General features: G+C 69.0%; 110 protein-coding genes, 2 tRNA genes and 2 pseudogenes (2 of these 114 only partly in view). 62 read left to right on the top strand and 52 right to left on the bottom strand.

The features are described 5' to 3' along the window. From H4F99_RS04975 to H4F99_RS04985, 3 genes are all read right to left on the bottom strand, one after another. Positions 1-107, bottom strand: partial view of an RcnB family protein gene (locus H4F99_RS04975; RefSeq protein WP_182668627.1) — the 5' end (the start) only. 256 nt of this gene lie to the left of the window's left edge; the window shows 107 of its 363 coding nt (coding positions 1-107); its start codon is at positions 105-107; the stop codon falls past the left edge of the window. A gap of 91 nt (positions 108-198) precedes the next feature. After that, positions 199-2,748 (bottom strand): mechanosensitive ion channel family protein, encoded by a 2,550-nt coding sequence (locus tag H4F99_RS04980; protein WP_182668628.1) that lies wholly within the window; start codon positions 2,746-2,748, stop codon positions 199-201. Between the two features lie 94 nt (positions 2,749-2,842). Beyond that, complete coding sequence (locus tag H4F99_RS04985; RefSeq protein WP_182668629.1) at positions 2,843-3,607, bottom strand: hypothetical protein; 765 nt, start codon at positions 3,605-3,607, stop codon at positions 2,843-2,845. Between the two features lie 133 nt (positions 3,608-3,740). On the opposite strand from H4F99_RS04985, the gene H4F99_RS04990 reads away from it, so the two are divergent. From H4F99_RS04990 to H4F99_RS05010, 5 genes are all read left to right on the top strand, one after another. After that, complete coding sequence (locus tag H4F99_RS04990; protein ID WP_182668630.1) at positions 3,741-4,550, top strand: hypothetical protein; 810 nt, start codon at positions 3,741-3,743, stop codon at positions 4,548-4,550. A gap of 37 nt (positions 4,551-4,587) precedes the next feature. Next, a complete protein-coding gene (locus H4F99_RS04995) occupies positions 4,588-5,013 on the top strand; it encodes a hypothetical protein (protein ID WP_182668631.1) in 426 nt (141 codons plus the stop codon). A 42-nt stretch (positions 5,014-5,055) separates the two neighbouring features. Further along, positions 5,056-5,469: a sugar transporter gene (locus H4F99_RS05000; protein ID WP_182668632.1), complete on the top strand. Its 414-nt coding sequence runs from the start codon at positions 5,056-5,058 to the stop codon at positions 5,467-5,469. 92 nt (positions 5,470-5,561) lie between these two features. Then, the gene (locus tag H4F99_RS05005) at positions 5,562-6,116 is read left to right on the top strand and encodes a lipocalin family protein (protein WP_182668633.1); all 555 of its coding nucleotides are present in this window, start codon (positions 5,562-5,564) and stop codon (positions 6,114-6,116) included. A 50-nt stretch (positions 6,117-6,166) separates the two neighbouring features. Continuing rightward, positions 6,167-6,943 carry a helix-turn-helix domain-containing protein gene (locus tag H4F99_RS05010; RefSeq protein WP_182668634.1) on the top strand — a complete coding sequence of 259 codons (777 nt, stop codon included), beginning with the start codon at positions 6,167-6,169 and terminating at the stop codon, positions 6,941-6,943. A 4-nt stretch (positions 6,944-6,947) separates the two neighbouring features. Here H4F99_RS05010 and H4F99_RS05015 read toward each other — a convergent pair whose 3' ends face one another. The 11 genes from H4F99_RS05015 to H4F99_RS05065 all read right to left on the bottom strand — a co-directional run bounded on the left by H4F99_RS05015 (position 6,948) and on the right by H4F99_RS05065 (position 17,352). Then, the gene (locus H4F99_RS05015) at positions 6,948-7,679 is read right to left on the bottom strand and encodes a sulfite exporter TauE/SafE family protein (protein WP_182668635.1); all 732 of its coding nucleotides are present in this window, start codon (positions 7,677-7,679) and stop codon (positions 6,948-6,950) included. 3 nt (positions 7,680-7,682) lie between these two features. Further along, the gene (ccoS, locus tag H4F99_RS05020) at positions 7,683-7,859 is read right to left on the bottom strand and encodes a cbb3-type cytochrome oxidase assembly protein CcoS (RefSeq protein ID WP_182668636.1); all 177 of its coding nucleotides are present in this window, start codon (positions 7,857-7,859) and stop codon (positions 7,683-7,685) included. Then, complete coding sequence (locus H4F99_RS05025) at positions 7,856-10,318, bottom strand: heavy metal translocating P-type ATPase metal-binding domain-containing protein (RefSeq protein ID WP_182668637.1); 2,463 nt, start codon at positions 10,316-10,318, stop codon at positions 7,856-7,858. Before H4F99_RS05025 ends, ccoS begins: the two co-directional genes overlap by 4 nt. A gap of 6 nt (positions 10,319-10,324) precedes the next feature. Next, positions 10,325-10,915 carry a FixH family protein gene (locus tag H4F99_RS05030; RefSeq protein ID WP_182668638.1) on the bottom strand — a complete coding sequence of 197 codons (591 nt, stop codon included), beginning with the start codon at positions 10,913-10,915 and terminating at the stop codon, positions 10,325-10,327. Further along, a complete protein-coding gene (locus H4F99_RS05035; RefSeq protein WP_182668639.1) occupies positions 10,912-12,447 on the bottom strand; it encodes a 4Fe-4S dicluster domain-containing protein in 1,536 nt (511 codons plus the stop codon). The genes H4F99_RS05030 and H4F99_RS05035 overlap by 4 nt, the downstream gene beginning before the upstream one ends. Positions 12,448-12,470: 23 nt before the next feature. After that, a complete protein-coding gene (locus H4F99_RS05040; protein WP_182668640.1) occupies positions 12,471-12,767 on the bottom strand; it encodes a hypothetical protein in 297 nt (98 codons plus the stop codon). 3 nt (positions 12,768-12,770) lie between these two features. Next, the gene (gene ccoP, locus H4F99_RS05045) at positions 12,771-13,697 is read right to left on the bottom strand and encodes a cytochrome-c oxidase, cbb3-type subunit III (protein ID WP_182668641.1); all 927 of its coding nucleotides are present in this window, start codon (positions 13,695-13,697) and stop codon (positions 12,771-12,773) included. After that, positions 13,697-13,852 (bottom strand): CcoQ/FixQ family Cbb3-type cytochrome c oxidase assembly chaperone, encoded by a 156-nt coding sequence (locus H4F99_RS05050; RefSeq protein WP_182668642.1) that lies wholly within the window; start codon positions 13,850-13,852, stop codon positions 13,697-13,699. Before H4F99_RS05050 ends, ccoP begins: the two co-directional genes overlap by 1 nt. Then, entirely contained in the window at positions 13,852-14,469 is a 618-nt protein-coding gene (gene ccoO, locus H4F99_RS05055; RefSeq protein ID WP_182668643.1) for a cytochrome-c oxidase, cbb3-type subunit II, read from the bottom strand. The genes H4F99_RS05050 and ccoO overlap by 1 nt, the downstream gene beginning before the upstream one ends. Positions 14,470-14,479: 10 nt before the next feature. After that, on the bottom strand, positions 14,480-15,919 hold the full coding sequence (ccoN, locus tag H4F99_RS05060) for a cytochrome-c oxidase, cbb3-type subunit I (protein ID WP_182668644.1): 1,440 nt from the start codon (positions 15,917-15,919) through the stop codon (positions 14,480-14,482). 218 nt (positions 15,920-16,137) lie between these two features. After that, positions 16,138-17,352: a PQQ-dependent sugar dehydrogenase gene (locus H4F99_RS05065; RefSeq protein WP_182668645.1), complete on the bottom strand. Its 1,215-nt coding sequence runs from the start codon at positions 17,350-17,352 to the stop codon at positions 16,138-16,140. 357 nt (positions 17,353-17,709) lie between these two features. Between H4F99_RS05065 and H4F99_RS05070 the strand changes: the two genes are divergently transcribed. The 5 genes from H4F99_RS05070 (at position 17,710) to H4F99_RS05090 (ending at position 20,560) form a co-directional block, all read left to right on the top strand. Beyond that, entirely contained in the window at positions 17,710-18,033 is a 324-nt protein-coding gene (locus H4F99_RS05070) for an EF-hand domain-containing protein (protein WP_182668646.1), read from the top strand. A 193-nt stretch (positions 18,034-18,226) separates the two neighbouring features. Further along, positions 18,227-18,946, top strand: a complete 720-nt coding sequence (locus H4F99_RS05075) for an HAD family hydrolase (RefSeq protein ID WP_182668647.1) — start codon at positions 18,227-18,229, stop codon at positions 18,944-18,946. A 91-nt stretch (positions 18,947-19,037) separates the two neighbouring features. Then, a complete protein-coding gene (locus H4F99_RS05080) occupies positions 19,038-19,502 on the top strand; it encodes a hypothetical protein (RefSeq protein WP_182668818.1) in 465 nt (154 codons plus the stop codon). Positions 19,503-19,555: 53 nt separating this feature from the next. Further along, a complete protein-coding gene (locus H4F99_RS05085; RefSeq protein ID WP_182668648.1) occupies positions 19,556-19,981 on the top strand; it encodes a hypothetical protein in 426 nt (141 codons plus the stop codon). A gap of 9 nt (positions 19,982-19,990) precedes the next feature. Beyond that, complete coding sequence (locus H4F99_RS05090; RefSeq protein WP_182668649.1) at positions 19,991-20,560, top strand: hypothetical protein; 570 nt, start codon at positions 19,991-19,993, stop codon at positions 20,558-20,560. A gap of 6 nt (positions 20,561-20,566) precedes the next feature. Here the strand turns inward: H4F99_RS05090 and H4F99_RS05095 are convergent, their stop codons facing one another. The 5 genes from H4F99_RS05095 to H4F99_RS05115 are packed head-to-tail and all read right to left on the bottom strand — an operon-like array spanning position 20,567 to position 26,388. Beyond that, a complete protein-coding gene (locus H4F99_RS05095; RefSeq protein ID WP_182668650.1) occupies positions 20,567-21,349 on the bottom strand; it encodes a 2,3-dihydro-2,3-dihydroxybenzoate dehydrogenase in 783 nt (260 codons plus the stop codon). Continuing rightward, on the bottom strand, positions 21,346-22,653 hold the full coding sequence (locus tag H4F99_RS05100; RefSeq protein WP_182668651.1) for a condensation domain-containing protein: 1,308 nt from the start codon (positions 22,651-22,653) through the stop codon (positions 21,346-21,348). Before H4F99_RS05100 ends, H4F99_RS05095 begins: the two co-directional genes overlap by 4 nt. Beyond that, positions 22,650-23,528: an isochorismatase family protein gene (locus H4F99_RS05105; protein ID WP_182668652.1), complete on the bottom strand. Its 879-nt coding sequence runs from the start codon at positions 23,526-23,528 to the stop codon at positions 22,650-22,652. The genes H4F99_RS05100 and H4F99_RS05105 overlap by 4 nt, the downstream gene beginning before the upstream one ends. Continuing rightward, positions 23,525-25,162 (bottom strand): (2,3-dihydroxybenzoyl)adenylate synthase, encoded by a 1,638-nt coding sequence (locus H4F99_RS05110; RefSeq protein ID WP_182668653.1) that lies wholly within the window; start codon positions 25,160-25,162, stop codon positions 23,525-23,527. Before H4F99_RS05110 ends, H4F99_RS05105 begins: the two co-directional genes overlap by 4 nt. After that, on the bottom strand, positions 25,159-26,388 hold the full coding sequence (locus H4F99_RS05115; protein WP_182668654.1) for an isochorismate synthase: 1,230 nt from the start codon (positions 26,386-26,388) through the stop codon (positions 25,159-25,161). Before H4F99_RS05115 ends, H4F99_RS05110 begins: the two co-directional genes overlap by 4 nt. A 417-nt stretch (positions 26,389-26,805) precedes the next feature. Here H4F99_RS05115 and H4F99_RS05120 point away from each other — a divergent pair, with 417 nt between their 5' ends. Next, complete coding sequence (locus tag H4F99_RS05120; protein WP_182668655.1) at positions 26,806-28,788, top strand: TonB-dependent receptor domain-containing protein; 1,983 nt, start codon at positions 26,806-26,808, stop codon at positions 28,786-28,788. A gap of 118 nt (positions 28,789-28,906) precedes the next feature. Here the strand turns inward: H4F99_RS05120 and H4F99_RS14355 are convergent, their stop codons facing one another. Next, positions 28,907-29,380: a hypothetical protein gene (locus tag H4F99_RS14355; protein ID WP_220481039.1), complete on the bottom strand. Its 474-nt coding sequence runs from the start codon at positions 29,378-29,380 to the stop codon at positions 28,907-28,909. Between the two features lie 91 nt (positions 29,381-29,471). Here H4F99_RS14355 and dusA point away from each other — a divergent pair, with 91 nt between their 5' ends. The 4 genes from dusA (at position 29,472) to H4F99_RS05145 (ending at position 33,522) form a co-directional block, all read left to right on the top strand. Beyond that, the gene (gene dusA, locus H4F99_RS05130; RefSeq protein WP_182668656.1) at positions 29,472-30,497 is read left to right on the top strand and encodes a tRNA dihydrouridine(20/20a) synthase DusA; all 1,026 of its coding nucleotides are present in this window, start codon (positions 29,472-29,474) and stop codon (positions 30,495-30,497) included. A gap of 280 nt (positions 30,498-30,777) precedes the next feature. After that, entirely contained in the window at positions 30,778-31,218 is a 441-nt protein-coding gene (locus H4F99_RS05135) for a PepSY domain-containing protein (RefSeq protein WP_182668657.1), read from the top strand. Between the two features lie 75 nt (positions 31,219-31,293). Then, positions 31,294-31,977 (top strand): response regulator transcription factor, encoded by a 684-nt coding sequence (locus tag H4F99_RS05140; RefSeq protein WP_182668658.1) that lies wholly within the window; start codon positions 31,294-31,296, stop codon positions 31,975-31,977. Positions 31,978-32,127: 150 nt separating this feature from the next. Further along, positions 32,128-33,522: an ATP-binding protein gene (locus tag H4F99_RS05145; protein WP_182668659.1), complete on the top strand. Its 1,395-nt coding sequence runs from the start codon at positions 32,128-32,130 to the stop codon at positions 33,520-33,522. A 9-nt stretch (positions 33,523-33,531) separates the two neighbouring features. Here H4F99_RS05145 and H4F99_RS05150 read toward each other — a convergent pair whose 3' ends face one another. Both H4F99_RS05150 and H4F99_RS05155 read right to left on the bottom strand, forming a co-directional pair. Further along, entirely contained in the window at positions 33,532-34,272 is a 741-nt protein-coding gene (locus H4F99_RS05150) for a M90 family metallopeptidase (RefSeq protein WP_182668805.1), read from the bottom strand. A 21-nt stretch (positions 34,273-34,293) separates the two neighbouring features. Next, complete coding sequence (locus H4F99_RS05155) at positions 34,294-34,566, bottom strand: hypothetical protein (RefSeq protein WP_182668660.1); 273 nt, start codon at positions 34,564-34,566, stop codon at positions 34,294-34,296. Positions 34,567-34,727: 161 nt separating this feature from the next. On the opposite strand from H4F99_RS05155, the gene birA reads away from it, so the two are divergent. The 11 genes and pseudogenes from birA to H4F99_RS05210 all read left to right on the top strand — a co-directional run bounded on the left by birA (position 34,728) and on the right by H4F99_RS05210 (position 43,145). Beyond that, complete coding sequence (gene birA / locus H4F99_RS05160) at positions 34,728-35,726, top strand: bifunctional biotin--[acetyl-CoA-carboxylase] ligase/biotin operon repressor BirA (RefSeq protein WP_182668661.1); 999 nt, start codon at positions 34,728-34,730, stop codon at positions 35,724-35,726. Continuing rightward, entirely contained in the window at positions 35,723-36,475 is a 753-nt protein-coding gene (locus H4F99_RS05165; RefSeq protein WP_182668662.1) for a type III pantothenate kinase, read from the top strand. Before birA ends, H4F99_RS05165 begins: the two co-directional genes overlap by 4 nt. Positions 36,476-36,485: 10 nt before the next feature. After that, a complete protein-coding gene (locus H4F99_RS05170) occupies positions 36,486-37,139 on the top strand; it encodes a hypothetical protein (RefSeq protein ID WP_182668663.1) in 654 nt (217 codons plus the stop codon). Between the two features lie 49 nt (positions 37,140-37,188). Further along, positions 37,189-37,264, top strand: a tRNA-Thr gene (locus H4F99_RS05175). Positions 37,265-37,294: 30 nt separating this feature from the next. Beyond that, positions 37,295-38,218 (top strand): arginase, encoded by a 924-nt coding sequence (rocF, locus tag H4F99_RS05180; RefSeq protein WP_182668664.1) that lies wholly within the window; start codon positions 37,295-37,297, stop codon positions 38,216-38,218. Between the two features lie 133 nt (positions 38,219-38,351). Then, positions 38,352-38,504, top strand: a complete 153-nt coding sequence (locus tag H4F99_RS05185; protein WP_182668665.1) for an entericidin A/B family lipoprotein — start codon at positions 38,352-38,354, stop codon at positions 38,502-38,504. A 352-nt stretch (positions 38,505-38,856) separates the two neighbouring features. Next, positions 38,857-39,057: a CsbD family protein gene (locus tag H4F99_RS05190; RefSeq protein ID WP_182668666.1), complete on the top strand. Its 201-nt coding sequence runs from the start codon at positions 38,857-38,859 to the stop codon at positions 39,055-39,057. Between the two features lie 239 nt (positions 39,058-39,296). Beyond that, a pseudogene (locus H4F99_RS05195) lies at positions 39,297-40,628 on the top strand (tryptophan--tRNA ligase); the annotation flags it as partial. A gap of 13 nt (positions 40,629-40,641) precedes the next feature. Then, entirely contained in the window at positions 40,642-40,968 is a 327-nt protein-coding gene (locus H4F99_RS05200; RefSeq protein ID WP_182668668.1) for a hypothetical protein, read from the top strand. Next, positions 40,965-41,906 carry an MBL fold metallo-hydrolase gene (locus H4F99_RS05205; protein ID WP_343064139.1) on the top strand — a complete coding sequence of 314 codons (942 nt, stop codon included), beginning with the start codon at positions 40,965-40,967 and terminating at the stop codon, positions 41,904-41,906. Before H4F99_RS05200 ends, H4F99_RS05205 begins: the two co-directional genes overlap by 4 nt. A 123-nt stretch (positions 41,907-42,029) precedes the next feature. Then, complete coding sequence (locus tag H4F99_RS05210) at positions 42,030-43,145, top strand: diguanylate cyclase (protein WP_182668670.1); 1,116 nt, start codon at positions 42,030-42,032, stop codon at positions 43,143-43,145. A 6-nt stretch (positions 43,146-43,151) separates the two neighbouring features. Here the strand turns inward: H4F99_RS05210 and H4F99_RS05215 are convergent, their stop codons facing one another. The 5 genes from H4F99_RS05215 to H4F99_RS05235 form a co-directional block, all read right to left on the bottom strand. Then, positions 43,152-43,538 (bottom strand): VOC family protein, encoded by a 387-nt coding sequence (locus H4F99_RS05215; RefSeq protein WP_182668671.1) that lies wholly within the window; start codon positions 43,536-43,538, stop codon positions 43,152-43,154. 199 nt (positions 43,539-43,737) lie between these two features. After that, the gene (locus H4F99_RS05220; RefSeq protein ID WP_182668672.1) at positions 43,738-45,135 is read right to left on the bottom strand and encodes a dihydrolipoamide acetyltransferase family protein; all 1,398 of its coding nucleotides are present in this window, start codon (positions 45,133-45,135) and stop codon (positions 43,738-43,740) included. A gap of 22 nt (positions 45,136-45,157) precedes the next feature. Beyond that, complete coding sequence (locus tag H4F99_RS05225; RefSeq protein ID WP_182668673.1) at positions 45,158-46,192, bottom strand: transketolase C-terminal domain-containing protein; 1,035 nt, start codon at positions 46,190-46,192, stop codon at positions 45,158-45,160. Continuing rightward, complete coding sequence (gene pdhA, locus H4F99_RS05230) at positions 46,189-47,277, bottom strand: pyruvate dehydrogenase (acetyl-transferring) E1 component subunit alpha (RefSeq protein WP_182668674.1); 1,089 nt, start codon at positions 47,275-47,277, stop codon at positions 46,189-46,191. Before pdhA ends, H4F99_RS05225 begins: the two co-directional genes overlap by 4 nt. A 192-nt stretch (positions 47,278-47,469) precedes the next feature. After that, positions 47,470-50,703 (bottom strand): lamin tail domain-containing protein, encoded by a 3,234-nt coding sequence (locus tag H4F99_RS05235; protein WP_182668675.1) that lies wholly within the window; start codon positions 50,701-50,703, stop codon positions 47,470-47,472. A 165-nt stretch (positions 50,704-50,868) separates the two neighbouring features. Between H4F99_RS05235 and H4F99_RS05240 the strand changes: the two genes are divergently transcribed. From H4F99_RS05240 to H4F99_RS05250, 3 genes are all read left to right on the top strand, one after another. Beyond that, the gene (locus tag H4F99_RS05240; protein WP_182668676.1) at positions 50,869-51,753 is read left to right on the top strand and encodes a tryptophan 2,3-dioxygenase; all 885 of its coding nucleotides are present in this window, start codon (positions 50,869-50,871) and stop codon (positions 51,751-51,753) included. A gap of 84 nt (positions 51,754-51,837) precedes the next feature. Next, the gene (locus H4F99_RS05245; protein WP_182668677.1) at positions 51,838-53,421 is read left to right on the top strand and encodes an AbgT family transporter; all 1,584 of its coding nucleotides are present in this window, start codon (positions 51,838-51,840) and stop codon (positions 53,419-53,421) included. Positions 53,422-53,588: 167 nt separating this feature from the next. Beyond that, on the top strand, positions 53,589-55,172 hold the full coding sequence (locus tag H4F99_RS05250; RefSeq protein WP_182668678.1) for a peptide MFS transporter: 1,584 nt from the start codon (positions 53,589-53,591) through the stop codon (positions 55,170-55,172). A gap of 93 nt (positions 55,173-55,265) precedes the next feature. Here the strand turns inward: H4F99_RS05250 and H4F99_RS05255 are convergent, their stop codons facing one another. Then, positions 55,266-55,745: a MarR family winged helix-turn-helix transcriptional regulator gene (locus H4F99_RS05255; protein WP_182668679.1), complete on the bottom strand. Its 480-nt coding sequence runs from the start codon at positions 55,743-55,745 to the stop codon at positions 55,266-55,268. 185 nt (positions 55,746-55,930) lie between these two features. Between H4F99_RS05255 and hppD the strand changes: the two genes are divergently transcribed. The 4 genes from hppD (at position 55,931) to H4F99_RS05275 (ending at position 60,166) form a co-directional block, all read left to right on the top strand. After that, a complete protein-coding gene (gene hppD, locus H4F99_RS05260) occupies positions 55,931-57,016 on the top strand; it encodes a 4-hydroxyphenylpyruvate dioxygenase (protein ID WP_182668680.1) in 1,086 nt (361 codons plus the stop codon). A gap of 82 nt (positions 57,017-57,098) precedes the next feature. Beyond that, positions 57,099-58,388 (top strand): homogentisate 1,2-dioxygenase, encoded by a 1,290-nt coding sequence (gene hmgA, locus H4F99_RS05265; protein WP_343064140.1) that lies wholly within the window; start codon positions 57,099-57,101, stop codon positions 58,386-58,388. Between the two features lie 131 nt (positions 58,389-58,519). Beyond that, positions 58,520-59,167, top strand: coding sequence for a lectin (locus tag H4F99_RS05270; RefSeq protein WP_246371313.1), 648 nt, complete (start codon positions 58,520-58,522; stop codon positions 59,165-59,167). 45 nt (positions 59,168-59,212) lie between these two features. Continuing rightward, positions 59,213-60,166 carry a sodium:calcium antiporter gene (locus H4F99_RS05275; RefSeq protein WP_182668682.1) on the top strand — a complete coding sequence of 318 codons (954 nt, stop codon included), beginning with the start codon at positions 59,213-59,215 and terminating at the stop codon, positions 60,164-60,166. A gap of 12 nt (positions 60,167-60,178) precedes the next feature. Here H4F99_RS05275 and H4F99_RS05280 read toward each other — a convergent pair whose 3' ends face one another. The 9 genes and pseudogenes from H4F99_RS05280 to H4F99_RS05320 all read right to left on the bottom strand — a co-directional run. Beyond that, positions 60,179-61,135 carry an alpha-L-glutamate ligase-like protein gene (locus H4F99_RS05280; RefSeq protein ID WP_182668683.1) on the bottom strand — a complete coding sequence of 319 codons (957 nt, stop codon included), beginning with the start codon at positions 61,133-61,135 and terminating at the stop codon, positions 60,179-60,181. After that, positions 61,132-62,673, bottom strand: coding sequence for an inactive transglutaminase family protein (locus H4F99_RS05285; protein WP_182668684.1), 1,542 nt, complete (start codon positions 62,671-62,673; stop codon positions 61,132-61,134). Before H4F99_RS05285 ends, H4F99_RS05280 begins: the two co-directional genes overlap by 4 nt. Continuing rightward, the gene (locus tag H4F99_RS05290) at positions 62,670-63,230 is read right to left on the bottom strand and encodes an ATP-dependent zinc protease family protein (RefSeq protein ID WP_182668685.1); all 561 of its coding nucleotides are present in this window, start codon (positions 63,228-63,230) and stop codon (positions 62,670-62,672) included. Before H4F99_RS05290 ends, H4F99_RS05285 begins: the two co-directional genes overlap by 4 nt. A gap of 129 nt (positions 63,231-63,359) precedes the next feature. Next, positions 63,360-63,698 carry a Na+/H+ antiporter subunit G gene (locus H4F99_RS05295; protein WP_182668686.1) on the bottom strand — a complete coding sequence of 113 codons (339 nt, stop codon included), beginning with the start codon at positions 63,696-63,698 and terminating at the stop codon, positions 63,360-63,362. Next, positions 63,695-63,970: a K+/H+ antiporter subunit F gene (locus H4F99_RS05300; RefSeq protein WP_182668807.1), complete on the bottom strand. Its 276-nt coding sequence runs from the start codon at positions 63,968-63,970 to the stop codon at positions 63,695-63,697. The genes H4F99_RS05295 and H4F99_RS05300 overlap by 4 nt, the downstream gene beginning before the upstream one ends. Before the next feature lie 47 nt (positions 63,971-64,017). Beyond that, complete coding sequence (locus H4F99_RS05305; RefSeq protein ID WP_182668687.1) at positions 64,018-64,503, bottom strand: Na+/H+ antiporter subunit E; 486 nt, start codon at positions 64,501-64,503, stop codon at positions 64,018-64,020. Beyond that, positions 64,500-66,056 carry a monovalent cation/H+ antiporter subunit D gene (locus tag H4F99_RS05310; protein WP_343064141.1) on the bottom strand — a complete coding sequence of 519 codons (1,557 nt, stop codon included), beginning with the start codon at positions 66,054-66,056 and terminating at the stop codon, positions 64,500-64,502. The genes H4F99_RS05305 and H4F99_RS05310 overlap by 4 nt, the downstream gene beginning before the upstream one ends. Continuing rightward, positions 66,053-66,400: a Na+/H+ antiporter subunit C gene (locus H4F99_RS05315; RefSeq protein WP_182668688.1), complete on the bottom strand. Its 348-nt coding sequence runs from the start codon at positions 66,398-66,400 to the stop codon at positions 66,053-66,055. Before H4F99_RS05315 ends, H4F99_RS05310 begins: the two co-directional genes overlap by 4 nt. Before the next feature lie 38 nt (positions 66,401-66,438). Continuing rightward, a pseudogene (locus H4F99_RS05320) lies at positions 66,439-69,186 on the bottom strand (monovalent cation/H+ antiporter subunit A); the annotation flags it as partial. 143 nt (positions 69,187-69,329) lie between these two features. Between H4F99_RS05320 and H4F99_RS05325 the strand changes: the two are divergent. Further along, positions 69,330-70,217 (top strand): SDR family oxidoreductase, encoded by an 888-nt coding sequence (locus tag H4F99_RS05325; RefSeq protein ID WP_182668690.1) that lies wholly within the window; start codon positions 69,330-69,332, stop codon positions 70,215-70,217. Between the two features lie 4 nt (positions 70,218-70,221). Here H4F99_RS05325 and H4F99_RS05330 read toward each other — a convergent pair whose 3' ends face one another. The 3 genes from H4F99_RS05330 to H4F99_RS05340 all read right to left on the bottom strand — a co-directional run bounded on the left by H4F99_RS05330 (position 70,222) and on the right by H4F99_RS05340 (position 72,784). Continuing rightward, entirely contained in the window at positions 70,222-71,127 is a 906-nt protein-coding gene (locus H4F99_RS05330) for a DMT family transporter (RefSeq protein ID WP_182668691.1), read from the bottom strand. A 114-nt stretch (positions 71,128-71,241) separates the two neighbouring features. After that, entirely contained in the window at positions 71,242-71,751 is a 510-nt protein-coding gene (locus H4F99_RS05335; RefSeq protein WP_182668692.1) for an Mpo1 family 2-hydroxy fatty acid dioxygenase, read from the bottom strand. A 103-nt stretch (positions 71,752-71,854) separates the two neighbouring features. Then, positions 71,855-72,784, bottom strand: a complete 930-nt coding sequence (locus tag H4F99_RS05340; RefSeq protein WP_343064150.1) for a phosphoribosylaminoimidazolesuccinocarboxamide synthase — start codon at positions 72,782-72,784, stop codon at positions 71,855-71,857. A 228-nt stretch (positions 72,785-73,012) separates the two neighbouring features. Between H4F99_RS05340 and H4F99_RS05345 the strand changes: the two genes are divergently transcribed. The 5 genes from H4F99_RS05345 (at position 73,013) to H4F99_RS05365 (ending at position 77,916) form a co-directional block, all read left to right on the top strand. Next, positions 73,013-73,351 carry a J domain-containing protein gene (locus H4F99_RS05345; protein ID WP_182668693.1) on the top strand — a complete coding sequence of 113 codons (339 nt, stop codon included), beginning with the start codon at positions 73,013-73,015 and terminating at the stop codon, positions 73,349-73,351. A gap of 13 nt (positions 73,352-73,364) precedes the next feature. After that, positions 73,365-74,036 (top strand): ribulose-phosphate 3-epimerase, encoded by a 672-nt coding sequence (gene rpe, locus H4F99_RS05350; protein ID WP_182668694.1) that lies wholly within the window; start codon positions 73,365-73,367, stop codon positions 74,034-74,036. Positions 74,037-74,369: 333 nt separating this feature from the next. After that, complete coding sequence (gene yegS, locus H4F99_RS05355; protein ID WP_182668695.1) at positions 74,370-75,380, top strand: lipid kinase YegS; 1,011 nt, start codon at positions 74,370-74,372, stop codon at positions 75,378-75,380. Between the two features lie 148 nt (positions 75,381-75,528). After that, positions 75,529-77,025, top strand: coding sequence for an anthranilate synthase component I (gene trpE, locus H4F99_RS05360; RefSeq protein WP_182668696.1), 1,497 nt, complete (start codon positions 75,529-75,531; stop codon positions 77,023-77,025). Between the two features lie 189 nt (positions 77,026-77,214). Further along, positions 77,215-77,916, top strand: a complete 702-nt coding sequence (locus H4F99_RS05365; protein WP_182668697.1) for a hypothetical protein — start codon at positions 77,215-77,217, stop codon at positions 77,914-77,916. 25 nt (positions 77,917-77,941) lie between these two features. On the opposite strand, the gene H4F99_RS05370 is transcribed toward H4F99_RS05365, so the two are convergent. From H4F99_RS05370 to H4F99_RS05395, 6 genes are all read right to left on the bottom strand, one after another. Next, positions 77,942-78,637 (bottom strand): response regulator transcription factor, encoded by a 696-nt coding sequence (locus tag H4F99_RS05370; protein ID WP_220481041.1) that lies wholly within the window; start codon positions 78,635-78,637, stop codon positions 77,942-77,944. Between the two features lie 122 nt (positions 78,638-78,759). Next, positions 78,760-79,827 (bottom strand): hypothetical protein, encoded by a 1,068-nt coding sequence (locus H4F99_RS05375; protein WP_182668699.1) that lies wholly within the window; start codon positions 79,825-79,827, stop codon positions 78,760-78,762. Beyond that, on the bottom strand, positions 79,814-81,028 hold the full coding sequence (locus H4F99_RS05380; RefSeq protein WP_182668700.1) for an NAD-dependent epimerase/dehydratase family protein: 1,215 nt from the start codon (positions 81,026-81,028) through the stop codon (positions 79,814-79,816). The genes H4F99_RS05375 and H4F99_RS05380 overlap by 14 nt, the downstream gene beginning before the upstream one ends. After that, positions 81,012-81,431, bottom strand: coding sequence for a hypothetical protein (locus H4F99_RS05385; protein ID WP_182668701.1), 420 nt, complete (start codon positions 81,429-81,431; stop codon positions 81,012-81,014). The genes H4F99_RS05380 and H4F99_RS05385 overlap by 17 nt, the downstream gene beginning before the upstream one ends. Positions 81,432-81,450: 19 nt before the next feature. Further along, positions 81,451-82,365 (bottom strand): permease, encoded by a 915-nt coding sequence (locus tag H4F99_RS05390; RefSeq protein WP_182668702.1) that lies wholly within the window; start codon positions 82,363-82,365, stop codon positions 81,451-81,453. Between the two features lie 36 nt (positions 82,366-82,401). Further along, entirely contained in the window at positions 82,402-83,244 is an 843-nt protein-coding gene (locus tag H4F99_RS05395) for a long-chain fatty aldehyde decarbonylase (protein ID WP_182668703.1), read from the bottom strand. 345 nt (positions 83,245-83,589) lie between these two features. Here H4F99_RS05395 and H4F99_RS05400 point away from each other — a divergent pair, with 345 nt between their 5' ends. From H4F99_RS05400 to H4F99_RS05450, 11 genes are all read left to right on the top strand, one after another. Continuing rightward, positions 83,590-84,399 (top strand): phosphate ABC transporter substrate-binding protein, encoded by an 810-nt coding sequence (locus tag H4F99_RS05400; protein ID WP_182668704.1) that lies wholly within the window; start codon positions 83,590-83,592, stop codon positions 84,397-84,399. 15 nt (positions 84,400-84,414) lie between these two features. Next, positions 84,415-85,323 carry a PstC family ABC transporter permease gene (locus H4F99_RS05405; protein WP_220481042.1) on the top strand — a complete coding sequence of 303 codons (909 nt, stop codon included), beginning with the start codon at positions 84,415-84,417 and terminating at the stop codon, positions 85,321-85,323. 107 nt (positions 85,324-85,430) lie between these two features. Continuing rightward, positions 85,431-86,210, top strand: coding sequence for a PstA family ABC transporter permease (locus tag H4F99_RS05410; protein ID WP_220481043.1), 780 nt, complete (start codon positions 85,431-85,433; stop codon positions 86,208-86,210). After that, positions 86,207-87,049, top strand: coding sequence for a phosphate ABC transporter ATP-binding protein (locus tag H4F99_RS05415; protein WP_343064142.1), 843 nt, complete (start codon positions 86,207-86,209; stop codon positions 87,047-87,049). Before H4F99_RS05410 ends, H4F99_RS05415 begins: the two co-directional genes overlap by 4 nt. Before the next feature lie 114 nt (positions 87,050-87,163). Further along, positions 87,164-88,696: an AMP-binding protein gene (locus tag H4F99_RS05420; protein ID WP_246371362.1), complete on the top strand. Its 1,533-nt coding sequence runs from the start codon at positions 87,164-87,166 to the stop codon at positions 88,694-88,696. Beyond that, positions 88,693-91,902: an outer membrane lipoprotein-sorting protein gene (locus H4F99_RS05425; protein WP_182668707.1), complete on the top strand. Its 3,210-nt coding sequence runs from the start codon at positions 88,693-88,695 to the stop codon at positions 91,900-91,902. The genes H4F99_RS05420 and H4F99_RS05425 overlap by 4 nt, the downstream gene beginning before the upstream one ends. After that, on the top strand, positions 91,902-93,152 hold the full coding sequence (locus H4F99_RS05430; protein WP_182668708.1) for a hypothetical protein: 1,251 nt from the start codon (positions 91,902-91,904) through the stop codon (positions 93,150-93,152). Before H4F99_RS05425 ends, H4F99_RS05430 begins: the two co-directional genes overlap by 1 nt. Before the next feature lie 386 nt (positions 93,153-93,538). Next, positions 93,539-94,129: an anthranilate synthase component II gene (locus H4F99_RS05435; RefSeq protein WP_182668709.1), complete on the top strand. Its 591-nt coding sequence runs from the start codon at positions 93,539-93,541 to the stop codon at positions 94,127-94,129. Positions 94,130-94,201: 72 nt separating this feature from the next. Then, complete coding sequence (gene trpD / locus H4F99_RS05440; RefSeq protein ID WP_182668710.1) at positions 94,202-95,245, top strand: anthranilate phosphoribosyltransferase; 1,044 nt, start codon at positions 94,202-94,204, stop codon at positions 95,243-95,245. A gap of 24 nt (positions 95,246-95,269) precedes the next feature. Then, the gene (gene trpC / locus H4F99_RS05445) at positions 95,270-96,061 is read left to right on the top strand and encodes an indole-3-glycerol phosphate synthase TrpC (protein ID WP_182668711.1); all 792 of its coding nucleotides are present in this window, start codon (positions 95,270-95,272) and stop codon (positions 96,059-96,061) included. Further along, on the top strand, positions 96,058-96,816 hold the full coding sequence (locus tag H4F99_RS05450; protein ID WP_182668712.1) for a haloacid dehalogenase-like hydrolase: 759 nt from the start codon (positions 96,058-96,060) through the stop codon (positions 96,814-96,816). The genes trpC and H4F99_RS05450 overlap by 4 nt, the downstream gene beginning before the upstream one ends. Positions 96,817-96,888: 72 nt before the next feature. Here the strand turns inward: H4F99_RS05450 and crp are convergent, their stop codons facing one another. Continuing rightward, positions 96,889-97,581, bottom strand: coding sequence for a cAMP-activated global transcriptional regulator CRP (gene crp, locus H4F99_RS05455; protein WP_182668713.1), 693 nt, complete (start codon positions 97,579-97,581; stop codon positions 96,889-96,891). Between the two features lie 208 nt (positions 97,582-97,789). Between crp and speD the strand changes: the two genes are divergently transcribed. Then, positions 97,790-98,581, top strand: coding sequence for an adenosylmethionine decarboxylase (gene speD / locus H4F99_RS05460; protein ID WP_182668714.1), 792 nt, complete (start codon positions 97,790-97,792; stop codon positions 98,579-98,581). Positions 98,582-98,665: 84 nt separating this feature from the next. On the opposite strand, the gene coq7 is transcribed toward speD, so the two are convergent. After that, entirely contained in the window at positions 98,666-99,307 is a 642-nt protein-coding gene (gene coq7, locus H4F99_RS05465; RefSeq protein WP_182668715.1) for a 2-polyprenyl-3-methyl-6-methoxy-1,4-benzoquinone monooxygenase, read from the bottom strand. Positions 99,308-99,316: 9 nt separating this feature from the next. Next, positions 99,317-100,501, bottom strand: a complete 1,185-nt coding sequence (locus H4F99_RS05470) for a (Fe-S)-binding protein (protein WP_182668716.1) — start codon at positions 100,499-100,501, stop codon at positions 99,317-99,319. A gap of 187 nt (positions 100,502-100,688) precedes the next feature. Between H4F99_RS05470 and rplM the strand changes: the two genes are divergently transcribed. The 5 genes from rplM (at position 100,689) to H4F99_RS05495 (ending at position 103,285) form a co-directional block, all read left to right on the top strand. After that, positions 100,689-101,117, top strand: a complete 429-nt coding sequence (rplM, locus tag H4F99_RS05475) for a 50S ribosomal protein L13 (RefSeq protein ID WP_182668717.1) — start codon at positions 100,689-100,691, stop codon at positions 101,115-101,117. A 12-nt stretch (positions 101,118-101,129) separates the two neighbouring features. After that, a complete protein-coding gene (rpsI, locus tag H4F99_RS05480; RefSeq protein WP_182668718.1) occupies positions 101,130-101,522 on the top strand; it encodes a 30S ribosomal protein S9 in 393 nt (130 codons plus the stop codon). Between the two features lie 36 nt (positions 101,523-101,558). Then, a tRNA-Gln gene (locus H4F99_RS05485) sits at positions 101,559-101,633 on the top strand. A gap of 243 nt (positions 101,634-101,876) precedes the next feature. Then, entirely contained in the window at positions 101,877-102,398 is a 522-nt protein-coding gene (locus tag H4F99_RS05490; RefSeq protein WP_182668719.1) for a hemerythrin domain-containing protein, read from the top strand. Between the two features lie 47 nt (positions 102,399-102,445). Continuing rightward, positions 102,446-103,285: a DUF3050 domain-containing protein gene (locus H4F99_RS05495; protein ID WP_182668720.1), complete on the top strand. Its 840-nt coding sequence runs from the start codon at positions 102,446-102,448 to the stop codon at positions 103,283-103,285. Between the two features lie 12 nt (positions 103,286-103,297). Here the strand turns inward: H4F99_RS05495 and H4F99_RS05500 are convergent, their stop codons facing one another. Together H4F99_RS05500 and H4F99_RS05505 are read right to left on the bottom strand one after the other, a co-directional pair. Next, entirely contained in the window at positions 103,298-103,906 is a 609-nt protein-coding gene (locus H4F99_RS05500; protein WP_182668721.1) for an acyl-homoserine-lactone synthase, read from the bottom strand. An 86-nt stretch (positions 103,907-103,992) separates the two neighbouring features. Then, a complete protein-coding gene (locus H4F99_RS05505) occupies positions 103,993-104,754 on the bottom strand; it encodes a helix-turn-helix transcriptional regulator (protein ID WP_182668722.1) in 762 nt (253 codons plus the stop codon). A gap of 185 nt (positions 104,755-104,939) precedes the next feature. Between H4F99_RS05505 and H4F99_RS05510 the strand changes: the two genes are divergently transcribed. Together H4F99_RS05510 and maiA are read left to right on the top strand one after the other, a co-directional pair. After that, positions 104,940-105,920, top strand: a complete 981-nt coding sequence (locus H4F99_RS05510) for a fumarylacetoacetate hydrolase family protein (protein WP_182668723.1) — start codon at positions 104,940-104,942, stop codon at positions 105,918-105,920. Positions 105,921-106,039: 119 nt separating this feature from the next. After that, positions 106,040-106,708: a maleylacetoacetate isomerase gene (maiA, locus tag H4F99_RS05515; RefSeq protein ID WP_182668724.1), complete on the top strand. Its 669-nt coding sequence runs from the start codon at positions 106,040-106,042 to the stop codon at positions 106,706-106,708. 108 nt (positions 106,709-106,816) lie between these two features. Here maiA and H4F99_RS05520 read toward each other — a convergent pair whose 3' ends face one another. Further along, positions 106,817-107,929: a PilT/PilU family type 4a pilus ATPase gene (locus H4F99_RS05520; RefSeq protein ID WP_182668725.1), complete on the bottom strand. Its 1,113-nt coding sequence runs from the start codon at positions 107,927-107,929 to the stop codon at positions 106,817-106,819. Positions 107,930-108,067: 138 nt separating this feature from the next. On the opposite strand from H4F99_RS05520, the gene H4F99_RS05525 reads away from it, so the two are divergent. The 4 genes from H4F99_RS05525 to H4F99_RS05540 all read left to right on the top strand — a co-directional run. Next, positions 108,068-108,412, top strand: a complete 345-nt coding sequence (locus H4F99_RS05525; protein ID WP_343064143.1) for a DUF4398 domain-containing protein — start codon at positions 108,068-108,070, stop codon at positions 108,410-108,412. Continuing rightward, positions 108,409-109,347 (top strand): OmpA family protein, encoded by a 939-nt coding sequence (locus tag H4F99_RS05530; protein WP_182668727.1) that lies wholly within the window; start codon positions 108,409-108,411, stop codon positions 109,345-109,347. Before H4F99_RS05525 ends, H4F99_RS05530 begins: the two co-directional genes overlap by 4 nt. A 391-nt stretch (positions 109,348-109,738) precedes the next feature. Beyond that, positions 109,739-109,960, top strand: coding sequence for an HP1242/YdcH family protein (locus H4F99_RS05535; protein WP_182668728.1), 222 nt, complete (start codon positions 109,739-109,741; stop codon positions 109,958-109,960). A 210-nt stretch (positions 109,961-110,170) separates the two neighbouring features. Then, a protein-coding gene (locus tag H4F99_RS05540; RefSeq protein ID WP_182668729.1) for a pyridoxal-phosphate dependent enzyme crosses the window boundary here: on the top strand, positions 110,171-110,634 show its 5' portion. The gene runs 913 nt beyond the window's last position; only the first 464 of its 1,377 coding nucleotides appear in the window; the start codon lies at positions 110,171-110,173; the stop codon falls past the right edge of the window.

Raw genomic sequence — 110,634 nt, forward strand, 5'->3', positions numbered from 1 at the left:
TGCGGCGGCGGTCCCTTGTCGTGGCCGCGGCCGTTGCCGGCGAAAGCCGCCGGCGTCGCGAACGCCGTCACGGCCAGTGCGGTGGAGAGCGCGAGGGTGCGGATCATGCGGAGTCTCCGGTGTGGGTACGGGCGGATGTTCGCGCCTTGGGCGTGAACGGCGCGGGACAGGGCGCTGAACGGATTCCGAACCCCTGCCTCACCCCGCCGCCGATGGCGTCCCGGGTGCGGGAGGCCCGTCGGCTCGTGCGCCTTCGATCAGCCGATCGCGCGCTTCGTCCGACACGCTGCGCAGGTGCAGGTCGCGTTGCGGGAAGGGAATCTCGATGCCGTTCTCGTTGAGGGTCGCGTAGATGCGGATCATCAGGTGGCTGCGGATGGCCAGCCAGTTGTCGTAGTCGCGGGTCCATGCACGTGCGGAGAAGTCCAGCGAGCTGGCACCGAATTCCATGAAGAACACCCGCGGTTCGGGATGTGTCGAGACCCCCGGTTCGGAGGCGAGCACGCCCATGATCAGTTCGATCACCTGTTCCGGATCGGCCCCATAGGCGACGCCGAACTTCACCTCGATCCGGCGGAACATGTCGCGCAGGGTCCAGTTGGTCAGGTTCTCGGACAGCAGGCTGCCGTTGGGGACGACGACGTCGGCGCCTTCGAAGGTCTTGATGGTGGTCGCGCGCATGCCGATCTCGCGGACGTTGCCCGAGGTGGTGCCGATGTCCACCACGTCGCCTGGTTGGATCGGGCGCTCGAACATCAGGATCAGGCCGGAGACGAAATTGTTCACCACCGTCTGCAGGCCGAAGCCGATGCCGACGCCCAGCGCGCCGAAAATGAAGGTCAGTTGCCCGACCTTGAACCCCGCGGCGGACAGGGCCACCAGCAGGCCCACCAGCAGCAGGGCGTAATAGCTCAACGAGGCGATGCTGTTGCCGACGCCGCGCGGCAGCGACATGCGCGGCGTGATCTCCTCGGCGAGGATGAAGCGCATGGTCTTGGCGACCCAGAAGGCGATGAACACGCCGAACACGAACACCAGCACGTGGCCCAGGGAGAAGGTGATGGCGCCGATCCCGAACTCGTGCCCGAGCACCCCCGTCACCCAGGCCTCGATGGGGCGGAAGATCCGGAAGCGGATCATTGCGAACATGATCCACCCGCCCACCGCGGTCCACGTGGCCAGGCGTTGCAGCAGGTCCAGGAGCGGCGTCGCGTGGTCGCGGGAAAGCCGGAACCGGAAGCGTTGGCGCTCCTGGATGAGGAGGTGCATCAGGGCCTTGAAGACCACGAGTCCGACGTACAGCAGCAGCGCCATGTAACCGCAGTCGACGACCCCGCGGACCAGCATCTCCGACAGCGCGAAGGCGCCCACCACATTGGCGATGGTGGCGATCGAGAGCAGGACGATCGACACCCACAGCGCGGCGACGAGTGCCTTGCCGGTGCGGCCGGTGCGCTGCGCCAGGTTGCCGTGCCGTGCACGCAGCAGCAGCCAGGCGCTCAGCGCGATCGCGGCCACGCCGAGGACCAGGAAATACCAGCGGTAGAGATAGACGTTGGGGGTCAGCAGCGTGGCGAGCCGCAGCAGCAGGTAGATACCCGTCGCGACCAGCGGCCATGGTCCGAGCAGGCGGTAGGCATGGGGTGGCAACAGGCGAAGGACCGGGACGAGGGCGACGAGTGCCGCCAGCTGGTGCAGCACCAGCGGCGCTTCCGGCTCGAACACCAGCACGCCGATCATCGACAGCATCAGCCAGGATGAGAGCGGCCGCTGCAGTACGCGGCGGGAGCTTTCGTCCGTCTGCACGGCGTGGGAATCGCCGTCACCCCCTGCGTCGTCGGCTAGCCGGCGCCGGCTGTGCCGCGACAGCCAGAGCAGGAGTGGCAGCAATGCCAGCTGCAGCACCAGCAGCACTCGCTGGTTGTAGTGGTTGGATGCGCTGTAGTCGCTGATGAAGCGGCCTTCGGACTCGATGCCCTGTTGCAGGGCCGCCATGGCATTGCGTTGCATCGCCTGGCCTGCCGCGAGGTCGGCCAGCGGTTGCGAGTCGGCATGGAACAGGCGGCGGTTGATGTGCACGATCGCGTCGCTGACCACCGCGAGGCCCGACTCGATCTGCGCTTCGGCGGTATTCGCGCGACGGCCCAGTTCGATGTAGCGTTCCAGCGGTGGCGACAGGGCCTGCTCCGCTTCGTTGAGCCGTTCGATGACCTGCCTGGCCTGGTCGAGCAGTGCGCTGGCCAGGCCCTTGCTCTCCGCCGCCGCGAGAGTGGCCTGCCATTCGGCGCGGCGTTGGCCGAGGTCCGCGGCGGCCTTCGAATAGGGATCGCTCGAGGCATGCAGCGAGGCATCCCACTCCTGCAGGCGGCGCTGGTCGAACTTCCAGTGCCGCTCGAGTCCGTCGAGGTAGCTGACCGGCAACGCGCGCAGGGTCGCGGTGTCGAAGCTGGTCGACTTCTGCTGGATCGACTGGATGATGGCATCCAGCTCCGTCCCGAGGTGCTGGCTGGCCGCCTCGGTGCCTGCGCGCAGGATCACCTGTTCGGCAAAGCGCTCGTCCGTGTCCGCCCGGTCCTGCAATTCGGTGACGGGAATGGCCTGTGGTCCCGCGTCCTTCGCGGCGCCGTCCGCGCCCGCCTCGCTGGCGGTAGTGCCCTGGGCATCCTGCGCCATCGCCGGTCCCGGGGCGAGTGCGGACTGCAAGCCCAAGGCGACGAGCAACAGCAGGGACAGAAGACGGACGGGCATGGCTCCCCTGGAGGACGGCGTGGCTGGGATCCCGGGAAGTCTAGCAGCGGCCCTCGAAGGGCCGCTGCGCGGATGGAAGCGTCAGGCCCGGATATCAGCGCTTGTCGCGCTTGCCCTGCGCGTGCCGGTCGTGGGTGCTGATGCTGCCCTGGATGGCCTGCATGCGGCTCTCGCCGGCATGTAGCGTTTCGGCATGGGCATGCGCGCCTTCGCTACCGTGGCCATGCACGCCGCCGTGCGGTTCGCCATGGCCCTCATGGTGACCGATTGCCTGCCATGCGGGGGTCTCGCGATCGTGGGCCTGCTTGGCCTCGAGGAGCTTGCGCGTATTGGCGAGCGCCTGCTTGCGGGTGATCTTCTTTTGGGTGGATTTCGACGCCGGCGTCTTCCGTGCCGCTGCGGCGGGGGCAGTCGACCGCGTGGCGGCCTTCTTCGATGCCGCCTTCTTCGCAGCAGCCTTCTTCGCCGTGGTCTTCTTCGCAGCAGTCTTCTTGGCAGTCGTCTTCTTCGCGGCTGCCTTTTTCGCAGTCTTTTTCGTCGCAGTAGCCGTCTTTGCGGTCGCCTTCCGGGCGGTGGTCTTGCTGGCCGAACTCTTCTTTGAAGCGGATTTGGAGGCGGCTGCCTTTTTCGTCGTTGCCTTCTTCGCTGTCGCCTTCTTCGCCGCGGCCTTTTGGGTGGTCGCCTTCTTGGCTGTGCGGCTCGACGACGTGGCCGCGCGCTTGCGCGCTTTCAGGGACGCGGCTTCGTCCTTGGCCGCCTGGCTGGCGGCGCGCAGGTTGCGTCGCGCCGTGCCAACGATCTTGCGGGCGGTCTTGCGAGGGGACGAAGCCCCGTCGGACGGGGTGCGCGTGCTTGCCATGTCGGCCTCCGTGGATGCGGTCCAGTCGTGTGTGCTGCCGGGATACCATCCGCTGCATTGAGGCAAGGTGATGACAGACGTGCGGCATAGGCGCTGCGTTCATCGTGTCGCAAGGCTGGGGCATGATGGGGCCATGCAGACGATGGCGGGGTGGCGGATGCGGTGGCGGGATGCGGTGGTGATGGCGTGCATGGCGGGCCTGGGCATGGCGGGCGGTCCCGCGGGAGCAGGTCCGGTGGACGGCGGCACGGGGACGGGGCTCGACGCCTGCGTGGCGTCCGCGGCCGGGGCGCTGCCCGACAAGGTGCGTGCGGCGCTGGGGGCGATGGATGGAACGCCGCGCCAGGCGCTTGCGCTGCGTTCGTACCTGAGGGCCGGGAACCTCGATGCGCGATGGAGCTGGACCGACGCCGAGATCGAGGCGTACCAGGACTCCCCGGCGCACGAACGGGCGATGGCGGCGCTGGCACGCGTGCAGGCGCGGTTCGCCGAGACCCACCCGGGCTACACGCTTTACGTGAACACCCGCGTTCGCAGCCTCGATACGCAGCTGCAGCGCTGGAATACCAATGCTTCGGTGGGCCAGGCCGCCCTGCAGTTGGAGGCGCCGGCGACGCGCGCCTGCGGCGACGATCCCGACGGCTTCGCCGCCTGGCTGCGGGCATGGCGACCGGAGCCCGCCCCCAACCTCGCTGCGCCGGGCCTGTCGGCGCATGGCCAGGCGCGGGCCTTTGATTTCCAGGTCATGCAGGGCGACGTCCTCGTGGCAGGGACCGATTCCCGGCGCATCGACACGGACTGGGTCGATGCGGGATGGGCGGCGCGGCTGGCCGAGCTGATGGCGATGGATCCGGCGTTCGAGGGGCCGCTGGCGCAGCCCACGGAGCCCTGGCATTACGCCTATCGGCCGGAGGCCGATGCAGCAGACGCCGGAACGCGGTAGTAAGCTGTCCCGCAGGAACGAACCAAGGGCCGATGCCATGTCCAGAGACTCAAAGGCCCGGCGCGATGCGCGTCGCCAGCAGGCGGGATCGCGGCCGATCCGTCGCCTCGGTGGCGTGATGAAGCCCCACGCCCAGCTTCTCGATGCGGACGGCCAGGTGGTGGGGGGCGCCGGCCTGCGTGACGGTGAATGGGTGCTGGTGCTCGGTGCCAAGGCCATCACCACCACCAGCAGCGCGGCGATGGTGCTGGCGATGCTCAAGCACACCATCGCGACGCGCGCGCAGGCGGGACTCGAACTGCGGCTGCAGGTGTCGAGTGCCCTGGATGCGGCGGCCACGCACGAAGCCATGTCGGTCGGCAAGTCGCTTCCGCAATACCTGGAGTGGCTGGAAGAAGAGCGGTCGCAGCGCCGGACCGGTCCGGACGAAACGGCCGCGACGGCCACTGCTGCGCGGCATTGAGGGGCAGGCGCCCAGACGCATCAACGATGAGGGGGTGGGGCAATGAGCGTGTCGACGAAACCGGGCAAGGGGTTTTATGTCATCGCGGTGCTGGCGCTGCTGTGGGAGCTGATGGGCGTGGTGTCCTTCCTGCTGCAGGACCGCATGGCCACGACCGAGGCGCAGATCGCGTTGCAAGCGCAGAGCCCGGCGTGGATCAACCTGCTGTATGCGCTGGCCGTGTTCTCCGGCGCGCTGGGCGCGTTGTTGCTGGTGATGCGCAGGCGCGCGGCGGCGCTGCTGTTCCTGCTGTCGTTCATCGCCGCTGCGCTTCAGTTCGGCGGGGTGTTCGCGTTCACCGACGCGTTGGCGCTGCTGGGCGGCAGCAGCGTGGTGTTCCCGGTGATCGTGGTGCTGGTTGGCATCGCGCTGTGGCTGTACGCCCGGCGCTGCGCTTCGCGCGGGTGGCTGCGCTGAAGCCTGCCCGGGCCTGAACGGCCGCGGCACGGCTCACGCCGAAGTCACGGCGGGGGCCCAAGGATCCTCCCGTCACTTCAACGGAGGTTCCCATGCGACGCCTCGTGCCGTCCCTCGCCTGCCTTGCCCTGTTGCCCGCAATGGCCTTCGCGCCCGTCCGCGCGGCTGATCCCCTGCCCAACGTCCCGGTCGAGGCGCTTGACCTGCAGCAGTATGCGGGCGAGTGGCACGAGATCGCCCACCTGCCCATGTTCTTCCAGCGGCAGTGCGTGTCCGATATCACCGCCACCTACACCCCGCGCGCGGATGGCACGGTCGGCGTCCGCAATGCCTGCCGCACCGAGGACGGTGAGATGGACGTGTCCGAAGGCGTTGCCCGCCCGGCCGGGGATGCGGAAGGCGCCCTGGAAGTCCGGTTTGCGCCCGAATGGTTATCGTGGGTGCCGTTCGTGTGGGGGGACTACTGGGTGCTCGAACACGATCCGCAGTACCGCTGGGCGGTCGTGGGTTCGCCCAGCCTCGACTACCTGTGGGTGCTGTCGCGGGAGCCGACGATGGACCGCAGTCTGTTCGAGCAGTTGCGGACACGGGCCCTGGCGCGCGGCTACCCCGTCGATGAACTGGTGATGGCCGCGGAACTGCGCTGACGGCGGGACACCGGCCGGGCCAGGCGGGCGGCATGCGACAATGCGTGCCGATGAACGAAGCCGTCTTCCTCGAGGCGCCCGCGGGCCTTGCCCGGCTGCGCCGGAGCTGCTCGCTGTGTTCGCTCCAGCAACTCTGCCTTCCCTCGGGGCTTGATGCCGAGTCCCTCGCGCACCTGGAACGGACGCTCCGGCGACCGCGCCGGGTGCGTCGTGGCGAGCACCTGTATTTCGTGGGCACGGCCCAGGAGGCGCTGTTCGTCGCGAGCAGCGGCGCCCTGAAAACCGTCAGCATCAGCGAGGGTGGCGAAGCGCACGTGGTCGGTTTCCACCTGCCCGGGGAACTGGTCGGGCTGGACGGCCTGGCCGGCGGCGTCCATCGCTGCGAAGCCGTGGCGCTGGTGGACTCCGAGGTCTGCGAGGTGCAACTGGACCGGTTGAATGCGGTGGCGCGCGAAGTGCCCGGCCTGCAGGCGCAGTTGCTGCGGGTCATCGGGCGCAGCCTCGAGCGCGACCACCTGCATGCCGGCCTGCTGGTACGGCGACAGGCACACGAGCGCCTCGCCCTGTTCCTGCAGGGCCTCTCGGAGCGCTACGCGCTGGTCGGGGCCTCGGCCAGCGAACTGCGACTGCCGATGAGCCGGGACGATATCGCCCGCTACCTGGGGCTTGCGCTGGAAACCGTGAGCCGCGGCCTGACGCGGATGCAGGAGGACGGCGTGATCGACGTGCGCGGCCGGCGGGTGTGCATTCGCGACCCGGCGGCCCTCGCGCTGCTCGCCCACGACGGCGAGGCCTGCGAGGGCCTGTCGGGCCGCCAGTCGGCCTGACCGCTTAGCCTTGCGGCAGGGTGGCGCAGCCCAGCCGTTCCAGCAATCCGTGCAGGGCCGGGACCTGCATCAGCCACGGCGCGGTGAGCGTCAGCAGGCCGGCCAGCATCACCAGCAGTGCCGCCGCGGTGCGCCAGCGTGGATCGGCCAGCAGGCGGCCCAGCCGGGCCCCGGACCAGGTGAGCGGCAACATCACGGGCAGGGTGCCGAGCCCGAAGGCCGCCATCGTCAATGCGCCATTGCGAGCGTCGGCCTGCAGCCAGGCGGCCAGCAGGAGGGTGGTGCTCAGGCCGCAGGGCAGCCATCCCCACAGCATGCCCAGCGCAACCCGGCGCGGGGTGCTGCGCGCCGGCAACAGCGGCCCCTGCAACGGGCGCAGCCATTGCCAGAAGCGATGGCCCAGGCCGGTCAGGAACACCAGCCGACCGCCGCGGTCCAGCAGCCGCAAGGCCACCGCGACCAGTACGACGCCGACCAGCATGCGCAGGCCCAGGGCAAAGGCGTCCACCCGGGCGACCTGCACGATGCCCTGCCCGATGCCGCCGGCGATCGCACCGGCGAGCACGTACCCGGCGACGCGGCCGAGGTTCACTTCAACGGCCGTCCTGAGGGCGGCATTGCCACCGCCCATCGCGGAGAAGCCGGTCGCGATGCCACCGCACATCGCCGCGCAATGCACCCCGCCGAGCAGGCCGGTGAGCAGCGCGGCACCGACGGTCAGCCAGTCGATCGGCATGGCTCAGTCGCGCGGCGCCCGCTCCGCGGGGTCGCGGGGGGCGGGATCGTCGCGCAGGATGTCAAGCGCCGGTGTGTCGAGGTCGTCGAACTGCCCCTTGCGGACCGCCCAGGTGAACGCCCAGATGGCCGCGACGAGCAGGCCAAGGCTGAGCGGGATGAGGATGAGCAGGATCGTCATGGCGAGGGCGTGGCGCGTGCGGCGGGGGTGGCAGCCGGCGGGGCGAGCGGGCGCGGCGAGCGCGCCAGGCGCAGCGCATTGAGGGTCACCAGCAACGAGGATAGCGCCATTCCGAGCGCGGCCATCCAGGGCGTCACGTGGCCGCTGGCGGCAAGCGGAAGCGCAAGCAGGTTGTAGCCGGTGGCCCAGGCCAGGTTCTGGCGGACGATGCGACGGGTACGTCGCGCGATCTCCACGGCCTCGGGGATGCGCAGCAGCGAAGGGCTGGTGACGACGAAGTCCGCCGCCCGTTGCGCCAGCGACGCCCCATCGGCCATCGCCAGCGATACGTTGGCCCCGGCGAGTACCGGCGCATCGTTGAGCCCATCGCCCACCATGCCCACGGTGTCGCCGCGGGCCTGGAGGGTGCGCACGTGGGCGAGCTTGTCCTCGGGGGACTGCCGCGCCTGCACGGTATCGATCCCCAGCACGCGGGCGAAGCGTTCGACGGCCGACGCCGCATCGCCGCTGCAGATTTCCACCGCCATCCCCTGCCCACGCAGCGCGTCGATGGCGGACCGGGCATCGACGCGTGTCGACTCACGGATGTCGAAGCGGGCGATGGGCTGGCCCGCCTCGCCGAGCCACAGCCCGCTGTCGTCACCGGGCTGCCCGGCGCAGGCGAAGCCGGCGCGGCCGAGGCGCCACTCGCGACCGTCGACGCGACCCGACAGCCCCTCGCCGGGGTGCAGGTGCGCCGCCTCTGCCCGGGGCACGCCCTCGACCCGTTCGAAAGCGCGCGCGATCGGGTGCCGGCTGTCCCGTTCCAGTGCCGCCGCGATGCGCATCGCGGCCGGTGCGTCGAGATCGCCGTACGCCTGCACGCCGGCGACGACCGGGTGTCCATCGCTGAGCGTGCCGGTCTTGTCGAAGACCATGCGGTCCACCCCGGCCAGCGCCTCCAGCGCGTCAGGCCGCAAGGCCAGCACGCCCATGCGGGCGAGCGCGCCGTGCGCCGTCGTCAGCGCCGTCGGGACCGCGAGCGACAGCGCGCAGGGGCAGCTGACCACCAGCACCGCGAGCGTGACTTCCAGGGCGCGCGTGGGGTCGTGGATCCGCCACCCGAGGTAAACGAGCACGGCGATCGCCAGTAGCCCCACGACGAAGCGGCTCGCGACCTGGTCGGCGATGGCGGCCGCGCGGGGGCGGGCGGCCTGTGCCTGGTCGACCAGCCGGCCCAGTTGCGACAGCCGGGTATCGTGGCCGGTGCGCACCAGGCGGATGCGCGCGGGGGTGCCGCGGCAATGGCTGCCGGCCAGTACGGTATCGCCCGGCTGGCGTGCCGCGGCGGTGGACTCGCCGGTCAGCAGGGCCTCGTCGAAGGCGGAGGCGCGGTCCAGCAGCACGCCGTCCGCCGGCACGGCCTCGCCGGGCGCCACCCGTACCACGTCGCCCACTTCGAGCTCGGCCAGGGGGACCTGCTCCGGCAGCGCCCCACCGTCCCGCTCGCGCGTCGCCAACGCCGGACGCGCGCGGGCGAGTGCATCCACCTGGGCACTGGCGATGCCACGCGCGCGCTGCTCGAGCATCCGCGCGACCAGCAGCAGCAACACGAACATCACCGCGGCGTCGTACCACACATGAGGCCCGCCACGCAGGGTTTCCAGCAGGCTGGCGAAGTAGGCCAGCAGCGTGGAGCCGGCGATCAAGGTATCCATTCCCGGACGGCGAGCGCGAAGTTCGCGGGCCATGCCCTCGAGGAACGGCCATCCCGAATAGAACACCACCGGCGTGGACACCAGGAAGGTCAGCCAGCGGAAGAAATCGCGGGTGGCGACCGGCATGCTCTGGTTGACGTCGAGGTACAGCGCCTCGGCCAGCATCATCGCCTGCATGGCCCCCAGCCCGGCGACGCCCAGGCGGAGCAGCCATTGCCGGCGGGTCCGTCGGCGTTCGCGTTCCCGCGCCTCGCCGGTCGCCAGCCACGGCCGGTAGCCGAGCGCCGCGAGCCGGGCCATGAGCGTGGACAGGGGGACGACCTCCGGGTTCCAGGCCACCTGGATCCGCCCGGTAACGGCGTTCGCGGTCACGTCCAGGACCCCGCGCGTGCCGCGCAGGGCGCGGTCGATCAGCCATGCGCAGGCGGCGCAGCGCATGCCGTCGGTCAGCACGGTGATCTCACGCCCGCCCTCGACGGCATGGCTGTGTGCGTCGAGCACGTGGGCGCGATCGAAGGCAGCATAGTCCGGCAGGTCGGTACCGACGCGCCCCGCCGGCGCCTGGCGCAGGCGGTAGTAGTCGTCGAGGTCGGCCGCCTCGATCCACCGGGCGGCCGCTGCGCACCCGTCGCAACAGAAGCGTTGCGCGTCGCCGCCCACGCGGATCTCGACGCACTCCCGCGCCGGCAGGCGTTCGCCGCAGTGGTGGCAGGCGCCGGTTGGCGCGACCGTCGCCTCCGCCGCGTGCGCGTGCCCGTCCACGCGCGTCTAGTCCTCCGCCAGCGCAGGTCCCAGGCGGGCGGCGTGCTGGCCGGCCAGGAGGCGGCCGCGGAGGCGCCAATGGCCGCCGGCCGGCGTCAGGCGCGCCAGCCAGTCGTGACCGGGGTCGAGGGGCGCGGATAGTTCGGTTTCCCAGCCGAGGTCGCTGGGGGCGAGCTGCAGGTGCAGGTCATCCTCCGCCCGGCTGGGGTGCGAGAGGACCAGTTCCAGGGTCTGCTGGTGCGAGGTGGCGTCGCGCAGCCGCTGCGAGGCACTCGGACGCGCAGTGTCCTGCGCCTCGTCGTCGTCGTCGTCGCCGGACGTGGTGTCCACCACCCAGTCGCCGCTGGCGGGAAGCAACCGCAGGCGTTGGCCATCGACCTGCAGCACGGCCGACAGCTTGAGCGCCGCGGCGCGTTCGTCCGGACCCAGCTCGACCGTCTGGATCTGCGCAGTGCGCTCGCCGGGGTCGATGACGGCATCGGCACCGCCGCTGCGCGAGGAGATCACCACCGTGGCGATGCCCGCCACGACGGCGACGACCGGGAGGCCGACCAGCAGCCAGACCATGGGTTCACGCAAGGGGTGGCGCTGGGTCATTCGACGGGTCCGAAGAAGCTCGATTCGACGTCCTCGCGCGCGCTGCCGTCGCTGGACTCGATGGTGAAAACGACGGGCTGCCGGCCCTGCACGGTATCGCGGTCGGCGGCCAGCGTCAGCGGCAGGGTCAGGACCTGCTCGGCGCCTGCCTCGATACGCGTGTCGCCATCGACGAGGGCAACGCCCGCCGGCGCCTGTACGCGGAGGGTATACGACTGCGGCTCGACGGTCTTGTTCACCAGCTTGAGCTGGTACCCGTTCTCGATGCGTCCGCCGTCCGCTTCGCGATAAAGCGCATTGCGATCGCGCAGGACCTCCGCGATCAGAGGGCTGCGATGAGTGACGCCCCATGCCCAGGCCAAGAACAGGCCCCCCAGCAGCACGCCGTAGACGAGGATGCGCGGGCGCAACACGCGCGTGGGCTTGCCATCGATGGCGTTCTGGGTGGCATAGCGGATCAGCCCGGGCGGATAGCCCATCTTGTCCATCACCTGGTCGCAGGCATCGATGCACGCGCCGCATGCGATGCATTCGTACTGCAGGCCGTTGCGGATGTCGATGCCGGTGGGGCAGACCTGTACGCACAGCGTGCAGTCGATGCAGTCACCCAGTTCTTCCGGCGCGAACTTCGGCAACGGCTCGGCCACCAGGCCCTCGTCCATGATCGAGGTGGTCCCGGCGGCCTGCACCTTCTGTTGCGCGTGCGCGGCGCGGAAGACGTAGTCGTTGGCGATGTCGAGGCCGATCAGGCCCCGCGCGCGTTCCAGCACGCTCGCCAGCCCCCGCTTGCGCGGACCGCGCGGCTCGCCGCGCATCGGATCGTAGGCGATCAGCAGGGTGTTGCGGTCGAACATCGCGCTCTGGAAGCGCGCGTACGGACACATGTACTTGCAGACCTGTTCGCGCAGGAAGCCGGCGTTGCCCCAGGTGGCCAGCGCGTAGAACAGCACCCAGAAGGTCTCCCAGGCCCCCCAGCCAAACGGCGCGCGTGCCGCCAGGTCCTTGATCGGGGTGAAGAAGCCGGTGAAGGTGAAGCCGGTCCACAGCGCGAACACCAGCCAGAGCAGGTGCTTGCCGCCCTTCCTCAGCAGCTTCTCCCGGCTCCAGGGCGCGGCGTCGAGCTTCATCCGCTTCATGCGGTCGCCCTCCGTCCAGCGCTCCATCCACAGGAACACCTCCGTCCACACGGTCTGCGGGCATGCGTAGCCGCACCACAGGCGGCCGGCCAGCGCGGTGAAGAAGAACAGCGCGAGGCCGGCGATGATCAGCAACAGCGCGAGGAAGATGAAGTCCTGGGGCCAGAAGTTCAGCCCGAACACGTAGAACTTGCGTGCCGGGAGGTCGAACAGCACCGCCTGCCGGCCGTCCCAGGTGAGCCACGGGAACACGTAGAACATGCCCAGCAGCACCCATACCGCGATCTTGCGCAGCGTCTGGTAGCGGCCCTCCACGTCGCGCGGATAGATCTTGCGCTCGCTGACGTACAGTGCGCTGCCGTCATCCAGCAGGTCGATGGGGATTTTCTCGCTCATCGTGGGCACTCACCGCGCCGGGGTCATCCCGGGGGCAGCGGTTTGTTGAAGCGGCTGGGCGGCCGCAGCAGGATCCAGGTGAACAGGCTGGAGGCCGCGGCCGCCAGCCAGAACATGAAGAAGCCGATGCTGTAGCCCAGTGCGCGGGTCAGCGGCAGGCCGGGGAAGGTCAGGTCGCGCAGCTCGAGTGGATCGAGGTGGGCGAAGAACACCATGGTGCAGATGCAGGCGGTGAAGAAGCTGGGCCACAGGATCGCGCCCACCCGCTGCGCCATCGGTCGCGGCGGGTGGTCCAGCCGGGGAGCGGTGTAGTCGGGCATGGGCTATTGCGCGGTCCCGGCGCCGTCCTCGTGGGACAGCGACCACACGTACGCGGCCACGAGGCGTGAGCGCGTTTCGCCCAGCAGTTCCCGGTGCGCGGGCATCACCCCGTGCCGGCCGTGGGCGATGGTCTGGTACAGGCTGGCCTTGCTGGTGCCGTACATCCAGTAGCCGTCGGTCAGGTCGGGCGCGCCGAGTTCCTGGTTGCCGGTGCCGTCGATACCGTGGCAGGCGACGCAGACGCCTTCGTACAGCGGCTTGCCCTGGGCGGCCATGAAATCGCCCTGGAGGGCTTCGGGATTGGACAGCGTGCGCACGTAGGCGATCACGTAGTCCACTGCATTGTCGCCTTTCATGCCGGTCAGCACCTTGCCCCACTCGGGCATCACGCCCTCGCGTCCATCCAGCACGGTGTGCAGGATCTGGTCGGGGCTGCCGCCCCAGTGCCAGATGTCGTCGGTGAGGTTGGGGTAGCCGATGGCGCCCTGCGCGGTGGAGCCGTGGCAGGTGGCGCAGGTGTTGCTGAAGATCGCCCGGCCCAGTTCCACCGCGGTGGGGTCGCGCGCGATCACGTCGATCGACTGGCCCACGTAGGGACGGAAGGTTTCCTCCAGGCGGGCGTCGAACTTTTCCTTGTCCTGCTCGTGCTTGCCTGCCGACGTCCAGCCGGCGACGCCGGGGTAGGCACCGAGGCCGGGATAGTAGATCAGGTAGCCGATGGAGAACACGATGGTGATGTAGAAGAGGTTGATCCACCACTTCGGCATCGGCTTGTTGTATTCGGTGATGTCGCCGTCCCAGTAGTGGCTGGTGTCGGTGGGCGCCGGGTCGCCCGGCTTGCGCCGGCCCGTCCACCAGAGCAGCCAGACGCAGCCGACGATGTTGAGCACGATCAGGGCGATCACGTACCACGACCAGGCAGCGCTCATCATTGCGTCTCCTCCGGGCCTTCAAGCGGCTCGCCTTCATCGAACGGCAGCCGCGCGGCGGCCTCCAGCTCGGGTTTCAGCTTCGGGTTCCACAGGTGGATCCAGCCGCCGACGAACAGCACCAGCAGGACCAGGGTGACGATGCCGGAGACCATCACTCACCTCCCCGCGGTGCGTGCCGGCCGAGGCCCTGCAGGTACGCCACCATCGCGTCGAGCTCACTCTTGCCGGCAACGGCCTCGCGTGCACCGGCGATGTCCTCGTCGGTGTAGGGGTCGCCGATCCGGCGCAGCGCCTTCATCCGTGCCTCCACCTCGGCGCCATCGACCGTCGCCGTCTCCAGCCAGGGGAACGCCGGCATGTTGGACTCCGGCACCACGTCGCGCGGGTTGATCAGGTGCACGCGGTGCCAGGCGTCGGAATAACGGCCGCCCACCCGGGCCAGGTCCGGACCGGTGCGCTTGCTGCCCCACTGGAACGGGCGGTCGTACACCGACTCCCCAGCCAGTGAGTAGTGCCCGTAGCGCTCGGTTTCGAAGCGAAGCGTCCGCACCATCTGCGAGTGGCAGTTGTAGCAGCCCTCGCGCACGTAGACGTCGCGGCCGGCCAGCTCCAGCGCGGGGTAAGGCTTGACGCCGGGCAGGGGCTTGATGGCCTCCGCCTGGTACATCAGCGGCACGATCTCGGCCAGGCCGCCGAACGACACCGCCACCGCGATCAGCACGGCCATCAGGCCGACGTTGGTCTCGACTTTCTCGTGGGAATGGCTCATGCGTCGGTCCTCAGGCGATCGCCTCGGCGCGGTGCGGCGGCAGCACGGGCGTGGGCTCCAGCGCAGGCGCGCGCTGCCAGGTCTTGAACACGTTCCAGGCCATCAGCACCATGCCCGACACCACCAGCACGCCACCGATGAAGCGGGCCAGGTAGTAGGGGTAGGTGGCGTTGAGCGCCTCGACGAAGCTGTAGGTCAGCGTCCCGTCGTCGTTGGTGGCGCGCCACATCAGGCCCTGCATGACGCCCGCGATCCACATCGCGGCGATGTAGAAGACCACGCCGATGGTGTGGATCCAGAAGTGCGCGTCGATCGCCCTGACCGAGTGCATCTGCTTCTGGCCCAGCAGCCCCGGCAACATCGCGTAGATGGAGCCCAGCGTGATCATCGCGACCCAGCCCAGCGCGCCGCCGTGCACGTGGCCGACGGTCCAGTCGGTGTAGTGGGACAGCGAATTGACCGTCTTGATCGACATCATCGGCCCCTCGAAGGTGGCGATCATGTAGAAGGAGATCGCGACGATCAGGAACTTGAGGATGGGGTCGGTGCGGAGCTTGTGCCAGGCGCCCGACAGCGTGAGGATGCCGTTGATCGCACCGCCCCAGCTGGGCGCGAGCAGGATCAGCGAGAACACCATGCCCACGGACTGCACCCAGTCGGGGAGCGCGGTGTATTGCAGGTGGTGCGGGCCGGCCCACATATAGATGGCGATCAGCGCCCAGAAGTGCACGATCGACAGCCGATAGGAATAGACCGGGCGCTGTGCCTGCTTGGGTACGTAGTAATACATCATCCCGAGGAAGCCGGCGGTCAGGAAGAAGCCCACCGCGTTGTGCCCGTACCACCATTGCGCCATCGCATCGACGGCACCGGTATAGAGCGAGTAGGACTTGCCCCAGCCGACCGGGATCGCGAGGTTGTTGACGATGTGCAGCAGCGCGATGGTGATGATGAAGGCGCCGTAGAACCAGTTGGCGACGTAGATGTGCTTCACCCGGCGTTTCGCGATCGTGCCGAAGAACACCACCGCGTAGGCCACCCAGACCGCAGTGATCAGGATGTCGATCGGCCACTCCAGCTCCGCGTATTCCTTGCCCTGGGTCAGCCCCATCGGCAGGGTGATCGCGGCGGCGACGATCACCGCCTGCCAGCCCCAGAAGACGAAGGCCGCCAGCTTGTCCGAGAACAGGCGCACGTGGCAGGTGCGCTGGACCACGTGGAAACTGGTCGCCATCAGGGCGCTGCCGCCGAACGCGAAGATCACCGCATTGGTGTGCAGCGGACGCAGGCGACCGTAGCTGAGCCACGGAATGCCTTCGCCCAGGGTGGGCCAGTACAGCTGGGCGGCGATGAACACGCCCACCGCCATGCCCACGATGCCCCAGACCACGGTCATCACCGTGAGCTGGCGCACGACCTTGTCGTTATAGGTTTCCACCGACGTTTGCATCCGGACGATCCCCAGTTCGGGCCAGGAAGGGCGGTTCGAGATCACGGCCGAGGCCGCCGACCAGCATGGACCGCGACCGTTAACCCCGTTTGACCTCGATCAAAAGCACGTGGCCTGGACAGGCGGATGCGGATCGGATGTGGCGGCAGGCTGCTCCGGATCCGGGTTCAGCCTGCCGCAGGGAATGCAAGGAGCGCGTGAAGATGAACGGGTGAGGCTCAGTCGGCCTCGGCCGGGGCGGGTGCGGGCGGCGGGGGCGAGAGTTCCAGCAGGCGGGCGTCGTCGCCGTCTTCGATCAGCCACAGGTGTCCCTGCGGTCCCTGGGCGATGCCGCGCATGCGGTGGCCCATGTCCCAGCGTTCGGCTTCCCTCGCACCGGCGTCCGCGTCGAACTCCACGCGCACCAGCGATTCCGAGGACAGGCCGGTGATGAACCCGTCGCCGTTCCAGTCGGCGAATGCATCGCCGTTGTAGATCACGAAGCCCGAGGGCGAGATCACGGGCGTCCAGGTGATCACCGGCGCATTGAACTGGGGCTGGGTGTCGTGGTCCGGGATGGGCCGGCCGTCGTAGTGATCGCCGTTGGAGACGATCGGATAGCCGTAATTGCCCCCACGCACGACCCGGTTGAGCTCGTCACCGCCCTTCGGTCCCATTTCGTGGTTCCACAACTGGCCGTCGGCATCGAACGCGATGCCGAGCACGTTGCGATGGCCGAGCGACCAGACCTGGGCCGCCACCTCGCCCTCGTCGGCGAAGGGATTGTCCGCGACCGGCGTGCCGTCGTCGTCCAGCCGGAGGATCTTGCCCATGTTGCTGGCCATGTCCTGCGCCGGGTCGAATTTCTGCCGTTCGCCGGAGCTGACCCACAGGTGTCCGTCCGGCCCGAACAGCAAGCGATGGCTGTAATGGCCCTGGCCGGTCACCTTCGGCACCTGGCGCCAGATCACTTCGACATCCTGCAGTTCGCCGCCGCCTTCGGTATCCAGCTTCAGGCGCGCGCGCGCGACCGCCGCGCCGCGGGTGTCGCCGTCGCCGGGTTCGGCATAGCTGATATAGACCAGATGGTTGCGGTCGAAGTCCGGGTGCAGCGCGATGTCGCCCAGGCCACCCTGGCCGCCGTAGGCAACCTCGGGCAGGCCGGTGATGTCACCGATGCGCGCGGTGGTGCCGCTGAGGTCGACCCGCTTCAGGTGGCCGGGCTTCTCGGTGACCAGCAACTGGCCGTCCGGGAGGAAGGCCAGCGCCCAGGGCTCCTCGAAGCGCCCCCATTCGCGCTGCACGAACGGCCCCACCGTCTCCCCGGCCGCCGCAACGGTCTCCGGGCTGCCGACATCCCCATTGCTGGTATTGCATGCCGAAAGCAGTACCCCCAGGCAGGCGACGGCGAGCAGGCGGGGGCGGCGTGGGGAACGGCTGGGGCGAGGGGGCATGGGCATGGCTCCGGTCGGTGGCGTCCTGCCGATGGGATGGCGTCAAACCTCGATTCTCGCATCCCCCACCGCGCTTGCAACGCGGCTTTCGTTGAGCCGCTTCGCTCCGGTGCGCGGCCGGGGCCGTTAACGTTGTGTTCGGTTCATGGGGCCCGGCATCTGAAAACCGGCGTTCGGTCACGCTGCACGGCCGTGCTAGCGCGTCTTCGCTGCCACGGGGTTAACGGGCCGTGGAGGCGCGGATCGGCAGCGGCTCGCGATTCATCCCGGCGGGCGCAGGGTGTGAGCCGTACGGTCAATCACGACAACCACAACAGGCCGTGCAGTGACATTCCCCCATCCCCCAGGAGGCATTCCATGAACATTCGCAAGCCGCTGATCCTCGCCCTGTCGCTGGCCGCCATGGGCACGTCGGTCGCGTTCGCCCAGGAACAACAGGACGCCGCCACGCCGCAGCAGGACACCACCACCATGAACGATGCCGAGGCACCGCGTAAGAGCTGGGCCGACATCGACGTCAACCAGGACGGCTCGGTCAGCAAGGACGAAGCGGCCGCCGTGCCGGCATTGAGCCAGGTGTTCGATTCGGCGGATGCCGATGCGGACGGCACCCTGACCGCGGACGAGTACAAGGCCTACATCGCCCAGACCCAGGGCGGCGAGGCCAACCCGGCGCAGTAAGGCGCACGGGCTGCGTGTAGTCGCGTCCACTCCCCTGGTCTCCCCTGACAGGACGCGACTTCCCCCGGAAGGGCGGCTTCGGCCGCCCTTCCTTCTTCATGCGACGGCGGCTTCGGCGGCCCTTCCTTCTTTCTTGGCGCGACGACGACTTCCGGCATCGCGCCCCCCGTCCTGCGCCGGCATACTGGCAGGCATGGCAGGCATCCGCATGGTCGGCTTCGATGCCGACGACACGCTGTGGCGCAGCGAGGACTACTTCCGCGCCGCGCAGGACGAGTTCGAGCAGATCGTGGGCCGGTACGTCGATATCGATGACGTGGCCGACCGCCTCTACGCGATCGAGAAGGCCAACATCGCGCTGTTCGGCTACGGCGTGAAGGGCATGGCGCTGTCGATGGTGGAGGCCGCGGTCACGATCACCGACGCGCGCATCAGCGCCTCCGACGTGCATCGCATCGTGGGGTTGGCCAAGACCCTGCTGCAGCATCCCGTGGAGCTGCTGCCCGGCATCCGGGACGCGGTGGAGGCGGTCGCCGGGGCGTTCGAGATCGTATTGATCACCAAGGGGGACCTGTTCCACCAGGAGCAGAAGGTCCGCGACTGTGGACTGGCCGACCTGTTCCGTCGCATCGAGATCGTCAGCGAGAAGGACGTGTCCACCTACCGGCGGCTGCTGGAGGAATTCGACTGTCCCGCCGAGGCATTCGCCATGGTCGGCAACTCCCTGCGCTCCGACATCGCCCCGGTGCTGACGCTGGGGGGCTGGGGCGTGCACGTGCCCTACCACCTGACATGGGCCCACGAGACCGAGGCGGAAGTGGCCGCGGATGCGCCGCGGTTGCGCGTGGTCGCGTCGGCCGATGCGCTGCCGGAGGCCTTGCGCTCGATCCACGAAGCGGCGGCCGGTGCCTGAATGGTTCGCATCTGCAGCATCGGACATTAAAAACCCGTTCACTCCGGGCATCGCAGGGTGGAGCCACGTCCCCGCACGAAAGGAGCCCGCGATGACCCTGACCCCCCGTTGGTTGATGCCCTCCGTCCTGGCCGCCGGCCTCGCCATGGCTGCGCTGGCGCCCGCTCCGGCCCGGGCCAACGACGACCTCGTCCGCGTGCTGGTGAACGTGGCCGACGTGATCTACCGCTCGGGCCAGCCCTATTACCGCCACGGCAACTATGGCTACAACGACCGCATCATCGTGGTCAGGGACCGTGACGGTCATCGGCGTTACTACCGCCACGTACCCCGGCAGTATCGCCGCAGCGGCCCGCCCTACGGTGTGGCCCACGGCTACTACCGCAACCGCGACGTCCGCCTGGACCGCGACTGCAACCGTCGTGGCGACTGCGTGGTGCGCTATTACGATCCGCGCCACGACGCGCGCGCCGATCGCCGGTACGACCGCCGCGACTACCGTGACTACCGCGTCCGCCACGATGGCCGACGCGACCGCGGCCGTGACCGCGACTGAAGGTGCCAGGTGCTAGCCTTGGTGCCTGCCGACACGCCATGGAGACCCTGCGGATGTCACGTCGCCCCCTGTTGATCCTCGCGCTTGCACTCGCCGCCGCCACGCCCGCCCACGCCGGAGAGGTGGACTGCAAGTTGCGCTTCGACCTCGAAGGCTGGTCGGTCTTCTACAAGACCGCATCCGGCAACGGCACCATCACCTGCGACAACGGCCAGAGCATGGCGGTGAAGATCGAGACCAAGGGGGGCGGCCTGTCCTTCGGCAAGTCGAAGATCGAGGATGGCGTGGGTGAGTTTTCCGGTGTCGATGACATCAACGAGTTGCTGGGCACCTATGCCACGGCCGAAGCGCACGCCGGCGCCGGCCGGTCCAGCAAGGCCCAGGTGGTGACCAAGGGCGAGGTGTCGCTGGCGCTGGCCGGGACCGGCGAAGGCTGGGACATCGGCGTGGCGTTCGGCAAGTTCGTCATCTCCCGCTGAGGGTTGCCGGTGCACCTGCAACGCGTCGCGCTGGGGTGGGTGCTGGCACTCCCGCTGGCATTGGCGTGGGCGTCCGGCGCGCGCGCCCAGGATGCCAGCGATGCCACGGCCGTCGCGGACGAGGAGGCGCCACCCGGCAGCGGTGATCCATGGGTGGACGCGTGGCTGGCGGACATGGACCGCTACGGCGCCATCTATCCCCAACCCTTCATCGACGAAGTGGTGCGCTACCACGAGGCCCCGCGCGCGCTGGTGCAGGCGCTGTTGCTCGAGCGCGGGTGGTCCCCCGGCGACGTCTACCAGGCCTGTGCGCTCGCCGACGTCTCGGGCCGCGCCTGCCGGCAGGTCGCCGACGGCTGGTCGCGGCGAAGCGCATCGGGCTGGGTGGCGGTGGCCCGCGACCTGGGTGCCGAACCCGGCTCCGCGGCGTTCCAGCGCCTCAAGCAGGGCATCGTCGACAGCTACCGCCGCTGGGGCCGTCCCATCCAGGTGGATGCCAGCCTGGCGCCGGGCAATCCCGACCTGCCGCGGATGCAGGCGCCGGACCCGACACCCGGCGCCGACGCGGCGGGCGACTGAGCTGTTTCATGCGTCCAGCGTGGCACCGCCGTCGACCCGCAGGTCGTGCAGGGTGACGTGGCGGGCGCGGTCGGACAACAGGAAGCAGATGCTTTCCGCGATGTCCTCCGGTTGCGCGATGCGACCCAGCGGAATCCCTAGGCGGTATCGCCCCGGTACCCCTTCCAGGATCGCGCGCCGGTCTTCGGCGGTGTTCGCGAACGCCTGCTGCATGGGCGTGTCGGTCGAGCCGGGTGACACGAGGTTGCAGCGGATCCCGAGCGGGGCGAGCTCCAGCGCCAGGCATCGAAGGTAGGCATGTGCAGCGGCTTTCGATGCCGCATAGGCCGCCATTCCGGTGCGTGGCGTGGTGGCGGCGTTGGATCCCACCACGACGATGCTGCCCTGGCCTGCCTTGACCATGTGCCGCGCCACCGCCTGCGTGGTGGTGAACACCGCGCGCGCATTGAGGTGCATGCACGCATCCCAGTCCTCGACGCCGATGTCCAGCGCGTTGCCGGTGCGCAGGATGCCGGCGACATGCGCCAGGTGGTCGATTCCGCCAAGCTGCGCGGCGATCGCGTCCATGCCGCGTTCGACGGCGTGCGCGTCGCCCAGATCCATCACGACCACGCGCGCCTTGCCGGCGAGCGAATCGGCGAGAGCCTCCATCCCGGCGCGGTCGCGGTCGACCAGGGCGAGCCGCGCGCCGCGCAGCGCGAGCAGGCGCGCGGTGGCGGCGCCGATGCCGCGGGCCGCGCCCGTGACCACCACGCGCCGCCCTTCGAACTCCCGCTCGTGAGGGTTCATGCGGCCCGGCTCCTGCCTTCGGCCAGCCGGCCAACGGGTTGGCCGGGGTCGGCGAGCGCAGCGTCCAGCGTCGCGAGCAGCTGCCGGTGGTGGTCGCGCAGCGCCTTCGCGCCATAGGCGGCGGGGTTGGCTTCCATGTCCACCCGGAGCCCATCGGGCAGCGGCGACACCGTGATGTCCATGTCCTCCACCGAGCCGACCGACACCGAATGCGCTTCCGCGTGGAGGCCGTCGAACCGGAACCCGCGGTCGAACGGCATCAGGTTCAGCACCGGGCCATAGAGCTGGCGATGGCTGCCGGCGAGGCCGGCGTCCTCCCGCATCCATTCGTAGTTGTAGCGTTGGTGCGGGCGCAGCGTCGCGAGGGTGTCGCGGGCCTGACGGGCCAGGGCGTCGAAGCCCGCTTGGGGATCGATGTCGAGACGGAGCGGCACGACGTTCATGCCCATGCAGGGCACCGTGAGGGCCCGGCTTCCCAACCGGTTCATCACCAGCAGGCCGACCGTCACTTCACGAGTGCCGCACTGGCCCTGCATCCATGCGCCGATTCCCGCCAGCAGCCAGGCCCCCCAGTCGACGCCGCAGGCGCGGGCGCCGGCCTGCCAGTGGGTGTACGCCGCCGCAGGCAGGCGATGGCGCTCGGAGCGTGCGGTATCGGAGGGCGGTCGCAGCGGCGCCAGCGTCACGGGCACCCTGGCGTCCTGCAGGCGGGCCTGCCAGAAGCGACGGTCTTGCGTGCATTGCGCGGACCAGCGGTAGGCCTCGGCCTCTTCGATGACCGGCGCGAGGCCGAAGTCGCGCCCGGGCGGAGGCGCGCGCCCGGTCCGATGCGCGCCGTAGAGCTCGGCCACCCGGTGGATCAACAACAGGTAGGCGAAGCCGTCCAGCGCGATGTGATGGGCACGCAGGTACCACAGGTGCCGCTCGGGCCCCAGGCGCAGCAGCGCGGTCGCGAACAGGGGGCCAGTGTCGAGCCGGGCAGGACGGTCGAGGTCGGCCCGCATCCAGGCCGCCGCGGCGCCCCATGGGTCGTCGGCGCCGCTGAAGTCGTGACGCGCCCAGCTGACGGTGCGGGAGGCGTCGAGCCGCTGGCGGACTTCGCCGTCGCGTTCGCGATAGCGCATGTGCAAGGCATCGCAACGGCGCAGCGTGTCGAACACCGACTTGCCCAGTGCGCCGGCATCCAGGGGGCCGCGCAGCTCGATCGCCTCAGCGGTCCAGAATGCCGGGCTGTCCGGGTCCATCCGTTGTCCCGCCCACATGCCGTACTGCGGCGCCGTCAATGGATGCGAAGCCGCGCTCATGGCATGGCCTCGCGGCGGGCTTCCAGCAGGGCCCACCAGTCGGATACCCGCTCGCGTTCGGCAAGGTCGACGAAGCCGATGGCCGCGCCGGCCGCGGACCATCGCTCCACCAGGCTCATCAGGCGGATCGAGTCGAGCCCGAGATGCAGCGGGTTGTCGTCCAGGCCGACCTGCGCGGCGGGAATGCCGATGATGCGGGCCAGTTCGGCGCGCAGGGCGTCGAGGCTGGTCGGCAGCGCCGGGGCGGCGAGCGCATCGATGCAGGCCTGCGACGCCAGCACGACACCGCACCGCTGCGTCACGTAGTCGAGTGCCATGGCATGGTCGGCCGCGCTGAAGTCGGCCAGTGCATCGGCCACCATGAAGGGCTGGATGTCCCGCATGAACGCATCCAGCGCGGTCGCCATGCAGCCGATGTGGGCGTAGACGCCGGTGATGAGCAACTGGTCGCGGCCCCATTGCCGCATGCGGTCGTGCAGGTCGGTCATCGCGAAGGCGCTGTAGCGCCACTTGGTGAGCACGGTGTCGTGCGCGCGCGGGGCGACGCTGCCCGCGATCGCCGCGCGATCCGTCGCGGCGGTGACGCCCGGCCCCCACCATTCCTGTAGCAGGCCCCGCTGGCGAGGGGTCTGCGCGGTGGGCTGCGCGGTGTACACCACCGGCACGCCCGCGCCATCGCAGGCGTCGTGCAACGCGCGGACCCGGTCCAGCATCGGCGCCACGGGGGCGTCGCCGCGATCGTAGAAGTCGAGGAAGTACTCCTGCAGGTCGTGCACCAGCAGCACCGCCCGCGCGGGGTCGGGCTGCCAGTTCACGCGCGACTGCACGGGCAACGACGTGGGGACCGGGTAGGGTGCGATGCGGGGGATGCTCATGGCGTGGTCTCCTGGAAAACGGGTGATGGGAACCGCGCACGCAGCGCGCGCTTGTCGACCTTGCCGACCGCGGTGCGGGGCAGCGCTTCGAGCAGCTCGATGCGCTCGGGCACCTTGTAGGCGGCGATGCCGCGTCCACGCAGGTAGGCCTGGAGTTCGCGTGGCGGCAGTGCATCGCGCAGCACCACGAACGCGCAGGCTTTCTCGCCCAGCCATCGGTCGGGCATGGCGACCAGGGCCGCATCGAACACCGCCGGGTGGGTCATCAGATGGCTTTCGACCTCTTCCGCGGCGATCTTGTCGCCCCCTCGATTGATCTGGTCCTTGGCGCGACCGGCCACCACGAGGTGGCCGGAGGCGAGCCGGCGCACCCGGTCTCCGGTGCGATAGAAGCCGTCGTCGGTGAAGGCATCGCGGTTGTGCGCGTCGGCACGGTAGTAGCCGCGGATGGTGTAGGGGCCGCGTGTCAGCAGGTGGCCCACTTCGCCCTCCGGGACGTCGCGATCGGCATCGTCGACGATGCGGATCTCGTCGTCTTCGCTGATCGGCCGTCCCTGGGTGCTGGCGATCGCTTCGTCGGCGTCGTCCAGGCGGGTGTAGTTGACCAGGCCTTCGGCCATGCCGAACACCTGTTGCAGCCGGGCCTCAAGGCCGTCCATCAGCCGGCGCGCCACGTCGCGGGGAAGGTGGGCCCCGCCGACCTGGAGCAGGGCGAGGCTGGAGAGGTCGGCGTCCAGGCGGGCCTTCGATTCCAGCCATGCCAGCGCCAGCGCGGGCACGAGGGCGGTGGCGGTGATGCGTTCGCGCGCGATCAGGCGGAAGCTCGAGGCAGGATCGGGCTGGCGCGCCATCACCACGCAGCCACCGGCGTGGAAGGTCCCGAACGCACCCGGCGAACTCATCGGGAAGTTGTGCGCGGCGGGCAGCACGCACAGGTAACGGGTGTCGGGGTCGAACCCGCAGATGCGGGCGCTTTCCCGGAGGCTGTAGAGATAGTCGTCGTGCGTGCGGGGAATCAGTTTCGGGGTGCCGGTACTGCCTCCGGACAACTGCAGGAAAGCGACGGCCGTGGCGTCGTCGACGGCCGCGACGTCATCGCCGCGGTCCAGAGCGTCGAATGCGATGCCGCCTTCGGCATCGCCGACCACGATCACGTCACGGAGCTGCGGCAGGCGCGCCTGCAGCCGCCGGAACAGGGCGGCATGTCCGAAGCCGCCTTCGCGTGCGACGGTAATGCAGGCACGGGCGCCCGTGTGTTTGATGAAGTGGCCGATCTCGGCTTCGCGGTGCGCGGGCAGCGCGAACACCGGCAATGCGCCGAGGCGGAACAGGGCGAAGCAGGCCACGTGGAACTCGGCGATGTTCGGCAACTGCAGCACCACCCGGTCGCCGCGACCGATGCCGAGGCGATGGAGGCCGGCCGCCGCGCCCCGGATGCGCGCATCGAACATCGCGTGGCTCCAGCGTCGCTCGCCGCAGACCAGCGCCAGCCGGTCCGGCTGCCGGGCGGCAACCTCCGCCAGGCGCCCATGCAGGGTCTGGCCCCGCCAATAGCCGCGTTCGCGATAGCGGCGTGCGAAGGAATCCGGCCAGGGCGTGAAGTCGCGGCCGGCGGGGGCGGTCCGCGCGTTCATGCCAGGTCCTCCGCCAGGGGCGGCAGGCCGAGTGCCGCCAGCATGGTGCCGAGCTTGGCGCTCGTTTCCGCCAGCTCGGCCCGGGGGCAGGAGCCGGCCACCACGCCCGCGCCGGCATAGAGGGTGGTGCAGTCGGGTTCGACCAGGGCGCAGCGGATCGTTACCGCCCATTCGCCATCGCCGTGGGTGTCGCACCACCCCACCAGCCCCGTAAACAGGTCGCGATCGTAGCCTTCGAGTTCACGGATCAGTGCACGGGCCGCGGGGGTGGGATGGCCGCAGACCGCCGGCGTGGGGTGCAGGGCGAGCGCGAGCCGCAGTGCGCTGGTGGCGGCATCGACCAGTGTTCCCTCCACGCGGGTCGAGAGGTGCCACAGGGTCGGGGTGGCCACCAGCGAGGGCGCGGGGGGGACGTGCAGGGCCTGGCACCAGGGACTCAAGGCGGCCGCGACCGCATCCACCACCAGCGCGTGTTCGTGTCGATCCTTGTCCGACACCAACAGCGCCCGCGCCCGGCGCGCGTCCTCGTCCGGGTCGGCGCTGCGGGGGGTGGAACCGGCCAGCGGGTTGGACACCACCCGGTTGCCGTGCTTGCGCAGCAGCAGTTCCGGGCTGGTGCCGACGAGGTGGCGGCGCCCCTCCCCGGCATCGGCGTCGACCGCGAAGGTATAGCCCGAGGGGTCCCGGGCGAGCAGCGCCGCGACCAGCCCGGCAACCTCGGCGCGGGTACTGAAACGCAGGCAGCGGGACATCACCACCTTTCCCAGCTTGCCGCGGCCGATGCGTTCGAGCGCGCGTGACACGGCCCGCTCGTATCCGGCCGTGGAAGGCTGGGCGTGCACCCGCCGCGGCATGCCGCGCGCCGCCGCTGGCGTGCGGGGCCGGCCGGCATGCCGCGCATGGCCGCTGGCATAGACGGCCTGGCGGGGCAGCCACAGGCGCGCGGGCACGGCGGTGTCGAACGGAACGGCGCCCAACAGGGGGATCCGGTCGTCGCTGGCTTCGGCATGGTGGGCGAGCAGGTACTCGGCGGCGTCGGCGAGGCCGGCGTCCGCAGCGCGCTGCAGCCGCTCGCGGACGCCGCGGCAATGCAGTTGCTGGCGAGGCGACGAGAACAGCGCGTCGCCCTCGCGCCAGGCGTCGAGCAGGCCGGTTTCGTCCAGGCCGTGCACGCCGGACCCCGGCGCGGTGAGGGGTGCGGCGAACGCGAGGGAGGGGTCAGCCATGGGCCACCTCCACGAGGCAGCGAGGCGCGAGCGGGGAGGGGGGCTTGGCCAGTGGCGAGGCGAGCGGACCGCCGTGCGTGGCGGGGCCCACCCGGGGCGGGCAGGAGCGGACGTCCATGGAAATACCTGCTTCGGTCTTCGTGGGGGGAGAGCTGGCAGGCGCGGGGCCGGCTGGCGGATGCGGAGCATCGACGCGAGGGCCGGGACGGGCGTCCTTGCCGTCGTCATCGCCGTCAATCCTGATCGACGGTGATGTAAATAGTAGTGATTCGCATTTGAGTTGCCTAGCGAATCCGGTCACAATGCCGCCGCTGCCGCCCCCGGACCCCCAGGGGCGGCCTTGCATACGCCCCCTGATCCGCCCCCGTGGCCCGGCGTTCTGTCGCCCGTGGCCCCATCGCACAAGGAACACGCACCATGGCGTCCTCCCCCCGTTACCTGTCCTTGACCGGCCTCACCTTCCTGGCGGTCGCGCCCCTGTCCTGGGCCGCCGATGCGCCCGATGCCACCACGCTCGACACCATCGTGGTGGAAGGCGAGCGCGAGCCCGGCAACTTCGACATCGAGGCCGAAGAGGTCCAGTTCACCCAGGCCTCCGACCTGTCAGACCTGCTTTCCAACGAGTCCGGCGTGGCCGTGGGCGGCGGCTCGGCCGTCGCGCAGAAGGTCTATGTCCGCGGCTTCGAAGACACCATGCTGAACGTGACCATCGATGGCGCGCAGCAGCCGGCCGAGCTGTACCACCACCAGACCCGCCTGCAGATCGAACCGGAATTCATCAAGTCGATCGAACTCGATGCCGGTGCCGGTGCCGCGACCGCCGGGCCGGGCGCGCTGACCGGCGCAATGCGCGTTCGCACCAAGGATGCCTTCGACATGCTGCGCCCGGACCAGGATTTCGGTGCCTTCCTCAAGGGCGCGGCGGGCTTCAACGGTGAGAACAACTACAAGGGCGTGGGTTCGCTGTATGGCCGCATCGGTGAGCACCTGGGCCTGCTCGCGAGCTACGTCTACCAGGACGGCGGCGACTATGACGACGGCAACGGCGACCGGGTGTCGCCCACGGCCTACGAGCACAGCCGCGGGCAGGTCAAGCTGACCGGCCTGTTCGACGCCAACAGTTTCGATCTCTCCGTCGAGCGCCTGGACGACAGCGGTACGTACTACGAGCGTCCGCACATGACCAATTTTGCCGGCCGCTTCATCCTGTCCGACCACACGATGACCCGCGACACGGTGTCCTACAACCACCGTTACGACCCCGACGGCGATGCGGTCGACCTGCAGGCCACGGTCTTCTACAACACGTCGGAGTACGAGAACCGGCGCAACACGACCGGCCTGGTCTACGGCCATGGCGAGCAGAGCTCGACCGGCTTCGACCTGCGCAACACCTCGCGCTGGGACAGCCTCGATCTCGTGTATGGCGTCGACCATCGCCGCGACAGCCTCGACGCGACCCAGCAGGCCACGCCGCCCGCCTACTGGGGCAGCACCGAGCAGAGCGCCGATGTTTCCGGCGCGTACGTGCAGGCCGCCTGGCGCTTCGCACCCGCGTGGCTGCTGTCGGCCGGATTGCGTTACGACCACTACAGTCTGGATGTCGACAGCGGCGTCGGTGCCGGGGCCCGCAACTCCGACAGCAAGGTGAGCCCCAACCTGTCACTGGACTGGCAGCTGACCGAACAGTTCAGCCTGCGCGCGGCCTATTCGGAAGCGTTCCGCGGCATCACCATCCGCGAGGCTTTCTTCAGTGCGCTGTATGCGCACCACGGCGATCTCGAGGGCGAGGACGCCGACAACATCGAGCTGGGCTTCGCCTGGGAGAACAACGGCTTCCACGTGCGCGGCACCGTGTTCCGGCAGGACATCGACAACTACATCAATGCGGTGTTCGTCGGTCCGCCGTCGACCGAGTGGGGTTACTGGGCCAACACCGGCACCGCCGAGGTCGACGGTTTCGAGCTTGAAGTGGGGCAGGAGCTGCAGGACTGGAGCTGGGGCCTGGGCGTATGGGAGTCCAACAATGAGTTCGACGACCGTCCCTTGAACGATGCCGACCTGGGCCTGGGCACCATCATCGGCCGTACCTGGACGGGCCGCCTGGACTGGACACCCGACGCCATCTCGCACTACGGCGTCCGCGCCCGCTACGTGGAGTCGGTCGAGAACGAGATCGCCCCGGATGCGCCTTCGAAGGGCTCCTACGCGGTGCTCGACCTGCTCGCCAGCTGGACCCTGCTCGATGGCCGGATGGTGCTGGGCGCGGGGGTGAACAATGCGCTGGACGACTTCTACTACGACCAGGGGACCTACTCGTACCACCCCGGCAGCGGCCTCTACATCGGCTTCCCGGCGCCGGGTCGCGAGTTCGTCACGTCGGTGTCGTACAGGTTCTGAGCCTGCCGTCGCGCGGTGTCCATTCCAGGCGCCGTTCTGTACCGAAAAAAACGCCCTGGCCACCATCGCGGCCAGGGCGTCGTCCCATCCGGCACGGGCTGCCCGTGCCCGCGCTGGGTCATCCGTCGAGCGTACAGACGCCGTGGGCGCGCCCCTTGCCCGTGTACGACACCGAGAGCGTGCCGTCGGTGTTGGTGGTGACGGAGATCGTCACGCCGGACGCTGCATCCGTGGCTTCGTAATAGGACTCGCTGAACGACTTGTACGAGGCCTCGGTGCCATTGACATAGACCGGGCCGCCGTCGTCGGCATGCACCGCGATATCACCCGGGCAGGTCGCGTTGAACAGGGTGATGCGCGCCCCCGGAGCCGCGGGCCCGGACGTGCCGGCCGGTTCCGGCGTGCTGGCGGGCTCCGGAGCCGGGTCGGGCATGGGCTCGGCCGCGGGCTCTGCCGCCAGGGGGAGTGCGGGCGCCGGTTCGGCGGCGGGCGTCGCGGCCTCGGGCGTGGACGGCGCCGGGGTATCCGAAGGCCCACCGCAAGCGGCGACCGTCAGGCACAGCGGCAGGAGCAGACAGGCGGATCTCGTCATCGAAAGATTCGTCGTGGGTGGAGGGGCACTGCGGGGCCGAGCGTACCCCAACGCCGCGGCCGGTGTCCGGCAGCCCCGTACAATGCACGCCATGTCGAGTCCGACCGCCATTGCTCCCGCCCAGCTCCGCCTGTCCGTCGCCCCGATGATGGACTGGACCGACTCGCACTGCCGCGTCTTCCACCGGCTGCTGGCGCCGCATGCGCGCCTGTACAGCGAGATGGTCCATGCGAACGCGGTGATCCATGGGGATCGCGAGCGCCTGCTGGCGATGGATCCGGTCGAGCACCCGGTGGCGCTGCAACTGGGTGGCAGCGAGCCGGCATTGCTCGCCCGCGCCGCGCGGATCGGCGCGGAGTGGGGCTACGACGAGATCAACCTCAATTGCGGGTGCCCCTCCGACCGCGTGCAGGCGGGACGCTTCGGTGCCTGCCTGATGCGCGAACCGGGACTGGTTGCCGACGCGGTCGCGGCGATGGTGGCGGCCTGCGCAGGACGCCCGACGCGGGTGCCGGTTACCGTCAAGTGCCGGCTCGGGGTCGACGACGACCATGACTACGATCGCTTTCGCGCCTTCATCGACACCGTGGCCGACGCCGGCTGCGACATGTTCATCGTCCATGCGCGCAATGCATGGCTGCAGGGCCTCAGCCCGAAGGAGAATCGCGAAGTACCCCCGCTGCGCTACGACTGGGCGTACCGGCTGAAGCGCGAGCGGCCTGACCTGCAGGTGGTCGTCAATGGCGGCATCGCCGACGCCGATGAAGCCACCGCCCACCTCGCGCATGCCGACGGCGCCATGCTGGGGCGCGCGGCCTACCACACGCCTTACCTGCTTCACCGGCTGGACGTCGCCTGGTTCGGTGGCGAGGCGAGGAGCCGTGGCGAGCTGCTGCGCGCGTTGCGGCCATACGTGGAGGCGCAACTGGCGCGCGGCGTGTTCCTCAAGCACATCACCCGACATCTGCTCGGCCTGTTCGCCAACGAACGCGGCGGACGCGCGTTCCGCCAGGTCCTGAGCGAGGGCGCGCACAAGCCTGGCGCGGACTGGTCGTTGGTGGAGCACGCCTTGGCCGTGACCGAGTCCTTCGCCGAGCCGGCGCGCCGGACGGCCTGATCGCTGGGGGCATCCAGGCATCCGCCGGCGGCCTCCCACTGGACCGCTCGCGGCCATCAAGTGGCCTTGGGACCGGAAGATTTGCCAGTCGACTCAGGCACTTGCAATTCACGCCCCGTGCACGCTCCGGCTTGCCAGAAAGCTGAATGCGTGGCTGAATGGGCCCGTCCCAGCCCGGAAAAGTTCAGAGCGGATTCACTGCCTTGTTCAGAGAATGTCCCCACACCGTCTCTCTCGCGGCCAGTCCCCTGCCGGTCGCCGCTGCATTTCCCGGAGTCGCATGACCCGCTTCCCCGTCGCACCGCCCGCCCCGCGCATCGTCGCGCTCAGCCTGCTCGTCGCCTCGCTTGCGATGGTGGGTGGCGCCGCGGCGCAGGGTGCGAGTGACGGACGCGAGCAGCCGCCACGCGATCCCCGCCCCTCGGCGCTGGGCCAGGCGCGGCCGTCAACCGCGGACCCGCGCGCCCAGGGCCACTCCCACCTGCGTGGCGCCGATCGCCGGGCGCTGAGCGAGGCGGTACGTCGTGTCGAGCGCCGCACCGGCGGTCAGGTACTCAGTGCCGAACGCATCCCCTACGACGGCCGCAACGTCAACCGCATCAAGGTGGTGGACGCACGTGGCCGTGTGCGTGTGTACATGGACGATCCGAACTCCTCGCGGCCCTTGCGGTCGCAGCCGGTGCCCCAGCGCGACCGCCGTACACAAGACGACGACGACTGAACGGGCAAGGTTGAGCCTTCGGTCCGCCCGCCGGGCGCGGCCGCCCATCCACGGAGTTCCCCGAACGGAGTTCCCATGCGAATCCTGCTTGTAGAAGACGAAGCGCCCCTGCGCGAAACCCTGGCGGCGCGACTGAAGCGCGAAGGGTACGCGGTCGACGCGGCCCAGGACGGCGAAGAAGGCCTGTACATGGGCCGTGAGGTGCCGTTCGACCTCGGCATCATCGACCTCGGCCTGCCGAAGATGTCCGGCATGGAGCTGATCAAGGCCCTGCGCGACGAAGGCAAGAAATTCCCCGTGCTGATCCTGACCGCGCGCTCGAGCTGGCAGGACAAGGTCGAAGGCCTGAAGCAGGGGGCCGACGACTATCTGGTCAAGCCGTTCCACGTCGAGGAACTGCTGGCGCGCATCAATGCGCTGGTGCGACGCGCCGCCGGCTGGAGCAAGCCCACCCTGGAGTGCGGCGTCGTGACCCTGGACCTCGCGGCCCAGACGGTCAGCGTCGACGGGCAGAACGTCGACCTCACCAGTTACGAGTACAAGGTGCTCGAGTACCTGATGATGCATGCCGGCGAGCTGGTCTCGAAGGCGGACCTCACCGAGCACATCTACCAGCAGGACTTCGACCGGGATTCCAACGTGCTGGAGGTCTTCATCGGCCGTCTGCGCAAGAAGCTCGACCCGGAGGGCACGCTGAAGCCGATCGAGACCGTGCGTGGCCGCGGCTACCGCTTCGCGATCCCGCGCAGCGGGGAGTGACGCCCGCAGCGGCACCTGTCCCGCCCCGCCCCGCCCACGCGCGGGGCGTTGTCGTTTCCCCGGCATGACGGTCGGGCCGTGCGGCCCGCGCGTCGACATGCAAGGATGTCAGGCAACCACCTCCACGGGCGACGGCGTCGCGATGCATCCATGAGCTGGGGCCAGCCACGTTCGTTGCAGGCCAGGCAGTTGCTGGCGGCCAGCCTCGGCCTGCTGGCCTTCCTTGCCTTGGCCGGTTACGCCCTGGACCGCGCGTTCATCGAGACCGCCGAAAGCAACCTGGAGCAGCGCCTCAAGAGTTACGCGCTGGCGTACACCGCGCAGGGCGAGTTCGCCCGCAATGGTGAGTACATCCCGCCCTACGACGCGGTCGACCCGCGTTTCGACCGGCCCGGCAGCGGACTGTACGCCGAGATCGTCATGGAGGAATCGCACTGGGACTCCGCTTCGGCAGTAGGGCCGGAGCTTCCGCCCGGGGTGATGCTGGAGCCGGGTGCGGAGCGCTTCGAGGGGCCGCTGGCGATCACCGAGCTCGATGGCTCGGAAGGCCAGGCCTACCGCTACGGTTACGGCGTCATCCACGATACCGGGGAAACCGAGGACGGGCTGCCGTACACGATCTACATCCTCGAAAACACCACGCCGCTGAGTCGGCAGGTCGCGGTGTTCCGCGGGGCGCTCTGGCGATATCTCGGCGGCGCGGGGCTGATCCTGCTGCTGTTGCAGGGCCTGATCCTGCGCTGGAGCCTGCGGCCGCTGAAGCGCGTGGTGGACGAGCTCAAGCGTGTCCAGCGCGGCCTGCTCTCGCGCATGAGCGGGCGCCATCCGCGCGAACTGGAGCCGCTGGCCGAGAGCATCAACGCCTTCATCGAGAGCGAGCGCGAGAACCTCGACCGCCAGCGCAACACCATGGCCGACCTGGCGCACAGCCTGAAGACGCCGTTGGCCGTCCTGCGCGCGCGCACCACCGAGCACGTGCCCGCCGACGAACTGCGCGAAGAGGTGGAGTTGCAGGTCCAGCGCATGACCGACCTGGTGTCCTATCAGCTCGGCCGCGCGGCGCGCTCGGGCCATGCGCTGTTCGCCGCGCCGGTGGAGGTCGAACCCTATGCCGACCAGATCGTCCGCAGCCTGGAGAAGATCTATGCCGCGAAGGGGGTGTTGTGCGAGTTCGACATCGACGCGGGCATCGCGTTCCATGGCGAACCCGGCGACCTGCAGGAGGTACTCGGGAACCTGCTGGAGAACGCGTTCAAGTGGACCCGTTCGCGGGTGCTGCTGAGCGTCAAGCCGGGTGACGGCACGCCCGGGCGTCGCCCCGGGTTGATGATCGCCGTGGACGACGACGGTCCGGGCATTCCCGAGGACAAGGTCGCGTCGATCCTGCAGCGCGGGGTGCGCGGCGACGAGCGCGTGCAGGGACACGGGATCGGCCTGGCGACCGTGCAGGACGTCGTGCGCAGCTATCGCGGCGACCTGGAGGTGAGCCGGTCGGCGGAGTTGGGCGGCGCGCGTTTCGAAGTCCGGTTCCCGCCTGGTCTCTGAGCGTCGGCCCTACGGGGGTGACGGCGGGCCGTACAGCCGCTGCAGGTGCGCGGCGACGGTGGGCAGCTCGGCCTGCAAGAGCCCGGGGGCACTGAAGTGGTATTCGCTGGCCACGGCGAAGAACTCCTCCGGCGACTCGGACGCGTAGGGATCGATCGCGGATTCGCGGCCGCCGTCGACGGCCTCGCAGAACGCGTCGTAGGCCTGCTGGAAGTCGCGGGCCCATTCGCGCTGCCACGGCCGGGGCAGGGGCGGGGTGCCGTCCATGCTGCCATCCAGCGCATCGAGTTTGTGGGCCATCTCGTGCACGGCCACGCAGAAGCCGGCGGCGGGATCGGCGATCTCGGCCTGGATGTCCGACCACGAGAGGATGAGGGGGCCGGCTTCCCATGATTCGCCGATCAGCGTGGCGTCGGTCACGTGGATCACGCCGGCGGCATCTTCATGGCGTTGCTCGACGCGGAAGGCGTCCGGGTACACGATCACCTGCGACCAGCCCCGCAGCCCTTCGGCGCCGAATTCCAGCAGGGGCAGGCAGCACATGGCCGCGAGCTGCAGGCGCTGGTCGGGGTCGAGTCGAAGTCCGCCGACCGGGGTGATGGTCTTTTCGTGCAGGAACCGGGCAGTCAGCTCCGAGAGGCGCGCATCACGCGTTTCATCCAGCGCGCCGACCCAGGGCACGGCACGACGGACGTCCTGCCACGCCAGGGCGGCAATGGGAGCGGGGCGACCGCGCAGTCGCCGGAGCAGCCCGATCAACCGGCGTGCGCGTCAGCGCACCATGCCGGGGAGGAAGCTGTGCCAGCGGGGCGACTGCAGGCGGCCACCGGGTACGGCATCGCTGTGGACCGTCGGCTTGGCGCGCGTCGCATCGGGCGCGGGCCGGGTGCGCGCGGCACGCGGCGGGGGACTGTCGGCGGACTCGTTCGCGCTGGCCGACTCCGGACAGGCGCCGCTGTTGGGGCCGCTCAGCTTGATCTCGCGCGCCATGACCGGGGCGGTCGCGATGAGGAATCCCAGGGTGAGGAGGCCGATCCTGAACATGACAGGGTCCTTGCGTCTGGCCGGGCGAAGTCCCAGCCATTCCTGAATATACCCGTTTTCGCATCCCGCTGCCGCAGGCGAGGGGAGCGGTGCGACGAACGGTGGTCCCGCATAATGGCGCCTGCAGGTGGAGGCGGCCGGACGCTCGCCGGGGAACGACCTTGAACGACGAACGCGAACTGCTGCTGAGCCTGATCAGGGGTCCGGCCTCCGGCGATCAGCTGGCGCGGGCCGGCGGGCAGACCCGCGCGGCGATATGGAAACGCATCCGGGCGCTGCGCGACGCGGGCGTGCCGATCGAGGCGCGGGCCGGGCAGGGCTACCGGCTGGCCGGGCCACTGGACCTGCTGGATGCCGCCGCGATCCGCGCGTGCATGGACGACAGGGGCAGGGACACGCGGGTCGACGTGGAAGTCCTCTGGACGGTGGACTCGACCAACAGTGAACTCCTGCGGCGCCCGGCGCCTGCCCACGGGACGACCCGCGTGCTGCTTGCCGAACGCCAGACCGGAGGCCGGGGCCGTCGCGGACGGCCATGGGCGTCACCGTTGGCGGCCCACCTGTACATGTCGCTGGTCCGCGGATTCGACGGCGGGCTCGCCCGGTTGGGCGGCCTGAGCCTGGTGACCGGCATCGCGGTGGTCGAAGCGCTGCACGTGCTGGGGGTGGGCCAGGCCGGTCTGAAGTGGCCCAACGACGTGGTGGTGGAGAGCGGAGGCGTGCTGCACAAACTCGGAGGCCTGCTGGTGGAAGGCGGAGGGGAGCATGCCGGGCCGGTGCGGGCCGTGGTCGGGCTCGGTCTCAACGTACGGATGCCCGCCGTGCAGGGGGCGGAGCTGGACCAGCCGTGGACCGACCTCGCGTCGCTGCTGGGCGCCGGCGTGGACCGCAACCGGGTCGCGGCCGTGGTGCTGGACCACGTGCTGCCGGCGCTGGCGCAGTTCGACGCCGACGGGCTGGCGCCCTTCCTGCAGCGGTACGCGGCGCTGGACGTGCTCGCGGGCCGCGACGTCATGCTGCATGACGCGCAAGGAGGATGCCGCGAGGCGCAGGTGCAGGGACTGGCGGCGGACGGCGCTCTTCGCGTGCGACTGGGTGACGGACGCAGCGAGGACCTGTATTCCGGTGAAGTCAGCGTGCGGCGGCGGACCATGGCATGAGCACCTGGCTCTTCGACCTGGGCAACACGCGACTGAAGTGCGCCCCTCTCAACGACGACGGCACCATTGGCGGGATCGTCGCCCTGGACCACCTGGACGGCGGCATCGCGGACGCGATGGCACGGGCGTTGCCGGCGCGTATCGAGGTGGCCCACCTGGCCTCGGTGGCGTCCACGGAGACCACGGTCGAGGTGCTGGATGCGCTGGTATCGCGCTGCCGCCGTATCAGCCGTGCCCGCACCCAGGCCCGGATGGACGGGGTCCGCATCGCCTATGCACGACCGGACAAACTCGGCGTGGACCGGTTCCTGACCCTGCTCGCGGCACGTGCACGCGGCGGCGCCGCGCTGGTCTGTGGCGTGGGTACGGCGTTGACCGTGGACCTGCTGGACGCCGACGGCCTTCACCATGGCGGCCGCATCGCACCCTCCCCGCGGGTGATGCGCGACGCGCTGCAGGCCCGGGCCCGCCAGCTGGTACCGGACGGCGGGACCTACAGCGAGTTTGCCGCCGATACCGAGGACGGCCTGGTTTCCGGGTGCGAGGGGGCGGCGATTGCCCTGGTGGAACGCAGCCTCGCGGAGGCCACGCAGCGGTTGGGCGCGCCGCCTACCCTGTACGTGCATGGCGGTGGCGTACGCGAACTGCGGGCGCACCTGTCGAGTGCGCGCTGGGTTCCCGGCTTCGTGCTCGAAGGCCTCGCGCGCTGGGCGATGGCGGAGGCGACCCGGCCCGCCGGGCTGGCCTAGAATCGCTGGCATGCTGACCCGTTCCCTGATCGTCTTCCTGCTGGTCCTCAATCTCGGCGTCGCGGCATGGTGGATCTTCCACGTGCCGGCCGCGCCACCGCCGGACGCTCCCTTGCCGCTCGGTGTCGCCCGCATCCAGTTGCCCGGCGAGAACGGGGCAACGCCGGCACCCGCCATCGAGGTGGACGACGCCGATGCAGGCGTCGTGAGCCAGTGCATGGGTTTCGGGCCGTTCGAGGTGGAGGCCCTGGCGGCCGCGCGTGCGGTGCTCGAGCCACGGGTGATCCGCGTCGTGCCGCGCAGGCAGGAGGCAGGGGCCACGCGCGGGTGGCGTGTCTACCTGCCGCCGTTCGCCAGCCTGGACGCCGTGGAGCAGGCCGCGCGCGATGTCGCAGCGGCCGGCGTGAGCGACTATTTCATCGTCCGCGACGGGATCGAGGCGAATTCGCTCGCCTTGGGGCGCTACGGCACCGAAGACGCCGCCGAACGACGCGTTTCGGAGCTCGGTCTCAAGGGGTTCGACGCCCGCGCCATGCCGATCGGCAGCGGCGCCGTGGAGGCGTGGTTGGACGTGGAAGCCAACGACGCATTCGATGCCGACCGCGCGCAGGCGGATTCCGGCGCGGCGACCCGGCACGCATTCGACTGTCCGTCGCCCGACTGAATGCCACCCCTCGGGCCCGTCGTTCGCATCGGCTAGAATGGCCCGCCCCGCCGGCTTAGCTCAGTTGGTAGAGCAACCGCCTTGTAAGCGGTAGGTCATCCGTTCGAGTCGGATAGCCGGCACCACCCTGGAGAACGCACGCGCAGGAGTCACGCATGAGCCACCGCCACCCTCCCGTTTCACTGATTGGCGCGCCGACCGATGTCGGGGCGGGGCACCTGGGGGCGCGGCTCGGGCCCGAAGCCTTGCGGATCGCCGGACTGGCCGAGGCCCTGGTGGCGCGCGGCGTCGACGTGATCGACCGCGGCAACCTGGACGGCCCCCGCAACCCCTGGCAGCCTCCCGTGGAGGGGTACCGCCATATCCGCGAGGTGGTGGCGTGGAACCGGATCGTCATGGACGCCATGCACGCGGAGCTCAATGGCGGCCGCATGCCGATCCTGCTCGGCGGGGACCACTGCCTGGGCCTGGGGTCGATCACCGGCGTGGCGAAGCATTGCCGCGAGACCGGCAAGACATTGCGCGTGCTGTGGCTGGACGCGCATGCAGACTTCAACACCAGCGACGTCACGCCGTCCGGCAACATCCACGGCATGCCGGTCGCCTGCCTGTGCGGCATAGGCCCACGCGAACTGACCCACCTCGACGGCAGCGGTCCCGCGATCACTCCGGATGTCGTGCGGCAGATCGGCATCCGGTCGGTCGATCCGGGCGAGAAGAAGCTGGTCAAGGCCCATGGCCTGGAAGTGTTCGACATGCGCTACATCGACGAAGTCGGCATGAAGCGCACGATGGAGGCGGCGCTCGCGGACATGGACGACAACACGCACCTGCATGTCAGTTTCGACGTCGACTTCCTCGACCCCAGCATCGCGCCCGGTGTCGGCACCACGGTGCCGGGCGGCCCGAATTACCGTGAGGCGCAGCTGGTCATGGAGATGATTGCCGACAGCGGACGCCTGGCCTCGCTCGACATCGTCGAGCTGAACCCCATCATCGACACCCGCAACGTGACCGGCGAGCTGTCGGTGGACCTGGTCGAGAGCCTGTTCGGCAAGTCGACCCTCATGCGGGACTGAACGCTTTCTAAACACCAGATGAATGCCGGCCTCCCGCGTGGGCCCGTCTTCACGTCGTCCCGATGGCCCATCGCGTGCCATGGAGCCAGGCATGCATCGGCATGCCCTCCACACCACCGCAAGGAGTGACGACATGAAGCGTTTCGCTGCGATGCTGCTGCTGGCCAGCTTTTCGATGACCTTCCTCGGCGCATGCAACACCATGGCCGGCGCCGGCAAGGACGTTCAGGACCTCGGCGAGACGGTCGAGGACAAGGCCGAGGACTGCAAGGACGGCAAGTGCTGAAACCCGTGGCGACATGACAGCGTGCCGGTCACGACCGGTGCACTGGAGCGTGTCGACGACGAAGGCCGGGACCTGTCCCGGCCTTTTCTTTTGCTTCGCGTGCGAGACGCCTCGCGCTGCGCGGTCCTCCAGGCGGCTGCGACCGATGCCGATGCCGGATGCCCGGCGCAACATTTTCCCGACGACGGTCACGCCCGCGACGTCCGTTCGCTGAACCGTTGCCAGCGGTTCACCAAGGTCGCCTTCTGCCTAACGCATTGCTGATGCGATCCGAACGTCCGGACCGCGAAGCTGGCCCTGCGGTCGGCGACGAGCGACCGCCACTCCCCCCAACAGCACGAGGAACCATCACATGAACAAGGACATCATCGCCGGCAACTGGAAGCAGATCAAAGGCAAGGCCCAGGCGCGCTGGGGCGACCTGACCGACGACGTCTTCGACGTGGCCGAGGGCAACTCAGAATACCTCGCGGGCAAGCTGCAGGAGCAGTACGGTTGGGAGCGCGACCGCGCGGAGCGCGAGGTGCGCGACTTCGAGCGTGGCTTTCACTGACGCGGACCGCAGGGCCCGGCGCCTCGCGCCGCAAGCCCGGCGGATGACGTGTTGACCGGACCGGTCCCGCCCCAGGCGGGGCCGGTTCCTTGTGTGGGCGGGGAGCGGTACGAAGGGCGCGACCGGTCACCGGGGCATGGCGTCGTCTATGGTCGCGATGGCGTGTGCGGACGTCACGACATGGCAAACGCGGTGGGGCGCTCCGTTAGACTGGGCCGTCGTTTCCCCGCAACCAGACCATGCACCCAGCCAACTCCCCCCGTTCGACACGCGTCCTGACCGGTATCACCACCTCCGGTACCCCGCACCTGGGCAACTATGTCGGCGCGATCCGGCCCGCGGTGGCCGCGAGCAGGGGCGAAGGCGTGGAGAGTTTCTACTTCCTTGCCGACTACCACGCGCTGATCAAGGTGCAGGACCCGGCGCGCGTACAGCGTTCGACGCTGGAGATCGCCGCGACCTGGCTTGCCTGCGGACTGGATCCCGCGAAGGTCTGGTTCTACCGCCAGAGCGACGTGCCCGAAGTGCAGGAGCTGACCTGGTTCCTGACCTGCGTGGCCGGCAAGGGCCTGTTGAACCGCGCGCACGCCTACAAGGCGGCGGTGGACCGCAACCGCGAGGTGGGCGAGGACGACGATGCGGGCGTGACCGCCGGCCTGTACATGTACCCGGTGCTGATGGCCGCGGACATCCTCATCTTCAATGCCGACAAGGTGCCGGTGGGACGGGACCAGATCCAGCACATCGAGATGGCGCGCGACTTCGGCCAGCGCTTCAACCACCTTTACGGCGAGCATTTCACCCTGCCCGAGGCGGCGATCGAGGAGAACGTGGCGACCTTGCCCGGGCTCGATGGCCGCAAGATGAGCAAGAGCTACGACAACACCATCCCGCTGTTCGCGCCGCGCGATCAGCTCAGGAAGCTGATTTTCTCGATCATCACCGATTCCTCGATGCCCGGCGAGCCCAAGCGGACGGAAGGCTCGGCGCTGTTCCAGCTCTTCCAGGCCTTTGCCAGCGAGACGGAAACGGCGGCGATGCGCAAGGCCTTCGCCGACGGCATCGGCTGGGGCGATGCCAAGCAGATGCTGTTCGAACGCATCGACGCGGAGGTGACCCCCATGCGCGAGGCGTACGAGGCGTTGATGGCGGATCCCGCGCGGATCGAAGCCACCCTGCGCGACGGCGCCGAACGCCTGCGTGCGACCTACGCGCGACCGCTGCTGGGGCGCCTTCGGGACGCGGTGGGCCTGCGCGACCTGTCGGCGTTGCCGGCGCATGAAACCGCCGGCACCGCGAAGGTGCAGGCCGCGGTCTTCAAGCAGTACCGCGAGGCCGACGGGCGCTTTTTCTTCAAGCTGGCGCAGGGTGACCGGTTGCTGTTGCAAAGCGACGGGCATGCCTCGCCGCGCGACGCCGGACAACTGGTGGCGCGGCTCAAGGGGGCCGCGGGCCGCGGCCTCCACCGCGCCACAGGCAGCGTTGTCCACCTTGGCGAGGACGCGGTCGGCCACCTGGGCGAGGGGGTCGAGATCGAGGAACTGGTCGCCGCGCTTTCGCAGTTCGCCGAAGAGGCCTGAGGCGATGGCGCCGCTCGTCCAGCTCAACCTGGCGCTGATCCTGTTCCTGCCGTGGTTCCTCGTCGTGGGGACGTTGTTCTGGCTGTTCCCGCGCACGCCGCGGCCGCGCGGGCGTGCACTGTTCGACGCGATGGCGCTGCTCGCCTCGGTGCTGGCCTTCCTGGTGGCCATCCATTGGGCGCACGCCATCGCGGATCCCGCGTACGGTCCGATGTGGCGCCAGGTGCTCGCCACCGCGGTGGGCTACGGCGCCTACCTGGCCGTGATGGCGGCGGCGTTCCTGTGGCGGCGGCGCTGGTTGCGAGGCGTGGCCCGGGAGGTGGCGACGTGAACGCCGGGCACGGCATCGTCGCGATCGACACCGGATTCCACCGGCCCTGCTTCGACGCCGCTTACCTGCTGGTCGAGCGGGGGCGGGCCGCCTTCGTCGATTGCGGCACCAACCACAGCGTGCCGAGGATGCTCGGTGCGCTCGGACGTGCGGGTCTCAAGCCCGCGGACGTGGACTGGCTGGTGCTGACCCACGTCCACCTGGACCACGCCGGCGGCGCGGGGGCCCTGATGCGTGAACTCCCGAATGCCCGCCTGCTGGTGCATCCGCGTGGCGCACCCCACATGATCGATCCTTCACGCCTGATCGCCGGCGCGACGGCGGTGTATGGCGAAGCGGAGATGACGCGCAGCTACGGGGAGATCCTGCCGGTGCCGGCCGCGCGTGTGGTCGAAGCGCCGGAGGGCTTCGCCTTCGACCTGGCGGGGCGCCCACTGCACTGCATCGACACGCCCGGGCATGCGCGGCACCACCTGTGCCTGTGGGACGCACGCAGCCGTTGCTGGTTCACCGGCGACACCTTCGGCCTGTCCTATCGTGAGCTGGACACCGGGAACGGGCCCTTCATCCTTCCCACCACCACGCCGGTGCAGTTCGATCCGGAGGCCTTGAAGACCTCCATCGGACGCCTGCTGGAGACCGGCCCGATCGGCATGTACCTGACCCATTTCGGGCGGGTGGAGCCGCCGCAGGCACTGGCCCGGGTGCTGTGCGAACGCATCGACGCGACCGTCGAAACCACGCGGCATGTGCTGTCCGTCCCGCAGGCGGATCCGCACGGGCGGCTGGTGCAGGCCCTGCGTGCGTTGTACCTGCAGGCAACGCGTGCGCATGGCGTCGACCTGCCGGACGCGCAGGTGATCGACCTGCTTGGCGTCGACATCGAACTGAACGCCCAGGGCCTCCAGGTCTGGTGGGCGAAGACGCACGGCGCCTGAATGGCGCCCTGAACGGTGTCTGGACGGGACCTGGACCGCTGCCCGCGTTGTGGCTGGCATCACGGGGCCTGTGTGAGCATCCGGATAGGCTTCCCGTGACCCTATCCGCGCCGCCCGATCCCCGTGCATTACCGCTCCCGCCCCCTGTCGCTGGTCGAATCCCCGGTGCCGCCCGCCGAATCGCGCCGGCAGGCGGCGCTGCAGGCCTACGACATCCTCGACACCGCGCCCGAGCAGGCCTACGACGACCTCGTCCGCCTGGCGGTGATGCTGTGCGGCACGCCGGCGGCGATGATCTCGCTGATCGACGATGACCGGCAGTGGTTCAAGGCGAAGCGGGGCCTGGACGTCGAACAGACCCCTCGCGGCGAGGCGATCTGCGACCACGCGATCCGCAGTCCGGGCCAATTGCTCGAGGTGCCTGATACGCGACTCGATCCGCGCTTCAGCACGCTCTCGCTGGACGTGGGCGGGCAGCCGTTGCGCTTCTATGCGGGCGTGCCGTTGCGCACGCCCGCCGGCGATGCGCTCGGCACGATCTGCGTGGTGGACGTGGTGCCGCGCGAACTCGACGAGGCGCAGCGGGAGGGACTGAAAGTGCTGGGCCGGCAGGTGGAAAACCTGCTGGAGCTGCGGCGCTACGCCCTCAAGCAGCGACGCCTGCTGGTCGAGCGCGAAGCCCTCGCGCAGGGCCTGGAGGAGGCGCGCGCGGACCTGGTGCGACGGAACGAGCAGTTGCAGCACCGTGCCCACCACGACCAGTTGACCGGCCTGCTGAACCGCGTGGGGCTGGCCCAGTTGCGCGAGGATCCGGCCACGATGGCGCGCCTGCTCGGGGCCCCTTACAGCCTGATGCTGATCGACGTCGACCACTTCAAGCAGGTGAACGATGTCCACGGGCATCTGTTGGGCGACCGCGCGCTGCAGGCGGTCGCCGACGCGGTGGAGCAGTCGATCCGCTCCGGCGACGTGGCCGTGCGCTACGGTGGCGAGGAGATCCTGGTGGTGCTGCCGGGCACGCGGCTCGCCGATGCCGTCGAAGTGGGTGAACGCATCCGTCGCCGGGTCAGGCGCGCGCCCCTGCCGTTCCCGCTGAGCGTGTCGGTGGGCGTGGCGAGTGGCGAACCCGACACCCGCCAGGTCGAGCATGTGTTCGACCGCGCCGACCAGGCGCTCTACCGCGCGAAGGCCTCGGGGCGGAACCGGGTCATCGCCGACGACACGCCGAACGTCGCCTGAGGCCCGTTAGTCCCAGGCGTTGGGCGGGTGCCCGCGTTCCGGCGTCTTCATCCGCACCACGCAGAAGCGCTGGCCCGTGGGCGCTTCCATCACCCACCAGCGTTTGACGAAGGCGACCTTGCGCGCGCCCAGCGCCTCCAGCCGCGCCGCCTCGGCGTCGATATCGTCGGCTTCGATGTCCAGGTGCACGCGCGAGGCGTGGTCGACCTTCTGCACTTCGATATGGAGATCGCCCGGGGTGTCGCCGAACTGCTGGTACTCGGCGCTGTCGTCGCCCGCGTCGCGGTCGGCGATGCGCACGCCCAGGGCCTGGCTCCAGAAGTCCGCCGCGGCATCGAGGTCGTCGGTGCGGCAATCAATGATGAATCCGGCCAGTCGGCTGCGGTGGGGCATGGCATCGCTCCGTGGGCTTGGCCCGATCCTACGCCGGACCGATCAACGGCGGGCGTCATGCGTCGGCGATTGCTGACAACGCCCTGGCAGCAGCGCCGACCCCATGGGACGCCGGCGGGGCAAGTCGCATGCTTCCGCCGATTCCCGATTCCCGATTCCCGATTCCCGATTCCCGATTCCCGATTCCCGATTCCCGACTCTAGTCCGCCAGGGCGAGGTCGTCGATCATCGCGCGCAGGAAGCGCGCCGCCTCGCCGCCGGTGCAGGCGCGGTGGTCGAAGGTCACCGACAGCGGGATGACCTTGTGCGCTTCCACGCCGCCCATCACCGGTGTCATCTGGTGGCGGCCACGGCCGGCGGCGATGATCGCCACGCAGGGCGGCACGACCACCGGGGTGGCATAACGGCCGGCGAACATGCCGAAGTTCGACAGCGAGATCGTGTAGCCGGTCAGTTCCGACGCCGGGATGCTGCGATCCTCGACCTGGGTGCGCAGGCGGTTGACCGCCTCGCGCACGCCGCGCGCGTCGAGCACGTCGGCGTTGCGCAGCGCCGGTACGAACAGCCCGTCCTCGGTGTCCACGGCGATGCCGATGTCGACATGTGGGTGGAGCGTGCGGGTGAGCTGGTCGCCGTCGAACCAGGCGTTCAGCGCCGGCACCGCCTTGCAGGCCGCGACGATCGCCCGCACCAGGCGGCCGGTGATGTCGTTGCCGGCGGTCCATGCGTGGATGTCGGCGTCGTCCGACAGCGTGGTCGGGACGACCTTGCTGTGCGCGTCGGCCATCACCCGCGCCATGTTCCGGCGCACGCCCTTGAGCTGCTCGGGCTGGCCGCTGGCGACGGCGCCCGGTGGGCGCGTGCGCATCGGGCGTCCGGCCTGCGACAGCGTCGAGCGCTGCGCGGCAGCGGGCGCCGCGGCCGGCGGCGACGCGCGGGCCGCTTCGTTGCGCGGCGTCGCGCCGATCGCGGCGCTGCCGTCCGCCGCCGCCTGCTTCACGTCGGCCATCGTGACCACGCCGTCGGCGCCGGTGGCCGTGACCCGGGCCAGGTCGACCTTGAGCTTGCGGGCCATCGCACGCACCGCGGGCATGGCCTTGACGCCGCCCACGCTGCTGGCGCGTTCGCTGTGCACGGTGTCGGAGGACTGCATGGCGCCGACCACGGTGCCACTGTCGGCGCGTTCGGCGTTGGACGTCGGGGCCGGCGTGCCGGCGTCGCTGATCGCGCCGCCCTCGTCGGAAGCCACGACCTTGTCGTCCGGCGCCGGATCCTGGCTGCCCACGCTGTCATGGTCGCCGCCACCGTGGTGGTGGCCGGTGTCCTGGCCTTCGGCGCGCTGCGGCATCGAGGGATCGACTTCGAACTCGGCGAGCATCCGCCCGGTGACGATCACGTCGCCCGCGGCGCCGGCAAGCTTGAGTACCTTGCCCGAGACGGGCGAGGGCACCTCGACGACGGCCTTGGCGGTTTCCATCGAGACCAGGTTGTCGTCCAGGCGGATCGTGTCGCCCTCCTTGACGAACCACTCGACGATGGTTGCGTCCGGCAGGCCTTCGCCGAGGTCGGGCAGGTGGAAGGTTTTCTTGTGGCTCATGGGGGTCCCTGGAAGTCGTCGGTCAGCCGTTCGCGAGGGCGCGTCTGGCCGCGGCGACGATGCGATCGACGCCGGGCAGGTACTTCATCTCGAGGCGGAACAGCGGGATGTGGGTGTCGTAACCGGTGACGCGTTCGACCGGCGCGAGCAGGTCGTACATCGACTCCTCGGCCAGGCGCGCGGCGATCTCGGCGCCGAAGCCGGCGGTCTTCGGGGCTTCATGGACGATCACGCAGCGGCCGGTGCGCGACACTGATTCGGCGATGGTGGCGAAGTCGAGCGGGCGCAGCGTGGCAACGTCGATCACCTCGGCGCTGATGCCGTCGGCGGCCAGTTTGTCGGCGGCCTCGAGGGTTTCCTTCACCTGCGCGCCCCAGGTCACCAGGGTCACGTCGCTGCCGTCGCGCAGCACGTAGCACACGTCCAGCGGCAGCGCCTCGCCGTCGTCGGGCACCACTTCCTTGTACTGGCGGTAGATGCGCTTGGGCTCGAAGAAGATCACCGGGTCCGGGTCGCGGATCGCGGCCAGCAGCAGGCCGTAGGCACGGGCGGGCGAGGAGGGCATCACGACCCGCAGGCCGGGCACGTTGGTGAAGATCGCCTCGTTGGCCTCGCTGTGGTGTTCCGGCGCGCGGATGCCGCCGCCCCAGGGCACGCGCAGCACCATCGGGCAGGTCAGGCGGCCGCGGGTGCGGTAGCGGAAGCGCGCGGCATGGCAGACGATGTGGTCGACCATGGGGTACATGAAGCCATCGAACTGCGACTCGGCGACCGGCTTCATGCCCTGGCTGGCCAGACCGACGGTCAGGCCGGCGATGGTCGTTTCGTCCAGGGGCGTGTCGAGCACGCGCTCGGGCCCGAACTGCTGCTGCAGCCCGGCGGTCGCGCGGAACACGCCGCCATTGACGCCGACGTCCTCGCCCAGCACGAGCACGCTGTCGTCGACGCGCATCTCGTGGGCCAGGGCCTGGGTAATGGCCTCGATCAGGGTGATCGCCGCGGGGGTGTCGGCCGCGTTCGCGGCGGCGGGCTTGCGGGTGGCGACGGTGTCGTTCATGCGCGTGCCTCCTTCGCCTTGCGGTCGAGCGCGATGGCCGCCTCGCGCTGCTCCAGCAGGTCCGGCGGCGGATCGGCGTACAGGAAGTCGAACATCGCCTCGACCGGCTGCACCGGGGTTTCCAGATAGGCGTTGATCTCGACGTCCACCTTGCGGCCGCATTCCTCGATCCAGGCCTTCTCGTCGTCTTCGCTCCAGACGCCCTGCGCGGTGAGGTAGGTCCGCAAGCGGGTCATCGGGTCGCGCGTCCAGGCGTCCTTGACCTCGGCGTCGTCGCGGTAGCGGCGCGCATCGTCGGCGGTGGTGTGGTCGTGCAGGCGGTAGGTGAGGAACTCGATCACGCTGCCGCCCTCGCCATTGCGTGCGCGCTCGGCGCAGCGGCGCATGCCCTCGAGCACGGCGACCAGGTCGTTGCCATCGACCTGCAGGCAGTGCAGGCCGCCGGCCAGGCCCTTCTGCGCCAGGGTCCGGGCGCCGGTCTGGGCCGAGCGCGGCACCGAAATGGCCCAGCCGTTGTTCACCACGCACAGGATCAGCGGCAGCTCGTACGCACCGGCGGAATTGAGCGCGGCGTAGAAGTCGGTCTTCGACGAGCCGCCATCGCCGCAACACGCCACCGCGAGCTGCTTCTGCTTGCGCAGCTTGAACGCCAGCGCGGCGCCGGCCGCGTGCAGGCACTGGGTGGAGATCGGCACCGACCAGCTGAAGTCGTTGCGCGGACCCTCGAAGTCGTTGCCGCGTTCGTCGCCACCCCAGTAGAGCAGGATCTCGCGTGCCTGCACGCCGCGCATGAACTGGGCGCCGTACTCGCGATAGCTGGGGGCGAACACGTCGTCCTTTTCCATCGACGCGCCGATGCCGACGTGGGTCGCCTCGTGGCCGAGGCAGGACGCGTAGGTACCCAGCTTGCCGGTGCGCTGCAGGGCGATCGCCTTGGTATCGAAGGTGCGGACGAACAGCATCTGCCTGAACAGCGGCAGCAGGGCCTTCGGGTCCTTGAATGCGGCGGGGAACTCGCCGACGGGCGTGCCGTCGGGGCCAAGGTATTGCAGGTACTCGATCTCGAACTTCGCGGCGATGCTCATCGCGACCTGGATCCTCGCGGGGGAATCGCCCGATGATAACGAAGGAAACTGATTCCCCCGTTGCGCGCTGCGGCATGCGGATCGCGTCGAAAAACGCTACGCAGGGCCCTTGACGGCCCTGCGGGTGCCTGCCTGCCGCCCGGAGCCGCCCGGAGCGGCAGGCCTGCCTCCGGGCGGGTTTCCGGCCTGGCCTCAGTGGCCGACGCGGGCGTCCAGCGTGTCGCGGTTGTTGGCGTCGACGGGGTCGTACGTATTGGCGGCGACCTCGGCGCTGAAGGACAACACCTCGCCGGCCGACGCATGCCCCGGGACCAGCACCGCGAACGCCAGCCACTGGGTGCGGGTGCCGAGCGCACCGTCGTGGCGGCACTCGGCCCGGAACCCGGCGGTGTCGCCCGTGACCCGCTCGCAGGTCCAGCCACGCGGCGCGGCGATGGCGGCGGCACGTGCGTCGACGTTGCCTTCCACCACCAGCCGGGTGCCGCGTGCGGTCTCCGGTCCCTTGTTGCGGACCGGTGCCAGGAAGGTCGCGATGGTGTTCCGGCGCAGGGCATGCGCATTCCCCACCAGCCGCACGGACAGGTCCGCGACGGCACCGGTCGCAACGGGGACGGCCACGCTGGCCTGGTTGTCGGCGTTGGCGGGATCGTGGGCCGTCGACCGCACCGCGACCCCCATCCGCAGTGCGTCACCTGCGCTCGAGGCAGGCACGATCGCCTCCAGCGCGAAGCGCGCGTCCGCGCCCATTGCGAAGGACGGGGTGCGGCATGTCAGGGTGGTGGTCCCGTCTTCCTGCATCGGCGCGTCGCAGCTCCAGCCCACCGGCACCGCTGCCGGCGCCGGGACCAGCAACGCGTCGAAGACAAAGGCCACCGCCGCCGATCCCGCGACCCCGGGGCCCGCATTGCGGGCGACCGCTTCGAACCGGACCGTGTCGCCGACGTCGGCACCGGCCACGCTGGCCGACGCCTGCACGCCCAGGTCGGCGCGCCGGAAGGCGGGCACGCCGATCCGCAGCAGCACCGGGTCGTGGTCGGAGGAGCGGATCGCGAGGCTCGCGTCATCGAAGTTGTCGACGCCGAAGTCGGCGTTGATGCGGGCATGCTCGACCTGCAGCGTCGCGTCCATCGCAAGCGCTTCGTTCACCAGCACGTGGTCCAGCGTCTGGGCATTGCCGGCGAAGACGTACGAGTACCGCTCGGCGGGATCGGCGATCAGCTGCGAGCCGTCGACCAGGGGCGTGGACAGCGGCGTGTCGACCCAGGTCAGTACCTCGTCCTCCGCCGCCGGGTCTCCGCGCACGATGCCCATCACGTCGACATAGCCGTCGTTGACCTCGAAGGCATTGAAATCGCCGATGAGCGCGATCCGCTCGCCCGGATCGGACTGCTGGAACTGCTCGACCAGGCCCGCGAGGTAGGCGGCCTGCGCCCCGCGCTTGGCCCGCACGCGCGCGCTGGTGGACGGCCAGCCGCTGCTTCCGGGCGCAGGGTCGTCGATGCCGTTCAGCGAACGCAGGTGGTTGACGACCACGGTGAGCGGATACGTGGTCGCGTTGTCCTGGCGGATCCGCGCACGCAGCCGCAGCGGCGGTCGGTCGTTCAGCAGGCTGGTGCTGCCGTCCGGGTTGGCGAGGGTGGCCTCCTTGCCGAACTGGGTGACGTCGAGCACGTCCACGCGAGCGCCGCCGTCGACCGGGCGGCTGCTGACCAGGAAGCCCACGTTGATGCCGCCGACGTCGTTGCCGGGCTCGAGGTACGGCACGTAGCCGGGCGCATGGGCGCAGGTGTCATCGATACGGTCGGAGAGCAGCTGCAGCACCCGTGTGTTCTCGACCTCGACCACGCCGACGATGTCCGGGGCCTTCAGGTAGTCGCAGATCGCGGAGGCCGCCTTGGCCAGGCGCTTGTCCAGTGCTTCGGGCGTCAGCGTGGTGGCGCCGTTGCCGTCGGCGATCTCGTCGAAGAGCCGGAGCAGGTTGAAGCTGCCCACGGTCACCTCGTCATGCCCGGCGTTGGCCACCGCGGCCGGCAAGCGCCCACCGCTGGCCACCGGCGGCGTGGCGGGGTCCGGCAGCAGCGCCCAGGTTCCGCTGTGGTAATCGAGTACACCGCTGAAGCCGGCGACCTCCGCGCCGACGTCCACCGACAGGGGCGACGCGCCCACCTGGCCCCAACTGCGGACCATCAACCGCTCGGGGTTGGTGTCGAAGCGGGGCGGCTGCCTGTCGCCTGGGATCGGCACGGTATCGAGCACACCGATGCCGGCCTCGCGGAAGGGCCGCGGTACGCCCGGCAGGGTGACGTGGAAGACGCCGTCGCTGGAGGCGGTCGCGTCGTTCTCGTCGATGCTGCCGCCGGACGCCGCGACCACGATGGCGCCGGAAACGCGCGCGCGCATGCCCTCCCGCTTCTCCAGCGCATCCGGCAGCGCGTCGGGCCCGAGATCCGCCAAGCCGATCTCGACCGCATCCGGCAGCACCGCGCCCTGCGCGAGCACCTCGATGGTCGGTTGGACGAGCTGGGTGATGGACAACTGGTTCGGCTGGCTCGACGGCGTGAACTCCGCCACCGTGGCGGCGACGCGGACGCGGTCGCCAACCGCCACGCTGGCCGAAGGCGCGCTCGCGGTGTAGACGAAGATGCCGTCGGACGTGGCGTCGTTGCCGTCGTCGTGGCTGCTCTGGAGGAAGAATCCGTTGTTGTAGCGCAGGGCGGTGACCACGCCTTCGGTGACCACGGCGCGGTCCACGTAGGGCGATGCCGGTCCGGTGCCCTGGACCTGCGCGATGCTCAGAGCGACGGGCGGCTCCGGAGGATCGGGCGGCTCCGCGCCGCTGTTGCGCGGGTCAGGGTTGCCGCGGGTGAAGTCACTGCCGTTGTCGTCGCTATCGACGCTGCCGTCGCCATTGCGCAATGCCGCGGAGGTGTTGTTCAGCGCCGGCGTGGCGGCGCTGCCTTCGAAGCAGTTGGCGCTGCCGAAGCCGACGAAATCGACGACCGTGGCTTCGCCCAGCGGGCAGCCGCCCGACAGGGCGCCGCCGCTGCTGACCAGGGCAACCTTGCCGTTGCTGGACGACATGGCGAGCGTGCCGACCGCGTCCGGCGTGGGCAGGTCCAGGCTGCCGCCCGCACCCTGGGCCTGTTGCACCAGGTAGTAGCCGCCGGGGGCGATGCTCCCGACCAGCGAAGTGGCCTGCCAGTTCGTGCCGCTGGACGAGGCGTACTGCACCGACCAGCCGCTCAGGTCGACCGGGGTGGCACCGTTGTTGCGCAGCTCGATGAAGTCGTTGCGCCAGGTGGCCCCGGAGTTGCCGCCGCCGCCGTAGACCTGGCTGACGACCACCTGGGCATGGGACTGGAAAGCCAGTCCGGACAAAGCAAGAAGCAGGAATGCCGCCTTCGGCCGGCGTTTGGAGTCGCGCATGGTGTCTTCCCTGTGACCGCGAACGCCGTACCCCCTGGTGAAACCGGCCCCGGTTCCGTATGGCGCTGGACCGCCAGCTTGACTGTCGGATGTTGCAGGCCCGTGAAGACGCCGGCCGCGCAGGTGGCGATGCGTTACCCTTGCGCCCCTGCGCAGGAAACCGACATGACCGTCAACCAGAACGAACGTGAACTCGAGGCCGGCATCCATACGGAGCTGTCGGGCCGGATGACCTACGGCGGTTACCTGCACCTCGATCGCCTGTTGTCGGCCCAGGAACCGCTGACGGCGCCCGCGCATCACGACGAGCTGCTGTTCATCATCCAGCACCAGACCTCGGAGCTCTGGATGAAGCTGATGATCCACGAGCTGTCGGCGGCGATCGGCCACCTGCGGCGCGACCAGGTCTGGCAGACCCGGAAGATCCTCGCGCGCTGCAAGCAGGTGCTGCGCCAGCTGACCGAGCAGTGGTCGGTGCTGGAGACGCTCACGCCCTCCGAGTACATGGGTTTCCGCGACACGCTCGGGCCCTCCTCGGGATTCCAGTCCCTGCAGTACCGCACCATCGAATTCCTGCTGGGCAACAAGAACGAGTCCATGCTGAAGGTGTTCGCGTACGATCCCGAGGCGCAGGCAGGCCTTGCCGGGGTGCTGGAGTCGCCGAGCCTCTACGATGAATTCCTGATGTACCTCGCGCGCTTCGGCCATGCGGTGCCCGCGACGCACCTGTCGCGCGACTGGCGCCACACCCACGTCCACGATCCCGCGCTGGTCGAGGTGTTCGGCCGCATCTACGGGGACACCGATCGCTACTGGCGCGAGTACGCGCTGTGCGAGGACCTGGTCGACCTGGAAAGCCAGTTCCAGCTGTGGCGCTTCCGGCACATGCGCACGGTGATGCGCATCATCGGTTTCAAGCGGGGCACCGGCGGTTCCAGTGGCGTGGGCTTCCTCAGGCAGGCGCTGGAGCTGACGTTCTTTCCTGAACTGTTCGACGTGCGGACCACCCTTTCGCCCGCCAGCGGCTATGGCGCGCCGGCCGGCGACTGACAGGGCCCGGCGGCAAATCCGCGTGGACTGCTAGGATTCCCGCAGCCACGCCCGGTCCCGGGACCGCCGCCGCAAGGAGTCCACATGTCCTCGAACCCGAACGCCCCCGCGCTTGCATCGCGCGGTCCCGTCACCCGTTTCCTCGATGCGGTGGAGCGCGTCGGCAACCGGCTGCCGGACCCGGCCATGCTGTTCCTCCTGCTGATGGTCCTGGTGTGGGTGGTGTCGGCGGCATTGTCGAACGTGAGTTTCGAGGCGATCGATCCGCGCAGCGGTGAGCCGCTGCAGGTCCGCAACATGCTCAGCGGCGCGGCGCTGGTGGAATTCATGGCCCAGATGGTGCCGACCTTCGTCAACTTCCCGCCCTTGGGCGTTGTGCTGGTCGCGATGCTGGGCCTGGGCGTGGCGGAACACACCGGGTTCATCAACGCGATGCTCCGGGCCATCCTGTCGGTGACGCCGAAGATGCTGCTGACCCCGGTGCTGGTGGGCGTCGGCATCCTGAGCCATGTCGCGGTCGACGCCGGCTACGTGCTGGTGATCCCGCTCGGCGCAGTGATCTTCTATGCCGCCGGGCGCCATCCGCTCGCGGGCGTCGCCGCGGCCTTCGCCGGCGTGTCGGGCGGATTCTCGGCGACGATGGGCGTGCCTTCCAGCCTCGATCCGCTTCTGGCGGGCCTTACCCAGGCGGCCGCCCATATCACCGACACGTCGGTGGTGGTGAACCCGCTCAACAACTACTACTTCACCACCGCTTCGGTGCTCGTGGTGGTGGCGGTCGGCTGGTTCCTGACCGACCGGGTCATCGAGCCACGACTGGCCGGCACTGCTGTCGACGGCGACCCCGCCGACATGCCGACCATGGATGCGCTCAAGCCCGCCGAGTCGCGCGCGCTGCTCTGGGCGGTCGTGGCGATTGCCGGATCCGTCCTCCTGTTCGTTGCCACGCTGCTGGTCCCGGGCACCCCGTGGGCGGCGCCGGCCGACCAGGTGCTGCCGGGCATGAACGCACTGCTGACCGCCGCGGCGCCGCTGATGCGGTCCATCGTCGGGTTGATCTTCGTGTTCTTCCTGATCCCGGGCGTCGTCTACGGCTACGTGTCGGGCAGCGTCGCGTCGCATCGCGACGTCATCAAGGGCATGAGCAAGGCGATGAGCGGCATGGGCTATTACATCGTCATGGCGTTCTTCTGCGCGCAGTTCATCTACGCCTTCGCACAGTCGAACCTCGGTGCGCTGCTGGCCATCGAGGGCGCAGGCTGGCTGCAGGCGCTGAACCTGCCGATGGGCATCACCGTGGTGGGCATCGTGCTGCTCTCCGGCTTCGTCAACCTGCTGGTGGGCTCGGCCTCGGCCAAATGGGCGCTGATCGGCGCGGTGATGGTGCCGATGCTGATGCAGCTCGGAGTGTCGCCGGACCTGACCCAGGCGGCCTACCGCGTGGGCGACTCCAGCACCAACATCATCACCCCCCTGATGCCGTACTTCCCGCTGATCGTGGTGTTCTGCCAGAAGTACGTGAAGTCCAGCGGCATCGGCACCCTGATCGCGCTGATGCTGCCGTTCTCGATCGCCCTGCTGGTGCTGTGGACCGGTTTCCTGCTGGCGTTCTGGGCGTTGGGCATACCGCTCGGGGTCGGCGCCAGCTACGTCTACCCGGCCGGGTGAGGGGCGTGGCCTTGTCGTGCTGCATTGCAGCATCGGCAGGAAGGTTTGACGCCGCCATCACATAGCGGTTACACCTTGCTGCCGTTGTGCCGGTCGGGGGGAGCCCGTTGGCATGACCTGATCCCGTTCAGGCCGCATCGAAGGATGCCAGCAGGAGTTTGTACCCGATGAGTTCCAACCCGACCCCCTCGCTCGAGGAAGGCAAGACCTTCCTGGGCCACCCGCGCGGCCTGTTCGTGCTGTTCTTTGCCGAGATGTGGGAGCGCTTCTCCTACTACGGCATGCGCGCCCTGCTGATCTTCTACCTGGTGCAGCACTGGCTGTTCTCGGACTCGGAAGCCTCGGTCATCTACGGCGCCTACACCGCGCTGGTCTACATCACCCCGGTGATCGGCGGCTATCTCGCCGACCGCTACCTCGGCCAGCGCAAGGCCGTGCTGTTTGGCGCCGTGTTGCTGACCTTCGGCCACTTCCTGATGGCCTTCGAAGGCGACGGCGGGCAGGGCAGCGCCGCGCTCAACATCTTCTGGCTGGCACTCGCCTTCATCATCGTCGGCTCGGGCTTCCTGAAGGCGAACATCTCGGTGATCGTCGGCCAGCTGTATCCGCGTACCGACATCCGCCGCGACCCCGCCTATACGATCTTCTACATGGGCATCAACCTCGGTGCGGCGCTGGGTTCGCTGGTCGCCGGCTACCTGGGCCAGACCTACGGCTGGGCCTATGGCTTCGGCGCGGCGGGCGTGGGCATGCTGCTCGGCCTGATCGTGTTCATCTGGGGCAAGCCGCTGCTGATGGGCCGCGGCGAGTCGAGCAATCCCGAGCGCCTGAAGCAGCGCGTGGCGGGCTTCAGCTTCGAATGGCTGCTGTACCTGCTCAGCGTGCTCGCGGTCGGCGTGGTGTGGTACCTGATCCAGCACCAGGACGCAGTCGGCTGGCTGCTCGGCGTCGCCGGCGCGATCCTCGTCGGCTACGTGCTGTTCACCGCGGTGTTCAAGCTGCCGAAGCACGACCGCGACCGCATCCTCGCGGCGATGTACCTGATCCTGGGTTCGATCCTGTTCTGGGCGCTGTTCGAGCAGGCGGGCTCCTCGCTGAACCTGTACACCGACCGCTCCGTGGACCGCCAGATCTTCGGCTGGGAAGTGCCGGCCTCGATGTTCCAGTCGCTGAATGCGATCTACATCGTGATGCTGGGCCCGGTCTTCGCGATGCTGTGGATGTGGCTGGCCCGCCACAAGCTGGAGCCGTCCGCGCCGGCGAAATTCGGCCTGGGCGTGGTGCAGCTGGGGCTCGGCTTCCTGGTCCTGGTCGCCGGCGCCGCCGCGGCCGGAACCGGCAACGCGACCCCGGTGCTCTTCATCTTCCTGATCTACCTGCTGCACACCATGGGCGAGCTGTGCCTGTCGCCGGTGGGCCTGTCGGCGATGAACCGCCTGGCCCCGGCGCACATGGCCAGCCTGATCATGGGCACCTGGTTCTTCGCGTCGGCCACCGGCAACTTCGCCGCGGGCCTGATCGCCGCGGCCACCGGTGCCGAGGGCGCCGGCCCCGAGCAGGTGACCGAGGTGTACTCGACCGTCGGTTGGACCGCGGTGGTCGTCGGCGTGGTGATGGTCGCGATCTCGCCGCTGGTGCGGAAGCTGATGCACCTCGACACCCTCAAGGACGACGAACACGCCATCGCCGGTGAGGCGGAGCTTGCCGAGCCGGCAGCGGCTGGGACCCGCCCGGCAGACGCCAGCAAGTAAGGGCGTCCAGGCAGCGCCACGGGAAGGCGGCCTCAGGGCCGCCTTCTTCGTTCGGCCACGCGTGCCGGGGCGGCCTTCGCCGGCGTCCCGGTATCAGTCCGCCGCCGCTTCGGCCTCGGCCTGGAGTTCGAGTTCGTCCAGCCGGTCGAGGAGGTTGAACAGGACCTCCCGTTCGTGCGCATCGATGCCGTCCAGCAACCGCGCCTCGAAACCGAGTGCCAGCGGCGCGACCTCGTCGTAGATCCGATACCCTTCTTCGCTCAGGCGCAACACCGAGCGGCGGCGGTCGTCGTCGTGCATCTCGCGCAGCAGGCGGCCCGATTCGACGAGTTTGGCGACTGCGCGGCTGACCGCCACCTTGTCCATCGCGGTGCGCTGGGCGACCTCGTTGGCCGACAGGTCGCGATAGCGGCCCAGCACGGCCATGACCCGCCACTCCGTGATGCTCAGCGCGAAGCGCTCGCTGTAGATGTGGGCGATCGCGTTGCTGACCCGGTTCGACAGTACCGAGAGCCGGTAGGGGAGGAATTTCTCGAGGGCGAGCTGCGCGTGGCGTGGCGGGGCGGTGTTCATCGGCGTGGAATTGAACCTTGCGTATCGTTTCAAATGAAACTATAAAGGAGGGCCGGCGAGGCGACCCGACCCCTGATCTTCAACGGGATTGCCCGGCCGTTACAACCCGACGTTCGCCCCACGTGGCATGCGCGCCGCATGACCACGCAGGTTCCCCACGTACCACGCAGCAGCAGGAGTTCCCCATGAGCGCCCAGCCCAACCTCGGCATGGAAGTCACCACCTTCGAGAACCCGATGGGGATCAACGGCTTCGAGTTCGTCGAGTTCGCAGCACCGCAAGGCCAGGGCGCGCGCATGCGCGAATACCTGGAGAGCCTCGGCTTCACCGCGGTGGCCCGCCACAAGGACCGCGCGATCACGCTGTTCCGCCAGGGCACCATCAACTTCCTGCTCAACGAGTCGACCGGTTCCTTTGCATCCGACTTCGCGAGCGAGCATGGCCCGTCGGCATGCGGCTTCGCCATCCGTTTCCGCAAGCCGGTCGAGGAAGTGCTCGCCCACGTGCTGGCCAACGGGGGCGAAAAGATCGACGTCAAGCCGGAAACCGGCGCGGTGGGCGCCCAGGCGATCAAGGGCATTGGCGACTGCATGCTGTACCTGGTCGACGACGCGAAGGACGATCTGTATGCCGACTACGTGCCGCTGCCGGGCGTCGACCAGCACCCGGTCGGTTTCGGCCTGACCTTCATCGACCACCTGACCCACAACCTGTTCCTCGGGAACATGCAGAAGTGGTCGGACTACTACGAGAAGCTGTTCAACTTCCGCGAGATCCGCTACTTCGACATCAAGGGTGCCAAGACCGGCCTGCTGTCGAAGGCGATGACCGCGCCGGATGGCGTGGTGCGCATCCCGCTCAACGAGTCCAGCGACGAGAAGAGCCAGATCAACGAGTACCTGCGCGACTACAAGGGCGAGGGCATCCAGCACATCGCGCTGTTCACCGACGACATCTACGCATCCGTCGAGAAAATGCGTGAGCAGGGCATCGCGTTCCTGGATACACCGGACACCTACTTCGACGTGATCGACCAGCGCGTGCCCGGCCATGGCGAGGACGTGCCGCGCCTGGCCAGGAACAAGATCCTGATCGACGCCGATCCGGAGACCAAGCAGCGCAAGCTGCTGCAGATCTTCACCCAGAACGCGTTCGGCCCGATCTTCTTCGAGATCATCCAGCGCAAGGGTAACGAGGGCTTCGGCGAGGGCAACTTCCAGGCCCTGTTCGAGAGCATCGAGCGCGACCAGATGAAGCGCGGCGTCCTGTAAGCCGGACACGCGCGGAACCCGCGCAGGCGGGGCATCATTGACGGCCATTGCACGGCGGGCCCGGCCCGCCACGGGGATGTCCATGGAATCGAACGGTTACCAGTCCGGCTTCGGCAACGAGTTCGCCAGCGAGGCCCTGCCCGGCACCCTGCCGGTCGGGCGCAACTCGCCGCAGCGGGTCGCGCATGGCCTGTACGCCGAGCAGCTGTCCGGCACCGCGTTCACCGCGCCGCGCGCGGAGAACCGGCGCAGCTGGCTGTACCGGATCCGTCCGGCGGCGATGCACGGCCGCTTCGAGCGGCTGGAACAGCCGCGCTTCCACAACGACTTCGGCGACGGTCCGGTCAGCCCGGACCAGATGCGCTGGGATCCCCTGCCGATGCCGACCGCGCCAGCCGATTTCGTCGACGGTCTGTTCACCATGGCGGGCAACGGCTCGCCGGCCGCGCAGTCGGGCATCGGCATCCACCTGTACGCGGCCAACCGCGACATGGACGGCCGCTATTTCCACGACGCCGATGGCGAGCTGCTGATCCTGCCGCAGCAGGGGCGGCTGCATATCGCCACCGAGTTCGGCGTGCTCGACGTCGAGCCGCAGGAGATCGCGGTGATCCCGCGTGGCGTGCGCTTCCAGGTGAAGCTGCCCGATGGCGAGGCGCGCGGTTACGTCTGCGAGAACTTCGGCGCGCTGCTCAGGCTCCCCGACCTCGGTCCGATCGGCAGCAACGGCCTGGCCAACCCGCGCGACTTCCTGACGCCCAACGCCGCGTTCGAGGACGTCGAGGGCGACTTCGAGCTGGTCGCCAAGTTCCAGGGCCACCTGTGGCGGGCGGACATCGGCCATTCGCCGCTGGACGTCGTCGGTTGGCACGGCAATTACGCGCCCTGCAAGTACGACCTGCGCCGCTTCAACACGATCGGCTCGATCAGCTTCGACCATCCCGACCCGAGCATCTTCCTGGTGCTGCATTCGCCCAGCGACACGCCGGGGACGAGCAACCTCGACTTCGTGATCTTCCCGCCGCGCTGGCTGGTGGCGCAGGACACGTTCCGGCCGCCCTGGTTCCACCGCAACATCGCCAGCGAGTTCATGGGCCTGGTGCACGGCGCCTATGACGCCAAGGCCGGGGGCTTCGTGCCGGGTGGCGCGTCGTTGCACAACTCCATGACCGGCCACGGGCCCGACGCGGCCACGTTCGAGAAGGCCAGCGCCGCGGACCTGTCCAAGCCCGACGTCATCATCGACACCATGGCCTTCATGTTCGAATCCCGCGCGGTGATCCGGCCGGCGCGGCAGGCGGTCGACGCCGACCACCGTCAACATGACTACCAGGCGTGCTGGGCGGGTCTGCGCAGGCACTTCAGCCTCTAGGCGGGTCCGGCGTCCCGGTCCGGCGGCGGAGTGAAGCCGCCGTGACAGCTTCGTGTCGACATGGGCTCCACAGGCACCGCGTAGGCTGTACCGGTCGTGGCGGACGGCATTGGGCCGGGCGAGGACCTGACATGAAGCCGATGTGGATGACCGGGGTGTGCCTGAGCCTGTGCCTGCTGGCCTGCGACGCAACGCCGCCCGCGGTGCCCGCCGAAGACGACAGCGGAGCCGCCTCGCCCGCGCGGGACGCGCTCCCGCACGACCAGCCCGCGGAAGACGTGCCGCCCGCGACGGCGGCGGACCTGCTGCCACCACCGCCCGCCGACGCGGGCGTGGTGCGTACGGATGGCTACGGCCCGCTGCGGATTGGCATGAGCCGGGAGGAGGTCGATGCGGCCTGGGGCGGTCCGGCGCTCGATGACGCCGGCATCCCGGACGGAACCGCGTGCTACTACCTGTTCCCGGGGGGTACGGATGCCGCCGAGGTCGCCTTCATGCTCGAATCGGGCCGGTTCGTGCGTTACGACGCCCGCGATCCCGGCCTGGAAGCACCGGGCGGGGGCCGGGTGGGCGACAGTGGCGATGCGATCCGTGCGCTCCATGCCGGCCGCATCGAATCGAGCCCGCACAAGTACGTCGAAGGGGGGCAGTACCTCCGCGTGACCAGCGTGTCGGGTGGCAGCGGGGTCCTGGTGTTCGAGCTGGATGCCGATGGCCGGGTGAGCGGATGGCACGCCGGCCAGGCGCCCCAGGTGGACTATGTCGAGGGCTGCAGCTGACAATCGGGCGTGCCGCCCCCACACGGGGCGAGGAGGGGCAGGGTGATGCTGGAAAACGTCGGATTCTTCGTCCTCGGCCTGGTGATGCTGGCGCTGGGGGGCGATTCGATCATCAAGGGCGCGTCGGGGCTTGCCCAGCGTTTCGGGGCCTCACCGTTCGTGGCCGGACTGCTGCTGGTCGCGTTCGGTACGTCCCTGCCGGAACTCGCAGTGAACGTCGAGGCCATGCGCAGCGGCCAGTCCGCCATGGCGATGGGCAATGCCGTCGGCAGCAACATCGTCAATTTCGGCTTGACGCTGGGCGTCGCCGCGCTGGCCGCGCCCCTGTTGCTGCGATGGCGCGCATTGACGCCGATGCTGCTGTTGCTGCTGCTGGGCACGCTGGGCGTCGCCGTGATGTCGCTGGACGGCACCCTCGGCCGGGCCGAAGGCGCGATCCTGCTGGTGGCCTTCTTCGCGGTCCTCGGATTCGTGCTCGCGCGGACCGTCCGCGAGAGCCAGGCGGTCCGCGACGATATCGCGGGGTTCGCACGAACCCAGACGGTGCTCGGCCTGAACCTGGTCCGCTTCGTGATCGCCGCGGTGCTGCTCTGGTTCGGCGCGCGTTTCGTGGTGTCGTCCGCAACCCCGCTCGGCGTGGCGATGGGGATGACGCCGCTGGTGACCGGCCTGCTGCCGGTGGCGATCGCCACGGCACTGCCGGAGGTCGCCGCTGCGGTGGTGGCGGCGCGACGGGGGCAGGGCGACATGGTCGCCGGCCACGTGATCGGTTCCAGCCTGTTCAATCTGTTCCTGGTGCTGGGCGGCATGGCGCTGTGGCGTCCGCTGGCGGTTCCGGCCTCGTTCGTGCAGTTCGAACTGCCGGCGGCCCTCGTCATCGCGCTGATGCTGGTGCCGATGGTGCGTGGCGACCTGCAGGTCAGCCGGCGGGAAGGTGCGGTACTGCTGGTCGCGCTGCTGGCGTGGATCGCGATGGAGCTGGTGAGCCTCCACGCCTGAGGCGGTCGTGGGTCAGGCGGGTTGCCCGGCGAACAGTTCGCGGACGAAGCGCGCGCGCTCCGGTGCGGTGAGGGCCGGGTCGGCGACCGCGTCGATGCGTTCCAGCCGCTCGCGGAGGCCGCGGCGGTTGGCGACCTGGATCGCGAGTCCCGGGCGCGCGTTGAGCTCGAGGATCAGGGGGCCGCGGTCGCGGTCGATCACGATATCGACCCCCAGGTAGCCCAGGCCGGTGAGCTCGTGCCCGCCGGCGGAGAGCTCGAGGATGCGGTCCCAGCCGGGGATCTGCACGCCCTCGAGCGGTTCCATCGAATCCGGGTGGCGATCGACCGGTTGGCCATGCCACACCCCGTGGCCGGTCAGGCCGCTGGCGATGTCGATGCCGGTGCCCACCGCGCCCTGGTGCAGGTTGGCCTTTCCGCCCGACGAGCGTGTCGGCAGGCGCAGCATGGCCAGCACCGGGTAGCCGCGATGCACGATCACACGCACGTCGGGCACCCCGAGGTGCGAGATCGCATGGAACACGTTGTCCGGCTTCACCCGGTACTCGATCATCGCGCGGTCCGGCCGGCCGCCGAAGCTGTACATGCCCGAGAGAATGTTGCCGAGGTGGTAGGCCACGTCGTCGCGGCTCATCCGCGTGCCGTTGATCTTGAGGTAGCCGCCCCCGAGCTTGCCGGCGATGACGACGATGCCGTCACCGCCTGCCCCGCGCGCGGGCTTGACCACGAAGTCGTCGCGCCCTTCGAGCATCGTCTCGAAGCGGCGTGCATCGTGGTAGCTGGATACCACCCCGTAAAGCTCCGGCACGGCGAGACCGGCATCCAGCGCGAGCTGTTTGGTCAACAGCTTGTCGTCGACGCGCGGGTACAGCCGGCGCGGGTTGCGCTCGGCGATGTACAGCGCGTTGCGTGCGTTCATGCTGAGCACGCCGGCACGCTTCAGTTCGCCAGGCAGCGCGAACCACCTCATGGCGTGGATCCACCCTTGCCGGCGAGCGCCCGGAAGCGCAGCAGTTCGCTCAGGCGGTAGCCGGTGTAGCGGCCCAGCATCAGCGCCACCGCGAGGACCAGCAGCAAGGCCTCGGGGAACACGAACACGAAATACTCGACGCGCTCGTTGAACATGACCAGGTAGCAGGCCACCGCCACCACCAGGCTGCCCACGGCCTGGGTGATCGCGTCGCCGGGGCCGTGCTCCTCCCACACGATGGAGATGCGCTCGATGGTCATCGCCATGATCACCATCGGGAACAGTGCGACCGACAGGCCGACGTCGAAGTCCAGCCGGTAGGCGAGCAGGCTGACCAGCAGCATCAGGATGATCACCACGATCACGACCACCGCCAGCCGTGGCACCAGCAGCAGTTTGAGGTGCTCGAGGTAGAAGCGCACCCCCAGGCCCGCGGTCACGATCACGGTGAACAGCAGCACGCCGGACGCCAGGTCGGTTTCCCGGAAGGCGAGCGAGATCAGCACCGGCATGAAGGTGCCGAATGTCCGGATGCCGATGACGTTGCGCAGCAGCACGATGAGCAGGATGCCGATCGGCACCAGCAGCAGGGTGCGGTAGACGTTCTGCACGTGCACCGGCAGGTTCGACAATGCGTATGCCATTACCGGCGAACCGGTCAGGGCGGTCTGCCGGTTCACCAGGTCCAGCGCGGGCTCGAACTTGCGGCTGGTGGACAGGCGCAGTTCCACGTGGCGCGCGTTGTCGGCCTGGAACATCGGCGTGTCGCCGTGCCACCAGATGAGGAAGTCCGGCGGATAGCCGTGGCTGGCGTCGGCCGGATTGATCGCGATCCAGCGCTCGCCGTTGTTGACCTCCAGCCAGGGCTCCGGCCGCGGGTCGCTGACCCCCTCCGCCAGCCGGATGCCCCAGACCGTGCGCGCGGGGATGTGGGCGCCGGCCAGCACGTGGATCGCGGTGCGCGTCCGCGCCTCCCGTGATGCGGGTTGCGGCAGCAGCAACTGCACGTTCTCGTCGTTGGCGGGATTCGCCAGCTTCTGCACCAGCAGCGAAGAGAACGTCGCGATGTCGGCGGACTTGCTGCGGACTTCATCGAGGATCGCCTCGACCGCAGCGCCCTCCAGCTCGCCGTAATCCGGCGTGGTTTCCAGCGCCGGCACCGCCTCGTCGACGGGTGCGCGGGCGTGGCGCGCGATGGTGGCCCGGTAGTAGAGCGCCTGGGGCCCGCTGGCGCGCCGGATGCTCCACAAGGCGACGCGGTTGTCTCCGCGCATCTCGGTCTGGACGCCGTACCCGCGCGAGACGAAGTTCTCGTCCAGGACCATGAAGCCCGGTGGCTGCGCCGGTATGGCGAGTTCGGCCTTGATGCCGACGTGCTCCTGGTCCGGGTCGAAGCCCAGGCGCGCCTCCACCACCCAGCTGGCCACCTCCTCTTCCGGACTGAGCGGGAAGCCAAGCACGCGTGCCTTGTAGGCGATCAGCCCCAGCGCGGTGGCGGCCAGGACGATCGCGAGGATGCGCAGGTGCCAGCGCTTCATGCGTGCCCTGCCACCGTCGCCGCCGCGTCGTCGCGGCCGGCACCGGCGTCATCGCAGTCCGGGCGCCGGACGAACGTCTCGCCGGAGTCGACGACGATGTGCCCGGCGAGGAAGTTGCGTCCCACCAGCACGGGATAGACGAATGAACTGCGGTCCACCAGCGTGAACTCCTCCTTGCGGTAGGTGGACCCGACGCACATGCGCATCTCGACGACCGGGCGCCGCTGGGTCTCGCCGCTGTGGCGGCGGATGCGAACGTGGCGGACGACGCGCGCCTCGAACGTCTCCTCCACGTCATGGTCCTCGTCACGCACCACGAAACGGACATGGCGCTTGCCGTCCTTCCGGAACTCCTCGATGTCCTCGGCCGTCAGGGACGACGTCGTCGCGCCGGTGTCGAGCTTGGCCTTCAGTCGCAGGGGGCCGCGGCCGATGTCCACCCACTCGATCCAGCCCAGGATGTTCTTGCCGGAGGGCGCCGGGTCCCTCGCGTACAGGTTGGGTGCGACCGCCAGCAGGCCGGCGGCACAGATGCCCAGGAAGCGTTGCTTGCTCATCGATCGAGGTCCGGGCCACGAAAAGGGTGGCCTGCAAACCCGCAATCGTACCGGGGCCGGGCCGACTTGTAAGGGGCGGACCGGCCTCGCCCCGCGGAAATGGGAACCGGGTCGTGCCGCGGACGCGCCTCAGGCGCCGTCGTCGCTGCCCGGCGCCGGGGGCTCCGGCCGTTGGCGCGGGTCCAGCTTCAGGGCTGCCAGCGACATCAGGTGGGCGCTGACCGGCGCGGTGATGAACAGGAACAGGGTGATCAGGACCTCGCGCAGGCCAAGGCCGTCCCCCAGCCAGGCGTGGTGGCCGATCGAGGCGATCAGCACGCAGCCCACGCCGAGCGTGGTGGCCTTGGTTGGCCCGTGCAGGCGCTTGAAGAAGTCCGAGAGCTTGACCAGGCCGAAGGAGCCGACCAGCACGAACCCGCTGCCGACCAGCAGCAGCGCCGCCAACGCGATTTCAAGCACGATGTTCATTCGACGATGTCCCGCCGCAGCACGTACTTGCTGAGCATCACGGTGCCCACGAACCCCAGCATCGCGATGATGAGCGCGGCCTCGAAGTAGATCGCGCTGCGCAACTGCATGCCGAACAGGATCAGGCCGGCGATGGTGTTGATGTACAGCGTGTCCAGCGCGAGGATGCGGTCCGGCAGGCTGGGCCCCTTGAGCAGCCGGTAGAGGCTCATCAACAGGGCGATGCCGACCATGTAGAGGGACGCCAGGATGGCGCCGTCGACCAGCGACATGCCAGTCGGGACGGCGCCGCCGGCGGCGACGAGCGATGCGGTCGGGCTCACGGGAAGATCTCCTTCAACAAGGTCTCGTAGCGCGCCTTGATCTCCGCCACCTGCGCCTCCGGGTCCTTGAGGTTGAAGCAATGCACCAGCAGGTGGCGGCGGTCCTCGCTGAGTTCGGCCGACACGGTGCCGGGGGTGAGCGTGATGATACTCGCCAGCGCGGTGATGCCGTGGATGCTGGTCAGGTCCAGCGGGATCCAGATGAAGCCCGGGGTCAGCACGCGCTCCGGGCCCAGGATCCGGCGGGCAACCTCGATGTTCGACAGCACCATGTCCCACAGCACGCGGCGGCTCAGCTGGAGGATGGCGATGGTCCGGCCGAAGCTGGCGCGCTCGGGCTCCAGCATGCCGGCCATCCACGGCAACAGCAGGGCCAGGATCACGCCAATGGCCAGTTGGCCCAACGAGAAGTCCGCGACCAGCAGCAGCCACAGCACCAGGACCGCCAGGCTCAGTGGCAGGGAAGGCGTCAGGCGCTTCATGGCGACGGCTCCCGAAGCTGGGGCCGCGTGGTGTGGGCGGCCTCGACGTAGTCCGCCGGAGCCAGCAGTTGCCCGGCGGCGGCATCCACGTAGCGCAGCACCGGGCCGGCGAACACGGTCAGCGCGATGCCATAGCCGAGCAGGAGTACCGTCGCCAGCACCTGCACGCGCGCCGGTGGCGCCGGTACCGGCGTCGTCTCCGGCCAGGGTTCGGCGCGCCAGAACACCTGGCTGGCGGTCCGTGAAAGCGCGACCACGGCCATCAGCCCGGTCAGCAGCACCACCGTCCAGACCCAGCCCATCCGGGCGTGCGGGACCGCATCCAGCAGCAGCGTCTTGCCGATGAAGCCCGACAGCGGTGGCAGGCCGCTGACCGAGACCGCGGCGACCGCGAACATCAGGCCGAGCAGGGGCGCGTGCCGCAGCGGGCCGTTGGTGTCGAGGTTGTCGCCGACGCCACGCTGGCGGCGGATGAGGTCGACGATCAGGAACAGCGCGCCGGCGACGAAGGTGCTGTGCACCAGGTAGTACAGGCCGGCCGCGATCGACGCGCGAGTATCGAGCGCGATCGCGATGAACAGCGTCGCCGCCGAGGTGACCACCAGGAAGGCCGCGAGCATGCGCAGGCTGGAACTGGCCAGCGCACCCAGCGTCGCCAACACCAGCGTGACCAGGCCCGCGGGCAGCAGCCACGCCCAGGCCCAGTCGGCCAGCGCCGCGGCGGGCGTGCCCAGCGCGAGGTCGCCGAACACCAGCGTGTACACGCGCAGCACCGCGTACAGGCCGACCTTGGTCATGACCGCGAACAGCGCCGCCACCGCGGCCGGCGCGCGCGAATAGGCATTGGGCAGCCACAGGTACAGGGGTGCGAGCGCCGCCTTGGCGCAGAACACCACCAGCAGCACGCCCGACGCGGCGCGGATCAGCGCGACGTTGGCGGGATCGGCCGCGGCCACGCGCGCCGCCATCTCGGCCATGTTGAGCGTGCCCAGCAGGCCGTAGAGCAGCCCGAGCGCGATCAGGAACAGCGTCGATGCGGTGATGTTGAATACCACGTAGTGCAGGCCGGAGCGCATCCGCGGGCCGCGCCCGCCGCTGAGCAGCAGGCCGTAGGAGGCGATCAGCATCACCTCGAAGAACACGAACAGATTGAACAGGTCGCCGGTCAGGAACGCGCCATTGAGGCCGGCGAGCTGCAACTGGAACAGCGCGTGGAAGTGGATGGCGCGGCGGTCCCAGCCGGCACAGGCATACAGCAGGCAGCCCGCGGCCAGCAGCGTGGTCGCCAGCACCATCAGCGCGCCGAGGCGGTCGACCACCAGCGCGATGCCCAGCCGCGCGGGCCAGTCGCCCAGCAGGTAGGCGGTGATCCGTCCTTCGTCCGCCTGTGCAACGAGCGCGATCGAGATGGCCAGCAAGGCGAGCATGCCCGTCGCCGCGAGCGCGCGCTGCACGGCGATGCCGCGACGCTCGACCAGCAGCATCACCGCGCCGAACAGCAACGGCACGACGATCGGAAGCACCGGCAGGTGTTGGGCGAAGGCCAGGCTCACGGCATGCCCTCGCCGCCGGCATCGACGTGGTCGCTGCCATTGTCGGCGCGGCTGCGGATCGCGATCACGATGGTGACCGCGGTCATCGCGAAGGCAATCACGATCGCGGTCAGCACCAGGGCCTGCGGCAGCGGATCGGTGTAATGCGCCAGGGTGGGTGCGATGCCGTCGCGCAGCACGGGCGGTTTGCCGACCACCAGCCGGCCAGACGAGAAGATCAGCAGGTTCGTCGCATACGACAGCAGCGTCAGGCCGAGGATGACGTCGAAGCTGCGCGCGCGCAGCAGCAGGTAGACGCCACCGGCGGCGAGCAGGCCGATCGCACTGGCGAGGGCGAATTCCATCAGGCGGGCTCCTGTGCGGTCACGGCCGGCTTCGTTTCCCGGGGCGGGCGGATCGTGCCCATCATCGACAGGATCAGCATCGCGCCCCCGAAGACGACCAGGTACACGCCGGTATCGAAGATCATGGCGCTGGCCAGAGGCACCTCGCCGATCAGCGGCAGGCGGGGTTCGGCGTGCCCGCTGGTCAGGAACGGGTAGCCGAGCAGCATCGAGCCGACGCCGCCGAGCGCGGCGATGACCAGGCCTGCGCCAATGCAGGCGACGTAATTGAAGCCCAGCCGCGACTCGACGTACTGGGAGCCCAGCAACACGTACTGCAGCAGCAACGGCACGGTCAGCACCAGGCCGGCGATGAACCCGCCGCCCGGCGCATTGTGGCCGCGCAGGAACAGGTAGGCGGATACCGCCAGCGCCAGCGGGAACAGCAGGTGGCTGAGGTTCGACGGCATCGGCAGCGCACCCGGCGGCCCCGGGATGCGCGCATCGGCGGCGATGCGGGCCCGCCGCAGCATGGCATGCACGACCAGGCCCGCGATGCCGAACACGGCGATCTCGCCAAAGGTATCGAACCCGCGGAAATCCACCAGGATCACGTTGACGACGTTGCGGCCGTAGCCCTCCGGCAGCGAGCGCGCCAGCAGCTCGCCGGCGACGGTGTCGGCCGGGCGCGTCATCATCGCGTAGGCCAGCGCGCCGATGCCGAGGCCCACGACCCCGGCGATCGTCGCGTCGCGCCAACGCCGGGCGACCTGGTCGGTGCGCACCGACTCCTGCGGCAGGTAGTTCAGCGCCAGCAGCATCAGCGCGATGGTCACCATCTCGACCAGCAGTTGGGTCAGCGCGAGGTCGGGTGCCGACATCAGCACGAACATCAGGCTGACCGCCAGGCCCACCGCGCCGATCACCACGAGCGCCACGAGGCGCTGCCGGTGCAGGACGACGGTACCGACCGTCGCCAGCACCAGGATCGCCCACGTCGCCCAGCCCAGCGCCGGCATGGGCTGGCTGCTCCCCAGCCCCGACTGCAGGCCCGACACGGTTGCGACGCCGCTCAATGCGACCAGGGAGACCAGCACCCACCACAACGAGCGCTGCAGGCTGCCGTTGGTGAGATGGAAGGTGATGCGCCGCGCACCCATCAGCACGGCGCGCGTGTTGACCCGGAACAGATGGCGTCCGATCGCATGCCGGGCGACGGCATGCAGGTTGATCAAGCGGCGCAGGCCCAGGTACAGCAGTGCACCGCCGACCACGCCGCCGAGGCTCATCATCAGCGGCATGTTGAAACCGTGCCAGATCGACAGGCTGTACTCGGGCACGGCGTCTCCGAGCACGCCCTGCGCGGCGGTCGCCAGCACCGGGGCCACGGTCCAGGCCGGCACCACGCCCACGGCCAGGCACAAGGCCGCCAGGATGCCGACCGGGATGCGCATGAAGCGCGGCGGTTCATGGATCTCGCGGTCGACCGCGCGGGGGCCTTCGCCGAAGAAGGTGTCGTGGACGAAGCGCAGGCTGTACGCCACGCCGAACACGCCGGCCAGGAAGGCCGCCACCGTCATCGCGATCCGCATCGCCGCGTGACCCTCGATCTCCAGCGCCTGGGCGAAGAACATCTCCTTCGACAGGAAGCCGTTGAGCAGCGGGATGCCCGCCATCGCCAGCGAAGCGACGATCGCCAACACGCTGGTGTAGGGCAGGTAGCGGCGCAGGTTGCCCAGCCGGCGCATGTCGCGGGTGCCGGTCTCGTGGTCGATGATGCCGGCCGCCATGAACAGCGAGGCCTTGAAGGTCGCGTGGTTCAGGATGTGGAACAGGCCGGCGACCACGGCGAACGGCGTCGACAGGCCGAACAGCAGGGTGATGAGGCCCAGGTGCGAGATCGTCGAGTAGGCCAGCAGGCCCTTCAGGTCATGCTGGAAGATCGCATTCCATGCGCCGACCAGCAGGGTGATCGCGCCGATCGCACTGACGACGTAGAAGAACAGGTCGGTTCCCGCGAGGACCGGGTACAGCCGCGCGAGCAGGAACACGCCGGCCTTCACCATCGTCGCCGAGTGCAGGTAGGCCGACACCGGCGTCGGCGCCGCCATGGCGTGTGGCAGCCAGAAGTGGAAGGGGAACTGCGCGCTCTTGGTGAAGATGCCGGCCAATACCAGGCCGAGGATGGCCGGGTACAGCGGATCGGCGCGGATCAGGTCGCCGGCGGCCAGCACGGCGTCCAGCTGGAAGCTGCCGACCACCTGGCCGATCAGGATCACGCCGCCGAGCAGGGCCAGTCCGCCTGCGCCGGTGATGGTCAGCGCCATGCGCGCGCCCTCGCGCGCCTCGCTGCGGCCCGACCAGTAGCCGATCAGCAGGAACGAGGTGATCGAGGTGAGCTCCCAGAACACCGCCAGCAGCAGCAGGTTCCCGGCCAGCACCATGCCGAGCATGGCGCCCATGAACAGCAGCAGGTAGCCGAAGAATTTCGGGGCGTCTTCCTCCCGGCCGAGGTAGTAGCGCGCGTACATCACCACGAGCGCGCCGATCGCCAGCACCATCAGCGCGAACATCCACGCCAGCCCGTCCATCCGCAGCGAGAACATCAGCCCGATCTGCGGGATCCACGGGTGGGTGGACTCGGGCACGTTGCCCGACATCACCGCAGGGGTCATCGTGGCGAGCAGCACCAGCCCCGCGAGCGGCGCGAGGCCGGCCAGCCAGGCCGTGGTGCGACGGGATGCCGAACGCAGGAGCATCACCACCAGGGCGATCACGAACGGCAGGGCCAGCAGCAGTTCCAGCATCTCGCTCCAGTGTCGGTGCGGCGCAGCGCAAGGGCAGCGGGGGAGGTGGGGCGCGAACGGCTTCCGTTCGCACCTGCGGCCGCCCATTCTACCCGAAGGCCCGTGCCCGCCCGCCATGCCGGAAGGCCCCGTATGCTGTGCCGATGGCCGACACTTCCGCTGCCCGCACGCGACATGCCCTGCTGTTCGGGGGCAGTGGACAGATCGGCCAGGCGCTCCTCGACCGCCTGTGCGGGGCGGGCTGGCGGGTCACCGCGGTGTCGCGCGAGCCGCAGCCGGCGCGAGCCGGGGTCGACTGGCGCCTCGGCGGCTTCGAGGACCTGCCGGTTCTGCCGCTGCGGGTCGACGCGGTGTTCAGTGCCGGCCCGCTGGACCGTTTCTCCCACTGGTATCGCGACGTCGGCGTGCGGGCCCCGCGCGTGGTTGCCTTCGGTTCGACCAGCGTCGACACCAAGGGCGATTCGGTCGACGCCGCCGAGCGCGACGTCGCCCGCCGGCTGGTCGAGGCGGAGGCCGCCGTGTTGGCCGCCGCCCATGCCCGCGGTGCCCACGCGACCCTGTTGCGCCCGACTCTGGTCTACGGCTGCGGCCGTGACGCGACGCTCAGCCGGGTGGCTGCACTGGCCGCGCGCTGGCGGGTGTTTCCGTTGCCCGAGGGGGCCCGGGGACTGCGCCAGCCCGTCCATGTGGAGGACCTGGCCGCGGCGGCGATGGCCTGTGTCCACGTGCCCGCCAGTTACGGCAAGGCCTATGCGCTGCCCGGCGGCGAGGCCCTGGCGTACCGGGACATGATCCGGCGCGTGCTCGCCTCCCTCCAGCCCCCGGCGTACTGCCTCGAGCTGCCGCCGCCGCTGTTCCAGCTGCTGCTGGGCCTGGCGAACGGCCTCGGGATGGCGCGCGGTCTCGGCGCCGCCGTGCCGAGGATGCGCGAGGACCTGGTGTTCGATGCCCGGCCCGCCATGCGTGATTTCGGCTATGCGCCGCGTCCGTTCGAGCCGGAGGCTTCGATGTTCCGGCCGATGGCGGCCTAAGGCCCTACAGCGTCTCCGATGCGGGCGGCAGGGGGGTGCGCTTCGCCTCGCGGCTCTTCTGCAGGGTGCGCAGGGCCACGCCCAGCACGCCGCCCAGCACCATCGCGCCGCCCATCCAGAGCTCCAGTCCCGGCCGGTCGCCCCAGAAGGCAATGCCCAGGCCGACCGCGATCACCGGCACCAGCAGCAGCCACGGGGTGACGGTAGCCACCGGGTGGCGCTGCACGAGCACGTAGTAGAGACCGTGGCCCAGCAGCGAGGACACCAGCGCCGCGTACACCGCACCCAACCACGCGACCGCGCTCCAGTCCGGGAGGCCGCGCAGCGCACCGGGCTCAAGCCACAGGCTGATCGCCAGCAGCGGCAGCACGCTGACCACCGCCGTCCAGCCCTGCTGGCTGAACATGTCCAGTCCCCGCAGCGGCTTCATCAGCACCGTGCCGACCGCAAGAAAGAACGCCGACACCAGCATCAGCACCAGCGCCATCGGCCGGTCCAGCACCATGGGATCGAAGCCCAGCACCAGCACGCCGCAGAAGCTGATGCCGATCGCAACCCCGGTGCGCCAGCCGAAACGCTCGCCGAGCACCAGCCAGGCGAGGATCGCGGTCATCGGCACATAGCTCTGCAGCACGATGGCCGCGGAGGACAGGTTGCCCGCCAGCTTCAGCGCCGAAAAGCTCAGGCCGAAATGCAGCACGCCCACGCACAGGCAGACCGCCAGCAGGCGTGGCCATTGGCCCGGCGGCGGTCGCTTCATCACGAACGCCAGCGGGATGGCCAGCAAGGCGAAGCGCAGCGCGGTGAACAGGAACGGCGGGATCTCGCGCATCGCCAGCGCGGAGGTGAGGAAATTGAAGGCCCAGGCCAGTACGACCAGGAGCAGGAGAAGCAGGTCACGGGTGGGCATGGCGACGGCCGCGGGCCCGGATCATGGGCCGCTACCTGTCCAGTAGACCACGCACTGCCGGCCGGCGACAGGCGCGCGGAGAATCCGCCCGACCGGGGCAAGCCGACGGCGTACTCAGTAGCGCCAGCCGAGCTTGCGATACAGCTTGGAGAGCACCCAGGCCGGGCCGATCAGCAGGTAGCGAAGATCCGTCAGGAAGCTGGGTCGCTTGCCTTCGAACAGCTTGCTGTGGCCCACGAACTGCCCGACCCAGGCCACCACGAACACGCCGATCGCGATGTAGAGCAGGGTCTGCGTCCCGTAGATGCCGTGCAGCCAGCGGGTGAACCAGGCCATCAGCACGAACACCGCGAGCATGCCGAAGCCGAGCCGGCGCGAGGCGCGGTGATAGAACGCCCAGGTCGCGAACATGGCCAGGCCGGCCCAGAACCCCGGCAGGAACCAGCTTCCGGGCGAGGGGATGCACCACAGCAGGGCGATCACGCTCCAGAGGATCGCCGGCACGCAGACCACGTGGATCAGCTGGTTGCTCGGGTCCTGGTGGTCGTCGGAATAGTGGGCGAACCAGACGTCGATGGGGCGCGGGGTGACGGCGTCGGCAGTGGCATCGGAGGCGGCGTTCATGGCGGGCAGGTGCGCTGGCGTATGGACGCCCCGAGCATAGCGCCATGGCAGGTTCCACGCCCGCCGCGCCGCCGCATCGCGGATGGAAGGCGGCGAATTTCCGTCAGGCGACTTCGATGCCGGCCAGGCGCTGCAGGGCCTCGGCGTAGCGGGCACGGGTGCGCTCGATCACTTCAGCCGGGAGGGAGGGCCCGGGCGGTGTCTTGTCCCAGTCCAGCGTCTCCAGGTAGTCGCGCACGATCTGCTTGTCGTAGCTGGGCGGGCTGGTGCCGACTTCGTACTCGTCCGCGGGCCAGTAGCGCGACGAGTCCGGGGTCAGCATCTCGTCCATCACGTACAGGCGACCGTCGGCGTCGGTGCCGAACTCGAACTTGGTGTCGGCCAGCAGGATCCCGCGGGTAGCCGCGAAGTCCGCGGCGTAGCGGTACAGCCGCAGGGTCGCGTCGCGCACCGCCTCGGCCAGTTCGGCGCCGCACAGTTTGACGGCGGTGTCGAAGTCGATGTTCTCGTCGTGGTCGCCCACCGCCGCCTTGGTCGACGGAGTGAAGATCGGTTCGGCCAGTTTCTCGGCCTGGCGCAGGCCATCCGGCAGCGTGATGCCACTGACGCGCCCGGTGCGCTGGTAGTCCTTCCAGCCGCTGCCGATCACGTAGCCGCGCGCGATGCATTCGATCGGGACGGGCTTGAGCCGGCGCGTCACCACCGCACGCTGCAGGTAGGGTGCCGGATCGACCCCTGCGGGCAGCACCGATGCGACATCGATGCCGGTCAGGTGGTTACGGACGATGTGCTCGGTCTTGCCGAACCAGAAATTGCTGATCTGGCAGAGCATCGCGCCCTTGCCCGGGATCGGGTCGGGCAGCACCACGTCGAAGGCGCTGAGGCGGTCCGTGGCGACCATCAGCAGGCAGTCGCCCGGTGCGTCGGCCGGGAGCGTGGCGGCCGGCAGGTCGAACACGTCGCGGACCTTGCCGCGATGGCGCAGGGCCAGGCCCGGCAGGTCGGACTGTGACAGGACGTTCTGGTTCGCAATGCTGGACAACGCGGTGATCCCCGATCGGGCGCCATGGGCGCGTGCATGCCCCGTTCGGGCGGGGGCCGGGAAGCCCTGCCGCCGCGACAGGGCCGGCCAGTGTACGCCGGTCCGCGTCCGCGTGCAGGTACACTGGACAGAGGATTCCGGGCGCGGTGTCCCGGTTCTGGCGGCGGCGGTCATTGTCGCGTCGCGACCGGATCGATTCGAGACTTCAGAGGGAGCGCGATGCGGCGCTGGTACGGCAAATTGCTGGGGTTCATCGCCGGAGCCGCGCTGCTCCGCTTCAATCCCGTCCTTGGCGCGCTCGTCGGCCTGCTGGTCGGCCATGCCTTCGATGTCGACTGGTTCCGCCTGCGCCAGCGGACCAATCCCTACGCGGTGTTCGGCCTGACCGAGGAGGCCACCGATGCCGAGGTCGATCGCGCCTATCGCCGGTTGATCGGCCAGTACCATCCGGATCGGCTCGAGGGGGCCGCCCCGGAGCTGAGGCGCCAGGCCGAGGCCCGGGCCCGCGAGCTCAACGCTGCCTACGACCGCATCAAGACCCTGCGCAAGAGATCCTAGAAGAGACCCCATCATGCAGCCCACCGTCATCGCCCCGTCCATCCTGTCCGCCAACTTCGCCAAGCTGGGCGAGGAGGTCGACACCGTGCTCGCCGCCGGCGCCGACTGGGTGCATTTCGACGTGATGGACAATCACTACGTCCCCAACCTGACCATCGGCCCGATGGTGTGCGAAGCGCTGCGCAAGCATGGCGTGACCGCGCCGATCGACGTGCACCTGATGGTCGAGCCGGTCGACCGGATCATTCCCGACTTCGCCAAGGCCGGTGCCTCGCTGATCTCTTTCCATCCCGAGGCCAGCCGCCATGTCCATCGCAGCGTGCAGCTGATCAAGTCGGCCGGTTGCCAGGCGGGCGTGGTGCTGAACCCGGCCACCCCCGTCGAAGTACTGGACTACGTGCTGGAGGAGCTCGACCTGGTGCTGCTGATGTCGGTGAACCCCGGCTTCGGCGGCCAGTCCTTCATCCCGTCGGCGCTGGAGAAGCTGCGCGCGGTGCGGGCGATGATCGACGCGCGGGCCCCGCACGTGCGGCTCGAGATCGACGGCGGCGTGAAGGCCGACAACATCCGGGAGATCGCCCAGGCCGGTGCCGATACCTTCGTGGCGGGCTCGGCCATCTTCAATGCCGGCGACTATGCCGACGTGATCCGCCGCATGAGGGCCGAGGTCGACGCCGCGCGCTGAGTCCGGTTCTTGCCGATGAAGTGAAGCATCGGTCCTGGGTGCCCCTCCACCCCCGCCGAGCGAGGGGGCGCGCCGAAGGCGCCGGGGGTGTGGCAGCGCCGAAAGGGGCCCGAAGTCTGCGTTGCGAACCTGGGGTCTTTCGTGCGCCAGCGCGGAAAATATGGAGGCGATCCTGCCTCCGCCCGTCGTCCATGGGAATGGACTCCCATGCTCCGCGCGGACCGTGACACGCGCGTGTCACGGTCATGGCGGTTCCGAGTCATTCGACCGGTATTCAGCCTTTCGCCGCCTTCGTTCACGGCATCTCCCTCTCGCGCCGCCTAGGCTCGGCGCATGCCCATCGAACACCCGTCCCCCACGCCTCCCCGACGCTGGCAGCTCATCCTGCATGGCAAGGCCGCACAGGATGACGACATCCGCGCGGCGGTCCAGGCCATGCGGGATTCGGCCATCGACCTCGCCGTCCGCGTCACCTGGGAGCCCGGGGATGCGGAACGCTACGCCGACGAAGCCATCGATGCCGGAGTCGACGTGCTGGTGGCCGGGGGCGGCGACGGTACCGTCAGCGTGCTTGCCGCGTCCCTCGCCCGGCGCGAAGCCGATGGCGACCGGCTCCCTGCACTGGCCATCCTGCCGCTGGGAACGGCCAACGACCTCGCGCGCGCGGCCGGCATTCCCGAAGAGCCCGACGCCTGCCTGGCGCTGGTACGCGACACGCCGGCCACGCCGGTGGACCTGTTGCGGATCGACGCCGACGGCCAGGTCGGCTGGTGCGTGAACCTCGCCAGCGGTGGTTTCGGTACCGAGGCGACGACCGAGGCGGACGAAGGACTGAAAAAGGTGCTGGGCGGGCTCGCTTACTGGCTCACCGGCGTCGCCCGGCTGGGACGCATCGAGCCGCAGCGCGCGCGGCTGTCGGGTCCCGGCTTCGAGTGGCAGGGTGATTTCATCGCCCTGGGCGTCGGCAACGGTCGGCAGGCGGGCGGAGGACAGCCCCTGTGCCCGGAGGCGGTGATCGACGACGGGCGCCTGGACCTTACCGTGATTCCGCCGCTGGAGGGCGCCGTCGGACAGACCCTCGCGGCGGTGTTCACCGAAGGCAAGGTCGAGGCGCTCGAGTCGGTCGCGATACAGGAGCGGCTGGCCTGGCTTGAAATCGAAGCGGACGCGCCGTTGGCACTCAACCTGGATGGGGAGCCGGCCCAGGCGCGGCGCTATCGCATCGACTGCGTCGCGCGGCGCATCCGGATGCACCTTCCGCCGGGATGCCCGCTGCTTGGCGTTCCCGGCAATCCGGCGGGCCTGGAGCCCCCGGGCCCCGCACCGGTCCTGCAGCCGGCCTGAGCCGCTGCCGGGGGCCGCTCGCGATCGGCTAAAGTAGGGGCGATGAGAACCGGGGCGATCCAGCACTCCTGCCGTGGCGACACGGGTTGGCGATGGCACCTGCAGGCCGCCATTGCACTCGCCCCGTCGCACCCAAAGGAACTGCCGCGTGAACAACCCCGCCCGCACCGCTCTCTCGGCTGAGGACTTCCAGCGCCTCGCCGACGCTGGCCACACCCGCATCCCCGTCGTCCGCGAGGTCTTCTCCGATCTCGATACGCCGCTCTCGGTGTACCTGAAACTGGCAGACGGCCCGCACACCTATCTCTTCGAGTCCGTCGAGGGCGGCGAGCGCTTCGGCCGCTATTCGATCATCGGCCTCCCTGCACGCCGGGTGTATGCGTTCGCCGGGCACAGCCTGTTCGTCACCGAGCACGGTGAGCTCGTCGAGCACCGCGAGGTCGCCGATCCCTTCGCCGAAGTGGAACGCCTGCGTCGTGCGCATTCCGTGCCCGAGGTGGAGGGGCTGCCGGGCTTCACGGGCGGGCTGGTCGGCTGGTTCGGGTTCGAATGCGTGGGGTACATCGAGCCACGCCTGGCCGGCGGCGACAAGGAAGACCAGCTGGGGACCCCGGACATCCTGCTGATGCTGAGCGAGGAGCTGGCGGTGTTCGACAACCTGCGCGGTCGCCTCTACCTGATCGTGCATGCGGACCCGCAGGAGCCGCAGGCCTATGCACGGGCGACGCGCCGCCTCGACCAGCTCGTGCACCGGCTTCGACACGGCGGTACAAGCTACCCGGAAACGCTGGATCCCAACGGTCTGGAGGAAGCGGACTTCGTGTCGGGCTTCACCCGCGAAGGCTTCATCGACGCGGTCGAGCAGTCCAAGGAATACATCCGTGCCGGCGACATCTTCCAGGTCGTGCTCAGCCAGCGCCTTTCGGTGCCTTTCAAGGCGCGTCCGGTCGATGTCTACCGCGCCCTGCGTGCCCTGAATCCGTCGCCCTACATGTATTTCCTCGATGTCGGCGACATGCAGGTGGTCGGTTCCTCGCCGGAAATCCTCGTGCGCCTGCAGGACGGGACGGTCACCGTTCGGCCGATCGCCGGCACGCGACCGCGCGGCGACACGCCCGAGCAGGACGACGCGCTCGAAGCCGAACTGCTCGCCGACCCCAAGGAGCGCGCCGAGCACCTCATGCTGATCGACCTGGGCCGCAACGACACCGGCCGCGTATCCGAGGCGGGCAGCGTGCAGATGGGCGAGCAGTTCACCATCGAACGCTACAGCCACGTCATGCACATCGTCAGCGAAGTGACCGGTCGCCTGAAGGCGGGCATGAGCTACGCCGACGTGCTGCGCGCGACCTTCCCGGCCGGGACCGTCAGCGGTGCGCCGAAGATCCGCGCTCTGGAGATCATCCGCGAACTTGAACCGATCCGCCGCAACATCTACTCCGGCGCGGTCGGATACATCGGCTGGCACGGCGACGCCGACACCGCGATCGCCATCCGCACCGCGGTGATCCAGGACGGCCGCCTGTATGTCCAGGCCGGCGCGGGCATCGTCCATGACTCCGATCCGCGCAAGGAGTGGGAAGAGACCATGAACAAGGGGCGCGCGCTGTTCCGCGCCGTGGCAGAGGCGGCGCGCGGACTCTGAACGCGCGCGTTCCGTCTCATCCGTGGCCGGGACGCGCAGCTCCGCCAGGCATTCCCTACGCCGGCACGCCATGCACGCGTCCGGGTTCAGCAATTCCCGACGTTGCCTTCACGAGACACCGTGTTACTTGTGGTCCCGGGGATCCCAGGATCTTCCGCGTTATCCGGAACCCGGCAGGAGGGGACGACGATGCAGTCCGTCGAAGACCGCTATGTGCAATCACGCTTCTCGAACACGTTCCCCAGGACGGTCGAACTGACATGCCCGCATTGCCTCAAGGTCGCGGTGCTCGAAGCGCGCAGCTGGCAGGAGCACGGCCACGAGGTCGCGGCCTCTGAAATGACCTGTTCGCGCTGCGAGGGCAGCGTGCTGTTCATCCAGTTGCTGACGCCGGAAGCCACGGTGCGCGAGAACGGCCTCTACTGTTACCCGGGCTCGGCGCGCCGCGAGGCGATGCCCGGCGTCAACTACCTCCAGTCACTCTCGGGTCCCCTGGCACGGACCTACGATTCAGCGTTGAAGCTCTACAACACCGCCGACTGGGGCGCGTCCGCCCTGATGGTCCGGCACCTGCTGCAGGGCCTGGTGATCCAGCTCCTCGGCGAGACGCACCGCGACCAGCCGCTCGCGCGGCAGCTCGAAGCGCTGCCCGGTGAGCTGGACCTGAGCCGTCCCCTGCAGGACGTGGCACAGCTGCTCGAGCCGGCGGGCACGTTCGGGCGCCAGTTCGATGACGAGGCCGCGATCGACAAGGTGAGCGCCGACCTGTTGATGGAACTGGCCGAACAGCTCATGACCTACCTGGTGGTCATGCCTGGCACGATGGAGGACCTCAAGAAGCGCATCGCCACCGCGCCGGTGCCGCTGCGCCGCGGGTCGGACGTGGCCTGAGCGCGCGCGGAGCGGGCGAGGCGAGCTAGGACGAGGACGCCACCCGCAACGCGAGTTCCGTGCGGTTGGACACCCCGGCCTTGCGGAACACGGCATGGATCTGGTTGCGCACCGTATTGGGGCTGGACCCCAGTTCCCGGGCAATCTGCTTGTTGCTCAGACCGCCTGCTACCAGCCGCAGGATCTCGGCCTCGCGTGCGGTGAACAGGTACCAGTCAAGCCCTTCCGATGCGGCCCGGGGCACGTTGCCAGGGATCGCCGGACGCATCGCATGCAACCGGGATGCTTCCGAAACCAGGTTGTCGATGACGTGCTTCACGCCGGCCACGTCGGGCCAGGGGCGGGTCGCACTGATCACCACGAACAGCACCTGCGAGCCCGTCCCCGCTTGCGCATGGATCGCGAAGCGACGGCTCGCTGGCCGACGTGCCAGCAACCGGCGTCCCACGCAGGCGCAGGCGTCGAAGTCGACGATGGACGGTGCTTGTACGGCCGACCAGATCGCAACCAGCGACGCGCAGTGGCTGCGCAGCGTGCGCGGCTCCTCGTGGATCTCACCCTCGAGGTGCAGTATCCGGTCGATGTGCACGGCCGGGGTCTCGACCGTCGCCAGGCCGACGGCGAGGCAGTCGACATCGAGGCAATCGCCATCGATATCCCGGCTTTCGTCTTCGAACAGGCGTGCGCGCAGCACGTCCCAACTGGTTCCATCCCTGTGCAAGGCTTTCCATCTCCGTCTACCCGCCCTTCGCGGGTCGCATGCGCGGTACTGCGACGCGCGCTCCAGTATAGGGAGATACGCCAACGCGCCGGCGATCCGGCCGTGAGGTCTGACAGGGTGGCTCAGCAGCATCCACTGCCCGGGGCGCAGGTGTCGGATGGCGGACGGCTGCCATCAAAAGGCACCAGACCCTTGGTGACCCGTACCGGACGTTCGGCCGGCGTGTTGCAGTCGAACGGCGATGCGGCGTCGAGGGGCGGTTCGTTCACGCTGCGCAGACCGACCAGGTCGCCCCCATAGGGGGATCGCATCAGCAGCGCATACGTCTTGGCGCAGACCGCGACGCGCTGCCCGCGCCGATAACGATGGCCATCATCGTCGTGAACCTCCCGCCACGGCCCGCGGTACATCACCGCCTGCCCCAGTTCGAAGCAGGGCCCGGCCTTGCCCTTGAACGCTTCGACCACGCACAGGCGCACCTCGACATCGCCGATGCGGTCGACCGCTTCGGGGTCGGCGATCGCCGCGAAGTGCAGTTGCAACCCATGGAAACCCGCGGCCTCGAACAGGCCGATGGCGGCCTGCTCCGTCGGCAGGTGGAGGCGATGGCCGGCCTGCAGTCCCTGGATGGCATGGGGACCATCAAGGGGCTCGTCCGCCACCAGTACCGTGGCCAGCAGGCGTCCGTCCAGGGCCATCACGCGATGGGCCTCGGCGAGCAGCAAGGGTTGCAGGCCAGGCGCCACGCGGTTGACGGTCAGGTCCAGTACAAGCCTGTCGAACGTGCCGTCCTCCGCCGCCGGTTGCCGGTGCCGCAGGTCGTCCCGCTGCTCGGAGAACATCAGGTAGGTGTCCAGGTCACGGATTCCGCCGCGCTGGAGCAAGGCTTCCACACCCTCCGCGTCCTCGCGAAGGTCGTGCAGCCGAAGCAGCCGAAGTGCGCGCGCCCGCTGCTCGCGCACGACCGGCAGCTGTCGAAGGGCGCGATGACGCGTGTCCGCGATCGTGGCCGACGCTGCGGCCCGGGGCAGCAGTTGCTCGCTGAACCCGGAGTCCTCGATGCCCCACCACAAGATCCGGGGACATACCGCTTGCTCTGTTTCGAATCGATCCTGCAGCGCGTCGGCGAGCAGGGTTGCCTGGTGCCTCAGCGGGACGGCACGGACCGCATACCGGTCAGGCGCGTTCATGCCAGGGCGTGTGGTCGAGTTCATCAGGCGTCCCCTCGAGATATTCGACGACCCGAGGCAACTGGCCCCCGAACCGGGCGTGATAGCGCGCGAGCGGACCGGACGCGGCCACGAAGCGGTCCTGGCAGACCTGGACCGTGTCGAGCGTGGCCTGGGTGAACCGCAGCCCGTCCGCCCGCAGGCAGTCCAGCCAGCCGTGTTCGAACCGCCAGGGATAGGCGCCGATTTCCAGGTTGGTACGGGCGAATGAAAGATAGTTGCGCTGGCGCAGGTCCAGTGCCTTGAGGTCCACTTCGTCGAGGCTGGCATGGAATACCACCTGGTCCGGGCGCAGCACGTCGCAGAACTGGCGCCAGAGCGCTTTCATCGAAGGGGAGCTGCCGTTGTCGGACACCAGGTTGACATGGGCACCGTCCGGGACGCGGGCGAGAATCGCCAACAGGGCCGACTGGAACGTGTCCTGGTGCACGAGGTTCAGCGGCTGGTCCGTGGCCACCACGTGGAGGCGGGCGCGATGACGTTCGCTCAACAGGCGCTCGATGCCCATCCACTGCTGGTACACGCCATAGCGCTTGCCGCTGTAGCGGCCGTCTTCGGCCGCCCCGATCACGATGGATGGCCGGATCACCAGGAAGGGGACGCCCGCCGCCGCGATCGCATGTTCGGCAGCGCGCTTCGTGGCGGTGTAGTGGGTCGGGTCTCGACGCGGTTCGGCCAGCGCCGCCTCGGGGACCATGGCATCCGAGTACCCGGCCGCATAGGCGGAGGAAATGAAGGCCAGCAGCGACACGTCAGCCAGGCCGGCCGCTTCGGCAACGCGCTGGGTGAAGGCGACGTTGATCTGGTTCAAGGCGGCTTCGTCGAAGTAGTCGAGGCACCCTGCGCAGTGCACCACGGTATCGATGCGTTCGCGCGCCATCAGTTCGCGCAATGCCTCGACCGACGCATCTTCTGCGCCCGCCCAGCGATATGCCACGACGCGTGAGGCATGATCCTCCGGGCATGCGCCCAGCGCCTCCAGTTCGCGCAGGATGGGTGGCGGCAGCGTGCCCGGTGCGATGTCCTGGCGGGTGGGTACCACGACGACGTCGGCCCAACCGTCATGCAGCATCCCTGCGGCCGCCAGCGCACCGAGGTAACCGGTGCCGCCGGTGAGCAGCACGCGTCCCCCGCGGCGCGCCCGCTCAAGCAGCGCTTTCATGGCTTGGAAGGGTATCGAGGGCGGTCCGGACCAGCGCGACATCCGGCGCACCGCCGAAGGAAACGAGCCTTTGGCTGACCATGACGACCGGGAACGCCGTGAGCCCGTGCGACATGAACAACTCCGAGACCTGTCCGGCAAGCCGGGCTTCCGCCGGATCCAACCGGCCTTCGAGGGCGCCCAGCGCCCGCTGCGCCTGGGTCAGCGTGAGGTTGAGCACCGGCCAGTCGAGGCCGGCATCGTCAAGCGCCTTCCGGACGGCTTCTTCCGCACGGGCATCGATGTCGGCCGTGCCCTGCGTGCAGCAACTGGCCGATACGAGCACGGCGACATCCTTACCCAGCGCCTGTTTGACAAGGGCGAGATCGCCTTCGGGGGGTGCTTTGTTGAACAAGCCGAACATCCGGACCTCCGGTTCAGGACTACAGGGTGAGGGCCACGATCAGCCCAAGCAGGAGCGCGCAACCCAGTACGGTGAGGGTGTGTGCCACGACAAGCGGCAAGCGGAACATGCGGAACAACAGGACCACTTCCGGCGGACTGGTGCCGATGGCTGCGACCAGGAAGGTCACCAGGGGACCACCGGGAAAGCCCTTCTCCAGAAGTGCAAGTCCGATGGGAAGCGCTGCAACGGGAGAGATGTAGAGCGGCAGGCCGACCAGGGCGCAGACGAGGTAGAGCGCCGGCAACGGGAGCGCATCCACGAGCGTGAGCAGCGTGTGCGTCGGCACGGCGCCGTAAATCAGGCCGCCCACCAGCAGGCCGAGGGCCAGATAGGGCCCGGTCCTGCGCAGTTCCTCGCGTGCGGCCCTCCAGGCGAAGCGGCTCGCGGGCGCCAGGCCCGGCCATGCCGGGCGGGAGGCATCGCCGACGAAGGTCGCGCCGCTGGGCGCGGTGGACATGATGGCGACATGGCGTCCCAGTCCGATCCGCGCGGCCACCACGCCGGCGACGGTGGTGAGTGCAAGTCCGGTGGCGATGAACACCAGGCCGGGCCATGCACCGTGGGTGAGGAACAGCAGGATGAAGACCCCCTCGTTCACCACCGGAGAGGACACCAGGAACGCGAAACTGGGCGCGAATCCAACGCCTGCACGCAACATGCCATTCAGTGCGGGGATGGTTGAGCATGAGCAGAACGGTGTGACCACCCCGCCCACGCTCGCCAGGAAGGAGGCCTTGAATCCGGACGCTCCGAGCAGTCGGCCCTGCTGGGCCTGGAACGGGAAGCGCTGTTGCGCCAGGACCACGCCCCAGGTCACCAGCAGGAACAGCCCGATGAGCAGTGCTCCGTCGAGCACGAGGAAGCGGGTGAACTCGCCCAGCCAATCGGTCATGGCCCTTCGCCCTCGCGTCGTGGCGCAGGGGCGGCTTCAGTGGCCTGCGAGGCCGGCACTGGCGGAGGGCATCCCGCCGTAGGACTGCATCGCCTCGACCAGTGGTGCCGTCACCTCGGGCTCGAAGCCCGCCCGGTCCAGCGTCTCGACGTAGGCATCGAGTGCTTCGATCCGGATCTCGTCGATGTCGGTCTTGAGGTCACCCAGGCTGAGAGCACCGCAATCAATGTGCAGCCGGTCGCAAAGGAAATGGCAACTGGTGCTGACCATGCTGAACAGCTCGGGCATGACGCGATGGTGTGCCCAGCGCAGGCTGTCATTGATGGCGTCGGCATCGTCCTCGCGCATCCGCCGGATGCGCGCGAGCCCGATCTCAAGGTGCTCCAGTTCGTCCTCGAGGATCTTTCCGGCCAGGCTCGACGTATCCGGGTCGCCTTCGCGCTTGAGCGTGCGATACAGCACGATCGCCATGGTCTCGGTCATCAGGTCCTGGATCAGCAGGCACGCACCGAGATCCTTGTTGGCGACCGCCGTGCTGAAGTGCCGACGGATGTTGAACCACTGCGGTTCGACGATTTCGCGCATGACGTCATAGTCGTGCCGCTTGCCAAGGCTGGACAGCATCAGGATGTGCTTGCACTCCTCGTGCGCCTGCTTGACGGCCTCGATCTTGCTTTCGGTGTCCGGCATCAGCGGCACCATCTCCGAATAGTTCTCCACGGCCATGATTTCACCCGCTACCGCGTTGGACGCGATGTAGGCGAGCAGATTGAAGTAGCTGTCCCCCTTCTCGTGGCGGCTCTCGATATGGCTGCGTCGGCTGGGCACGCGAAGGTCGGCCGGACCCGCGAGTGCGGGCGAAGCGGTGGCATTGGACATGGCTCGGACTCCCTGTTCGAGTGGACGGCGAGGCGAACACGGGAGCCGGGCCCGGTCGGGCAGGCGGCGTCGCTACGCTCGGAGTCGAAGCTACCTGCGTGGGCGAGGTGGGCGCCATAGTACATAGCTTCTATTCATGCGCTGCGCCCGCACGGCTAGCATCAGGACGCGAAACGTATCGTTCGAGGCGCTGCAATGCGCCCTACGCAAGGGTTGCAGACGCATCCACGCTGCATTCGATGCCGTGGAGACCAGGGACGAGGAGAAACGGGAGTGGGAGGTCCAATGGACGGAAGGCATGGGGTGCGGCCCCGATGGAGCGTGATGCCCTACGTTGCTCTAGTCATGACCGCAGGCATGTTGGCAGCGTGCGTGAACGGGACGGCGGAGAATGCCGATGGCCGGGGCGGCGAAGGGCGCATCCTGGTCGTGGGGTCCAGCACCATTGCGCCCCTGATGTCGGAAATTGCCAAAGCGTACGAGGCGGATCATCCCGGCGTGCGTATCGAGGTCCAGGCAGGGGGCAGCTCGCGGGGGGTGCTCGACGTGCGCCAGGGTGTCGCGGAGCTGGGCATGGTGTCGCGGGCGCTCGCGGAGGATGAAGCGGATCTCGATCGCGTGCTGGTGGCACGGGACGGGGTGGGCCTTGTCGTGCATCGGGACAACCCCGTGTCGCAGCTGTCCAGGAAGCAGGTCATCGGCATTTATACGGGTGCCATCGGGAACTGGCGGGATGTCGGCGGGCCCGATCTTCCGATTACCGTGGTCAGCAAGGCCGAAGGGCGTTCGACGCTGGAAATTTTCGTGGAACATTTCGGCATCGCGTATCGCGACATCCGGGCCGATGTCGTCATTGGCGACAACCAGCAGGGTATCCAGACCGTGGCGGGCGCGCCGGGCGCGATCGGCTATGTGTCCATCGGTACCGCCGAGTACGAGTCAGGCGCCGGCGTGCCGATCCGCCTGATGCCGCTGGACGGCGAGATGCCCAGCACCGCGGCCGTGGCCAGTGGCGACTACGGCATGAGCCGAGAGCTCAATCTTGTCTACCGGCCACCCTTGGATGAGCGCATCGCGGGCCTTCTTTCGTATGCGCGATCCGCTGAAGCGGCGCGCGTGGCCCGCGGCCAGTTCTTCGTGCCCGCCAGCGACTGAGCAAAGAGCGCGACGATGTGGACCTCAGCGGGCACGGATGCTCCCAGCCCGGCGCCGCCCGGGTTGCGTCGTCGCAGCCGATGGGGGGATCAGCTGTTCTGGCTGGGGATGGCGCTACTCGCAGCCATGGCGGCCTCGACGGTCCTCCTGATCGCATGGTTGCTGCTGTCCGAAAGCCTGCCGTTGATCCTCAAGGGCGGTGCCTGGCGCTTCCTCTCCGACCCCGGATGGTGGCCCCGGGAAGGCAGTTTCAACATGGCGCCCATGGCACTCGCCAGCCTCCTGCTCACCGTGGGTGCGCTCACCCTGGCGGCACCGTTTGGAATCGCCTACGCCATACACACGGTCTTCAACGCCGGGCCCCGGCAGGCCGTCTTGCTGGGCGGGCTGGTGGAGGCCAGCGCGGCGGTGCCCACGGTGGTCTATGGCCTGTGGGGCATCACCGCGGTGGTGCCCCTGCTGGGGCAGGTGAACCCGCCGGGGGCCAGCCTTGCGGCCGGCATCGTCGTCGTCGCGGTGATGATCTTCCCGACTCTGACCCTGCTCGTTCAAGCTGCGCTGCGTGCGGTGCCCGCGCACTATGCCCATTCCGCGGAGGCGCTGGGCGTTTCCCGGGGGCAGGTGATCCTGCGCATCATCCTGCCAGCGGCGCGCAAGGGGGTGCTATCGGCCATGGTGCTCGCGGCGGCCCGCGCCATCGGCGAGACCATGGTGGTCCTCATGGTGTGCGGGAACATCGTGCAGGTGCCGGGCTCGGTCTTCGAGCCGGTGCGCACGCTGACAGCCAACATCGCGCTCGAAATGCCTTACGCAATGGGCGATCACCGGATGTCGCTGTTCGTGGCCGGTCTGCTCATGCTCGTGCTGATCGCCGTCATGGTGATGCTCGGCGGAACGCTCGCACGCGGGCGCCGCCACACATGAGGGGGTGGCGAGCGAAGCCCGTTCCGTGGCGGCCCGGCAGCAACGGATCGACAGTCCCCGCGCTGCTGACCGGGATCACGGTCCTGGTCCTGGCCTGGCCTCTATGGATGGTGGCGTCGAAGGGCGTGCCGTTGCTCGGCCCTGAATTCCTGATCTCGTCCCCGCGCGACGCGGGTCGGGCCGGCGGCATCGCACCGATCCTGGTCTCGACGCTCGGAATCGTTTCGATCAGTCTGGCGGCGGCCCTTCCCCCGGCGTTCGCGGTAGCCACGATGCTGTCCGAAGCCCTGCCTGCCGGAGGCCGGACGGCGCGCCTCATTCGCGGCAGCCTGGATGTGCTCGCGGGAGTGCCCTCGATCGTGTTCGGAATATTCGGCCTGGTCCTGTTCTGCCGAAAGCTGGGGATGGGCTACTCGATTGCCGCCGGCGGACTGACCTTGGCCTGCATGATCCTGCCCACGCTGGCACGTGCGATCCACGTCGCCCTGGAGGCAGCAGCGGAGGAGCATCGGAATGCAGGCCTCGCGCTGGGACTCTCGCGCCGTGCGGTCTTGTGCCGGGTGCTGGTGCCCGTCGCGCTGCCCGGGATCTGTGCCGGCATGGTCCTGGGGCTGACCCGTGCGCTGGCGGAAACCGCGGTGCTGCTGTTCACGAGCGGGTACTCGGACCGGATGCCCGGCTCGGTCCTGGACTCCGGACGCAGCATCTCGGTCCATATCTACGAGTTGTCGACCAACGTTCCGGGCGGTACTGCACCGGCTTACGGCTCGGCGCTTGCACTGTTGCTGCTGCTCGCGTGCCTGAGCCTGGCCATGCATGGCCTGCTGCGATGGATGCATCGCAGGCTGGCAGGCATGGCCATACCTACAGGAGGGTCAACCGGGTGAACCAGATCGCCATGAGCGGGCCGTGCAACGCAAGGCTCCGGGATGAAGACGACCTTTCGGCCTGCTGCGGATCGTCCCACGAAGCCATCGAGCTGGACGACGTCAGCGTGAGTTATGGCGACGAGGCCGTGGTGACCGACGTGGCCCTGCGGATTCCCCGCAACGCCGTGACCGCGTTGATCGGTCCATCCGGGTGCGGAAAGTCGAGTCTTCTGTATTGCCTGAACCGGATGTGCGATCTGATTCCCGGCTGTCGGACACGGGGCAGCGTGCGCTTTGGATGGCTCGACAACGAGCGCCTGGCCTGCGATCCGACGATCCTTCGACGGCACGTCGGCATGCTGTTCCAGCGACCGGGGCCGTTTCCGTTTTCCATCCGCCGCAATATCGAGTTCGCGCTCCGCCAGCATGGTGTCCGCGCCCGTCCGGACCTCGACGAGCGCGTGGAGTGGTCGCTGCGCGAGGCTGGCCTGTGGGATGAAGTGCGCGATCGCCTGGACAGGCCGGCCTTGGGTCTGTCAGGTGGGCAGCAGCAGCGATTGTGCCTGGCGCGGGCGCTGGCGCTGGATCCTTCGGTACTGCTGATGGACGAACCCTGCAGCGCGCTGGATCCCATCTCCACCCGCAAGCTCGAGGAACTGATCCGGCGGCTTGCCCGTGACCGGACCATCGTGCTGGTCACGCACAGCCTCCCCCAGGCGCGCCGTGTCGCCGACCACGTCGCTTTGCTTTGGAAGGCTGAAGGGGATGCAGGGCGTCTCGTCGAACATGGTCACGCGCGGCGCTTCTTCGAACAGCCCCATCATGCAGTGACGCGCGAGTACCTGAGCTTCGCGTGATGGGACCGCCGTCGGGGCGGATGGTACATCCATTCCATTGAGCGACCCGGGGCCGGTTCCTAGCATCGATGCATGGCCTTCCTTCCCGAATCCGGTGCGGCGTCGTCGTTCGGCATGTCAGTGCAGCCCTTGCGCGTCGAGGCATTGCTGGACCATGCCGCGCGGGTGCATCCCCGGTCCACGGTCACCACGGCCGGAGCCGCAGGCACCTCGAAGAGCCTGTCCTATCCGGAGCTGGCGGAGGCGGCCGGCCACGTCGCAGTCCTGATGCAGGCCGCGGGATTCAGGCCGGGGGACCGCATTTTCCTTCTTGCCCATGCGGCGGCGGAAGTCCTTGCCTGGACGTACGGTGCGGCACGCCTGGGCGTCGTTCCTCATTTCGCCAACCCGGGTCATGGCGCCGGGACGCTTCGGATGCAGTGGACGAAATCCGGTGCACGCTGGCTGCTTCACGATGCCGCATGCGAGGCGCTGGCCCTTGAATGCGTGGCGGGCGGGGACGAGGCTTCCCTGCGGCGGCTGGACATGGCGTCCGCCCCCGCGCTGCGAGCCGGCCTCAAGGAGGATCCGCGACCCGAAGGCGCGCTGGCACTGGTGTGCTACTCGTCCGGTACCACTGGACTGCCGAAGGTGGTGGCATTCACCCATCGCTCCACCGTGCTGCACGCGTTCGCTTGCGCCTTGCCTGATGCGATGTGTCTCGCTTCGTCTGACCGGGTGATGCCGCTCGTGCAGCCTTTCCATGCCGCCGCCTGGGCCGCGCCGTTCGCGTGTCCGCTGGTGGGCGCTTCGCTGGTGCTGGTGCCGCCGAGTGCCGAACCTGCGCAATGGTACGAATGGATCGAGGTGCACCGCGTCACCGTGCTCGGCGCGGTCACGGCTCAATGGCGGATGCTGCTGGCGTACATGGAGCAGCACAACCTGCATTTCAGTACGTTGCGGAGGACGGTGGTGGCCGGCACCCGGATGCCGCCGGCCGTCGCCACGCGAATCGTTGATCGCCTCGGCGTCGAGGTCAGGCAAGCGTGGGGCATGACCGAGACGTCACCGCTGGCCACGATCGGCTGCCACGGTCGTGTTCGGGAGACTGCACACGGTCGCCCCGTGTTCGGTGTCCAGGTCGCCGTGCGCAACTGGGCGGGTACCTTGCAGCCCGGCGGGATGGGAGAGCTGATGGTGCGCGGTCATTGGGTGGCGACGCCCGGCTGGAACGGCGAATGGCTGTCCACCGGCGACCTTGCGATGGTGCATGCCGATGGCGGCGTCGAGGTGGTGGACCGTCTGTGCGATGTCGTGCACGGGACCTCCGGCCCGCTCAGCTCCGCCCTGGTGGAATACGAAGCCTGCGTGCAGGAAGGCGTGGCAGATGCCGCGCTACTGGCCATGGAAGGCCACTTTCCGCACGGGGTGTTGGCGTGGGTCGCACGGGATGGAAGCGAGCCGGCGCGGATCGTCGACGGCCTTCGACAACGCCTCGCCACCGCTTTCGATGGCTGGAATCCGGACCGATTCGTTCGTGTGGATGCGTTGCCCTTCACCTCATCAGCGAAAGTCAGGAAGACGCAGCTGAAGGCCGAGCTTCTGGCGGCCGGGCATCTTTCCGCGCCGAACCCGGGTTCCGGGAAGCCGGCCCGGGCGCCGGCATGAGCAGCATCGGGCATCCCGATGGGACCGTCTCGCGCCGTCCAACCGACGAGGTGGATGCAGTAGAAGGCGGCCTGTCCCGCTACCTGCAATGGGTGGTACGTCGTCGGGTCTGGGTGATTGCGCTGGTCGTGGTGGTCACGGCCGTGCTGGGGACCTTCGCCGCTCGCCAGCAGGTCATCATCAACCCCGCCACCGTGGTGCCCCAGGGCCACCCGTACATCCAGGCAACGAACACCATCGAACGGATCTTCGGGTCGAAGTACCTCGTGGTGATCGGTGTGACCCCCACCCAGGGCGACGCCCTGCAGCCCCGCGTGCTGGAGACGGTCCAGGACATCACGCGTGCACTGTACGCGTCGCCGTCGGTGAGCAAACAGACGCTGCTCAGCCTGTCTTCGCGGCAGGCCAAGGGGATCGCGGCCACCGCCGAGGGGTTCGAAGTGTCGCCCCTGATGCCGACGGTTCCGCGGGACGAGCCGGGCCGGCAGGCCTTGCGCGATGCGCTCCAGGCCAATCCGGTCTACCGCGATTCGGTGATCTCCTCGGACTGGAAGACCGCGACCGTGCTGGTGGAGTTGAAGGAGGATGCCGGGGGGTTCGGCGCGATGCTGCGGGACGTCGATGCCATCGTCGAGGCTGCGCGGGGTCCCGGCATCGAGATATCGGTCGGCGGCAACCCGGTGTTCCTCCACCAGGCCGAGGTCTTCGCGGACCGCATCAACTGGCTTTTCCCGATCGCGGTACTGGTGATCGGACTGTTGCATTTCGAAGCGTTCCGGACCGTCCAGGGCCTCGTACTCCCTCTGGTGACCGCCGTGCTGTCGGTGGTGTGGGGCGTCGGGATCATGGGCGCCATGGGCGTGCCGATGGACATCTTCAATTCCCCCACGCCGATCCTCATCCTGGCCGTGGCGGCCGGGCACGCCGTGCAGCTTCTGAAACGCTACTACGAGTGCTATGCCGTACGGGCGGGCGAGCAGGGCATGGTGCCGGAGCTCGCCAACCGGCAGGCGATCGTCGATGCGCTGCTCGCAGTTGGACCGGTGCTGGTGATTGCAGGAGGCGTGGCGGCACTCGGCTTCTTCTCGCTGGTGGTGTTCCAGCTGGAGACCGTGCGCGCCTTTGGCATCTTCACGGGGATTGGCATCCTGTCCGCGGTGGTGCTTGAGTTCACCTTCACGCCGGCGGTCCGCGCCAGTCTTCGTCCGCCTCGTCTGCAGCACATTGAGCCCGGTGGCGGTACGCGGATCTGGGACCGCATTGCGGGAGGCATCGCCGTGGCGGTGGAGCGCCCAGCAACGCGACGGCGCCTCATATGGGCCGTGGCCCTTCTCGTGGCGCTCGCGATGGTCGGGTGGCCTCGCGTGCAGGTGGACAACGCCAGCAAGACATTCTTTGACGAAACGCTGCCGGTGCAGCGCGACGATGCCTTGCTCAACGCGCGTACCGGTGGAACCAACGCGCTTTACGTGATGATCGACAGTGGTGCGGTCGACGGGATCAAGTCGCCACAGGTTCTGGCCGCGCTGCGTACGTTGCAGGCCGCCGCGGACGCGTATCCGGAGGTCGGCAAGACCGTGTCGATCGACGACTTCCTGTCCCGCATGCACGTGGCGGTGACCGGGGATGGCGACGCATCGGCCCTGGTCGACCCGAGGAACGGGGCGCTGATCGCGCAGTACCTCTTCCTCTACGCCATGTCGGGCGACCCCGGGGATTTCTCGGCGCATGTCGACTACGAGTACCGTCGGGCCAAGCTTTCGGTGATGCTGCGGACGCACAGCAATGCCGAGATCGCCGCGCTGGTGGACCACCTGCGCGACGTGGCGGGCGCGGTGATACCCGATGGGACGTCCGTTTCGTTCGGCGGTGAGGTTGCGCAGACCCTGGCCGTGACCGACGTGATGGTGCGCAGCAAGCTCCTGAACATCATCCAGATCCTGGCCGTGATCTTCCTCGTGTCCGCGATGGCGTTCCGGTCGTTCCTGGCGGGTGCGCTGGTGCTCTCGCCGCTGCTCGTGGTCCTGTCGCTGGTGTTCGGCGTGATGGGCCACTTCGGCGTGCCATTGAATATTCCGAACTCGCTCATTTCGGCCATGGCCGTCGGCATCGGCGCGGACTATGCGATCTACCTGATCCATCGAACGCGCGAGTACGCCCTGCAAGGCATCGCGCTGGAAGACGCGATCAATCGTGCGATCCGTACTGCTGGCAAGGCCTGCCTGTTCGTGGCCACGGCCGTGGCGGGTGGGTATGCCGTCCTTTTCCTTTCCCATGACTACAACGTGCATATGTGGCTTGCGACTTTCATCGTGCTGGCAATGGTCGCCAGCGTCCTCACCGCACTGGTGCTGATACCCGCTGCCCTGCTGGTTCTGCGGCCTGCCTTCCTGGTGCGGGATCGGTCCGGCGACCGGGGAGCGGTGCTGCTGGTGATCGCGGCGGCGATCGGCTTCCTGGCGTACTCGCAGCTTGCGTGGGCCGGAGACGACGCCCGCGCGATCATGGAACGGAACGCCGACGTCATGCGCTTCGCGACGGCGAAGTCGCAGGCGCGCTTCGAGCTGGTCTCGGCGTCCGGTGGCCAGCGCCGACGTGAGGCGGACCTCCGGTCGCGTCTCCGTCCTGGTGGACGCGACACCGAGCGGCTGATCCGTTTCGAATCTCCTGCCGACATCCGCGGCACCGCGACGCTGCTGGTCGAGGACAGCGTCAACGGCGACGGCATGTGGGTGTACCTGCCGGCCCTGAAACGGGTGCGTCGCCTGGCGGCTTCGAACCGCAAGGACAGTTTCGTGGGCACGGACTTCAGCTACGGCGACGTGATGGGGCATCGCGTCGAGGACTGGACCCATGTGCTGGAGGGAGAGCGCTCGCGCGATGGCATGCCCCATTGGGTGGTGGCGTCCGTTCCCGCCACGCAGGCGGTGCGCGACGACAGTGGATACGGCAAGCGGATCACCTGGATCCGCCAGGACAACCATGCCGCCACGCGAGTCGACGTGTTCGATACCGGCGGGCAGCCCTACAAACGCTTCGAGTTCAAGGACCTGCGCGAGGTCGCTCCGGGCAAATGGCAGCCGATGGAAGCGCGCGGCGAGAACCTGCAGAGCGGTCATCGCACTACGATCACCTTCACCGGCTTCGAAGCGGGGGTGCCCTTGGCCGATGACCTGTTCTCTCCCAATCGCCTGGATCGACCCTGATGAGCGGCCGCGGCCGGGTCGCCGCGACCGTCAGGGCGATCGTGATGGCAGCGGGCGTGGGCGGCGTGCTCCCGCCGTTGCAGGCGGCCGGCCCTGCACTCGAGGGCGAGTTCGCGGCGGGACTGTGGTCCTCGGACCGGCGGCTTGAAGACCGCAGTGGCATTGCCAGTGCGCGGGCGCGCCTGGCCCTCGACTGGCAGGTCGGAGAGGGGGTGTCGGTACGCGGCGAGGCCTGGGCCGCCTGGGGTCCCGAGCGCCTGGACGGTCGAAGCTGGGACGCAGGCCTGCGTCGGCTGCTGGTGGCGTTCGATTCGGTGCCCTGTACGCCCGCGCTCGGCCGGGAAGAAATACTGTGGGGCCGTTCCGACGGGCTCAATCCGACCGATCAGGTATCGCCGCGAAACTTCCTGCGCCTCAGCCCCCGGGATCGAGACCAGCGCAGTGGACGCGGAGGTCTGCACCTCGATTGCATGCTCGGGGAGGGGCGGTTTCAGGCCCACTGGCTCGGTGAGTTCCACTTCAACGACGTCCCGCTGCCCCTGCCGCCAGGCGTACGTTTCAGGGAGGACGATGCGGATGCAGGCGCCGACATCGCGATGCGCTATGAGCGTCGTGGCCAGCGACTCGACTGGGCACTCAGCGTGCTCGACGGCCATGACCCCTATCCCACGCTTGCAGTCCGCGATGTGAGGCCAAGTGGGCTGCTGCTCGGACGCGATGCCAGCCCGATCCGGATGCTGGGAGGGGATGCCGCACTCGCCATCGGGACGGCCGTGCTGCGCGCCGAGGTCGCGCGGACGTGGCAGGACGGGAACGGTCGGGCAGGATCGGCACGGCGGCCTTCGCATACGGCGGTGGTGGCCGGGGCTGAGTGGTTCGTGGGCGACATGGCCACGTTCTCGGTGCAGGGTTTCTGGAAGCATCTCGATGGGCGGGGCGGCACGGCGACGGTACCGGCCCGCATCCAGCAGGCCCAGGGCCTGCTGGCGAACGAGGTTGACCGGAACCAGCATGGGCTGACCCTGCGCTATGCGCGGCCGCTGTGGGAAAGCCGGGGCGACGTGGAGGTGTTCGCCGTCTGGTCCCGGCCCCGGGACGACTGGATGTTGCGGGCAAGGCTTGAGCGGAGCCTCGGGGACCGGAGTGTGCTGCGCATCGGCGCGGACCTCTTTGGCGGTCCGGCCGACAGCTATCTGGGAAACCTCCGTGACAACTGCCTGGCGGTGGCCGAACTGGGCTACGCCTGGTGACGGGCCTGGCCCACCGCCATGCCACGGCGCACGGTCGCGCCCCCTGCGCGTAGCCGGTAAAGTAGCCGGCATGAGCCCGGCCGGTCGCTTTCGCAACAGATGCGCCACGCCCGTCCCCGAGAGGGGCGGCCCGGCGTCGTGGCGACCCGGCTGGCGATGGTGGCGTTGAATCCGTACGCCCTGTCTTCCGCTTCCCGGAGAACGTCCACCATGCCTGCCCGCTGTCATGCCCCGTCCCGGGGTCGCCTCCTTGTCCGTGTCTACGCTCCCGCGGTGCTCGCGCTCCCACCAGTGTGCGCGGTGTGCGCGGCGCAAGCGGAAGGCAGGCTGGCCCCCACGACCCCGGCGGACGCCCATGTGGCCCGCATGTACGAGATTGCCCGCCCATGCTGCTGATGATCGACAACTACGACAGCTTCACCTGGAACCTCGTGCAGTATCTGCAGACACTGGGGGCCGAAGTGAAGGTCGTGCGCAATGACGAGCTGACCGTGGCGGAGATCCAGGCACTGGCACCGGAACGCATCGTCATCTCGCCGGGTCCGTGCACGCCCAACGAGGCGGGTGTCTCGGTGGAGGTCATCGAACGCCTGGGTGCGCGGGTGCCGGTCTTCGGCGTCTGCCTCGGCCACCAGAGTCTCGGCCAGGCCTACGGCGGCGACGTGGTCCGCGCGAAGCAGATCATGCATGGCAAGACCTCGCCGATCCGACATGCGGACCAGGGGGTGTTCAGCGGCCTGCCGGACGGGTTCGAGGCCACCCGGTACCACTCGCTCGTGGTCAAGCGCGACACGCTGCCGGATTGCCTCGAGATCACGGCCTGGACCGAGGACGAGGCGGGCGGCTTCGACGAGATCATGGGCCTGCGCCATCGCGAGCACCCGGTCGAAGGCGTGCAGTTCCATCCCGAGTCGATCCTGACCGAGCACGGCCACGCCATGCTGCGGCATTTCCTGGAGCGCCCGGGCGCGACCTGAACCCCCACGCGGGCCGCGTCGTCTACCATGGCGCGCGGCGGCGCTGCCGAACCCAGCGAACACGGAGTCCCCATGCCGATCACTGCGCAGGAAGCCCTGCAACGCACCATCGAACATCGCGAGATCTTCCATGACGAGATGGTCGAGTTGATGCGCCAGGTCATGCGGGGCGAGATCACGCCGACGATGACCGCCGCGATCCTCACCGGCCTGCGCGTCAAGAAGGAAACGGTGGGCGAGATCGCGGGTGCGGCCAGCGTCCTGCGCGAGTTCGCGCGACCGGTCGAGGTGGCGGATCGGAGCGGCCTGGTCGACATCGTCGGGACCGGCGGCGATGGCGCGCACACCTTCAATATCAGCACCGCGAGCATGTTCGTGGTCGCCGCGGCGGGGGCCAAGGTCGCCAAGCACGGCAACCGCAGCGTGTCGTCGAAGTCCGGCAGCGCGGACGTGCTCGAGGCGCTCGGCGCCTGCATCGAACTGCAACCGGCGGAGGTGGCGCAGTCCATCGACCGTTGCGGCATCGGCTTCATGTACGCACCCGTGCACCACCCGGCCATGAAGGTCGTCGCCCCGGTGCGGCGCGAGATGGGCGTGCGGACGCTGTTCAACATCCTGGGCCCGCTGACCAATCCGGCCGGCGCGCCGAGCATCCTGATGGGTGTCTTCCACCCCGACCTCGTCGGCATCCAGGTGCGCGTGCTGCGCAAGCTGGGCGCGAAACGTGCGCTGGTGGTCTGGGGGCGAGACGGCCTCGACGAGCTGTCGCTGGGCGCGGCCACCCTGGTGGGCGAACTGCGCGACGGCGAGGTCCGCGAGTACGAGGTGCACCCCGAGGATTTCGGCATCGCGATGGCCGCGACCCGCAACCTGCAGGTGGCCGACGCCGCCGAATCGAAGCGCATCGTGCTCGACGTGCTGGACGGCACCCCCGGACTGCCGCTGGAGATCGTCGCGATGAACGCCGGGGCGGCGCTGTACGTGGCCGGGATTGCCGACGACTTCGCCGACGGCATCGCGCGTGCGCGTGAGGCCATGGCCTCCGGTGCGGCGCGCGCGCGCCTCGATGCGTTCGTCGCGACCACCCGTGAACTGGGCGGCCTGCCGCCCCTCTGACCCGATGCAGCACGAAAACCCACGATGAGCGACATCCTGAACACCATCCTGGCCCGCAAGGTCGAGGAAATCGAACAGCGCAGCCGGATGCGTCCCCTTGAAATGGTGCGCGACCGCGCCGAGGCGATGGCACCGGCGCGCGGGTTCGTGCGCGCGATCCAGTCGAAGCTCGATGCGGGGGCGCCCGCGGTCATCGCCGAGGTCAAGAAGGCCAGCCCCTCGAAGGGCCTGATCCGGGCCGACTTCCGGCCCGCCGACATCGCGCGCAGCTACGAGGCAGGCGGCGCCGCCTGCCTGTCGGTCCTGACCGACGTCGACTTCTTCCAGGGCAGCAACCTGTACCTCGGCGAGGCGCGCGCGGCCTGCGGGCTGCCGGTGCTGCGCAAGGACTTCACCGTCGACCCCTACCAGGTTTACGAGGCGCGCATGATCGGGGCCGATGCGATCCTGTTGATCGTCGCTGCGCTGGAGGACGGTCCGATGATCGAGATGGCGAACCTCGCCCACGATCTCGGCATGGACGTGCTGGTCGAGGTGCACGACATCGACGAGCTCGAGCGCGCGCTGCAGACCGACTGCACGCTGATCGGGGTGAACAACCGCAACCTGCGGACGTTCGAGGTCTCGCTCGATACCACGCTCGCGCTCAGGCAGGCGGTGCCGCCGGACCGCACCCTCGTCACCGAGAGCGGCATCGCGACCCCGGCTGATGTCGCCCGCATGCGCGAGGCCGGCATCGGTACCTTCCTGGTCGGCGAGCGCTTCATGCGCGAGGCCGATCCGGGTGCCGCGCTGCAGCGCCTGTTCGCGACATGAGCGTCGCCGGGCCCCGCTATCCCGACGTGCGCGACGGCGCGCCCCTGGTCGTCTTCGATTTCGACCACACCCTGTACGACGGCGACTCGGGCACCCATCTGTTCCGCTGGATGATCGGGCGGAACTGGTGGCGGGTGGCCCTGGCGTTGCTGGTCGCGCCGGTGTTCGGACCGATGGTGGCGTTCCTGCCGACCCGGCGACGGGGGATCGCAGGGTTCGTCTGGGTAGGCTCGGTCGCCGGCCTGCACGGCCGCCGCGACCTGGATGCGGTGATCGACCAGTACGTGGCGGGTCATGTCGAAGCGATCCGCAGCCGGCTCCTGCCGGTTGCGGTCGAGGTGCTGCACCGCCATCGCGAGGCAGGCGACCAGGTCGTCGTCGCGACCGGCGCGCCCCCGGAGTTGGCGCGGGCGATCCTCGCCTTCGTCGCCCACGAGGACGTGCCGGTCGTCGGTACCGAGGTCGGTCCGCGCCTGGGCGGCGTCGGCGCGACCCGGCATTGCCACAACGAGATGAAGCTGGTGATGCTGCGCGAGGCCGGTTACACCACGCCGATCGAACAGGCGTACACGGACAGCTGGGCCGACCTGCCGCTCGCCCTCGCCGCGCGCCGCCCGGTGGTGGTGAATCCCAAGCCGGGGCGCGTGGACGATTTCCGGGCCCGTTTGCCGGAGGGCACCCCGATCCTCAACTGGGGCTGCCCCGGGCGGGGTGGCGAGCCCGTGGCTGGATCTTCCCGGCCGGCGGACGGCTGAGGAGGCGCGACATGCGACGGGCGGCCCTGGGCCGCCCGTCGTGATTCCAGTTCGCGAACCGGGCTGAGCCGCTCAGTCGCGGGTTCCGTAGAGCACGATCGTCTTGCCCCGTGCATGCAGCTTGCCGTCGGCCTGCAGCTTCTTGAGCACGCGGCCGGCCATTTCGCGGGAGCAGCCGACCAGGCGCGACAGCTCCTGGCGCGAAACACGCAGCTGGGTGCCGTCGGGGTGGCTCATCGCCTCCGGCTCCAGCGCCAGGTCGTGCAGCGCGCGAACGATGCGGTCGGTCACGTCGAGGAACGCCAGGCGGCCGGCCTTGCGGCTGGTGTCCAGCAGGCGACGCGAGATCTGCGCACCGATGGCGTACAGCAGCTTGGGAGCGTCCGCGGCGAGGCGGGTGAGCAGCAGGTCGTAGAAGCGGTCATGGCCGATTTCGGCCAGTTCGCAGGCCACGCGCGTGCGCAGGATCACCTCGCGCTGCTGGCTTTCGATGAAGAGGCCCAGCTCGCCGACGAACTCACCGGGACCAAAGTAACCCAGGACCAGTTCGCGGCCGTCTTCCTCCTCGGTGATGATGCTGACCGACCCGGAGACCACGAAATACAGGGTGCTGGCCGGGTCCCCGGGGCGGAACACATCGGTGCGCGACGGGTAGCGGCGGCGATGGCAATGGGCCAGGAAGCGCTCGATTGTCGCGGCATCCGGGGTGAGCGGGCTGTGCGAACGGCGCAGCGCGGTGAGGTGGGCAACCTGGTCGACGGGCATGGCTCTCTTCGGTAGTGGAACCTGAACCCGTCGGAGCTTAGGCCCAAGCGACGCCCGGGGGCAAATCCTGACGTTTTTCAGCAGAGCACCCCGTTCCCGCGGCCCCCGGGCGGCCCGGCCCGGGCTCGCCCCGGACCCGTCGTTGCTTTAACCGTCATCCCGATTGCCGCATAATCCCCGCCCCTACACGTCCCCCGGGAACACTGCCGTGGTCAAGCCGTTGCCTCGCTTGAGGTTGCAGGGGTTCAACAACCTCACCAAGGCCCTGTCGTTCAACATCTACGATGTCTGCTATGCCGTCTCCGAAGAGCAGCGGCAGCGCTACATCGAGTACATCGACGAGGCGTACAACGCCGACCGCCTCACGCAGATCCTGACCGACGTGGCGGACATCATCGGGGCGAACATCCTCAACATCGCGCGCCAGGACTACGATCCGCAGGGCGCGTCGGTGACGATCCTGATCTCGGAAGAGCCGGTGGTCGACAAGCGGGATGCGAAGGGCGTGATTTCCGACGCGGTGGTCGCGCACATGGACAAGTCGCACATCACCGTGCACACGTATCCGGAAACGCACCCGGACAACGGCATCGCGACCTTCCGCGCCGACATCGACGTGGCGACCTGTGGCGTCATCTCGCCGCTTAAGGCCCTCAACTACCTGATCGAGAGCTTCGAGTCCGACATCGTGGTGATGGATTACCGCGTGCGTGGCTTCACGAGGGACGTGAAGGGCAAGAAGCATTACATCGACCACAAGATCAACTCGATCCAGGACTACCTCGCGAAGAACGTGAAGTCGCGCTACGAGATGATCGACGTCAACGTCTACCAGGAAAACATCTACCACACGAAGATGCAGCTGATGGACTTCGACCTCGACCGCTACCTGTTCGAGGAGCGTGCGCGGAACCTGTCGTTCAAGGAGCGCATGAAGATCGAGACGCGCCTGAAGCGCGAGATCGAGGAGCTGTACCACGGGCGCAACCTGTCCGACTGAGCCGGGCCGCGCCGCGTCTCATCGAGAACCCGCCGGAGACGGCGGGTTTTTCATTGGGGGGTGCGCGGTGGGCGCGTCGACGGCTCAGAGCCGGTAGGCGACGGCCTTCATGAACTTCGAGGCGGCGGCCATCACCGACGGGATCGGCGGCGGCAGGACCCGGGCGCCCGCGGCCTCGGCATTGTCGGCGTGCCGCGCCTCGTCGGCCTTCATCACCTCGAGGATCGCCCGGCTGCGGATGTCCGCCGGCGGAAGCGAATCGAGGTGCTCGTCGATGTGCGCCTCGACCTGGCGTTCGGTCTCGACCACGAAGCCGAGGTTCCAGCCGTCGCCGCGCAGGCCGGCCAGCACGCCGATCGCGAAGCTGCCCCCGTACCAGAGTGGGTTGAACAGGCTCGGCCGGCTGTCGAGTTCGCGCAGGCGGTCCCCGCACCAGGCGAGGTGGTCGGTCTCTTCCTGGGCCGCGTGGAGCAGGTGCTCGCGCGTGGCGGGGTCGCGCGCCACCGCGGCCTGGCCGCAATACAGGGCCTGCGCGCAGACTTCGCCGACGTGGTTGATGCGCATCAGGCCGGCGGCGTGGCGGCGCTCCGTGTCGTCGAGGACGACCTCGGCCGCGTCACCGGCGGGGTTGGCACGCTCGGCATGGGGTGCGCCGAACACCGTCTCGAGCGCACGCTGGGACTGGTCGAAGAGGCGGTCGAGCGGGGTGAGGCGTCGGCTGTGCATGGCGCCATTCTAGCGGGGGCGGGCGCCCGTACCGGGTGAAGGCGCCCGCTCGAGCTGGTCGGCGAGCAGTTCCAGCGGGTGTTTCACGGGCACCGGGCTGGCATTGGCCAGATGCAGGCGGCAGCCGATGTTCGCGCTGAGTACGCAGTCGACGCCCGATGCCTCGATCTGCGCGATCAAGGGGGCGCGGAACCCGTTCGCGTGTTCCGGATCTTCCAGCATGCCGGTGCCGGCCGCGCCGCAGCACCCCGTCCCGGCGTCCAGCGTCACCACGTCGAGGCCCGGGACGCAGGCCAGCAGGCGGTGCATGGCCCCGACGCTGCGAGTGACGTTGCGCTGCGTGCACGGCAGGTGCAGCCCGACGCGCGCGTCCAGGCGTCGGACCTGCAGGCGATCGGCATGGTCCGCCAGGAACCCGATGGCGTCGACAGCACGGCCCTCGATGGCGGAGGCAAGCGCATCGTGGCATCCGCTCGCGAGGGTCAGGACGGTGTCGATCCCTGCAAAGGCCTGGCGGTTGCGTCGGGCGAGCGTCGCGGCGGCCGCCGCATCGCCCGCGTGCGCGTGCAGGGTGCCGCAGCACGTCTGGCCCTCGGGCGCCACGACCTGGATGTCGATCGTCGCGCACAGGCGCGCGAGCGCTTCCCGTGTGCCGGCTTCGTAGGGCCGCGCCACGCAGCCGCTCGAAACGGCCACCACCTGCCGCGGCATGACCGGCGTGGAACGTGGCGGCGACGTCCGGCGTGCCGGGGGGCGGGGCAGGGGGCGCATCCGCGAAGGCAACAGCGGGTATGCAATGCGATAGAAGCCCAGCAGCGTCGAGAGCGCGGCCGGGCGCGCAGCCAGCATTTCGAGCGCGCGTGCGCGCCACGTCGGCGCCCGGCGCGCGCGCTGCTGTTTCCGTGCCTCGACCAGAAAGGCGCCGTACTCCACGCCCGCCGGGCACACCGCTTCGCAGGTCCGGCAGCCGAGGCAATGGTCGAGGTGGGCGTCGCCCTCCTGCGTGGGTTCAGCCTGCCCGTCGGCCCACGCGCGGGTGAGCGCGATCCGGCCCCGGGGGGATTCGGTTTCCAACCGGCTCGCCGCGTAGGTCGGGCACGCAGGCAGGCACAGGCCGCACTGGACGCAGCGGTCGGCCAGCGCCACCAGCGGATCGGCGGTGGGCCGGGGCGTCGACGGCGGGGCGGCGGGCATCGGCGCGATGCTAGCACGCGACCTGAACGCGGACGCACCCGAACTTGCGGCGATGCGCGCGAACCGGTATTATCCCGCCTCTTTCGTCCCCGGAATCCTCCGTGGACAACAACGCGCGGCAAAGTTCCGCGGGCCCTTCGGCCCACCGGAATCCGCCCGACCAGGTACCCCTGAAAGCAGAGCCGTCATGAAGACCTTCACCGCAAAGAACGAGACCGTCCAGCGCGACTGGTACGTCGTCGACGCCACGGGCAAGACCCTTGGCCGCCTGTGCTCCGAGCTGGCCCGCCGCCTGCGTGGCAAGCACAAGCCCGTTTTCACCCCCCACGTTGATACCGGCGACTACCTCGTCGTGATCAATGCGGAAAAGATCGCCGTGACCGGCAACAAGCTGCAGGACAAGATGTACCACCGCTTCACCGGGTACATCGGCAACCTGAAGTCCGAGACCCTCGGCCAGGCGCTTGAGCGCCACCCGGAGCGTGTCATCGAGATCGGCGTCAAGGGCATGCTGCCCAAGAATCCCCTCGGCCGCGCGATGTACCGCAAGCTGAAGGTGTACAAGGGTGCCGAGCACCCGCACGCCGCGCAGCAGCCGCAGCCCCTGGACTTCTAAGGTAGAGCACACATGGCAACCCAGCAGAATTACGGCACCGGCCGCCGCAAGTCCTCCACCGCGCGCGTGTTCCTGCGCAAGGGCAGTGGCGCCATCACCATCAACGACCGTCCGATCGACGAGTTCTTCGGTCGCGAGACCGCGCGCATGATCGTGCGCCAGCCGCTCGAGCTGACCCAGTCGGCGGACAAGTTCGACGTCAAGGTCACCGTCATCGGCGGCGGCACCACCGGCCAGGCCGGTGCGATCCGCCTGGGCATCGCCCGCGCGCTGGTCGAGTACGACGAGAGCCTGAAGTCCGACCTGCGCAAGGCCGGCTTCATGACCCGCGACGCCCGCGAAGTCGAGCGCAAGAAGGTCGGCCTGCACAAGGCACGCCGCGCCACGCAGTTCTCGAAGCGCTAATCCACTTCGAAGCTTCTGCGGTATAATCGATCCCATAGCCCCGTCGCCAAGCGGTAAGGCACCTGACTCTGACTCAGGCATTCGGTGGTTCGAATCCATCCGGGGCTGCCAAATCGAACGAAACGCCCGCCTTCATGGCGGGCGTTTCGTTTTTGGGCACCCTGTCGGCTATTGCCGGTATGGGCGCGCGGTCCTGTACCCCTGAGATGCCTGCCGCAGCGGGCTTTCCCGACGTTTCGCGGCACTCGTCAGCCTGTAACCCCTTTCAGGTTTCGGCGTGAAGGCGATGACGCTAACGTGCCGATCGCCACGGGGATGGCATTCGACCAAAGGGGAAGCATCGTGTTGGGGTTCATGCGCAGGCTCATGGGCGGGCAGCCCGTCCGCCACCGTCCGGGTGCCACGCACCGCCGGATCGAGATCGACATTCCGACGTCGCGGCCACCGCGCCAGATCAGCTACGACCCGTCGCTGGTCGAGTCCCTTGAGAAGGACCATTGCGAGCTGGTGACCTTGTTCAAGGAGATCGGACAGTGCGCCAAGCTGGACGAGTACGCCGACGTGCCGATGCTCCTGCTGTCCTTCAAGACACGGCTCGAGGCCCATCTGATCGCCGAGAACGTGCGGTTCTACAACTACGTGGAAAGCACGCTCGAACACGATGCGGAGAACACGATGCTGATCCGCAGCTTCCGTCGCGAGATGAACAGCATCGCGCGCGGCGTCGTGGACTTCGTGAAGAAGTACCAGGTCGCACGCTTCGACGTGCAGACCCGCAACGAATTCGTGGCTGACTACAACACCGTCGGGGCGTTGCTGACGCAGCGCATCGATCGAGAGGAAAGCAGCCTGTACCCGCTTTACCAACCCATCTGAGCTGCCGGCCCGGCCGGCGGCCACCCACTGCAGAGGCGAGGAGCGACATGGACGTCAACACGAATGTCACGGACGGGCAGCTGGATGCGGTCCCCACGGAACGCATCCTGGCCCTGAGGCAGGGGCTGGAATGCCACCCAGTGTTCGCGGAGTTGCGCGACATCCACGCGTTGCGTGCGTTCATGCAGGTGCACGTGTTCGCGGTGTGGGATTTCATGACCCTGGTCAAGCGCCTGCAACGCGACCTGACCTGCGTGACCTTGCCGTGGATGCCGCCCGCGGATGCCGCCAGCGCACGCCTGATCAACGACATCGTGCTGGCGGAGGAAAGCGACATCGACCGGAACGGGGTCGCCGCGAGCCACATGGACCTCTATCTCGAGGCCATGGCCGACGTGGGTGCCTCCACGCGCATGTTCGACGGCTTCCTGGCGCTGCTGCGCGACGGTGTGGACTGCGATGCCGCGCTGGATCGGATCGACGTGCCCGATTTCGTCCGGGCTTTCGTGCGGGACACCCTGGCGACCGCCCATGGCGGCACGACGCTGCAGGTGATGGCGAGCTTCCTGTACGGGCGTGAGAACGTGATCCCGGGCATGTTCCAGGGATTGCTCGACCGGTGGAGCCTGAATGTGTCGGCGGCGCCCGGCTTCGTCTACTACCTCGAGCGTCATATCGAGCTGGATGCGGACGAGCACGGGCCTGCCGCGGCCCGGATGATCGGGCGGCTGTTGGCGCGACATCCGGACGGCCTGGCGGTGGCGCGTGAATCCGCCGAGCAGGCGCTGGTGGCCCGCCACCGGCTTTGGGACGGTACTGCGGCGATGCTGCGACGCACGTTGGCCCCGACCGGCGCGTCGCCTGGGGAGGCACCGGTCCCCGCCTGAGCACTGCGAGGTTCAGGCCGCGCGGGCCAGTTCGGGCGGCCTGCGATGGGCCGCGAGGCGCGCCATGTTGCACGCGTGCAAGGGCAGTTCGAAGGCCAGGCTCGTGACGTTGCCAATGCGGCAGGTCGGACCCAGGCGCCTGACCTCGAGGGCGAGGCCACGCAGCAGGCGCTCGAATGCCGTACTGGTTGCGCCGACCACCGACGTGGCACCCCGGGCGTGCGAAAAATGCAGCAGCTCGGCCACCATGGACGCAGGCAGCGGGCCAAACCGGGGATGCCGCCCGCCGGCAGTGCGCGCAACCGCGAAACGGCTTACCTCCCAGACCGAGGGGCTGCGCGGCATCGTTCCGGCGCCGATGAGACGGGGGAACACGTCCCGCAGCATGTTCGGCCCCGTCGTGGGGAGCAGGCGGGCGCACCCGAGTGCGACCGGGCCTTCGTGCGCCACCAGGTAGTGCGGGTCGAGCCTGTCGAACGCGTCGATCTCCCGCCCCGCATGCACGCGGACCTCCCAGCCGAGCCGACGATGGAATACGTCGGCGCGCAGCCGATGCATGCCATCCACCAATGTCGCAGGCAGGCGGGCTTCGCTGCGACGGGCAAGGGTCAGGGTCGGCATCCCGGCGGCCTCCATGTCGATCGGGACGCACAGGGAAGCGCAGGCTGCCATCCCACGCAGCTGTCACTTTCGACAGGGTGCCGATATCAGTGAGCGGCGATCAGTCCCATGGCGACGGCGCGCGCCACCGCGGCTTGCCGCCCCGAGACGCCCAGCTTCTGGCTGGCGTTCTGCATATGGAAAATGACCGTGCGCTCGCTGATCCCGAGCAGCTGGCCGATTTCCCAGCTCGTCTTGCCGGCGGACGCCCAGTAGAGGGCTTCACGCTCGCGGCGGGTGAGGCGGGGGACGTCGTTGGGCTGGCGGGACGCCGGCGTTGCGCGGCAGTAGCGCCGCGCCTGCTCATGGACGAAGTGGGCAAGCAGGTGCAGCTCGGCGGTATGGGCGGCCAGTCGGGGCGCGAGCCAGGCGTGCGCCGCGAATGACATCAGCCCCCAGCCGGCGCCCGGCCCGTGCAGGGGGATGCTGATGCCCGCGCCCAGGCCGAATTCAGCCGCTTCGCCGAACATCTGCCGCACCCGTCGGGTCCGGGGATCCTGTCCGCGCGCCAGTTCCTCGCTTGCGCGTGCCCAGTTCAATGGGGTGGCATGGTCGTGGCAGTGCGCCACGATGGGATCGATGCGCAGGTAGTCGCAGGCGAGGTAGTGGTTGACCCAGCCTTCCGGGTAACCGCCGAGGGTGAACTGTTCACGGCGGTCGTTCACCAGCGGCAGGTCCACCGCGTACAGCCAATACTGCACCCCATACGCGGCCGCGAGTTCGCCAACGCGCTGGCCGAGTTCCGAGGAAGAAGTGCACCGGGATAGGGTTGCGAACGCCTCCATGGGCGCATGCAAGGGGGGTAGCATGGCAGATCCTTCTGTCGTCGCCGCGAGGAGGGTAGCATCCATACGCATCCGGACCGTTGCGTATGGGATGAAACCCGGCCGTCGGTCACATCCGTGGGCACGGGCTCCGGCCCATCAGGTTACAATTGAAACCATTTCCGGCCTACCCGTGCCGGCCCGCCTGCCCCCATCATGAAGGAGCCTCGATGAAGCTGGGAAGTCTGAAAGAGGGTGGCCGCGACGGCACCCTGATCGTCGTTTCGCGCGACCTTGCCCGCGCCGTGCGCGCCACCGGCATTGCCGACACCCTGCAGCGTGCCCTGGAGGACTGGTCCAACGTCGCGCCGCGCCTCAATGCCTTGTCGGATGCACTCAACGCAGGGACGGCGGATGCTTCGTTCCCGCTCGAAACCTCGGCGCTGGCCGCGCCGTTGCCGCGGGCCTACGAGTTCGTGGATGGCAGTGCCTACCTGCCTCACGTGGAGCGCGTCCGGCGCGCCCGCGGCGCCGAGGTACCCGAGACCTTTTACACCGACCCGCTGATGTACCAGGCGGTGAGCGCGGGGTTCTACGGTCCCCGTGACCCGGTCAAGGTGCCGAGCGAGGAGTACGGCATCGACCTCGAGGCCGAGGTGGTGGTGATCACCGACGACGTGCCGATGGCGGTGGAACCCGAGGCGGCCGCCGGCCACATCCAGCTCATTGGCCTGGTCAACGACGTCAGCCTGCGCAACCTGATCCCCGCCGAGCTGGGCAAGGGGTTCGGGTTCCTGCAGTCGAAGCCGCGCTCGGCGCTCAGCCCGGTGTTCGTCACCCCCGACGAACTCGGCGATGCCTGGCAGGGCAGCAAGCTGCATCGTCCGATGCTCACCCACATCAACGGGGAGTGGTTCGGCGCACCGGAAGCCGGCGTCGACATGCAGTTCGACTTCGCCCAGCTGGTCGCGCATGCCGCGAAGACGCGGCCCCTTTCGGCCGGGACCATCGTCGGATCCGGCACCGTGGCCAACGAGGACACCTCCCTGGGCGCGTCGTGCTTCGCCGAGCGTCGTACGGTGGAAACCCTGGAGCATGGGAAGCCACGGACGCCCTTCATGAAGTTCGGCGACACGGTGCGCATCGAGATGCTCGATGCGGACGGTGCCAGCATCTTCGGGGCCATCGAGCAGCGCATCGAACGGCCCTGAAGGGCCGGAACGCACGGGGCGGCAGGGCGGTGGTGCGGCGGGCCGCGCCGCCGTCCGTTCGACGCGTGCGATAAGCTGGGCGTGGCGTCCCGCCCAGCGAGCCGTACGGAAGAGAACGCATGACCGAGCGACTGCAGTTGTACTCCTACTGGCGTTCCAGCGCTGCGTACCGCGTGCGCATCGGACTGAACCTCAAGGGGCTCTCCTACGACACCGTCCCCGTTCACCTGGTGCGGGACGGTGGCGAGCAGCACCAGCCCGCCTTCCGCAACGCCAACCCGCAGGGACTGGTGCCCGTGCTGAAGCACGGGAGCCGCACGTTCCGGCAGTCGATGGCCATCCTCGAGTACCTGGAGGACGCCTGGCCGTCGCCGTCGCTGCTGCCCTTCGACGCCCGTGACCGGGCGCGGGTGCGCGCCCTGGCCCAGGCCGTGGCGTGCGAGGTGCACCCCCTGAACAACCTGCGGGTGCTGCAGCACCTGGAGCGGGTGCTGGAGGTGGATGCCGAGGGGCGGGATGCCTGGGTCCGGCACTGGGTGGACGAGGGTTTCCGCGCCATCGAGGCGATGCTCGTCGACCATCCGTCCACCGGGCGCTTCTGCGAAGGGGAGTCGCCGGGCCTCGCCGACTGTTGCCTGGTGCCTCAGGTCTACAATGCCCGTCGCTTCAAGGTCGACATGGCGCCGTATCCCACGATCGAGCGCATCGAGCAGGCATGCCTGGCCTTGCCGGCCTTCGATGCCGCGCGTCCGGAGAACCAGCCCGACGCCCCCGCGGCGGGCACCTGATCGCGCATCCAGCGTAATGTCCAGCCTCGCCCGGTGCAGCGCCTCCAACGGCGCACCCCGCGGGCAGGGGCCACCCGCGAGGCGGCCCGTGCGTGCGTACCGGGGGCCTCAGTGCGACTCGGTGTTGTACATGTCCGCGTAGGGGTCGTGCTCGCTGCCCGCGCCCTCGGACAAGCGGAACTTCAGGGCGAGGCCGTCGCGCGAATCCGCCGCCTTGAGCGCCTCCTCCATTTCGACCTTGCCTTCCTTCACCAGGCGGAACAGGCACTGGTCGAAGCTCTCCATGCCTTCCTCCAGCGTCTCTTCCATCGCCTGCTTGATCTCGTGCACCTGGCCGCGGCGCATCAGGTCGCGGATGTGCGGCGTGTTGATCAGCACCTCGGCGGCGGGCAGGCGTCGCCCGTCCGCGCCGATCACCAGGCGCTGGCTGACCACCGCCTTGAGGTTGAGCGCCAGGTTCATCAGCACGTTCTTGTGCGCCGACTCGTTGAAGAAGTTCAGGATGCGTTCCAGCGTCTGGTCGGCGTTGTTCGAGTGCAGCGTCGCCAAACACAGGTGGCCGGTCTCGGCGAAGGCGATCGCCGCCTCCATCGTCGCGGCGTCGAGGATCTCGCCGATCAGGATCACGTCCGGCGCCTCGCGCATCGCGTTCTTCAGCGCGTTGTGGAAGGCGTGGGTGTCCAGGCCGACCTCACGCTGGTTCACGATCGACTTCTTGTGCTTGTGCAGGTACTCGATCGGGTCCTCGATGGTGAGGATGTGCCCGGACGTGTTGCTGTTCCGGTAGTCGATCATCGAGGCCAGCGTGGTCGACTTGCCCGAGCCGGTCGAACCGACGATCAGCACCAGCCCGCGCGGCGCCATGATGATGTTCTTCAGCACCGGCGGCAGCTGCAGCTCTTCGATGCTGGGGATCACGCTGCGGATCGCACGGATCACCATGCCGACTTCGCCGCGCTGCTTGAACACGTTGATGCGGAAGCGCCCGGCGTCGGGCAGCGCGATCGCCATGTTCAGCTCGAGGTCGCGTTCGAACGTGGGCACCTGGCCCTCGTCCATCAGCGAGTAGGCGATCTTCTTGACCATGCCCGGGGGCAGCCCCGTGTTGCCGAGCGGGTACAGTTTGCCTTCGACCTTGATGTAGACCGGTGCGCCCGTCGTCAGGAACATGTCCGACGCGTTCTTCTCCGTCATCAGCTTCAGGAAATAGCCGATGTCCATGCCTCAACCCCTTTTCTACTGCTTTGCGATGGCGGGCCGTTGCAAGCGGGCCACCGGCTTCAGACAATGGCCCGGCGATTTCGCAACCGCATGGCCTCCCCAATGATCCCAAGCTTCGCACAAATCCGTGGCGCTCTAGTGGCCGCAGTTCTCGCTTCCGGGCTTTCCGCCTGTGCCAGCCTGCCGCCGCCCACGGCCGAACTGGCCGAGGCCCAGCAGGCCATCGCCCGCGCGTCCGACGCCGATGCCGAGCAGTACGCCGCGCAGGACCTGGCCAGCGCCCGCGAGGCCCTCAGCCGTGCCCAGGCGGCCATGACGGCCGGCCGTGACGACGACGCCCGCAACCTGGCCCTGGCGGCGGACGCCGATGCCGACCTGGCGCATGCCCGCAGCCGGGCGGCCCAGCTGGACGCGCAGGTCGCGCAGCGGCGTGCCGAGATCACCCAACTGCAGCAACGCCTGGACCAGGAGGGTGGCCGATGAGCGCGCGTGGAGTCCTGTTCAGCCTGCTGCTGGCGGCTCCGTGGGCCGCCCCCGTCCCCGCGCAGGAGACGTCCGCGCCCACGCTCCAGCAGCGCCTCGACCGGCTCGAAGCCGACCCCGAACTCGCCACCCGCGGCGCGTATGAGCGCCTGCAGGCGCGGCAGGCCCTGGAGGCGCTCGACGCGGCCTCCAGCCGCAATCGCGAAGCGGCCCGCTACGTCGCCGAGCGCCGGGTGAGCATCGCCGAGCTCGCGGCCCGCAACCAGACCCTCCAGGACGAACTGGTCGAGCTTGATGCACGTCGCAGCGCGTTGCTGGTCGAGGCCAGCCGCCGCGACGCCGAGCAGGCGCGTGCGGAGGCCGAGCGCCTTCGCATCCAGGCGCAGATCCAGGCCGAGGAAGCGGCGCGCCTGCGCCAGCAGACCGAGGCCGGCGAGGCGGCGATGGCTGACGTCGAGAACGCACTGCAGGGCGTTGCGGGCGTCGAGGCGGCCCGGTTGGAAGCGGCCCGCAAGCGCGAGGCCGAACTGGCTCGCCAGGAGGCCGAACTGATGGCCGGCGGCAGCCTCCCGCCGTCCCGGCACGATCGCCGCGGCGAAGTGTTCACGTTGTCCGGCGAAGCCTTCGCCACCGGGCGGGCCGCCCTGACGCCCGCCGCGGAAGTCAGCGCGCGGGCGTTGGCCACCTACCTGCAGGCCGACGGCGGCCGCGCGCGGGTCCGCGTCGAGGGGCACACCGACAATCAGGGCGACCCCTCCGCGAACGAGGCCCTGTCGCTGCGTCGCGCACAGGTCGTGGCCGATGCACTGGTCGCCGGTGGGGTCGATCCGGCCCGCCTCCAGGTCCAGGGGCTGGGGGATGCGCAGCCGGTGGCGGACAACGCATCGGCCGACGGCCAGGCCCGCAATCGCCGCGTGGAAGTCATCGTAAAGTGAATTGAATCAATAGCTTGGCGAGCTCTGGTCGAGACGATTCAGGGCCGCGCAAGGCCCCTGAACCGCTCGTCGCCCGCAGCGGGCGGCCACCTTGCCGGGTCGGGACGGGAGGAGTAGGGTCTGAGTTCCAGCCGGTTGGTTTCCGTCTGGCGATGAGCCTGATCCGATGACGCATCCGCTCCTGCCACCTGCTTTCGTCGTCCCCGACAGGGTGGCGATGGGGGTGCGCAAGGGCGGGAAGCACCTGGTGCCGCGTCCCCGGGTCCGTCCCGCGAGCGACCTGCATTTCGAACGCCTCGGCCCGCTGGCCGGGGCGTTCTGCATTTGCGGGCCCTTCTGCAGCCCGGCCGCTGGGCCGGACTTCCCTCACCTGCTGTAAGGAGGTTTCCACATGTTTGAAGAACAGCCCCAGCCCGAAATCGATGCCATGATGAAGGCCAACCCCGAGTTCAAGCAGCTTTACCAGCGCCATCGGCTGCTCGACAAGAAGGTGAACGATGCCGAGCTGGGCGTCCTGCCCATCGACGACGTAACGCTGGGCCAGATGAAGCGCGAGAAACTCGCGGCCAAGGATCGCCTGCTGCGGCTCTACGACGCCGAGCATCGACACTGACGTTTCCCTTCGCCGCGGCGGGCTTTTCCTCGTCGGTGCCCGCCGCACGCGAACCCGGAGCCGCCGCGGCTGTCGTCCGACAGCCGCGGCGGCGGGCCGGACCCCTTCTCCATTGCCTGTGTTGTTTGATCGGCCCCTGCACGGTGCGCCGGTTAGAATCCCGGTGCCCGCCGCCCCCGAGGCAGCGCCCGGACCCGGAAATCGCACCCCATGCCCATCCACGCTTCCGTACTCGACCTGATCGGCCAGACGCCGATCGTCAAGGCCCAGCATCTCGACACCGGGCCCTGCCAGCTCTACTTCAAGCTCGAATCGCAGAACCCGGGAGGGTCGATCAAGGACCGCATCGGTCTGAAGATGATCGAGGCCGCCGAGGCCCGCGGCGACATCAAGCCCGGCGACGTCCTGGTCGAGGGCACCGCCGGCAATACCGGCATCGGCCTGGCGCTGGTCGCCCAGCAGAAGGGCTACAGGCTGCTGCTGGTGGTCCCCGACAAGATGAGCCGGGAGAAGATCTTCAACCTGAAGGCCATGGGCGCGCAGGTGCTCCTCACCCGCTCGGACGTCGCCAAGGGCCACCCGGACTATTACCAGGACATGGCCGAGCGGATCGCCCGCGAAACGCCGGGCGCCTACTTCATCAACCAGTTCGGCAACCCGGACAATCCGGCCGC

It is taken from the genome of Marilutibacter penaei (assembly GCF_014145395.1).
GTDB lineage: Bacteria > Pseudomonadota > Gammaproteobacteria > Xanthomonadales > Xanthomonadaceae > Marilutibacter > Marilutibacter penaei.

Coding starts and splice junctions, on each gene's coding strand:
- H4F99_RS04980 (WP_182668628.1), bottom strand. CDS start 2,748: ATGCCCGTCCGTCTTCTGTCCCTGCTGTTGCTCGTCGCCTTGGGCTTG.
- H4F99_RS04985 (WP_182668629.1), bottom strand. CDS start 3,607: ATGGCAAGCACGCGCACCCCGTCCGACGGGGCTTCGTCCCCTCGCAAG.
- H4F99_RS04990 (WP_182668630.1), top strand. CDS start 3,741: ATGCAGACGATGGCGGGGTGGCGGATGCGGTGGCGGGATGCGGTGGTG.
- H4F99_RS04995 (WP_182668631.1), top strand. CDS start 4,588: ATGTCCAGAGACTCAAAGGCCCGGCGCGATGCGCGTCGCCAGCAGGCG.
- H4F99_RS05000 (WP_182668632.1), top strand. CDS start 5,056: ATGAGCGTGTCGACGAAACCGGGCAAGGGGTTTTATGTCATCGCGGTG.
- H4F99_RS05005 (WP_182668633.1), top strand. CDS start 5,562: ATGCGACGCCTCGTGCCGTCCCTCGCCTGCCTTGCCCTGTTGCCCGCA.
- H4F99_RS05010 (WP_182668634.1), top strand. CDS start 6,167: ATGAACGAAGCCGTCTTCCTCGAGGCGCCCGCGGGCCTTGCCCGGCTG.
- H4F99_RS05015 (WP_182668635.1), bottom strand. CDS start 7,679: ATGCCGATCGACTGGCTGACCGTCGGTGCCGCGCTGCTCACCGGCCTG.
- ccoS (WP_182668636.1), bottom strand. CDS start 7,859: ATGACGATCCTGCTCATCCTCATCCCGCTCAGCCTTGGCCTGCTCGTC.
- H4F99_RS05030 (WP_182668638.1), bottom strand. CDS start 10,915: ATGACCCAGCGCCACCCCTTGCGTGAACCCATGGTCTGGCTGCTGGTC.
- H4F99_RS05035 (WP_182668639.1), bottom strand. CDS start 12,447: ATGAGCGAGAAAATCCCCATCGACCTGCTGGATGACGGCAGCGCACTG.
- H4F99_RS05040 (WP_182668640.1), bottom strand. CDS start 12,767: ATGCCCGACTACACCGCTCCCCGGCTGGACCACCCGCCGCGACCGATG.
- ccoP (WP_182668641.1), bottom strand. CDS start 13,697: ATGAGCGCTGCCTGGTCGTGGTACGTGATCGCCCTGATCGTGCTCAAC.
- H4F99_RS05050 (WP_182668642.1), bottom strand. CDS start 13,852: ATGGTCTCCGGCATCGTCACCCTGGTCCTGCTGGTGCTGTTCGTCGGC.
- ccoO (WP_182668643.1), bottom strand. CDS start 14,469: ATGAGCCATTCCCACGAGAAAGTCGAGACCAACGTCGGCCTGATGGCC.
- ccoN (WP_182668644.1), bottom strand. CDS start 15,919: ATGCAAACGTCGGTGGAAACCTATAACGACAAGGTCGTGCGCCAGCTC.
- H4F99_RS05065 (WP_182668645.1), bottom strand. CDS start 17,352: ATGCCCCCTCGCCCCAGCCGTTCCCCACGCCGCCCCCGCCTGCTCGCC.
- H4F99_RS05070 (WP_182668646.1), top strand. CDS start 17,710: ATGAACATTCGCAAGCCGCTGATCCTCGCCCTGTCGCTGGCCGCCATG.
- H4F99_RS05075 (WP_182668647.1), top strand. CDS start 18,227: ATGGCAGGCATCCGCATGGTCGGCTTCGATGCCGACGACACGCTGTGG.
- H4F99_RS05080 (WP_182668818.1), top strand. CDS start 19,038: ATGACCCTGACCCCCCGTTGGTTGATGCCCTCCGTCCTGGCCGCCGGC.
- H4F99_RS05085 (WP_182668648.1), top strand. CDS start 19,556: ATGTCACGTCGCCCCCTGTTGATCCTCGCGCTTGCACTCGCCGCCGCC.
- H4F99_RS05095 (WP_182668650.1), bottom strand. CDS start 21,349: ATGAACCCTCACGAGCGGGAGTTCGAAGGGCGGCGCGTGGTGGTCACG.
- H4F99_RS05100 (WP_182668651.1), bottom strand. CDS start 22,653: ATGAGCGCGGCTTCGCATCCATTGACGGCGCCGCAGTACGGCATGTGG.
- H4F99_RS05105 (WP_182668652.1), bottom strand. CDS start 23,528: ATGAGCATCCCCCGCATCGCACCCTACCCGGTCCCCACGTCGTTGCCC.
- H4F99_RS05110 (WP_182668653.1), bottom strand. CDS start 25,162: ATGAACGCGCGGACCGCCCCCGCCGGCCGCGACTTCACGCCCTGGCCG.
- H4F99_RS05115 (WP_182668654.1), bottom strand. CDS start 26,388: ATGGCTGACCCCTCCCTCGCGTTCGCCGCACCCCTCACCGCGCCGGGG.
- H4F99_RS05120 (WP_182668655.1), top strand. CDS start 26,806: ATGGCGTCCTCCCCCCGTTACCTGTCCTTGACCGGCCTCACCTTCCTG.
- H4F99_RS14355 (WP_220481039.1), bottom strand. CDS start 29,380: ATGACGAGATCCGCCTGTCTGCTCCTGCCGCTGTGCCTGACGGTCGCC.
- dusA (WP_182668656.1), top strand. CDS start 29,472: ATGTCGAGTCCGACCGCCATTGCTCCCGCCCAGCTCCGCCTGTCCGTC.
- H4F99_RS05135 (WP_182668657.1), top strand. CDS start 30,778: ATGACCCGCTTCCCCGTCGCACCGCCCGCCCCGCGCATCGTCGCGCTC.
- H4F99_RS05140 (WP_182668658.1), top strand. CDS start 31,294: ATGCGAATCCTGCTTGTAGAAGACGAAGCGCCCCTGCGCGAAACCCTG.
- H4F99_RS05145 (WP_182668659.1), top strand. CDS start 32,128: ATGAGCTGGGGCCAGCCACGTTCGTTGCAGGCCAGGCAGTTGCTGGCG.
- H4F99_RS05155 (WP_182668660.1), bottom strand. CDS start 34,566: ATGTTCAGGATCGGCCTCCTCACCCTGGGATTCCTCATCGCGACCGCC.
- H4F99_RS05165 (WP_182668662.1), top strand. CDS start 35,723: ATGAGCACCTGGCTCTTCGACCTGGGCAACACGCGACTGAAGTGCGCC.
- H4F99_RS05170 (WP_182668663.1), top strand. CDS start 36,486: ATGCTGACCCGTTCCCTGATCGTCTTCCTGCTGGTCCTCAATCTCGGC.
- rocF (WP_182668664.1), top strand. CDS start 37,295: ATGAGCCACCGCCACCCTCCCGTTTCACTGATTGGCGCGCCGACCGAT.
- H4F99_RS05185 (WP_182668665.1), top strand. CDS start 38,352: ATGAAGCGTTTCGCTGCGATGCTGCTGCTGGCCAGCTTTTCGATGACC.
- H4F99_RS05190 (WP_182668666.1), top strand. CDS start 38,857: ATGAACAAGGACATCATCGCCGGCAACTGGAAGCAGATCAAAGGCAAG.
- H4F99_RS05200 (WP_182668668.1), top strand. CDS start 40,642: ATGGCGCCGCTCGTCCAGCTCAACCTGGCGCTGATCCTGTTCCTGCCG.
- H4F99_RS05215 (WP_182668671.1), bottom strand. CDS start 43,538: ATGCCCCACCGCAGCCGACTGGCCGGATTCATCATTGATTGCCGCACC.
- H4F99_RS05220 (WP_182668672.1), bottom strand. CDS start 45,135: ATGAGCCACAAGAAAACCTTCCACCTGCCCGACCTCGGCGAAGGCCTG.
- H4F99_RS05225 (WP_182668673.1), bottom strand. CDS start 46,192: ATGAACGACACCGTCGCCACCCGCAAGCCCGCCGCCGCGAACGCGGCC.
- pdhA (WP_182668674.1), bottom strand. CDS start 47,277: ATGAGCATCGCCGCGAAGTTCGAGATCGAGTACCTGCAATACCTTGGC.
- H4F99_RS05235 (WP_182668675.1), bottom strand. CDS start 50,703: ATGCGCGACTCCAAACGCCGGCCGAAGGCGGCATTCCTGCTTCTTGCT.
- H4F99_RS05240 (WP_182668676.1), top strand. CDS start 50,869: ATGACCGTCAACCAGAACGAACGTGAACTCGAGGCCGGCATCCATACG.
- H4F99_RS05245 (WP_182668677.1), top strand. CDS start 51,838: ATGTCCTCGAACCCGAACGCCCCCGCGCTTGCATCGCGCGGTCCCGTC.
- H4F99_RS05250 (WP_182668678.1), top strand. CDS start 53,589: ATGAGTTCCAACCCGACCCCCTCGCTCGAGGAAGGCAAGACCTTCCTG.
- H4F99_RS05255 (WP_182668679.1), bottom strand. CDS start 55,745: ATGAACACCGCCCCGCCACGCCACGCGCAGCTCGCCCTCGAGAAATTC.
- hppD (WP_182668680.1), top strand. CDS start 55,931: ATGAGCGCCCAGCCCAACCTCGGCATGGAAGTCACCACCTTCGAGAAC.
- hmgA (WP_343064140.1), top strand. CDS start 57,099: ATGGAATCGAACGGTTACCAGTCCGGCTTCGGCAACGAGTTCGCCAGC.
- H4F99_RS05270 (WP_246371313.1), top strand. CDS start 58,520: ATGAAGCCGATGTGGATGACCGGGGTGTGCCTGAGCCTGTGCCTGCTG.
- H4F99_RS05275 (WP_182668682.1), top strand. CDS start 59,213: ATGCTGGAAAACGTCGGATTCTTCGTCCTCGGCCTGGTGATGCTGGCG.
- H4F99_RS05280 (WP_182668683.1), bottom strand. CDS start 61,135: ATGAGGTGGTTCGCGCTGCCTGGCGAACTGAAGCGTGCCGGCGTGCTC.
- H4F99_RS05285 (WP_182668684.1), bottom strand. CDS start 62,673: ATGAAGCGCTGGCACCTGCGCATCCTCGCGATCGTCCTGGCCGCCACC.
- H4F99_RS05290 (WP_182668685.1), bottom strand. CDS start 63,230: ATGAGCAAGCAACGCTTCCTGGGCATCTGTGCCGCCGGCCTGCTGGCG.
- H4F99_RS05295 (WP_182668686.1), bottom strand. CDS start 63,698: ATGAACATCGTGCTTGAAATCGCGTTGGCGGCGCTGCTGCTGGTCGGC.
- H4F99_RS05300 (WP_182668807.1), bottom strand. CDS start 63,970: ATGTCGCTGGTCGACGGCGCCATCCTGGCGTCCCTCTACATGGTCGGC.
- H4F99_RS05305 (WP_182668687.1), bottom strand. CDS start 64,503: ATGAAGCGCCTGACGCCTTCCCTGCCACTGAGCCTGGCGGTCCTGGTG.
- H4F99_RS05315 (WP_182668688.1), bottom strand. CDS start 66,400: ATGGAATTCGCCCTCGCCAGTGCGATCGGCCTGCTCGCCGCCGGTGGC.
- H4F99_RS05325 (WP_182668690.1), top strand. CDS start 69,330: ATGGCCGACACTTCCGCTGCCCGCACGCGACATGCCCTGCTGTTCGGG.
- H4F99_RS05330 (WP_182668691.1), bottom strand. CDS start 71,127: ATGCCCACCCGTGACCTGCTTCTCCTGCTCCTGGTCGTACTGGCCTGG.
- H4F99_RS05335 (WP_182668692.1), bottom strand. CDS start 71,751: ATGAACGCCGCCTCCGATGCCACTGCCGACGCCGTCACCCCGCGCCCC.
- H4F99_RS05345 (WP_182668693.1), top strand. CDS start 73,013: ATGCGGCGCTGGTACGGCAAATTGCTGGGGTTCATCGCCGGAGCCGCG.
- rpe (WP_182668694.1), top strand. CDS start 73,365: ATGCAGCCCACCGTCATCGCCCCGTCCATCCTGTCCGCCAACTTCGCC.
- yegS (WP_182668695.1), top strand. CDS start 74,370: ATGCCCATCGAACACCCGTCCCCCACGCCTCCCCGACGCTGGCAGCTC.
- H4F99_RS05365 (WP_182668697.1), top strand. CDS start 77,215: ATGCAGTCCGTCGAAGACCGCTATGTGCAATCACGCTTCTCGAACACG.
- H4F99_RS05375 (WP_182668699.1), bottom strand. CDS start 79,827: ATGAACGCGCCTGACCGGTATGCGGTCCGTGCCGTCCCGCTGAGGCAC.
- H4F99_RS05380 (WP_182668700.1), bottom strand. CDS start 81,028: ATGAAAGCGCTGCTTGAGCGGGCGCGCCGCGGGGGACGCGTGCTGCTC.
- H4F99_RS05385 (WP_182668701.1), bottom strand. CDS start 81,431: ATGTTCGGCTTGTTCAACAAAGCACCCCCCGAAGGCGATCTCGCCCTT.
- H4F99_RS05390 (WP_182668702.1), bottom strand. CDS start 82,365: ATGACCGATTGGCTGGGCGAGTTCACCCGCTTCCTCGTGCTCGACGGA.
- H4F99_RS05395 (WP_182668703.1), bottom strand. CDS start 83,244: ATGTCCAATGCCACCGCTTCGCCCGCACTCGCGGGTCCGGCCGACCTT.
- H4F99_RS05400 (WP_182668704.1), top strand. CDS start 83,590: ATGACCGCAGGCATGTTGGCAGCGTGCGTGAACGGGACGGCGGAGAAT.
- H4F99_RS05405 (WP_220481042.1), top strand. CDS start 84,415: ATGTGGACCTCAGCGGGCACGGATGCTCCCAGCCCGGCGCCGCCCGGG.
- H4F99_RS05410 (WP_220481043.1), top strand. CDS start 85,431: ATGGTGGCGTCGAAGGGCGTGCCGTTGCTCGGCCCTGAATTCCTGATC.
- H4F99_RS05420 (WP_246371362.1), top strand. CDS start 87,164: ATGTCAGTGCAGCCCTTGCGCGTCGAGGCATTGCTGGACCATGCCGCG.
- H4F99_RS05425 (WP_182668707.1), top strand. CDS start 88,693: ATGAGCAGCATCGGGCATCCCGATGGGACCGTCTCGCGCCGTCCAACC.
- H4F99_RS05430 (WP_182668708.1), top strand. CDS start 91,902: ATGAGCGGCCGCGGCCGGGTCGCCGCGACCGTCAGGGCGATCGTGATG.
- H4F99_RS05435 (WP_182668709.1), top strand. CDS start 93,539: ATGCTGCTGATGATCGACAACTACGACAGCTTCACCTGGAACCTCGTG.
- trpD (WP_182668710.1), top strand. CDS start 94,202: ATGCCGATCACTGCGCAGGAAGCCCTGCAACGCACCATCGAACATCGC.
- trpC (WP_182668711.1), top strand. CDS start 95,270: ATGAGCGACATCCTGAACACCATCCTGGCCCGCAAGGTCGAGGAAATC.
- H4F99_RS05450 (WP_182668712.1), top strand. CDS start 96,058: ATGAGCGTCGCCGGGCCCCGCTATCCCGACGTGCGCGACGGCGCGCCC.
- crp (WP_182668713.1), bottom strand. CDS start 97,581: ATGCCCGTCGACCAGGTTGCCCACCTCACCGCGCTGCGCCGTTCGCAC.
- coq7 (WP_182668715.1), bottom strand. CDS start 99,307: ATGCACAGCCGACGCCTCACCCCGCTCGACCGCCTCTTCGACCAGTCC.
- H4F99_RS05470 (WP_182668716.1), bottom strand. CDS start 100,501: ATGCCCGCCGCCCCGCCGTCGACGCCCCGGCCCACCGCCGATCCGCTG.
- rplM (WP_182668717.1), top strand. CDS start 100,689: ATGAAGACCTTCACCGCAAAGAACGAGACCGTCCAGCGCGACTGGTAC.
- rpsI (WP_182668718.1), top strand. CDS start 101,130: ATGGCAACCCAGCAGAATTACGGCACCGGCCGCCGCAAGTCCTCCACC.
- H4F99_RS05490 (WP_182668719.1), top strand. CDS start 101,877: ATGCGCAGGCTCATGGGCGGGCAGCCCGTCCGCCACCGTCCGGGTGCC.
- H4F99_RS05495 (WP_182668720.1), top strand. CDS start 102,446: ATGGACGTCAACACGAATGTCACGGACGGGCAGCTGGATGCGGTCCCC.
- H4F99_RS05500 (WP_182668721.1), bottom strand. CDS start 103,906: ATGCCGACCCTGACCCTTGCCCGTCGCAGCGAAGCCCGCCTGCCTGCG.
- H4F99_RS05505 (WP_182668722.1), bottom strand. CDS start 104,754: ATGCTACCCCCCTTGCATGCGCCCATGGAGGCGTTCGCAACCCTATCC.
- H4F99_RS05510 (WP_182668723.1), top strand. CDS start 104,940: ATGAAGCTGGGAAGTCTGAAAGAGGGTGGCCGCGACGGCACCCTGATC.
- maiA (WP_182668724.1), top strand. CDS start 106,040: ATGACCGAGCGACTGCAGTTGTACTCCTACTGGCGTTCCAGCGCTGCG.
- H4F99_RS05520 (WP_182668725.1), bottom strand. CDS start 107,929: ATGGACATCGGCTATTTCCTGAAGCTGATGACGGAGAAGAACGCGTCG.
- H4F99_RS05530 (WP_182668727.1), top strand. CDS start 108,409: ATGAGCGCGCGTGGAGTCCTGTTCAGCCTGCTGCTGGCGGCTCCGTGG.
- H4F99_RS05535 (WP_182668728.1), top strand. CDS start 109,739: ATGTTTGAAGAACAGCCCCAGCCCGAAATCGATGCCATGATGAAGGCC.